Raw genomic sequence first — 115,343 nt, forward strand, 5'->3', positions numbered from 1 at the left:
GAATTCGGGTGGATAACTCCTCGGCACGTCTCTCCTCAACGAGCGAAACGCACGAAAGTCAACCAAACCGACTCCACCGAACCCGGGGAACATCAGATCCGACTTCGCGCCGCCACGACGGGCAGGTCGCTGAGGCCGGTCCAGTTCAACGACCATCTCACCGGCGGCAGCGAGATGCCGTGCCAGGCCGGCGCCGTAGCCGCCGGACCCTTCCAACGCCCAGGCCCGCAATCCTGAATGCTGGTCAGCCAGCACGGTCAAAGCGGCGTATCCGGCTGGATCAGCGTTGACGGTGGCTCTGTCCAGAACGGCACCGGTGCGGGAATCAATCAGCGCTGCAGTGTGGGTGTCTTTGTGAGTGTCGACGCCAATGACGACCTCGGCGATGTCTGCCAGCATGGACACGCGTTCTTCTCCTTGCCCGGAGGGACGCTTGCAGGTCCCGGTCCGGTGCGGAGAAGGCAGGACTGTGATGGGACACGCCAGCCGTAATCTGGCGGTCAGGCTCCTAATCAGGCCATCGTCTCCGGCCGGGCCGGTGCCGACAGCAGCGGGCGGACAAGTCTTACTAAAGGCACGAAGCCAGTCATACCGAGAGTCACCCCCGCCGCTGCCGGCCATCAGCCGATCATGAACCGGCCAACCCGATCAAGCCTCACAGTCATACCGGGCCGGGCGACCGATCAGTCCCCAACTGGGAACTTTTCGAAAAGGTAACGGGCGGTAGAGCCGCCCCGCCTCGTCGGCCGAGCCCAGCGTCGACGCCTCGCGTCGTACGTCGGGCCGGTCCCGGCGGGCGCCGTGGTCCGGAGCTGGGCCCACATAACTTGGTCTTGTGCGCGTCCAGTTCGGTCGGTACGGTCTACAAGCCTTGTCTCGCTCATACGGGGGTAGCTGTGACATGTGGTCGATCGATGCTGCGTTTATTTGCTTGCAGCATCTGACCTCAATTCCGAAGAGATGTACTCGCAGCGGCCCGGGCAGTGGTCGCGGCAATGAGGCCGCAGGTACGGAATGAAGAACCTTCCGTGGGATCCCGCGGGCGCACTGCCGTCGCTGGTTGGGTTTTGCATGTCCGACTCCTGAGCCCCTCCCAGGGCACCACCACGCCCACTGGGCGGTACGGCCACCGTGTCCCGACTCGGCATGGTCATGCCGCACAGAACGGCGGGCAGTGTCGAATTGCTACTGATCGGAAAGGTCGTTTCGGCCGACGACCATCGGCATCGGCGGAATCGTTCCGCCACTTGTCACGAGCCTCCCGGACGAGCACCTGACGTCACCCCGACCACGTCGACGACTGCCCCTTGTGCAGCCATGTAACCGCCCATAGACGTCATCCGTCTGCCCATTTTGCCGTCCACGGAGGATGCTGTGACAGTGAAGGTAAGACGCTCCGCCCGCTTTTCCTCACGAACGTCCGTGTCCGCCTGGATACGGCGGATCGCCGCCGTGATCATCGTGGTGCTGGTCGCTGGTCTCATCCAGCCCGCGATGCCGGCCCTCGCTGAGGACGACTATGAGATTCCGGCGTACGACCCGCTGCTGTCCCGACGTACGGCCGTCTACTACATGGTCGACGGCGGTCCCTCGGTACGACGGGCGGCGGAAGCCGCACTCCTCGGCACCGAGGAGGACGTCAAGACCTTCGTCGAGTCCGGCGTCGACGAGGCGCTGATCGCCGACGCACGGGCCGCCGCCCACGTACTGGCCGGAATGGACGGTCCGGCGACGCGAGCGGGAGCCCTCCAGGCCCTGAACGGCACACCGGACGAGGTTGCCGCCTTCGTTGAGGGCGGTTGGCAGTCGGCGTGGGCGTCGGACGAGCGGATACGGGCGTACCGGCTGGTGGAATCGGGCGGTCCGACCCTGCGGTCGGCGGCCGAGCGGGCCCTCGCCGGCACCCCGACGCAGTTGACGGAGTTCCTGGCCGAGGATCGGGACGCCGCCCAGATGGCCGACGACCGGTTGGCGGCGACCCGGATGCTGACCGACGCACCGAACAACAGCGGACCGGCCCTGAATGCGGCGGCGCAGGAGGCGTTGGCAGGCCCGGCGGAGCAGTTGCGGGAGTTCCTGGAGTCGGGTCAGTTCGTGGCGCGGGCGCGGGACCAGGAGCTGGCGTCGATCCGCAGTCTGACCGAGCAGGCCAAGCAGGCGAGCGAGGCAACGGCGCGCGAGTCGTTGGCGGCGACGGAGGCGTCGATCCGGGCGGCGAACGCCGCCGAGGAGGCAAAGAATGCGGCGGAGACGGCCGCAGCGGAGACGGCCGCAGCCGGCGGCGCGGCCCAGAAGGCGTCGGCTGCGGCAGCGCGAGCAGCCGACGCGGCGGATGGTGCGGCGGACGCGGCCCGGGATGCGATCGGTGCCTCGAACGCGGCGATGCGGGCCGCCCGGGTGGCCGCGGACGCGGCCCGGAAGGCAACGACGGCGGCGTCGCTGACGGCACAGGCAGCATCGCGCGCGCAACGGGCCGCAGCGGACGCACGCACGGATGCGGGCAAGGCCGCAGCGGCACGGGTCGCGGCGCAGGAGGCCCGAAACGCGGCGGCCCGTGCACGGGAGCTGGACCAGGTCAAGGCGCAGCGGGATCTGGCGTTGGCGCAGGCGAAGGCGGCCTCCACGGCAGCGAAGGGCGCGAGCGCGAACGCCGACGCGGCGGCACGGGCGGCAAGCGACGCCAGCGGTCAGGCCGGAGTGTCGGGCGCACAGGCCCAGCGGGCGCGGGATGCGGCGGCTCGGGCCGCGAGTCAGGCCGCAGCCGCATCGCGAGCGGCGGATCGCGCGTACGTGTTGGCGGAGCGGGCGGCCCGGGAGTCGGACAAGGCGTTCACGTACGCGGCACAGGCGGCACAGCACGCGGAGGCCGCGGCGACCGCGGCGGAGGCGGCGGCCGCGGCCGCGGGTGACGCGGCGAAGGCCGCAGAGGAGTCCGCGAAACACGCGGCGGCGGCGGTGACCGCGGCGAACGTCGCGATCGAGGCGGCCAAGCAGGCCGTGGCGTTGGAGCAACTGGCCCGCCAGGAGGACCAGGACCGGCTGACGGAGGCGACCGAGCAGGGTGTGCTGGCCGCGCAGGAGGCCGTGGCGGCGGATCAGAAGCTCAACGCGGACGCGGGTGCGGTGGCGGCGTGGAATCGCAAGCTGCTGTGGGACACCGCCGAGGAGGACCGGGTGGACCCGGCCACCCGCCAGTTGATCAGCGAGGCCACCGCGCCGGGAGCGTCGGCCCAGGTAGTGCTCGACCGGGGACGCAGGGCGGCCGCCGTGCTCGCCCAGAGCAGCAGTGACTGGACTCGGACCGCAGCCCAGGAGGCCCTCGCCGGTGACGAGGTCGAGCTGCGGTCGTGGCTGGCCGAGGGACGACGGATGGCCGTCGGGCAGGACGACCGCGCCCGGGTCTGGCACTTGATCGACAGCCTGCCCGTCGGGAACGAGAAGACCGCCGCGCAGGCCGCACTGGCCGGGGACGACACGGCGGTGCAGCAGTTCCTCCGTACCCGTGCCCATGCCGGCAAGTACGCGAAGGACCGGCAGGCGATTTACTCGCTCATCGAGACGGCCGGGCCGTCCCTGCGGTCGGCGGCCGAGCGAGCCCTGGCGGGTAGCTCCCTTGACGCGCACACGTTCCTGCGCAGCGGTCAGTACCCGGCCAGGACGGCGGACGACCGGCTCGAGGTCTACCGGGTGTTGGAGGCCGGCGGTCCCGAGGTCAAGGCCGCCGGGCAGGTTGCCCTCGCCGGTCCGGCCTCCTACGTCTCCTACTTCCTCACCGCCAGCCGCTACCAGGCCGCCAAGCGGGATGCCGAGCAGGCCGCGCACGTCAAAACGGTCCAGGCGCTCATCCAGCAGGCCCAGCAGTACGGGCAGGCCGCTCTCGCCGACGCCGCCGAGGCGAACCGGGTCGCGGCCCAGGCCGCCGGAGACGCCGCCAGGGCAGCGGCCTACGCCGACGAGGCGCAGACCTCGGCCGGCCGGGCGCAGACCTTCGCCAACGAGGCATACGCGTCCGCACTCGACGCCAAGGCATCGGCAGACCAGGCCGCCCAGTCGGCCACCACCGCCCGCAACGCGGCCAACTCGGCGCAGGCCAGCGCGAACGCGGCAGCGCGGTCGGCGGCTACCGCCACCGCCGCCTCACAGCGGGCACGCAAGGACGCGGCCGGCGCGGCCCGGGCCGCGCAGGACGCCCGGCAGGCAGCCAAGGAGGCCGGGGCGGATGCCGTCGCCGCCGACATGGCCGCCAAGGACGCGGAGCGGATCTACAACACCAAGCTGAAGGAGTGGGAGGAGGCCCAGCGCAGCACCACCCCGGGTAGCGGCAGTGACGGCACCAAGACCGCGTACGAGGAACACATGACCTGGGGCTGCTTTGTCCCGGAGCCGCAGTTGACCATGGAGTGCGGCAAGGTGTACGCGAACTTCGCGGACGCGATGATCCGCCCGGCCAAGTGCAACTCCCCGGCTTTCAAGAACAGTTCGGGCTGCACGATGCTGGGCGACATCCAGGAGTTCGTGAAGGACAACGCCGAACTCATGCTGGACGTCATCGAGCTTGTCCTGACGCTCTGCGGCCTCGCCCCGGCCGTCGGTGAGGCGTGCGACGGGGTCGCCGCAGGCGTGGCGTTCGCCAGGGGTGACTGGGTCGGCGGCCTGCTCTCCGCGGGCAGCGTGGTCCCCATCCTGGGCTGGGGCACCGCCAGCGTCAAGCTCGGGGACAAGTTCCGTGGTGTCAAACGGATATTCGAGGAACTGGCGAGCAAGTGCAAAACGGGCGACAACAGCTTCGCCCCGGGTACCCTGGTGCTGCTCGCCGACGGCACCCGCAAACCAATCGAGAAACTGACCACGGGCGACGCTGTCCTCTCCACCGACCCGAAGGCCCGGATCAGCGCCCCTCGGAAGATCACCGCGACCATCACCGGCTCGGGCATCCGGGCGCTCGTCGAGATCACCGTCGACCTCGACGGCAACGCCGGTGACGCCACTGGGACCATCACCGCGACCCACAACCATCCGTTCTGGACGCCGGATTCCGGCGCCTGGACCGACGCGGACGAACTGGCGCCGGGCCAGGCACTGCTGACCGCGGAGGGGAACGAGGTCGAGGTCGAGGCCATCTCGACCCGCACCGAGCAGGCCACCGTGCACAACATCTCGGTGTACGACCTGCGCACGTACTACGTGTTCGCCGGTGAGACCCCCGTACTGGTACACAACTGCGGCAAGGTCGACGTCGACAACGGTATCTACGGCGCCCACCCCAAGGACCACATCGGCAAGTCCGACGAGGACCTCCTCGAGCGGGCAAAGAACGACCCGAAGGCGAAGGGCCGGGCGTCGAGCCTTAAGGAAGATATTGCCCAGGCGACCATCGACGCCGTGCTGGAGCCCTACCTGAAGTCCATCACGACGTGGAGCGCCAACGACAAGATCCCCGTCGGTACGGACAGGGAGTTCACGAAGGTCTTCCCAGCTGCGGTAGGCAAGATCGCGTTCGCCAACGGCGACATCAGGGACGCCTTCGAGGTCACGGTCGTGGTGAGAAAGGCGCCGAAGACGGCCGGACACAAGGGTCGCTGGGTGGTCTATATGCTCAAAATGGAGTAGGCCTCCGGGCGACACATTTCAGATCCGGTCGGTGGGACACCAGAGGAGAGCATAGTGTCGGGTCAAGAAGCAGCGGTGGCGCTTCTCGCCACGCTGCACGCTTGCCATTTCGACCTCGGCGAGTACGGCATTCGAATATGGCTTGACTACGACTTCGGTGGCGAGGCCACGCATCGCCCCTACCTGGAAACGAGCAGGACCGACGACGCGTACTGCGCGGAGATCCGAAGCTCGTTGGAGGTCGACCTCGGACCGGGGGTGGGCAACGTCTTCTATGCTCGGCTGTTGCTCTGGTTGTCCCCGACGGACGCACGGGTCGAGTCATTCGTCGAGGCTCACCTCGACCAGTCGATTGGCGAATACGGCCCCGGGTCGTACGTGCTGTACGAACGTCGGTCCGACAACCTCGACATCGACGGAGCACTACGGGCGGCCCGGGAGCACGTTGACGCCCTGCACGGAATTGAGGACTACCCGAAGACGCTCGGACTGAGCCGACGATGAACAAGAACCGGGCCCCGCTAAGGCGTGTTTCGTAAGTCAGGCCGGCGGCGGCGAGGGCATGGCGTGGCGATGATTGACAACTGAAGAGGTCTCCGGTATCTGGTTCTGCGACCAAGCAAGAACTTCATACCGGAGACCTCGTGCCCAGCGTAGCGGTGACGAGGCGGCATGACCTGACCGACAGGCAGTGGGTGGTTCTGGCTCCGCTGCTGCCTGCCGCGTCGATGACGGGTCGTCCGCCGAAGTGGGAGAAACGACAGCTGATGTTCCCCGGGTTCGGTGGAGTCGCTTCGGTTGACTTTCGTGCGTTTCGCTCGTTGGAGACAAGCGTGCCGAGGAGTTACCCACCCGAGTTCCGTCGCAAGGTTCTGGATCTACTCAAGGCCGGCCGGTCGGTGGCTGATCTGGTTCGTGATCTTCAGATCAGCGACCAGACCATCTACACCTGGCGCCGTCAGGAACTGATTGACACCGGGCAGCTACCCGGGACGACGTCCAAAGACCACGCCGAACTGGTCGCCGCACGGCGTCGTATCGCCGAGTTGGAGACCGAACTGGCGGTCCACTGCCGCGCGGCCGAACTACTCAAGGAGGCGGTGCCCCCAAAAGACCGGTACGCGACCATCAAGGCGATGGCCTCTGAGGGTTTCCCGGTCGACGTCTGCTGCCGGGTGCTGAACGTCTCCGTGTCCGGCTACTACGCCTGGCGCAACCGACCACCCTCCGCGCGAGTATTGCGGCAGGCCTGGCTCACTGAACGGATCGGTCAGATACACGCCACTTCCCGCGGCGTCTACGGCGCCCCGCGGGTTCACGCCGAACTCCGGCTCGGCCACGGCATCCTCATCGGTCACAACACCGTCGAGATGTTGATGCGTCGAGCCGGGATCAAAGGCCTGCCCAACCGCCGACGGCCCCGTCCGAAGCACCAAACGCCGACGGCGGTGGGGTCTGCTGCACCGATAGGTGACATCTGAGTTGGCTTGCCGTGGAGGCGGGCTGGAAGGATGTTGCTGCGCCCAAGCCCTGCCCTCGTGAGTTCCGTGATGACGTCGTGCGGGTGGCCCGTGATCGGGATCCAGGCGTGACGGTCGAGCAGATCGCCAGGGACTTCGGGGTTCATCCGATGACGTTGTTCAAGTGGCTGCGTCACGCTGACATCGACGCGGAGACCAAGTCTCGTGTCAGCGGCGGCGAGTCGGTTGAGCTGCGCGAAGCGCGCAAGCGGATCAAGTTGCTGGAGCGGGAGAACGAAGTCCTGCGTCGGGCCGCGGCGTATCTGTCGCAGGCGAATCTGCCGGGAAAAGGCTTTACCCGCTCGTGAACGAGCTCGCCGCCGGCGGGATCCCCGTCGCGGTGACGTGCCGGGTCTTGAACATCGCTCGACAGCCCTACTACCGGTGGCTTGCCCACCCGGTCACCGACGCCGAACTGGCCGAGGCATACCGGACGGACGCGTTGTTCGACGCACATCGTGACGACCCGGAGTTCGGCTATCGGTTCCTGGCCGACGAGGCCCGCGCGGCTGGGCGACCGATGGCCGAGTGCACCGCCTGGAGGATCTGCTCCGGCATGGGCTGGTTCAGCGCGTTCAGCCGCAAGCGGCGGCGGGGCAAGGGCGGTAGGCCGGGGCCGCCAGTGCACGATGATCTCGTCAAACGCGACTTCACCGCCGACGGTCCGAACGGATCGCTGACCTGTTCGAGGGGCTTGAGTTGGTCGAGCCCGGTGTGGTCTCGGTCAACGAGTGGAAGCCGGACCCCTCTACGCCGCCGGGCATCATCGACCAGTACTGCGTCGTCGGACGCAAGCCGTAAGGGTCCGAGCGGGGACGCCAGAGTTGTCGGTGCGGCTTCCGGTAGACAGGCTAGTCTGCCTAGGTGGCCGACGTCCCTCTGGATCCAGAAGAAGAGCGCTTCTGGCGTGCACTGCAGCGGGTGATGGTCATGTTGCCGAAAGCGCTGGACGATGACCTGGTGAGGTCGACCGGGCTGACGCTGTCCGAGTACGTGGTACTGATGCATCTCTCCGAGGCTGCGGACCGCGAGCTGAGGGTGACCGACCTGGCCTCCCTTTCGGCGCTGTCGGTCAGCCGCATCTCCCGGGTGGTGGACGCATTGACAAAGCGTGGCTGGGTGCGGAAACGGCGGCCCGCTGAGGACGCGCGGGGGAGCGTGGCCTGCTTGACGGCCGAGGGGTTCGGACGCCTGGAGGCCGCGTACCCGTTCCTTCTGAGCAGTGCCCGCAGGCGCGTGATGGATCACGTGGGCGATGACTTGATCTCACCTCTCGCGGACCAGCTCGAAGGTGTTGTCAACCACCTCGGTGAGTAGCTGTTCCTAGCTCCGCCAGTGCGGTGTCGGCACACAGGTTGTCGTACCCGTTCATGCCTCTGAAGATCGATGAGGCCCACTCGGCCTGGTGACGCACCGCCTCACGGAGCCCGTGCCGGCAGCCGGCGAGTGTCGCTCCACGGGAGCGGTCAAGTCAAGTGATGTTGGGCACCCGGGCCGGACTTGTCACCGAAACGGGTCCGCGAGATATGTTGCTTGAGCAAGCAGTTTTCTGGAACCCCACCCCGAGTGCGTGCCGAACCCGTCGCCCCCTGTGGCGCCGAGGTGCTCGTTGCGCTCGGCGCCTCAATTCCCGACGCCCAGCGCCAGATTTGGGTATTTCGTACAGAAAAGGATTAGCCGTGGCTGACGACGTCAAGCTGGCCGTTATCTACTACTCCTCCACCGGCACGGTGCACCAACTCGCCGAGGCTGTCGCTGCCGGTGCCTCCGCTGCCGGGGCGGATGTGCGACTGCTGCGCGTGGCCGAGCTTGCGCCCAGGGAGGTGGTCGCGAGCAGTCAGCCCTGGGCAACCCACGCGGCTGCGACCGAACACATCGCGCTCGCCACGCCGGAGGACGTCTTCTGGGCCGATGCCGTCGTATTCGGTTCCCCCACCCGGTTCGGCAACGTCGCCAGCCAGCTCAAGCAGTTCCTGGACACGCTCGGGGGCCTGTGGATGCAGGGCCTCCTGGCCGACAAGGTGTACAGCGGCTTCACCGCCACATCCCAACTGCACGGTGGCCAGGAGTCCACCCTGCTGGCCCTCTACAACGCCGTCTACCACTTCGGCGGAATCGTGGTGCCTCCCGGTTTCACCGACCCCATCAAGTTCGTGGACGGAAACCCCTACGGAACCGCGCACGTGAGTGGCGGGCAGGGGGAGATCCCGGTCGACGACACCGCCCGCGCCGCCGGCACCTACCAGGGCAAGCGCGTCGCGAACGTCACGAGGGCGTTGAAGGCGGGCCGTCGCGCCTGAGAACTTCCGGGCGGCGTCGCCCGGGGAGGGGTCTCGCGCGCCGTGCCGTGAGCACGCCGACAGAGACCAGCATCGAATTTTTGATCCAGAGGAGTTGCAGACCATGTCATTCCCTCAGACACACGAAGGACGCGTGGCTGTTGTCACCGGCGCCGGCCGTGGCATCGGCCAGGCCATCGCCCGCCACCTCGGCGAGCGCGGCGCAACGGTCGTCGCGGTTGATCTCGACAGTCCTGACGAAACGCTTGCGTTGCTGGAGAAGAGCGGCGGTGTGGCCGTCGGCCTCACCGCCGACGTGTCCGACCCCGGACAGACGGCAGGGGTCGGAGCAGAGGTCGCGCGCCGTTTCGGCCGGGTCGACATCCTGGTCAACAACGCCGGCATCTTTCCGTTCCGCGACATCGACGAACTCGACTACGACATGTGGCGACGCGTCATCGCGGTCAACCTCGATTCGCAGTTCCTCATGGTCAAGGCCGTACTGCCGGTGATGAAGGAGGGAGGTTGGGGTCGCATCGTGAACCTGACCTCCAACTCGATCGTCACCACGAGCCCCGGCCTGTCGCACTACATGGCGAGCAAGATGGGCAACATCGGTTTCACCCGGGGTCTGGCCAACGACCTCGCCCCGTTCGGCATCACCGTCAACGCGGTCGGCCCCACCCTCACCATCACGCCAGGCGTCCTGCAGGTTCACCCGAAGGAGGTTCTCGCGGCGGTCGCCGAGGCTCAGGCAATCAAGCGCAACGGCCAGCCGGACGACCTGGTCGGCACCGTTGCGTTCCTCACCAGCGATGATGCCAGCTTCCTCACCGGCCAGACCATCATGGCCGACGGTGGGCTCGCCCGCTGAGCCCGTAACCCCCGAGAAACCTCGTCGCGAGCGCCATCCGCAACAGCGTGGACGGCGCTCGCGACGCCGGAGCCGAGGCCGGTTCGGCGGATCCCGCAGCAGGTCGAGGGTCAGGCCCCGCGCTGGTCACGGCTCGGCGCGTACGACGTCACCTGGGCGTACGTCGGCTGTGGCCAGACCGAGCAGGACGAGAGAGGTCGTCCCGGGGCGAGCGTGGAACTCGACGAATGCCCGGGCGGTCGCGACGACACCACCGTTCCGCAGCACCTCCACCCGCTGTCCATCGCGGAGCAGCCCTCGGCCGGCGGCTGGTCCGTTGACGATCACAGGGCGACCGGTGACCGCGAACACCTCCGCGATGTCCAGCTCATAGGGGGTGTCCGGCACGGTCACCGCCTCCAATCCGGCTTTCGCCGGCCCGGAGCGCGATGCTCCGGGCCGGCGTCCTGCCGCCAGGGCCGGTTGCCGCCGGCCTTGGCAGCGGTCACGCGACGACGATGCCAGACGGGTACGACAGACAGCCGGGCGTCGTCGAAGGGGGCGAACGGGTGGGAACCTGTTCGATACCTTGTACGCGTGCCCGCCGTTGACGAGGTTGGACCAGCCCGACTGGGCATCGATTTTGGTACGTCCACCACTGTGGCGATGGTCTCCGTGCCGGGGCGTACGCCGCGCTCGTTGCTCTTCGACGGATCGCCGTTGCTGCCGTCGGCGATCTGCCTGGACCCCACCGGACGGATCCTGGTCGGCCGGGATGCCCTGCACACGGCGATGGCCCGGCCGGCGGCCTTCGAACCGCATCCGAAACAGCGGGTCGACGAGGGTACGGTGCTGCTCGGCGATACGGAGTTGGCCGTGTCGCGGTTGTTCGGGGCTGTCCTGGACCGGGTGCTGCTGGAGGCGGCGAACGTCACCGGCGACCTGCCGGAGCGGGCTCTTGAGGTGGTGGTGACCTGCCCGGCCGGGTGGGGGAGCGCCCGCCGGGCCACGTTGCTTGCCGCCGCGCCGCCGGGGACCCGGTTGGTCGAGGAGCCGGTCGCCGCCGCGCACGCGTTCGTGGACAGCGCCGGTCATGCGATTCCGGACGGCGGAACCGCGGTGGTCTACGACTTCGGCGCCGGTACGTTCGACGCGGCGGTGGTGCGGCGTACCGGGGACGGGTTCGCGGTGGTCGCGTCCCGGGGGCTGCCCGACTGCGGTGGTTTGGATCTGGACGCCGCGATCGTGGCGCACCTCGCGGCGGCGGTGCCGGATGCGGTGGTGTGGGGGCGGCTGGACGCACCGGTGACCGCGACGGATCGGCGGGCCCGGCAGCAGTTGTGGGCGAATGTCCGGGCGGCGAAGGAGATGCTGTCCCGCGCCACCACCACCCAGGTCTATCTGCCTCTGCTCGACATCGTGGTGCCGCTGGGGCGCCAGGAACTCGACGGGCTCGCCGCACCGATCCTGGATCGGACCGTCGCGGCCGTACGTGAGGTGCTGGAACTGGCCGGTGTCGGTGCGACCGCGCTCGACGCGATCTTTTTGGCGGGTGGGTCGAGTCGGATGCCGGCGGTGGTCACCCATCTGCACCGGGCGTTCGGCTTCGCCCCGGTCACCGTCGAGCAGCCGGAGCTGGCGGTCGCCGAGGGTTGCCTGCGGGCCACCGCGACGTCCACCGCCGTGTTGGCGACGACCGATGCCACGGCGACCGGGTCCGTCGGCGCCGGGGCAGCGGTCGACAACACGCCGGTAACGCTCGGGGACACGGTGGAGGTGGGCGCCGTGGCCCAGCACCGGGAACGGTTCGCCGAGCTGACCCCCAGCAGTGCCGACGATGTCGGACTCACGACGCGGACCAGTAGGCGGCTGTCTCCGTCGCGCTGGGTCCGGGCCGGCGGGGAGGCCCGAGTACGGGCCGGGCGGATCGCACTGAGCGTGGCAGCGGGAGGAGCGGTCCTGGCCCTGGTCGCGATGGTGTTCGTCGTGGTGTCCCCCGGCGGCGACGAACCCCGGGCATCGGCGCCGGGACCGTCGCCGAGTCTGTCACCGACCCCGGCCCCGACCCCATCGCCCAGCTACCCACCCGGTATCGACCCGTGCCTGCTCGGCACCTGGCGGATCACCAGCAGCCGGGTGATCGGCTATGTCGACGACATTCAGGTGCAGTACGTCGGTGGTGCCGGGGTGGTGGAGACCTATCGGGCCGACGGCACCTCCTCCGTCGACTACAGCAAGATGGAACCGAGGGTCGGCACCCTGCGCGGTGTCACCTGGTCCGAGGTGGACCGGGGCAAGGCATCCGGCACGTACTACGCCGAGAACGGGAAGATCACCGGCAACATCACCAAGTCCGACGCGGTCGGCACATTGCGCCGCAACGGCAAGATCAACGCTACCGCGCCGTTGACGTTCTTCCTCGAACCGACGACCTATCGCTGTTCGGGGGATCGCCTGATCTCCTACAGCGAGCAGGGCAACTTCTCGGACGAGGCGGTACGGATCAGCGGACCGCCGACACCGGCGCCGAGTGTGGCGGCGTCGGGCGGAAACGGGTAACTGTCTGCTGGCGGATCTCTGTAAGGTGCCTCGAATGGGTGCGATCAAACCGTGGCACGTGCTGATCCTGTCGGTCGTCTGCCTTCTGCCGCTGTTCGTTGCGACGCTGGCCGGGGTGTGGTGGGCGATGTCCCGCCGCCGCCGCAACCGTTGAGCCGGTGAGGGCCACGCGCGCCTGACCGTACGAGACGGGGAGAAAGAGCCGTGGACGTGGCACCCGGATCAGCGACCGAGGTCGCCGAGCTGACGGTGGTCCGGCACGGGCAGAGCACGGCGAACGCGGCGTTCGCGATCGCCGACGCGGCGGGGAGCACCGACAGTGGTGTCACCGGTCGCGACGCCGACATCGCGCTCTCACCACTCGGCGAGGCGCAGGCGGTCGCCCTCGGGCAGCACTTCGGTGCGCTTCCCGAGGACCGGCGACCGCAGGTGGTGATCTGTTCGCCGTACCGGCGGGCCGTGCAGAGCTGGCGACTGGCGGTGCGGGCCGCGCGGGTGGAGGGGATCCCGGACCTGCCGGAACCCTCGATCGACGAGCGGTTGCGTGACCGCGTGACGGGCGAACTGGAACTGCTCACCCGGGCCGCGATCGCCGCCCGTTTTCCGGGCGAGGTGGCCCGCCGCAGCGCGACGGACGAGTTTCACTACCGGCCGCGCGGCGGTGAGTCGTTGCTGGATGTGGCGGCCCGCCTCGGCGCACTGCTCGACGACGTACGGCGCGATCACGCCGGGGCCCGGGTGCTGCTGGTCGCCCACGATTCGGTGGTGCTGATGCTGCGTCAGCTGGTCGAGGGCCTGTCCTTGGCGGAGTTGGAGACGGTCGTACGGGCGGGACCGGTGGCGAACGCCTCGGTCACCCGGTGGACGGGCGAAACGGGACGACTCGTGCTCGCGAAGTACAACAGGGTCGTGCACCTGCCGGGGGAGTGACTCAGCTTCTCGGGGCCTGTGGGCGTAGTCCGTCGAGTGCCAGGTTGAGCACCCGTTCCAGTTGCGCTGGTTCGGTCACCTTGACCAGGGTGATTCCGCTGACCAGTCGCATCACGTCGTCGATGTTGGTGTCGGGCCGGACGACGCCGGCGGTCTGGGCGCGTGCGAGCAGCGGTTGGCCGGCGGCGTACACCTCGTCCCGGCAGCGCCGGAAGATCTCGGAGTCGTGTATCAGCTCCTCCGCCAATGCCCGTTTCGTGCCGATGTACTCCACGAGGCGGCGCAGCCAGCCGACGAGCGCGTCCCAGGGCGGCTCGCCAGCCAGGTCGGCGGCCGAGCGGGAGAGTGCTTCGACCTCGTCGATGTAGACGGCCTCGAAGAGGTCTCGGCGGGTGGGGAAGTGCCGGTAGAGGGTGCCGATGCCGACCTCGGCCCGGCGGGCGATGTCCTCCAGTGAGGTCGATACGCCGTCTTCGCCGAAGGCGGTGCGGGCCGTCGCCACCAGCTTGTCGTAGTTCCGCCGCGCGTCGGCGCGCTTCGGTCGGGTGGAGAGGGTGCCGGATGCCGGTATGGCGTTCGTCACAGCGTGTTCTCCCCACTTCCGTTGCAACCGGAGGCAACCCTCCGCTAGCTTTCTGGAGGCACCCCTCCTCTTGTTGTTCGGAGGGATCCCTCCGCATATGCTACCTCCCGTCGGAACGGGACGGAGCAGGCAGTTAGCTCGCTGACCACTGGCCGGACGACCAGTTGCCGGGCGGGCCACTGGCAACCATTCCAGCTAGTCCCCCTAAGGAAGTCCTCGTGGCATCGACCACCAGACGTACGTCCCCACAGGTGACCTTCGCCGTGCTCGGCGCCGGCGCCGGCTTCTTCGCGATGATGCAGTCGTTGATCAGCCCCGTGCTCTCCACGATCCAGCACGACCTGCACACCTCCCAGAGCACCGTGACCTGGGTGCTGACCGCCTACCTGCTCTCTGCGGCGATCTTCACACCGATCCTCGGCCGGGTCGGCGACATGATCGGCAAGGAGCGCGTGCTGGTTCTCGTCCTGGTGGGACTCGCAGTCGGCTGCCTGCTGGCCGCGATCGCACCCAACATCGGTGTGCTGATCATCGCCCGGCTCATCCAGGGCATCGGCGGCGCCGTGTTCCCACTCTCGTTCGGCATCATCCGGGACGAGTTCCCGCCGGCCCGGATGTCCTCCGCGATCGGCACGATGTCGGCCATCATCGCGGTCGGCGGCGGCCTCGGCGTCGTACTCGCCGGACCGATCGTGGGCCTGCTCGGCTACCGATGGCTGTTCTGGATTCCGCTGCTGATCGTCGGACTGACGGCGCTCGCGGCACACCGGTTCGTCCCCGAGTCGCCGGTACGCAACCGGGGCCGGATCAGCTGGCTCGCCACCGTACTCATGTCAGGGTGGCTCGTCGCGCTCCTGCTCGCGGTCAGCGAGGCGCCGAAGTGGGGCTGGCAGTCGACCAAGGTGATCGGTCTGCTGGCGGCGGCCGTCGTGATCTTCGTTGGCTGGGTCGCCACCGAGATCCGCTCAGCGAACCCGCTCATCGACATGCGGATGATGAGACTGCCTGCGGTATGGGCCACCAACCTGGTCGCGCTGCTCTTCGGCGGGGCGATGTTCGCCCTCTACGGTTTCCTCCCGCAGTTCACCCAGACCCCCGCCACGGCCGGGTACGGGTTCGGCGCGAGCGTCACCGAAGCCGGCCTGCTGATGCTGCCGATGCTGGTCACCATGTTCGCCGCAGGACTGGTCAGCGGCCGGATCGAACCGATGTTCAGCGCGAAGGCGCAGCTTATCACCGGTTCGGCCTTCAGCGTGCTGGCCTGCGCGGGGCTTGTCGTGGCACACGACGCCCGCTGGCAGCTCGGTGCCGCAGCGGCCGTCTTCGGCCTGGGTATCGGGCTGGCCTACTCGGCCATGACGAACCTGATCGTGAAGAGTGTGCCGGCCCACCACACCGGTGCCGCCGTCGGGATGAACGCCAACATCCGCACCATCGGCGGCGCGATCGGGGCCGCCCTGATGAGCAGCATCGTCACCGCCAACCTCCAGTCCAGTGGCCTGCCCCGGGAGGCCGGTTACAGCCACGGCTTCGCGATGCTCGCCGGGCTCTCGGTGGCGGCCGTCGCTGCGGCGCTGCTCGTACCGACCGTGCGTCGGACGTCCGGGCCGGCGGCCGACGTCGTGACACCGACCCCGGTGGCCTCCTCGACCCCGGTAGGTGTCGCCACCAGGTGAGCGACCGAACCCCGCCGGGCGGCCCACCTGGTCGCCCGGCCGGGCGGACGCCCACCATCCGACGCGCGCCCCGGTGTCCGTCGTTCGTGGACCGTGGCGACCGGCCCGTCGAACGGCAATCATTGACGCACCGCCGTTCGACGGGCGGCACGATCGCCGAGGAGGCCGCGATGACGGTAGAGACCACGTACCGGTCCAGGCGCGCGGCGGCGGTGGTCGGCCTGGTCGTCGCGCTCGCGGTGACACTCGGCTGCATGGGTACGCCGGGCGCCCAGCCGGGCGAGCGATCCGGGCCTGGTTCGGCCGCCCCGTCCGGCACCTCCGGTGAGCCGGTCGACGGGACCATGAGCGTCGAGGAGTTCGAGCGTGACATCGCCGGTGCCGTCCGCCTCGCCGAGCAGTACTGGCAGGAGCGTTTCACCGAGTCGGGGCAGCGGTTCGAGGCGGTCGGCCGGGTCCTCACCTACTCCCGCGCCGGCGAGATCGCCTGCGGCCAACAGGAGATCCCCCGTAACAACGCGGTCTACTGCCCCGCCGGTGACTTCATCGCCTACGACGTGAACTGGGCGGTCGCCGCCTTCCGGCAGATCGGGGACGCGTTCATCTTCTTCCTGCTCGGCCACGAGTACGCGCACGCGATCCAGGCGCGGCTCGGCATCCGGCACCAGTTCACCATCCAGGCCGAGCTGCAAGCCGACTGCATGGCCGGCGCCTACCTCGGTGACTCGGTGCAGAGCAGGCAGCTCGACCTGCAGGACGGCGACCTCGACGAGTTCCGCGCCGGTCTGGTGGCCGTCGGAGACGACCCGGACCAGCCATGGTTCGCGGAAGGGTCGCACGGCACCGCCGAGCAACGGATCGACTCGTTCTTCCGCGGCTACGACCGCTCCTTCGCCGCCTGCGACCTCACCTAGAGACACGAGGCTGGCCCTGGACAAGGTCCCCTTCGCGGCAGCGATCAATCGTGGTAGTGGCGGAGCAGGCGCAGAATGTTGCCCAGTTTCGCGACAGTGTCCGTGGGTAGGGGATCCGGATTGAAGTGCATGACGTCATTGCGAATCTCTCGGATCTCCCGCAGGCGCTCGACGAAGGTTGCGCGATCCAGGGGCCAGCACAGCTTTGCCCAGCTTTCCGGATGCTCCAGTACGCGCTGGTAGTCGCCCATCGAAAGATCGTCGAAGGAGCTGATTCCGCGCCGTCCACTGGGGTCGCAGAGAGCGATGACGTCTGTCAGTTCGAATGTCCGGGCCAGCACTCGGCGGAGCATTCGGTCGAGCTCTCCGATCCGTAGGAACGGTGTGGAGAGCCGGCCGTATTCGTGAGCAACGTCAGCTGTGGTGACGATGCCGGAGACCGCGTTCTTGGCATCGCGAACAAAAACGAAGTCGGACTTTTCCAGGGTCGGCAGGATCTCGGTCAACTCTTGGTCGTAGCGGACTTCTGGTGCCGGTACGATCGCCTCGCTGAAACTGGCGGCAGCGTTGCGATGTTGAGCCTGCGCGATCGACTGCCATGTCACCGCACCACGCAGCGAGTGTGTTCCCACCATCACCGCGAGCTGGGAGAAGTCGTTGAGTAGCATCGCGGTGATCGCCATCTCGAAGCTCGCTGTCGGTGGCACCGACATCACGCCGTCCAGCGCTGACGGGAGATTACCGACGGTGAACCCCACGTCGACCTCGTCCGTTTCGTCGAGCGTAGGTGAGGTGGCCGGCGTTGTCGCTTCCTCTTCCTCCACGGCCTCGCTCACGACATCAACTGTCGCGTCGAGCGTCACCGTGCGGAAGCTGGGGAATGTAGCCAGCCCATGGTTCGCCAGATCCGCCTCGATCCGGGAGATGTGGTCGCCGCGGTCACGCGCCCCCCAGAGCGACAAGAGTTCCCGAACCCTGATCCGTTCAGGGTTCCGGGCATCGGCGCGGGTACGCCATTCCCGCAACTGGTCGTGGATCCTGGCGACAAGCGCCTCCTCGGCACTGACCTCCTCACGGCCTGCGGGTTCGGCTGCCGCCTGCTCAAGTAGTTCCTGGCGGTACGAGTCAAGCGAGCGTTGTGAGGAGTCGACCCGCCACGCGAACCATCCGTCGACTGCTCGTATTCCTGCGGCGACGGCTGCCGCTCGGGAAGGTGACCGAAACTCCTGCCCGTCGTCCAGGCGTACCCAGCCGTTCTCCGTGACGCGGGCTCGGTGTACTTCCCCGACCCGTGGGCGGTCGAATCGCAGTACGGTGTCGGGCTTGATCAGCCCTGCGGCGATGATGTCGGCGAGCCGTACTCGGCGACCCTCGAACAGGTAGGCCGTGCGCCGCGTTCGGGCAGGGGAAAGTTGGGCTGGCATCAGTGGCTCCGGCATGGATACGCGTTGGCTGACGGTCATTGAGAGGGGTTCCGATCACCAGTCGCGCAGGCCGGCAAACTTCCGTCGTGCGCCGATCGCCTGGTCCAGCACGCGACGTACGAGTTCCTCCTTGCGAAGTCGACCCAGCTTGAGTCCGAGAACGGATCCAATCTCCCGCAGCAGGTCGTTGCCGGGCCTGATGTTGTTGAGGTAATCGGCGCCCTCGGTTTCGGTTTCGACTTGCCGTAGGTGTATGGCTATTTTTTCGGCGTCGGCCGAAGTGGGCCGCGAGGCCGCCGCCGGCGTCGGCCGGTGACGAGGTGCGGCGGATCCTGCCGGTCGCCTCGGCGCAACTGCCTTAAGTGGCGATGACGTCTCCGTCGAGGGGGATACTCGGGGTGGTGCGGCGGTTGTCGCGTGGGGGTGACCGAAGTTCGACGCCGAGCCGAGGGACGGGCGAATGATCGACAGCGTGAGATCGCCCTCGGCGAGCGCTACGAGGTCGTGGTCGCTTAGTTGGACGACGAACTCTGCCCATCGCTGTGTCACCTGGGCAAGTAGGGTCGCGTTGCTCATCTCCCCAGCGCTCCGAGGAACTCGTCAACCAGGATGCGGAACTCGATGGCGATCTCGTCGTCCTTCGGAACCCGAAGTATCGCTGGGATGCCGGCTGCGCCAGCCTCGCCGAAGACCCGTGGGCTGTTTCGGATCATCCCGCCCAACACCGGCGCCTCGGCGTTCGCCCGTACCTGTTCGATCGCGTTGTGCTGGATGGCGATCGGGTGGCCGGCGTAGGTTTGGATCATCGTGAATACCACACCAAGGATGTTGGGATCAATGGTAGGGGGAGTGTTCTCAAGTCCGGAGTCATGACCGACATACGCGTTGTACTCGTCCCGGAGATGTTCACAACTGCCGACCATGTAGCCGATGCCGAGAGTGGACAGGTAGTCCGCCCGGGCCGGGATCAGGACATGGCCGCTTGCCACGATCGCGGTCTTGGTGACCAATCCGAAGTTGGGGGCGCAGTCGATGAGGATGAGGTCGTAGTCGGCGAATGCGGGGGCGTGCAGCGCCGCGGCGAGACAGCCGTGTACCTGTAGGAACTTTCGCTTCGAACCAGCGAGAGTGGTTCCTCCGAGTTGGGCCGCGAGTTCGAGGTCGATGTTGATCAGGCCAAGATGCGACGGGATGAGGTCTAGGCGGCCTCCGTTGCCCAGGGCCGCGTTGACCCGTGGCGGGGTAACGACAAGATCGGTTAGGGCCACCTCGCGGCCCGGCTGCTCGCCGTCGTACCAGCGTTTGATGGTTCGGGTCTCGCGCAGTTCGGACTGCCACTCTTCGACCGTGTAGAAGGAAAAGGTCAAGTTGGCCTGTGGGTCAAGATCCAGTAATAGGACGCGTCGGCCGGTATTGGCAATCTCCGCACCGAGGTTCGCGGTGAGGGTTGTCTTGCCTACGCCACCCTTGTAATTCATCACGGAAACGATGGGCACAAGGAACCTCCGAGAATCGCGGCTCAGAAGGACTGCCTGAGGACGCTACTGCAGTACGCGTGAATGGCGTGCCCCGAGTGTCGTCAACTATCCGACTGTCAGGGCATGGCAAGGGGGCATAAATTGTTGAATGGTATAGTCCGCCATGGTTGTCCGATTGATGACTATCTGCGGGCCCTCGCTGGCCACTGCGGCTTCAATGAAGATCAACAAGCAGTGCTGGTCCGCTGAGGGATCTGCCACATCTCACGCTGGCGTTGCCGTAACGGGGTAGCGCGCTTGCGATGATCAGGGGACTTGCCGCACCTACCCGGGAGGACGTCCTGACTGGCCCGCACCCCGCCGCCGTGCTTTTCGACATGGACGGCACGCTCGTCGACAGCGAGAAGATCTGGGAGATCGCCCTGCACGAGCTGGCCGCGCACTACGGCGGGTCCCTCTCGGCCCCGGCCCGGCGCGCGATGATCGGTTCCAGCATGGCGAACTCGATGGCGATCATGCACGCCGACCTCGGACAGGAGTGGCGGGACGCGGCCTACGGTGCGGCCTGGCTGGAGAAGCGGGTGGCCGAGCTGTTCGTCGGCGGGTTGCCCTGGCGGCCCGGTGCGCTCGGTCTGCTGCAACTGGTCCGGGCCGCCGGGATCCCGACCGCGCTGGTCACCTCCACCGGCCGGCAACTCGTCGAGATCGCCCTGGAGACCCTCGGTCGGGACAGCTTCGACGTCGTCGTCTGCGGCGACGAGGTGACGGCCGCCAAACCCGATCCGGAGCCGTACCTGACGGCGGCGCGAATGCTCGGCGTACCGGTCAGGCGGTGCGTGGCGATCGAGGACTCACCGGCCGGGGTGGCGAGCGCGGTGGCCGCCGGTGCCGCCGTACTCGCGGTGCCGAGCGAGATCGCGCTCGACCCGGTGGAGGGCGTACACCTGTTGGAGAGCCTGACCGGCGCGGATCTGGGGCTGCTGGCCCGCCTGGTGGCCCGACTGGATCTGCCGACGTCGCCTGCCTGAGCCGTGCCGGTGTCCGGGCGACGGTGACGGGTGGCTGTTCGGGTAGTCCCAGCAGAGAGCTCGACGTACCAGAGCGTTCGTGGACCGGGCGCTGACGACACACCGTAAGGGCGGCGTCGCACGCGACGCCGCCCTTACGCCCCCGTCCCCCCGGAGCGGCTATTCGTGTGCGATCGCGCCCAGGACGTTGATCCGGGCGGCCCGGATCGCCGGCAGCACCGCCGCCACCACACCGACCAGCGCGGCCAGGCCGATCAGGACACCCAACTGGGTCCAGGGCAGCACCAGGTCGGTGATGCCCTCGTCTCGCAGTGCCCGGACCACGGCGGCACCCAGACCAGCGCCGACCACCATGCCGAGCAACGCCCCGAAGACCGAGATCACCACGGCCTCGACGGTCACCATCCACATGGTCCGCGCCCGGTTGAGCCCGATCGCCCGGAGCAACCCCAGTTCGCGGGTCCGCTCCAGCACCGACAGCGCCAGCGTGTTCACGATCCCGAGTACGGCGATCAGGATCGCCAGCGCCAACAGGATCTGGATCATCGTGAGCAGCATGTCGAACTGCCCGGTCTGCTGCTCGATGAAGGTCGCCCGGTCGGCGACCGACACCTCCGGGCTGTCCGCGAGCAGCGCCTCGACCTGCGGGAGCACCTGCCCGACCGACGCGCCCGGGTCAAGTTGCAGGTAACCCTGCGATGGCCGGGGGATCGCGAAATCCCTCGTCGCCGCCTGCGGCAGCAGGAATCCGCTGTACAGCTCCGACGCGCGGTAGATGCCGCGCACCGTGTAGGTGTGCGGCTCGCCCCGCGACAGCTGCACCGGAACCGTCGAGCCCACACTCAGGCCCAGGTCACGGGCCGTGTCCGCATCGACCAGAACCTGGTCGGGGTCAAGTGCGTCGATGCTGCCGGCGGTCGGCTTCACCCCGTAGATGTCGACCATCGCCGGCACGTCGTTCGTCGCGTTGACCCATTCCCGCTCACCGTTGACTACGGCCAGGTCGCCCCAGAAGCCGGCCACGGCCTTGACACCGGGCAGTTCCGTCGCCCGTTCCAGCACCGTCGGGTCGAAGGTCGGCGGTCGGGGCCCGGACTGCGCCCCGGAGATCACCAGGTCGGCGCTGATGGTCTCCTCGGCCAGGCCCGCGATGCTCGACTTGGCTGAGTCGAGGATGATGGTCACTCCGGTGACCAGCGCGATGCCGATCATCAGCGCTGCTGCGGTGATCGCGGTCCGACGCGGATTGCGTCCGGAGTTGAGCCGACCGAGCTTGCCCGGGACGGACCAGGAGAAGATCCGGCCGAGCAGCGACACCACCGGACGGCTGATCACCGGGGTCAGCAGCGCCACGCCGATGAACGCGAGCAGCACCCCGCCGAGGATGGTGCCGAGCACGTTGTCGCCGGCCGCACCGGTGAGCCCCAGGGCCAGCAGACCGGCGCCGAGTACGGAGACGACCGCGCCGGCCACGGTGAGGCGGGTGAGCGGGCGGTCCGGGGTGGCCACGTCCTGCATTGCCGCGATCGGCGGGATCCGGGACGCGCGCAGCGCGGGGATCAACGCGGCGATCACCGTGATCAGGATGCCGACCGCAAAGGAGCTGATCACCGCCACCGTCGGTACGCCCACACCGGCCAGTTCCAGGCCGCCGCCGAACTGCCCGAAGACGTACGCCAGCAGCGCACCGACCCCGATCCCGGCACCCAGGCCGAGGGCCGAGGCGACCAGACCGATCGCCACCGCCTCGACCAGGACCGAACGGACCACCTGCCGACCGCTGGCGCCGATCGCCCGCATCAGCGCAAGCTCGCGGGTGCGCTGGGCCACGATGATCGAGAAGGTGTTGAGGATCAGGAACGTACCGACCAGGAGCGCCACCCCGGCGAAGCCGAGCAGGATCTGGTTGAAGAAGGCGAGTCCCTCCTTCAACCCGGCCGCCGAGTCGGCGGAGAGCTGTTCACCGGTCTTCACCTCGTACCCGTCGCCGACCGAGGCGGCGACCCGGTCACGCAGGGCGGCGGGGGAGACGCCGTCCTGGGCGCGGACGCTGATGTTGGTGTAGACGTCGCGGGCGCCGAGCATGAGTTGCTGGGCGACCGGGGTGGTGAACGCCACCTCGTTGACACCGCCGAGGCTGTCCCGGTCACCGCTGTAGCCGAAGACGCCGACCAGGGTGAACTCCTGCTTCGGGGCCAGATCGACGAGAACTCCGACCCGGTCGCCGACCTTGACCTTGGCTGCCTTGGCGAGTCCCGCGTTGATCACGATCTCGGTGTCGGCGGTCGGCGCACGCCCCTCACGCAGTTTCAACAGTTCGTTCTCGCCGGTCCAGTTCTCACCCAGTTGCGGCGGACCGAAGGAGGTGACCACCTTGCCGTTGCTGCCGATCAGGCGGGCCCCGTCGGTGGCGACCACGCCGGTGGCGTCGGCGACACCCGGCACCTTCCGTACGGTCTCCAGCGCGGCGGCGGGCAGCGGCGTGGCGATCTGCTCGCCCTCGAACTCGCTCAACGCCACCTTCGGCTTGGCAGCCACGTTCACGTCCGTGGTGGCGTACGCGTCGCTGAACACCGAGTCGAAGGAACGCCCGAGGGTGTCGGTGAGGACGAACGAGCCAGCGACGAACATGACGCCCAGCACCACCGCCAGTCCGGAGAGGACCAGCCGTACCTTGCGGGCCAGCAGACTCTTCAGGGTTGCGCGCAGCATCAGTTCTCCGCCTCGGCGAGCACGTCGATCCGCTTCATCGTGTCGAGCACGGTCTCCGGGGTCGGCTCGAACAGTTCCGAGACGATGGCGCCGTCGGCGAGGAAGATGACGCGGTCGGCGTAGCTGGCGGCGACGGGGTCGTGGGTGACCATGACGATGGTTTGGTGGTGGTTGCGGACGCTGTCGCGGAGGAAGGTGAGGACTTCGGCGCCGGCGCGGGAGTCGAGGTTGCCGGTGGGTTCGTCGGCGAAGATGACGTCGGGTCGGGCGACGAGGGCGCGGGCGCAGGCGACGCGTTGTTGTTGGCCGCCGGAGAGTTGGTTGGGTCGGTGGTGGAGGCGGTCGGCGAGGCCGACGGTTTTGATGACTGTTTGGTACCAGTCGGGGTCTGGTTTACGTCCGGCGATGGAGAGGGGGAGGAGGATGTTTTCTTCTGCGGTGAGGGTGGGGAGGAGGTTGAATTGTTGGAAGATGAAGCCGACTTTGTCGCGGCGGAGTTTGGTGAGTCCGTTGTCGTTGAGTCCGGTGACGGTGGTGTTGCCGATGTGGATGGTGCCGCGGGTGACGGAGTCGAGTCCGGCGAGGCAGTGCATGAGGGTTGATTTGCCGGATCCGCTGGGTCCCATGATGGCGGTGTAGCGGCTTTGTTCGAATTCGGCGGTGACGCCGCGGAGTGCGATGACCTGTGCTTCGCCGCTGCCGTATACCTTCCATACGTCACTGGCACGCGCCGCCGCCTGCGTATTCTGGTCTATCGTCGCGGTCACTCGAATTCTCCTTCAAAGGAAAGTGTCGTTCGGCCGGGCACCTGGTCCGGCTGGCAGTTCCATCTTCGGTGCCGTCGTCGCCCGACTCGTCCGTCCGCAGGTGGAGGCGAAGCGGATATTCCGCTGCGGGTCGGCCCGGATGTCCACTCAGGGTTGCCCCTGACTGCTAGCGGCGAGGGCAGTCGCCCATTCGGATTTTTCCGCATGAACGCGTTCCGTGTGGCGATTTGCCCGGATCATCGGCGCGATTTCGTTCCTGGCTGGAGTGGGTCGCCACAGAAGACGGTGCGGGGTGGGCACCCTGCGCCCACCCCGCACCGTCCCCGCCGGTTGTGCCGGTTACTCGTACGAGATCGCGTCCAGCACGTTGAGCCGGGACGCCCGCCACGCGGGCCACCACGCGGCCACCACCCCGGCCAGAGCCGCGGCGACCACGAAGGCGATGAGCTGCCCGTACGGCAACGCGACCATGGTGATCGCCTCCGCGTTGCGCAGCACCTCGGTGACCGTGACCCCGAGTGCCACCCCGAGCCCGACCCCGAGCAGGCAGCCGAAGACCGCCATCAGCAGTGACTCCACGCGGACCATTCGCCGGACCTGCCGGCGGTTCATACCCACCGCGCGGAGGAGACCCAGTTCTCGGGTCCGTTCGTAGATGCTCAGGACCAGGGTGTTCACGATGCCGAGGAACGCCACCAGGATGGCGAGCGCCAGCAGGACGTAGAAGATCGCCAGCAATCCGTCCACCGCCGCCGTCTGCTGACCGATGAAGGTCGCCTGGTCGACGACGCTGACCAGCGGATAGTCGGACATGAGCGTCTCGATCTGGCGGGTCACCGCCGAAATGTCGGCCCCGTCGGACACCTGGACGAAGCCCTGCAGGGCCAGCGGCCCGGCGAAATACCGCACCTGTGAGTCGGAGACGAGCACCCCGCTCGCCACCGGTGTGCGCTGGTAGATCCCGGCAACCGTGTACGTCCGGGCACCGCCGACCGGCATGTCGACCACGAAGGTGCTGCCGACCCGCCAGCCGTTTGTCTCCGCCGTGCCGTCGTCGACGATCGCGTCGTTCTCCCCGGTCGGGGTCAACGTGCCGGACCGGTCCTCTAGCGCGAACATCGCCTGGGCGGTGGGCAGGTCGGTGGCCTGGATGAACGAGTTGGCCTGACCCCCGACGGTCACCACCGCCGCATGCATCGAGACGGTCCTGGTCACCCCCGGGATCTGGCTCGCCTGCTCCAGCCGTGCCGGGTCGAAGCCCTCCCGTCCACTCGGTGGCGTGACCAGGGCGGTGGTGACGATCACGGCGGCGCTGAGGTTGTTCTCCACCAGGTCGGTCACGCTGGCCTTCAGCGAGGCGCCGATCACGCTCACCGCGCTGACCAGGGTCACGCCGACCATCAGCGCCGCGGCGGTCACCGCCGTACGGCGCGGATTGCGCAGGGTGTTGCGCCGACCGATCCCGGTCGCGGTACCCCAGGTCACCAGCCGGCCGAGCGTGCCGGCCACGGGGCGGGTCAGTGCCGGCGAGAGTAGCGCCACCCCGACCACCGCGAGCAGTACGCCGACACCGAGTGCGATCGCGGTCAGCCCGTCCACCCCGACCAGTCCGACCGTGAGCAGCAGCGCGCTGATCAGCGTGACCACACCGCCGGTGATGGTCAGTCCGCACAGGGACTTGTCCGGGCGGACCACGTCGCGCATCGCGGCGATCGGCGGCACCCCGGCGGCCCGGACCGCGGGGATCAGTGCGGCGATCACCGTCATCACCACGCCCACCAGGTACGACACGCCGATGGCGAGGCCGCTGACAGTAAGTCCACCCTCGGGCAGGGGGAAGCCGAAGGCGGCGATGAGCGCCTGGAGACCGACCGCCACCCCGATCCCGGCGGCCAGACCGAGGGTGGACGCGATCAGGCCGACCACCACCGCTTCCACCAGTACGCTGCCCGTCACCTGGCCCCAACTCGCGCCGAGGGCGCGCAGCAGTGCCAGCTCCCGGGACCGCTGGGCAATGATGATGTTGAACGTGTTGAAGATCAGGAACATCCCGACCAGGAGCGCGATCAGGGCAAAGCCCAGGAAGAACCAGTTCACGAAGGTGAGCAGCTGCTTCAGCGGAGCAGCCTGCTGCTCGGCCGCCTCCTCCCCGGTGACCGCCTCGAAGCCGGTCGGCACGGCCGTGCCGACACGCTCCTTCAGCGTCTCGTGGGACACCCCGGAGTCCGCCTGGAGCTGGGCGCCGCCGAAGACCCCGGTACGCCCGTAGAAGAGGCGCTGGGCCTCCGGCACGGTGAAACCGATCATGGTCTCGCCGCCGAGCGTCGCCCGCCCACCGGAGTATTCGAGCAGTCCGACCACGGTCCACTCGGAACTGGTGGCGCTCCGGGGCACGTAGATCTTGATCCGGTCACCGATCTGGTGACCGGTCTGCTCGGCGGTGTAACGGGTGAGCGTCACCTCGCTCCCGGTCTGGGCCGTCCGGCCCTCGACCACCCGGAGCAGACTGTCGGCGACGAAGTCGTCCTCGCCCAGTCCCACCGCGAGATGCGGCGCCCCGGGCGGCAGCGCCTTGCCGTTCTCCTTCCGGAACGGGGTCAGCCCCTCCGAACTGGCATCACCGATGACCGCACGGACCCCGTCCACGGCCGCCAGCCGCTCCAGATCCGCATCGGTCAACAACGGCCGGTCCGGGTCGTCCCCGGCGGCGTCGGCCACCTGCACCTGGACCGCGACATCCTTGTTGATGGTCTGGAACAGCTGCTCGAACCGGCCACCGAGGCTGTCGGTGAGGACAAACGCGCTGGCCACGAACATCACACCGAGGATGATCGCGAAACCGGAGAGAACCAGCCGGAGCTTGCGCGAGAGCAGGCTCTTCAGCGTGGCGCGCAGCATCACGCCACCTCGGGCTGGTGCGCCAGCACGTCCAGGTGCTTGAGCGTGTCCAGCACCGCATCGGCGGTGGGATCGGTCAACTCGTCCACGATGGCGCCGTCGGCGAGGAAGATGACGCGGTCGGCGTAGCTGGCGGCGACGGGGTCGTGGGTGACCATGACGATGGTTTGGTGGTGGTTGCGGACGCTGTCGCGGAGGAAGGTGAGGACTTCGGCGCCGGCGCGGGAGTCGAGGTTGCCGGTGGGTTCGTCGGCGAAGATGACGTCGGGTCGGGCGACGAGGGCGCGGGCGCAGGCGACGCGTTGTTGTTGGCCGCCGGAGAGTTGGTTGGGTCGGTGGTGGAGGCGGTCGGCGAGGCCGACGGTTTTGATGACTGTTTGGTACCAGTCGGGGTCTGGTTTGCGTCCGGCGATGGAGAGGGGGAGGAGGATGTTTTCTTCTGCGGTGAGGGTGGGGAGGAGGTTGAATTGTTGGAAGATGAAGCCGACTTTGTCGCGGCGGAGTTTGGTGAGTCCGTTGTCGTTGAGTCCGGTGACGGTGGTGTTGCCGATGTGGATGGTGCCGCGGGTGACGGAGTCGAGTCCGGCGAGGCAGTGCATGAGGGTTGATTTGCCGGATCCGCTGGGTCCCATGATGGCGGTGTAGCGGCTTTGTTCGAATTCGGCGGTGACGCCGCGGAGTGCGATGACCTGTGCTTCGCCGCTGCCGTATACCTTCCATACGTCACTGGCACGCGCCGCCGCTGTAGCGCTGGCTGCGGGTACTGTCCCCGTCACGATCTCTCCCTCGGTCGATGACGACGTTCGCCGTCCTACCGTCACGCTAGGTGGCCGGGGCAATCCGGTCATCCTGCGCTCGGAGGGTTTCCGCGTGCGACCTCGCGTACCGCCGGCTCCGACCGGAGGAGGGTCGACCCCGTCCCTGGGACGTACGACCCACGGGGGAGCGCTCGGGAAGCGTCACCCGCCCGGCCGGACCAGCCCCGATTCGTACGCGAACACCACAGCCTGCACCCGGTCACGTAGGCAGAGTTTGGTCAGTACGTGTCCGACATGCGTCTTGATCGTCGTCTCACTGATGGAGAGGGCCCGCGCTATCTCCGCGTTGGACAGTCCCCGGGCGATGTGCACCAGCACCTCCCTCTCCCGTTCGGTCAGCACGTCGAGCGCCTTCGGCTGAGTCGACGAGGGGTCGGGCAGCAGGTCGGCGAAGCGGTCGAGCAGTCGCTTGAGGATCCGTGGCGCGACCACGGCCTCGCCTGCGGCGACGGTACGGATGGCACTCACCAGATCCTCCGCGGGCACGTCCTTTGCCAGGAACCCGCTCGCGCCCGCCCGCAACGCGCCCACCACGTACTCGTCGAGATCGAAGGTGGTCAGGATGAGCACGCGTACCGGCAGCCGAGCATCGACGATGGCCCGGGTCGCGGCCACCCCGTCCATCCGGGGCATCCGGATGTCCATCAGCACCACATCGGGCAGCAACCGCCGGGCGAGTTCGACCGCCTCGGACCCGTCGCCGGCTTCGCCGACGATGTCGAGGTCCTGTTCCTCGCTGAGCACCATCCGGAACCCGGTACGCAACAGCGGCTGGTCGTCGGCGAGCAGGATCCGTACCGGACGGACACCCCGCACACGGTCCACCCGATCCCCACCAGCGACCTCACTGCGTTCGGTCACGCCGCCTCCTCGCTGCGCTCGTCACCGTCGTGACCTGTGTGACTGTGCTGGCTGGTGACCTCACTGCGTTCGGTCACGCCGCCTCCTCACTGCGTTCGGTCACGCCGCCCCCTCGCCGCTCGGCACAGCGGTGGCTTCCAGTGGCACTTTCGCGTACACCCGGAAACCGCCGCCCGGACGGGGGCCGGTCCGCAGGGTCCCACCGTAGAGGGTGACCCGCTCACGCATCCCGACCAGGCCGTGCCCGGCACGGTTCGGGTCGAGCGACGGGCCGCGCCCGGTGTCGAGCACCTCCACCACCAGCCAGTAGACCCCGAAGGTGAGCCGGACCTGGGCGGTGGCCGTACCGGCGTGTTTCAGCGCGTTGGTGAGCGCCTCCTGCACGATCCGGAACACGGTCAGGGCGAGGCTCGGTTCCAGCGGTGCGGGTGCCCCCTCCACCCGCAGCGTGACCGGTAGACCGGCCTCGCGTACCTGGTCGACCAGCGCCTCAAGTCCGGCCAGGCCGGGCTGCGGGGTCAGATCGGCGGCCGGCTCGGCGTCGGTACGCAACACGTCGAGCAGACGGCGCAGTTCGCGCAGGGTGGTTCGGCTGGTCTCGGCGATGCTGCCGAGTGCCTCGTCGGCCGCGACCGGGTCGCGGGCCAACACCCGTCGGGCACCGGTCGCGAGCACGCTCATCACGCTGACGTGGTGGGCGACCATGTCGTGCAGTTCGCGGGCGATGCGGCGGCGTTCGTCGGCGACCGCCTGGTCGGCCATCGACCGTTGGTTCTCCTCGGCCACCCTGGCACGTTCCTCCAGCGCCCTGATCGTGGCCCGTCGGGCGTGCACGGTACGTCCGACGAAGAAGCAGACCAGCGCGATCAGCGCGTTGGTGAAGATCATGTACGCCCGGGTGATTCCGATCGAGCCGACCGGCACGGGCAGCGTCAGTGCGGCGGCCAGGATCGGTGTCCAGAGCAGGGCGGTCATGACCACGGCCCGGCGCAGCGGGAAGCTGGCCGAGGTGGTGTAGGTGAGCAGGACGAACGCCACGATCGCGGTCAGTGGCTCGTGCTGGTCGAGCACCGCGCCGCCAGCGGTGGCCACGGCCAGCGCCACGGCGACCCGGGGCAGTAGTCGACTCAGCGCGATCGGTAGCGCGCAGACCAGGCTCCAGGTGATCGTCGTCGGCCACCCGCCGCTGGTCGGCTCGGCCGACCCGCTCGCCGCAAGCAGCGTCTCGGCGAGCACCACCAGGCCGGCCAGCAGCCCGTCCCGCGCCAGTATCCGGCCGTCGTAGCCGGTCGGACGGGGGAGCCGCCAGCGACTCCCCGACGTCGGCGTGACGACATCCGTGCCGGCCTCGTCCAGCGGCCGGTCGCGCGTCGCGGGGACGTCGATACGGGTCATGCTGGCGACGGTAGTCGGTGTGCGGGCGAAGTCGTCCGCACCGGGGGTGGACCGTGTCTCCTCCTCCGGGAGGAGGGGTTACTCGTCCCCCGCCGGACCGCCGGCCCGTCGGGGCTGTTCCGGGACGACCACTGTGGTGGTCACATCGGGGAAGGGCGGCGGCGTGCCGCCGAACGCGGGACAGAGGGCCTGGTGACTGCACCAGTCACAGAGCCGGCTCGGCTTCGGACGAAAGTCCTGGTTCGCGGTCGCCTGCTCGATCGCCCGCCAGAGCGCGACCAGGGTGCGCTCGAACCGGGCCAGTTCGTCCGCGTCCGGTGCGTAGTCGCAGATCTCCGCGTCCTTGAGGTAGAGCAGGCGGAGCACCTTGGGGACCACCCCACGCGTACGCCAGAGCACCAGCGCGTAGAACTTGAGCTGGAACAACGCCCTGGCCTCGAACGCCTCCCTGGGGGCGCCCCCGGTCTTGTAGTCGACCACCCGCAGCGCCCCGTCCGGAGCCACGTCGAGCCGGTCGATGTAACCGCGGATCAGCAACTCGTCGTCGACCACCGTGGAGATCAACGTCTCCCGCTCGGCCGGCTCGAGCCGCCGCGGATCCTCGACCGTGAAGTAGCCGTCGAGCAGCCGGCGGGCCGACCCGAGGAACTCGGTGACGTCCACCGCCGCCTCGTCCGCGAAGAGCCCGGTCAGCCCTGGCTCGTCCGCGACCAGCCGGTCCCACTCGGGGCCGACCAGGTCGCCCGCCGCCGTCGGCGTTCGGGCCGGGGCCGGCAGGTCGAAGAGTCGTTCCAGTACGGCGTGCACCAGGGTCCCACGGATCTGGTCGAGGCTGGGCCGCTCGGGCAGCCGGTCGATGCTTCGGAACCGGTACAGCAGCGGGCAGGTCTTGAAATCCGCCGCACGCGACGGCGAGAGCGAGGGCCCTGGGGGCCGTTCGGCCACCGGGGAGCGCCCGGTCGTCTGCTTCGTCACCATCTCCGCCGTCATGACCGGAAGGCTAAGGCACCGGTACGACGGTTACGCGGCCCGCCCGCCGTACCGGTGTGCGTGGCGAGCGGCTACGGGATTCGAGGCTGGCGTCGGGGGTTACGTAGCATCGACCCGGTGGAGGACAGTTCAAAACGGAAACGTCGGCCCGACCGCCGCCCCGGACTTGCCGTGGGTCGGGTCCTCGGCGTACCGGTCTACCTCAACGCCTCCATGGTCCTGCTGGCCGTTCTGGTGACCGTGGTCTATGGCGAGTTCGTCCGCCGTGAGCTTGAGCTGTCGCAGGTCACCGGCTATCTGGTGGGCTTCGGTTTCGTGGTCTGCCTGCTCGGGTCGGTCCTGCTGCACGAACTCGGACACGCGCTGACCGCCCGGCGGTACGGCATCGGCGTACGCGGCATCACGCTGGAACTGCTGGGCGGCTACACCGAGATGGAACGGGATGCGCCGACCCCCCGGGTGGATCTTCTCGTCTCGCTCGCCGGCCCGGCCGTGTCGCTGGTGCTGGGCGTGGCCGCCGTGCTGGCCACCATCGCCCTGCCCGACCGTACGCTGCCTGACCAGTTTGCCCTTCAACTGGCGGTGAGCAACGTCATCGTGGCGGTTTTCAACATCCTGCCCGGTCTGCCCCTCGACGGTGGCCGGGCGCTACGTGCCCTGGTCTGGGCGGCCAGTCGGGACCGGCACCTCGGTACCGAGGTCGCGGGTTGGGCCGGTCGCGCGGTGGCCGTCGGCACCGCCGTCCTGGTCGGGGTGCTGACCTGGCTCGGGCTGATCGCGCCGCTGGGCCTGGCCCTGATGGTGCTGGTCGCCTTCACCCTCTGGCAGGGGGCGGGCCAGTCGATCCGAATGGCCCGGATAAGCCGGCGGTTCCCCCTGATCGACCTGCACCGGCTGGCCCGCCCGGTGTTCCAGGTGCCCACCGGTACGCCACTGGCCGAGGCGCAGCGTCGCGGGCTGGCCGTCGGAGCCGAGCCGGTGGCGCTGGGTGTCTCCGACTCGTCGGGGCGGCTGGTGGCCCTGGTCGACCGGGCCGCGGCCGAGGCGGTGCCGGTGGAGCGGCGCCCCTGGGTCGCGGTCGACACGGTGGCCCGAGGCCTGGACGGCGTACCGAGGATCCCGGTCGGGCTCGACGGTGAACAGGTCATCCGGGCGGTACAGACCGACCCGGGCGCGCAGTATCTCGTGACGTCAGGCGAAGATGTCGTCGGCGTTCTGCACATCGCCGATCTGGCGCAGCTTCTGGAGCCGAAACGAAAGATGACTCAGTGACCGCACAGCCCACCACCGCCCACCCCACCGACTCCGCACCGGTACCGGCGCACCGTGGCCCGTTCCGGCCGGGTGACCGGGTGCAGTTGACCGACCCGAAGGGGCGGATGCACACGATCACGTTGGAGGGCGGCAAGTCGTTCCACACCCACCGGGGAGCGCTCGAACACGACGATCTGATCGGCCTGCCCGACGGCAGCGTGGTCACCTCCGCTGGCGGTACGGCGTACCTGGCGTTGCGCCCGTTGCTCTCGGACTATGTGCTCTCGATGCCCCGGGGCGCCCAGGTGATCTACCCCAAGGACGCCGCCCAGATCGTCGCGATGGGGGACATCTTCCCTGGCGCGAAGGTGCTTGAGGCCGGTGCCGGCTCCGGAGCGCTGGCCTGCTCCCTGCTGCGGGCGGTCGGCCCGACCGGCGAGTTGCACTCGTACGAGCTGCGGGACGACTTCGCCCAGATCGCGCGCCGCAACGTGGAGGCGTTCTTCGGCGGGCCGCACCCGTCCTGGAACCTGCACGTGGGCGACGTGGCGACCTGCCAGGAGCCGGAGTTCGACCGGATCATCCTGGACCTGCTCGCCCCGTGGGACGTGCTCGACCTGGTGGAGCGGACGCTGGTGCCGGGTGGGGTGTTCATCGGCTACGTGGCCACCACGACCCAGCTCTCCGATCTGGTCGAGGCGTTGCGCGAGCGCGGCGGCTTCACCGAGCCCCGGGCCTGGGAGTCGCTGGTGCGTGACTGGCACCTGGAGGGGCTGGCGGTGCGCCCGGACCACCGGATGATCGCGCACACCGCGTTCCTCGTCTCCGCCCGTAAGCTCGCGCCCGGCGTGACCGCGCCTCCCCGCCGGCGTAAGCCGAGCAAGGGCGCGGAGGCGTACGCGCTGCGTAAGCAGAGCCTGCGGGCGGCGGAGCAGGCCGCTCGCGAGGCCGAGGAGGCGTCGGCCACCCCGGCGGTGGACGCGGACGTGAACGAGGCGGGGGAAAGGACCGTGCGGTGATCATCAACGTCGGGAGGTCCGTATGAGCCGGCCCACCTTCGGCGGCGGGGACCTTCCCGCTGTCTTCCCGGACTGGTCGCCCTACCAGGATCTGGAGTCCGCCGCCCGCGCCTACCTGCGTGATCCTGAGGTCGCGCTGGAGGCGCTGGGTGGGGTGCTGCGCGGCGCGTCCGTACTCGGATTCACCCTGGAACGCTTCGTCAACGAGGTCAACGGTGTGTGGCAGGAGGTGGCGGTCTGCGACGGCAGCCGGCTGATCCTGTGGCACGGGGAGGACATCCCACCGGACGACGGGCCGGCCGGGTCGATGACGTCGTCGCTGCGGGTGGTGCCGGTCTCGACGGTGACCGAGGTGGGTTGCCGGCGCCGGCTCAACCGGACTCCGAGTGGCGGGGTACGCGTCGACAGCATAGACGTCTACCTGCTGCTCAGCTCGCTGGACGAGGGCGTATCCGCGGATGAGGTGGTGGGCGCGCCGCGACACGACGCGCTGCGGTTCGGCAAGACGTTCGACGACGGTGGGGCCGGGCAGATCGCCCGGCTCGAGGAGTTCGCTCGGCTGGTCGCCTCGGTGCTCGGCCGTCCCACCCTCTGAGCGGGCCGGCCGGGCGCTCAGGCATCCGGCCGACCGGCGGTCAGTCCTGCGCGTCCGGCCCGGCCACCTCGACGTCGTCTCGGCTGCGCAGCACGTGAATGCAGTCGCCCGGGCATTCCTTGGCCGCGTCGATCACGTCGAGTCGCAGGTGGGCCGGGACGTCGACCCGGCTGCCCGGTGCGAGCAGCAACTCGCCCGAGCCGTCCTTGACGTAGGCGAGGCCGTCGACGTCGAATTCGAAGACCTCCGGCGCGTACTGCACACAGAGTCCGTCACCCGTGCAGAGGTCCTGGTCCACCCAGACTCGCAGTTCATCGGTCTCGGTCTGGGTTACCACGATGACCCCTCCATCCACTCGCTCGGCACGCTCCGACCGTACCCGAACGCCTTCCCGGCGCCCGAGCGGCGTCCCTCTGACGATCAAGGTTCGGTGACGAGGGTGTTGCATGGGACCGAATCGGCGTCATAGCGGCTAGTGTTAGGGCAGAACGTTCAAGCCCCCCGGGGAGGTGGGACGTGGCACGCAGCGACGACGCGGACTCGCGCGCCGCACGGTGGGAGAAGGAGGCCCACGATCTCTCCACCCAGGTCGCGTTCCTTCAAGAGGAACTGGCCTTGGTGCGGCGCAAGCTGACCGAAAGCCCCCGACACGTCCGGCAGCTCGAGGAGCGGCTGGCGGCTACCCAGGCGCAGCTCGCTCGACTGACCGAGAACAACGACCGGCTCGTGAGCACCCTCAAAGAGGCACGGGCCCAGATCGTCACGCTCAAGGAAGAGATCGACCGGCTGGCACAACCGCCCAGCGGGTACGGCGTCTTCCTCGCGCGGCACGACGACGGCACGGTGGATGTCTTCACCGGCGGTCGCAAGCTGCGTGTGGCGGTGTCTCCGTCACTGGAGGTGGACGAGCTGCGGCGTGGTCAGGAGGTCCTGCTCAACGACGCGCTCAACATCGTGGACGCGTTCGGGTTCGAGCGGGTCGGAGAGGTCGTGATGCTCAAGGAGGTGTTGGAGAACCCCACCGGGGGTCCGGGTGACCGGGCGCTGGTGATCTCCCACGCCGACGAGGAGCGGATCGTCTTCCTCGCCGACACCCTGATCGGCTCGACGATCCGGGCCGGTGACTCGCTCATGATCGAGCCGCGCTCGGCGTACGCGTACGAGCGCATCCCAAAGAGCGAGGTGGAGGAACTCGTCCTTGAGGAGGTCCCCGACGTCGACTACAGCGACATCGGTGGCCTGCAGTCCCAGATCGAGCAGATCCGGGACGCGGTCGAGTTGCCCTTCCTGCACGCCGAGCTGTTCCGGGAGCACCAGTTGCGCCCGCCGAAGGGCATCCTGCTCTACGGTCCGCCTGGTTGCGGCAAGACCCTGATCGCCAAGGCGGTGGCGAACTCGCTGGCGAAGAAGATCGCCGAGCGGCGTGGCGAGCAGAAGCACACCAGCTTCTTCCTCAACATCAAGGGCCCGGAGCTGCTCAACAAGTACGTTGGCGAGACCGAGCGGCACATCCGGTTGATCTTCCAGCGGGCTCGGGAGAAGGCGGGCGAGGGCACTCCGGTCATCGTGTTCTTCGACGAGATGGACTCGGTGTTCCGTACCCGTGGCTCGGGTGTCTCCTCGGACGTGGAGAACACCATCGTCCCGCAGTTGCTCAGCGAGATCGACGGGGTCGAGGGGCTCGAGAACGTCATCGTGATCGGCGCCTCCAACCGGGAGGACATGATCGACCCGGCCATCCTGCGACCCGGCCGGCTCGACGTGAAGATCAAGATTGAGCGGCCGGACGCCGAGGCGGCCAGGGACATCTTCTCCAAGTACATCCTCACGGGGTTGCCGCTGCACGCGGACGACCTCAACGAGCACGGCCAGGACGCCCAGGCCACTGTGGCCGCCATGATCGAGGCCGTGGTGCTGCGGATGTACTCGGAGTCCGAGGAGAACCGGTTCCTCGAAGTCACCTACGCCAACGGTGACAAAGAGGTGCTCTACTTCAAGGACTTCAACTCTGGCGCGATGATCCAGAATATCGTCGACCGGGGCAAGAAGATGGCGATCAAGGAGTTCCTCTCCTCCGGGCGCAAGGGGCTGAGGCTGCAGCACCTACTCGACGCCTGCGTCGACGAGTTCCGGGAGAACGAGGATCTTCCCAACACCACCAACCCGGATGACTGGGCCCGGATCTCCGGTAAGAAGGGCGAGCGCATCGTCTACATCCGTACCCTCGTCTCCGGGGGTAAGGGCGCCGAGGCCGGCCGGTCGATCGAGACCGCGAGCAACACCGGTCAGTACCTCTGATCGATTCGTACGACAACGGGGGGCGACGCGCGACGCGTCGCCCCCCGTTTCTCGCACCCGGGCGTTCGCCGGCCGAGGTCGACCGGTCGATGTGGAACGGGTCGGTTTCGACGGTGGATGGCGAGCGGCGGGGTGCACACGCCGGTGACAACGGCCAATAGGTACATTCTGCGGTCGTGTCGTCACATCGGGAGAACGGATGAGCGCTGACGCGGACTACGCTCGCCTCATGGAGAAGGAAAGTAGGGCAGCGGCATGAGCGTACGGCGAATCATGGGCGCCGAGGTGGAGTATGGCATCTCGGTACCCGGACAGGCCGGGGCCAATCCGATGGTCACCTCGTCCCAGGTGGTCAACGCCTACGGCGCACGTCCCGAGTTGACCCGTGGCGGTCGTGCTCGGTGGGACTACGAGGAAGAGTCACCCCTGCGTGACGCGCGCGGCTTCACCTACTCCGGTGCGGCCTACGACCCTGCGGAGGCGCTCGCCGACGAGGACCTGGGCCTGGCGAACGTGATACTGACCAACGGCGCCCGGCTCTATGTCGACCATGCCCACCCCGAGTACTCCACCCCCGAGGTGACCAACCCGCTGGACCTGGTGCGCTGGGACAAGGCGGGGGAGCGGGTGATGGCCGAGGCGGCCCGGCGGGCCGAGACCATCCCCGGTACCCACCCGATCCACCTCTACAAGAACAACACCGACAACAAGGGCGCCAGCTACGGCGCGCACGAGAACTACCTGATGCGCCGGCAGACCCCGTTCGCCGACATCGTCACCTACCTCACCCCGTTCTTCGTGACCCGGCAGATCGTCTGCGGCGCCGGGCGGGTGGGGATTGGCCAGGACGGAACACAGCCGGGCTTCCAGATCTCTCAGCGGGCCGACTTCTTCGAGGTCGAGGTCGGTCTCGAGACGACGTTGAAGCGTCCCATCATCAACACCCGGGACGAGCCGCACGCGGACGCCGACAAGTACCGGCGGCTGCACGTGATCATCGGCGACGCGAACCTCTCCGAGATCTCGACGTACCTCAAGGTCGGCACCACCGCTCTGGTACTGACGATGATCGAGGAGAAGGCGCTCACCCCCGACCTCGGCATCGCCGACCCGGTCGCGGAGTTGCGCGCGGTCAGCCACGACCCGTCGCTGTCGCACCTGCTCCGGCTCCGCGACGGTCGTCGGCTCACCGCGCTCGATCTGCAGTGGGCGTACCTGGAGCGGGCCCGTGCCTTCGTCGACGACCGGTACGGCAACGACGCCGACGAGGCGACCCTCGACGTACTCGACCGGTGGGAGGGTGTGCTGGACCGGCTCGGCCGCGACCCGATGCTCTGCGCCGGTGAGTTGGACTGGGTGGCGAAGCTGCGGCTGCTCGAGGGGTACCGGGAGCGGGAGAAGCTCGGCTGGGCCTCGCACAAGCTGCAACTGGTCGACCTGCAGTACGCCGACGTACGTCCGGAGAAGGGGCTCTACCACCGTCTGGTGGCCCGTGGCTCGATGGCGACCCTGTTGCCGGACGAGCAGACCCGCCGGGCGATGGTCGAGCCCCCGGAGGACACTCGGGCCTACTTCCGTGGTCGTTGCCTCGCCCAGTACGCCTCCGAGGTCGTCGCCGCGAGCTGGGATTCGGTGATCTTCGACGTCGGTCGGGAGTCGCTGGTCCGGGTTCCGATGATGGAGCCGGAGCGGGGCACCCGTAAGCACGTGGGGGCGTTGTTCGACCGCTGTGCGAGCGCCAAGGACCTGTTGGAGACGATCACCGGCAACTGACCGCCGGGAAACGTTCCCGTGGCTCTCGTCCGCGCCGACCACGGTCGGCCGTACGTGAGGCGGTGAATCGGTCAGTCGGGCGGCAAAGGTCGCGGGCGGCGCCCCGTTGTGTCGCCCTTCCGAGGTAAGTTTCTTGCAGGCGATCGTGGAGGAGGAACCAGATGGCTACCCGTGACACCGGCGGTCAGTCCCAGTCCGGTAAGTCGCGTCGTGACGAAGAGGTCGACGACGTCACCACCGAAGCGAATCCCGAGGTCGCGGAGCGGCACGCCGAGATCACCGAGGACGTGGACGACCTGCTCGACGAGATCGACTCCGTGCTTGAGGAGAACGCGGAGGAGTTCGTCCGAGGCTATGTCCAAAAGGGCGGCGAGTAACCGCCGGCCCGGCTCGTCCGGGCCGGCCTCGGGGCCGTCGCACCACGCCGACGCCGAGATCATCGCGTCGACCGGAGCCAGACGATAGTCTGCTTCAACCGCAACGGCGGTCGTGGCCGTTCCGGCGACGGCGCGGTGTGTTGGGACAGGACGATCACGTACTGAGAGGAACCACGTGGCAGCGGGTTTTGATCCATCCGGGCGGCTACCAGATGTGTTCACCAACGCGGGGACGTCTTCCTTCACGCAGTTCCTGAGCAAGGTCGCGCCCGAGTTGCTTCCGGGTCGTCGGCCGCTGCCACCCGGGATCGCCGCCGACCTCGCGCCCCACGCGACCACCATCGTCGCGATCACCAGTGCCACCGGCGTGGTCATGGCCGGCGACCGGCGGGCCACGATGGGGAACATGATCTCCAGCCGGGACATCCAGAAGGTCCACCCGGCGGACCGGCACTCCCTGGTCGGCATCGCCGGCACCGCCGGTATCGGGATCGAGATGATGCGGCTGTTCCAGGTCGAGCTGGAGCACTACGAGAAGATCGAGGGCGCCGTCCTCTCCCTCGACGGCAAGGCCAACCGGCTTGCCTCGATGATCCGGGGCAACCTGGGTGCGGCGATGCAGGGGCTCGCCGTGATCCCGCTCTTCGCCGGTTTCGACCTCGCCGCGACCGACCCGGCCCGGGCCGGCCGGATCTTCAGCTTCGACGTTGCCGGTGGCCCCTACGAGGAGACCGGCTACGACGCGATCGGGTCCGGATCGATCTTTGCCCGGTCCGCCCTGAAGAAGCGGTTCCGACCCGGCCTGAGCACCGACGAGGTGGTTCGGCTCGCGGTCGAGGCGCTCTACGACGCGGCTGACGACGACACCGCCACCGGTGGCCCCGACCTCACCCGCCGGATCTACCCGGTGGTCATGACAGCCACGGCAGAGGGCACCAACCGGCTCACCGAGGCCGAGACGGCGGTGGTGGCCGAGGCTGTCGTCGCCGCCCGGATGGAGAACCCGGGCGGCTGAGGCCGCTCGCCGCAGAGCCACCCGTGAAGTCCTACGCCAGCCGCTCGTTACGCCGCCAGACCAGCTTGTAAGGAGAACCGCCACCGTGGCTATGCAGTTCTACGCCTCGCCAGAGCAGATCATGCGCGACCGCTCCGAACTGGCCCGCAAGGGCATCGCTCGGGGGCGGAGTGCGGTGGTCCTCAGCTACGAGGGCGGAATCCTCTTCGTGGCGGAGAACCTCTCCAGTGCCCTGCACAAGGTCAGCGAGATCTACGACCGGATCGGGTTCGCCGCCGTCGGGCGCTACAACGAGTTCGAGAACCTCCGTCGCGCGGGGGTTCGGATGGCGGACCTCAACGGGCTCAGCTACGACCGGCGAGACGTGACCGGCCGCGCCCTGGCGAACGCGTACGCGCAGACCCTGGGAGCGATCTTCACCGAACAGTCCAAGCCGTTCGAGGTGGAGATCTGCGTCGCCGAGGTCGGTGCCACCGCGGACGACGACGAGATCTACCGGCTCACCTACGACGGTTCGGTCAACGACGAGCCGGGTCGGATGGCGATGGGCGGTCAGAGCGAGGCGATCACGGGTTCGCTGCGGGCCAACCACCGCAACGACGTCTCGCTCAGCGAGGCGGTGCGCCTCGCCGTACAGGCCCTGGGCAGCGTCGGTGGCGAGGGCGGGGCGGCACGGACGATCGCCGCCAACCAACTGGAGGTCGCGGTCCTTGACCGGCACCGGGTGGGACGGACGTTCCGACGGATCACCGGTGCGGCCCTGACCGGTCTGCTGGACGGCGAGGCCGAACCGAAGGACGCGGGGGCCGACGAGCGCGGACCGGCCGGGCCCGGCCCCGGGCCGGAGAAGCCGGCCGTATCGGCCGCCTCGGCGGACCTGGAGACGAAGGAGACCGAGCAGCCCGAGGGCTGACCCGGTCTCTCCAGCGGGGCGGGTGGCGTCAGACCCAGCGACGAACCACCCGCCAGTACGCCGACATCGACGCGTTGAGTACGCCAACCCCGGGCGGGCTGATCAACGGCGTGTTGAACCGGTCGGTCAGCACGCCCATCCAGACCCGGTCCGGTACGGTCCGTTCGGCTTGCAACTGCTTCCGGCGCTCGCCCAGGTGTCGGCGGTGGCGCCAGAGCCAGCCGTAGCCGCGTACCTTGTCCTTGATCCAGCCCTCCTTGATCGCCAGCAGCAGCATCACCAGCTCCAGCGCGAGCAGCGGTGGGGCGAGCAGCAGCAGCGATCGGCGTCCCCAGAGCGTCATCACGAACATCAGCCGGTTCCGTTCGACCAGGTAGTACTTGAAGCTGTTGCGGCTGAACTCGTAGCGGTGCAGGGCCACCGCGTCCGGCACGTTCAAGACCCGGAGCCCGACTCGCCACGTGCGGATCGACAGGTCGGCGTCCTCGTGGTACGCGAAGTAGTGCGGGTCGAAGCCGCCCAGCCGGTCCCAGTGGCTGCGTGAGGTGACCAGGCAGGCGCCCATCGCCCCGGGAGTCTCCGTCGGTTCGCTGCGGGTTTCGCGTTCCCGGAACCCGCCGATCCAGCTCACCCCCAGCACATGTACCTCGTTGCCGCGGGAGTTGAGAAGTTCGGGCTCGTCAGCCAGTCGGATCGCGCCGGCCGCGATGCCGACGCCCGCCTGGTCGACCACCTCGACCAGTCGGGCCAGGGTGTTCGGTTCGACGATCGCGTCCCCGTTCACCAGGGCGACGTAGTCACCGCTGGCGGCGTTGACACCGAGGTTGCAGCCGGCGGAGAAGCCGATGTTCTCGCCCTCGCCGACCGTCACCACCCCGGGGAGCTTCGCCAGGATCTCGACGTCGTCGGTGGTGCAACCGTTGTCGACCAGGATCACCTCGACCTCTACCTTGGCCGAGGCGAGGATCGACTCGACCGATTGGCGCAGCAGAGGCTCGGCCTTCCAGGCGAGCACGACCGCGCTGACCCGAGGTAGACGGTTGAGTTCGGTGAAGGAACTGGAACGCACGTCGGACATATCGGCGGATTCTCTCGGGGATCGGGGGCGGATCAGGAGGTGGCGACGAGTCCGCGTTCGGCGAGTGCGTCGCTGAGCATCTCGTGCCAGTCTGGCATGGGCGACAGCCCGGCCGCCTGCCACCGCTCGTGGCCCAGCACGCTGTAGGCCGGGCGGGCTGCGGGTAGGCGGTAGTGCTCGCTGGTGGTGGGGCGGATCCGCGCCGGGTCGAGGCCGCGCAGGGCGAAGACCGCACGGGCCAGCCCGTACCAGGTGGTCTGGCCGGACGCGGTGCCGTGGTAGATCCCCGCCGGTGCCCGGCCGGCGAGTGCGGCGTCGCCGAGTGCGACCAGCCGCTGCGCCAGCGCGTACGACCAGGTGGGCTGGCCGAGCTGGTCGTCGACCACGTCCAGGTGCTCCCGTTCGGCAGCGAGCCGCAGCATCGTGTTGACGAAGTTGCGGCCGTGCGTGCCGTAGAGCCAGGCGGTACGCACGACGTACCCGGTCTCGGGGAGCAGTCGGGTCACGGCCTGCTCGCCGACGAGTTTGCCGCGACCGTACGCGTTGAGCGGGGCGGTCGGTGCGTCCTCCGGGTACGGGCTGGTGGCGTTGCCGGGGAAGACGTAGTCGGTGGAGACGTGCAGCAGTCGGGCACCGGCCTGCTCGCAGGCCCGGGCGAGGTGGGCGACACCTTCGCCGTTGATCGCGGTGGCCGCGTCCTCCTGGGTCTCGGCCCCGTCGACGTTGGTCCAGGCGGCGGCGTTCACGACCACGTCGTGGCCCTTGACCGCCGCGAGTACGGCGTCGGCATCGGTCAGGTCCAGCTCCGCCCGGGTGGCGGCGGTGACCTGGCGTCCGCCGGTGCCGGCCAATGCCGTCACCAGGTCCTGGCCCAGCATCCCGCCAGCGCCGGTGACGAGCCAGTGGCCACTCTGATTGGTCATTCCCGCCTCGTTTCGCCGGCCGAGCCGTCGGTCCCGGCGCGTGCCGGGTGATCCATACGGGTTCGTGAGTCTACGCGACGAGTGGGCGGAACCAGCCGGCACAGGGGTGTGCGGACGCGAGGGGAGGTCGGTACTCTCCCCGGGTGCGTGGAATCCTGCTCGCCGGTGGCACCGGCTCCCGACTTTGGCCGCTCACCAAGGCGGTATCGAAGCAGTTGATGCCGGTTTTCGACAAGCCGATGATCTATTATCCCCTGTCCACCCTGATCATGTCCGGCATCCGGGAGATCCTGGTGATCACCACGCCGGATGACCAGGAGCAGTTCCGGCGCCTGCTGGGGGACGGGAGCCAGTTCGGCCTGCGGCTGGAGTACTGCGCACAACCCCGCCCCGAGGGCATCGCCCAGGCGTTCGTGCTCGGCGCCGACTTCATCGGCGACGACTCGGTGGCCCTGGTCCTCGGTGACAACATCTTCCACGGGGTCGGGCTCGGACGGCAGTTGTCGGAGCAGAACGCGCTGGTCGGCGGTCGTGTCTTCGCGTACCAGGTGGCCAACCCGGAGGAGTACGGGGTGGTCGACTTCGACGAGTCCGGCCGGGTGCTCTCGATCGAGGAGAAGCCGGCGACGCCGAAGTCCCGGTACGCGGTTCCCGGGCTCTACTTCTACGACAACCGGGTGGTCGACATCGCCCGCGGGCTGCGCCCCAGTGACCGCGGCGAGTTGGAGATCACCGCGGTCAACGAGGCGTACCGGGAGCGCGGCGAACTGACGGTGACCGTGCTCGACCGGGGGACCGCCTGGCTCGACACCGGCACGTTCACCTCGATGATGCAGGCGGCCGAGTTCGTGCGGGTGATCGAGGAGCGGCAGGGCATGAAGATCGGTTGCGTGGAGGAGGTCGCCTGGCGGGCCGGTCTGATCGACGACGATCAGCTGCGGGCGCTGGCGCTGCCGTTGCGTAAGAGCGGGTACGGCGAATATCTGCTTGATCTGCTCCGCTGAGGGGCGGTAGCGGGCGGTCTGTACGGAGTTTCGACGCCGACGCGCGGAATGCACGACCCGAGGGCGACCAATCGGCGGCTTCGGGCGGCTAGTGTCTGTTCATGGAGCGGCGAATCTTCGGTCTCGAGACCGAGTATGGCGTCACCTGCACCTACCGCGGTCAGCGGCGACTCTCCCCGGACGAGGTCGCCCGATATCTCTTCCGCCGGGTGGTGTCCTGGGGACGCTCCAGCAATGTGTTCCTGCGCAACGGGGCCCGGCTCTACCTCGACGTCGGCTCCCACCCCGAGTACGCGACGCCGGAGTGTGACTCCGTCACCGACCTGGTCGCGCACGACCGGGCCGGCGAGCGGATCCTCGAGGGGCTGTTGGTCGACGCCGAGAAGCGGTTACACGACGAGGGCATCGCCGGCGAGATCTACCTGTTCAAGAACAACACCGACTCGGCCGGCAACTCGTACGGGTGTCACGAGAACTACCTGGTCTCGCGGCACGGCGAGTTCGGCCGCCTGGCTGACGTACTGATCCCGTTCCTGGTGACCCGCCAGTTGATCTGCGGTGCCGGCAAGGTCCTGCAGACGCCGCGGGGCGCGGTGTACTGCCTCTCGCAGCGGGCGGAGCACATCTGGGAGGGGGTGTCGTCGGCGACCACCCGGAGCCGGCCGATCATCAACACCCGGGACGAGCCGCACGCGGATGCCGAGCGTTACCGCCGGCTGCACGTGATCGTCGGTGATTCCAACATGAACGAGGTCACCACCCTGCTCAAGGTTGGCAGCGCCGACATCGTGCTGCGAATGATCGAGGCTGGGGTGGTGATGCGGGACCTGTCGCTGGAGAACCCGATCCGGGCGATCCGCGAGGTGTCGCACGACATCACCGGACGACGGAAGATCCGGCTCGCCTCCAACAAGGAGGTCAGCGCGCTGGAGATCCAGCAGGAGTACCTCGCCAAGGCCACCGAGTTCGTCGAGCGTCGGGGCGGCGACCAGACCGCCAAGCGGGTGGTGGAGCTCTGGGGACGGGTGCTCAACGCGGTCGAGAGTGGAGACCTGGAGCCGGTCTCCCGGGAGATCGACTGGGTCAGCAAGCTCCGCCTGATCGAGCGCTACCAGCAGAAGCACGACCTGCCACTGTCCCACCCCCGGGTGGCCCAGATGGACCTCGCGTACCACGACGTACGTCGGGGGCGCGGTCTCTACGGGTTGCTGGAACGGCGGGGGCAGGTGGACCGGATCGCCACCGACCCGGAGATCTTCGAGGCCAAGGAGACCCCGCCGCAGACCACTCGGGCCCGGCTGCGAGGCGAGTTCATCCGGCACGCGCAGGAGAAGCGGCGGGACTTCACCGTGGACTGGGTGCACCTGAAGCTGAACGACCAGGCGCAGCGCACGGTGCTCTGCAAGGACCCGTTCCGGGCGTACGACGAGCGGGTCGAGCGTTTGATCGCGAGCATGTAGGCGGTGGCAGGGCGGCCGATGGTGGAGCCGGTGATCCGGGTAGTGTCGGCGGCGTTATGACGTCTCCTGACAGTTCCCCCGAAGATCCACCCGAGCGCACCTCCGAGCAGGTGCGGCAGGGCTGGGTCAACCGTCGCCGCGAGAAGATCGTGGACGAGATCGCGCGTAACCGCCGTGGCGAGTACACCGTGCCGACCTGGGTGTTGGTGGCGGCGCTGGTGCTGCTCGTCGGCGGCTGGATCGCGGTGGTGGTGTTCTCCTGAGTCGGCCGGCGCCGTTCACCCCAGCAGGGTGACCGCGTGCCGGCCGGCGGCCGCCGCGGCGAGGAAGTAGGCGTGGTCGGCGTCGAGCCCCCGCCCCATTGTCGAGAGCGTGACCGGGGCCGCCCGGAGCGCGGCATCGAGCCCGTCGGTGCGTACCCGCACCAGCCGGTGTCGTCCCGCGAGCGGGGCCAACGCCGCCTCCACCGCGTCGGCCAGCGCCGGGTCCAGCCCGTCCGGCACCACCAGGTCCGCGCGGGCGAGGGCGACCCGACCGTACGCGGTGAGGCTGTGGTGGGAGACGCCATGGTGCCGGGGCCGGGCGTCAGCGGCGGAGATGCGCAGCGATCCGACCGGCTTACCGCCGAGCGTGGTCACCGCGTTGACCGCTTCGCCGACCGCCACCCCGGAAAATCCCCACCGGGTGCCTGTGCCCAGGTTGCCGGGCCCCTGCGCCACGATGGCTATCTCCGCCTCCAGCACGTGTCGGGCCGCGAGCAGTCCGGCGTGCAGGTTGGTGGCTTCGAGGTCGCCGCCGAACGCCTGCCCGACGGTGACCGTGCCGACCAGTTCGTCGCCGAGCGCGGAGAGGCTCCGGGAGAACCACGCCGGCAACGCGCCGCCGTCGGTCATCACGTACGCGATCCGCGCGGTCGGCGCGTCGGCCCGGATGCCGGCGACGATCGCGGGCAGCGCGGAGTGCAGGTCCGCCGTGACCACCGGCAACCCGGCCACGTCGTCGACGTCGACGAGCCGTTCCCGGTGTGGTGACGCCTCCTCGTCCGCGCCGAGCAGGATCGGCTGCAGCGGGGTGTACCGCGCCTTGACCAGGTGACCGCCGTCGCGGGTGTCCAGGCTCTCCGGCGGGTCCGGGGGCAGGCGGTCGGGGAGCGCGACCACGAGGGCGTACCCGCCGGTGCCGAGCCCCATCAGCAGGGCGCTTACGTTCAACAGCACCCGGTCGCCCGGTTCCGGGGTGCCGACCAGGGCGGGGTAGGCGAGCGCCCGGACGGTGCCGCCGTCGGGCAGCAGCGCCTCCAACTCGATCGCGCCGCGCCACTGTCGCCGTATCGCCGTCACCGTGCCGGACCGCCATCGCACCATGTCCGGCACGGTAGCCGGGACACCGGCGCAGGGCCCGGCGGGGGGCGGCGGGTCAGTCCGGTCCGGGATCGCGGCGGTCGGGGGAGCGGGTGCCGGTCGGGTCGAGGAAGACGAATCGTACGGCCGGGTTGCGGGCGATCAGACGTCGTTCGGCCTCGTCGGCGGCGGCCTCGATCGCGGCGGCGTTGGCGGTGTCGGCGAAATCGATCTTCGCTGCGACCAGGATCTCGTCCGGACCCAGTTGCAGGGTCAGCAGGGTGTCGATCCGTTCCACCGTCGGCACCCCGGCCAACTCCTGGTAGATCTCGTTGCGGGTCGTCGGCCCAGCCGAGCGACCGATCAGCAGGGAGAGGTTGCTGCGGGCGAGGGTGACCGCCACCACCAGGAGCAGGACCCCGATCATGATCGAGGCCAGTCCGTCCCAGAACGGGTCGCCGGTCAGTTCGGACAGGCCCACCCCGGCGGCGGCGAGCACCAGCCCGATCAGGGCGGCGCTGTCCTCGAAGAAGACCGCTTTCACGGTGGTGTCCGGGGTACGGCGCACCACCTGCTGCGGGCTGACCGAGAAACGCCGGGCCCGTTGGCGGATCTGCCGGGTCGCCCGGTTCAGTGAGACCGACTCGGCGACGAAGGAGATCAGCAGCACCACGTACGCGATCAGGTTGTCGTCCTGGCGCTGGTCCGTCTGGATCGCGTGGACGCCCTGGGTGACCGAGAAGACGCCACCGCCGACGAAGGTGAAGACCGCGGCCAGGAACGCCCAGACGTAGCTCTCGCGGCCGTGCCCGAACGGCCGTTCCTCGTCGGCGGGTCGGGAGCCCCGGCGCAGCGCGACGAAGAGGAGAATTTCGGTGGTGGTGTCGGCGAACGAGTGTGCGGCCTCCGAAAGCACCGCCGCGGAGCCGCTGAGCAGGCCCGCCACCACCTTCGCGGCGGCAATCGTCAGGTTGGCCACGCCGGCGATGATGACCGTGCCGACGCTCTGCGCACCCTCCGGCGATCTCGCCATGTCGTCAGCCTATGACCTGCCCAGGGCGCTGACGGATGGATTGCGGTGCCATGTGCCCGTGTGGGTTCGTACACCACGGGCCAACACTGCTAGCGTCTTGCAGGTGTCGCGGAGCCGCACCGAACGCCTGGTCAACCTGGTGATATGTCTGCTGTCCACGCGGCGGTTCCTGACCGCCGCCCAGATCGCCGCGACCGTGCCCGGTTACGAGCACGACGCTGACGACCCGCGCGACCACGAGGCGTTTCAGCGCAAGTTCGAGCGGGACAAGGCTGAGCTGCGGGAACTCGGGGTCCCACTGGAGACCGGCACGGCGAGCGTGTTCGACACCGAGCCCGGTTACCGGATCGCCCATCGGGAGTACGCCCTGCCCGAGATCCCACTGGAGCCGGACGAGGCCGCCGCGGTGGGGATCGCCGCCCGGCTCTGGCAGCACGCGGGCCTGGCCGCCGCCGCCTCCTCCGGCCTGGCGAAGCTGCGGGCCGCCGGTATCGACGTGGACCCGCAGGCGACCCTGGGCATGGAACCGGTGGTCACCGTCGATCCCGCCTTCGCGCCGTTCACCGCCGCCGCCCGGGACCGTCGGGCGGTCACCTTCGACTACCGGGTGCCGGACGAGGACCAGCCCTCCACCCGCCGACTGCAACCCTGGGGCGTGGTCTGCTGGCGGGCCCGCTGGTACGTGGTCGGACACGACCTCGACCGGGCGGCGACCCGCTGTTTCCGCCTTTCGAGGGTGGTCGGCACGGTGCGGATGACCGGACGCCCCGGTGGTTACCGCCCACCCGAGGGAGTCGACCTGATCAGCCACGTCGCACGCTGGTCCGGTCCGGTGGAGCGGACCGGTCGGGCCACCGTGCTGGTCCGCCCCGGACGGGGAGCGGGTCTGCGGCGGTGGGCCCGCGAGGTCGTCTCCGGTCCGGACGGTGACCGGCTGGTGTTGCCGTACGCGGACCCGGAAGGGCTCGCCGGCATCCTCGTCGGCTACGGTCCCGACGTGCGGGTTATCGATCCGCCAGAGGTACGGGAGGCGGTCATCCAGCGCCTCAAGGAGATCACCACTCGGCATGACGTGGTGGCCAGCGGGGTGACCGGATGAGCGCGTGTGACGAGGGGACGTCATGAGTGGATCGCGGGCCTCGGCCGACCGACTGGCCCGGCTGCTCAACCTGGTGCCGTACCTGCTGGCACGGCCCGGGATCGAGCTGGCCGAGGCCGCCACCGACCTGGGCGTCAGCGAACGCCAGCTGCGTGAGGACCTGGAGCTGCTCTGGGTGTGCGGCCTGCCCGGTTACGGCCCCGGTGACCTGATCGACATGGCTTTCGACGGCGACCGGGTGACCATCACCTACGACGCCGGCATCGACCGGCCGCTGCGGTTGACCCCGGACGAGGCGCTCGCGTTGGTGGTCGCGCTCCGGATGCTGGCCGAGACGCCGGGCATCGCCAACCGGGACGCGATCGAGCGGGCGCTTGCCAAGATCGAGGACGCGGCGGGCGACCTGGCCGACGCGCCGGTCGAGGTCCGATTGCCGGGCGACTCCGACCAGGTCGAGGCGTTGCAGGGGGCGGTCAGGCGCGGACGGGCGCTGCGGATCACGTACTACACCGCCGCTCGGGACGAGACCAGCGAACGCACCATCGACCCGATTCGGGTGCTGATGGTGGGTGGCCGTGCCTACCTGGAGGCATGGTGCCGGCGGGCCGAGGCGGTCCGGTTGTTCCGGGCCGACCGGATCGACGCGCAGACCGAGCTGGACGAACCGGCCATGGCACCGCCGCAGGCGCGACTGCACGATCTCAGCGCCGGAGTCTTCCAACCCTCACCGGACCTGCCACTGGTGACCCTTCGGGTCGGGCGGGGAGGTCGGTGGATCACCGAGTACTACCCCTGCGAGCGGGTCGAGCCCGACGGTGAGCAGTGGCTGGTCTCGCTGCGGGTGACCGACCTCGACTGGGCCCGCCGGTTCGTGCTCGGTCTCGGGCCGGAGGTCACCGTGGTCTCGCCAATCGACCTCGTCGAGCAGGTACGCGACCAGGCCGCCGCGGCGCTGGACGCGTACGCCGTTCCGGCGCCCGTCCCGGCCGGGCACTAGGCTGACCGACGTGGTGACCTGGATCGTGCTTGCGGTGGTACTTTTCGCCCTGGTGCTGTTGGCACTGGCGATTCGTCCGTTGTTGACCCGGCTGCCCGCCCTGGAGCGGGCGGCGCTGGCGTTGTTGCGGCGCCAGGAGCAGGTCGAGGCGCTCGGTTCGCGAGCGCAGGCGTTGCAGGAGCAGTTGCTCACCCTGCAACGGCAGGCCGAGGTCGCCCAACGACGACTTCTGTTGATCAAGGCCAAGCACGGGGAGTGACCGGCTCGCCGGTGCCGCCAGGGAATCGCCGGCCCGGTGGGGGGAGTGCCTCCGACGCGGGTTGACGGAGCGTCGTAGTTGGTCAAGACTTCACCGACTGGATGCAACTGGCAGCATCCAGTCGGGTGGCATGGGCCGGATACACACGTACGATAGGGCCCGACACTCGCAATCCACGAAGACCGACTGGAGCTTCCCATGGGTGCCCTCAAGCCGTGGCACATCGCCGTACTTGTGGTCGTGCTGATCCTGCTCTTCGGCGCGAAGCGGCTTCCCGACGCGGCCCGCTCGCTCGGCCGCTCGTTGCGCATCATCAAGGCCGAGACCAAGAGCCTCGCCGACGATGACAGGGACCTGGCCGAGAAGGCCGACGCGCAGCACAGCCGTCAGCCGTACACGCCGGACCCGGTGATCCAGCCGAGCAGCGTGCACCAGCAGGGTTACCAGCCGCCCGCGCCGCCGGTCAACGACCCGGTGCAGCGCGTCCGCGACAACTGACCCGGGGGCCCGAGCACCGTGGCCTTCGCACTCCGCAGACGCGGTCCGACGAAGTTCGAGCGGGCCTCGGACGGCTCGATGACCCTCATCGAGCACATCCGCGAGCTGCGCAACCGGCTCTTCCGCGCCTCGCTGGCGATCCTGGTCGGTTTCGGAGTCGGCTTCTGGCTCGCTACGCCGGTCCGTGAGCTGCTCCAGCAGCCCTACTGTGATCTGCCGGGCTCCAAACGCGCGGACGGTACGTGTGAGTTCGTACAGCTCGGCGTCGCCGATGTGTTCCTTCTCGACCTGAAGATCGCGCTCTGGGTCGGGTTGATCGTCGCCGGACCGGTGTGGCTCTACCAGCTCTGGGCGTTCATCGCGCCCGGACTGCACCGGCACGAGCGCAAGTACGCCTACTTCTTCACGGCGATTGCCGCCCCGCTCTTCGCCGCCGGTGCGTTTCTCGCGTTCTTCGTCGTCCGTAAGGGCCTGGAATTCCTGATCGGCTTTTCCGGCAGCGACATCGACACGACGCTGGAGATCACCCGCTACATCTCGTTCGTCACCAACCTGATCCTGCTCTTCGGGGTGGCGTTCGAGTTCCCCCTGGTGATCCTGATGCTCAACTTCGTTGGGATCGCCAGCGGCCGGCGGTTGCTGAGCTGGTGGCGGGTGGTCATCTTCCTGTTCTTCGCCTTTGCCGCGGTCGTCACGCCGACACCGGACCCGTTCGGCATGACCGCGTTGGCACTCTGCCTCTGCGTGCTCTACTTCGCCGCGGTCGGGGTCGCGTTCATCAACGACAAGCGGCGCGGGCGGGGCAAGGAGGTCTACGCCGGTCTGGACGACGACGAGGTCTCGCCGTTGACGCACGAGCCGGAGCCGGTCGAGGCCGGGGCGCGGGTTGACGCGGTCGCGCCGGTCGCCCCGCCGCAGCCGATCGACAGCCGTTACGACGACATGACCTGAGGGCAGTCACCACGACGATGACCTGACGGTCACCACCGCCCGGCGAACGAGGGATCCTGCTCCTCGGCGCCGGGCGGTACCGTGCTCGCCGTGACCGCCCCTGATCATCGTGACCCGACCGGCGCCGCGTCCACCCCACTCGGCGACGGTCCCGTCGCCGTACTGGCGAACCCGACCGCCGGCCGGGGTCGACACCGGGACCTGCTTCCCGCCGTACTGGCCCGGCTGGAGGCGGCCGGACGGCCGGTGCGGCTGTTGGAGGCGGATACCGCCGCACAGGCCCAGAAGAGCTGTCACGCGGCGGTCGCGGACGGCGCCGCCGCACTCGTGGCGGTCGGCGGCGATGGGACGGTGCACCTGGCGCTCCAGGCGGTCGCCGGCACCCCGGTCGGGTTCGGTCCGGTGCCGGTCGGCACCGGCAACGACTTCGCGGTGGAGACCGGATTTCCGGCCGACCCGCTCGTCGCCGCCGGGGTGGTCGCCGACGCGGTGCGAGTCGGTCGAACCCATCCCGTCGACCTGGCCCGGCTGACCGGTCCCGGCACCGGAACCCGCTGGTACGGCGCGGTGCTCGGCGCGGGGTTCGACGCGATCGTCAACGAGCGGGCGAACCTGATGCGCTGGCCGCGCGGCCGACGGCGGTACGACCTGGCGATCCTGGTCGAGTTGGCCCGACTCCGGCCGCGTTCCTACACCATGCGGCTGGACGGGGTCGCGCACCGGTTCGACGGGGTGTTGGTGGCGGTCGGGAACTGCGCCAGTTACGGCGGCGGCATGCGGATCTGTCCGGACGCCGATCCCACCGACGGGCTGCTCGACGTGGTGGTCGCCGGAGCGGTGGGGCGGGGCACACTGATGCGGATCAAGCCGCAGGTCTACCAGGGCACACACCTCGACCACCCGTTGGTGCGGGGTTACCGCGCCCGGACGGTCGAACTTCACGCCGCCGGAGAGATCGTCGGCTATGCCGACGGTGAGCGAATCGGTCCGCTGCCGGTGACGGTCACGGCCGTACCCGGCGCGGTGCGTCTCCTCCGCTGAGTGGTCCAGTGGCCGGCCACGGGGGTCCGGCCCCGAGGCCGTCACTCAGTCGTTCTTGCCGATCGCCAGGTCGATGACCGCGCCCAGTCCGTTCGCCCGGCCGGCCTCCGCCGCCGGCAGCACCAGCGCGGCACAGCCGGCGCGGACCGCACCCGCGTCCGCCGGGCTGTCGCCGACCATCAGCGCCCGCTCCGGATCGACCCGCAGCGCCGCGCAGGCCCGCCGGAAGATGTCCGGGTCGGGCTTGCAACGGCCGACCTCGTACGAGAGCACGTACGCGTCAACCAGTGCGTCGAGGCCCCAGGCGGCGAAGAACGGTCGGATGTCGAAGCCGATGTTGCTGACCACCGCAACCGGAATCCCGGCCGCCCGCAGCGTTTGCAGGGCGCTGGCCGTGTCGGTGTAGGGCACCCACCCCTCCGGGCGGAGCAGTCGCTCGTAGAGCGCCTCGGCGAGCCCTTCGACCCCGGTGTTCACCGTGGCGGCGAGCCCCGTGTACGCGGCCCGGTGGGCGTACTCGTAGAGATCACGGTTGGCCCACACCTCGGCGAGTTGCGGCGGGATCCGGTTCGGCAGCGGGCCGCCGGCCCGACCGGCGGTGATCAACCTGTCGGCGAGGATGGTGGCCCGGCCTCGGTCGAGGGCGGTCCCGCACTCGGCGGCACCGGCGACAACCCAGGAGATCGGATCCTCCACCTGGGCGAGGGTGCCGTGGAAATCGAAGAGCACCGCCTCGACCGGCCGGCGTGGTGGTGCCGTGAGCGCGCTGGCGGGTCCGCTCGGCGTACGGGGCTTGGGCGGTTCGGCATGGTCCGGCACGTCGTGCACCCTACCGACCGGGTCCGACCCGTCTGTTCGACGGCCTCACCAACCGTGCGTCGTAGCCACGCACTAATCTTGACCCTATGTCGAGCCCCGCCGAGCGGTACGCAGCGGCGCGCCGCCGGGCCGCGCAGGTCAACAACTTTCCCGCGTTGCACGAGTTCGCCCTTGACCTAGGGTTTGATCTGGATGATTTCCAGCGCTCGGCGTGCGAGGCGCTGGAGCGGGGCAGCGGTGTGTTGGTCTGCGCCCCGACCGGTGCCGGCAAGACCGTGGTCGGCGAGTTCGCGGTCCACCTGGCGCTGCGCGACCGCCCGACGGTGGTGAGCGTGGACGGCCCCGACCTCGATGGTGACCCGGTCACCGACGACGGTTTCCCGCTGATCACAGAAGCCGGGCCGGTACGGAAGTGCTTCTACACCACGCCGATCAAGGCGCTGTCGAACCAGAAGTACCACGACCTGGTCGACCGGTACGGCGCCGACAAGGTCGGCCTGCTCACCGGCGACAACGCGATCAACGGCGACGCCCCGGTGGTGGTGATGACCACCGAGGTACTACGCAACATGCTCTACGCCGGCTCCGCGACCCTGGCCGGCCTGGCCTACGTGGTGATGGACGAGGTGCACTACCTCGCCGACCGGTTCCGGGGCGGGGTCTGGGAAGAGGTGATCATCCACCTGCCGGAGTCGGTGACCCTGGTGTCGCTCTCGGCCACCGTCTCCAACGCCGAGGAGTTCGCCGACTGGCTGGTCACCGTACGGGGCGAGACCGAGGTGGTGGTCAGCGAGCACCGTCCGGTCCCGCTCTGGCAGCACATGCTCGTCGGCCGGCGCAACTTCGACCTCTTCCACGACGCGGACGCGGCGCGTAAGCACGACGTCCACCCCGAACTGCTCCGCTACACCCGGGAGATGCTGCGTCGGCTCGAACTCGGCGACGGCCGTACCCACGGGCCGGGCTGGGGGCGCGGCGGCGGCCGGGGACCACGGTGGCGCGGCCCGTTGCGGCACGAGATCGTCGAGCGGCTGGAACGGGAGGAACTGCTGCCGGCGATCCTGTTCATCTTCAGCCGGGCGGGCTGTGACGCGGCGGTCCAGCAGTGCCTCGCCGCCGGACTGCGGCTGACTACGCCGGAGGAGCGGGTCGAGATCCGTCGGGTGGTCGAGGGGCGGATCACCAGCATCCCCGGCGAGGACCTTGCGGTGCTCGGCTACTGGGAGTGGCTCGACGGGCTGGAGCGCGGGCTTGCCGCCCACCACGCCGGCATGCTGCCCGCCTTCAAGGAGGTGGTCGAGGAACTTTTCGTCCGAGGGCTGGTCAAGGCGGTCTTCGCTACCGAGACCCTGGCGCTGGGTATCAACATGCCGGCTCGGTGCGTGGTGCTGGAGCGGCTGGTGAAGTTCAACGGCGAGGCCCACGTGGAGCTGACGCCGGGGGAGTACACGCAGCTCACCGGACGGGCCGGGCGCCGTGGCATCGACGTCGAAGGGCACGCGGTGGTGGTCTGGTCGCCGGAGGTGGATCCCCGGCAGGTGGCCGGGTTGGCGTCCACCCGGACCTATCCGCTCCGTTCGAGCTTCCGGCCGTCGTACAACATGGCGGTCAACCTGGTCGGCTCGGTCGGCGCCGAGCCGGCACGGGTGCTGCTGGAGTCGTCGTTCGCGCAGTTCCAGGCGGACCGGTCGGTGGTCGGCCTCGCCCGGCAGGTGCAGCGCAACGTGGAGACGATGGAGGCGTACGCGGCCGAGGCGCACTGCCACCACGGCGACTTCGACGAGTACTTCTCGCTCCGATCGATGATCGGCGAGCGGGAACGGGCGCTCAACCGCCAGGGGCAGACCCAGCGCCGCAACGCCGCGATAACCGCGCTGGAGCGGTTGCGGGTGGGTGACGTCATCCGGGTGCCGACCGGCCGTCGGGCCGGGCTCGCGGTGGTGCTCGAACCGGGCGCCCCCGGATTCGGCGAGCCCCGTCCGTTGGTGCTCACCCAGGACCGGTGGGCCGGCCGGGTCACCCCGGCCGACTTCACGACGCCGGCCGAGGTGCTGGCCCGGATCAGGGTGCCGAAGAACTTCAACCACCGCTCGCCGGCGGCGCGTCGGGACCTCGGTGCGGAACTGAACAGCCTTGGTCTGGACCGCCGTTCCCGGCGGGGCGCCCGGGGACGTGGCGGCGCGGGCGAGGACGACCGGTTGGCGCAACTGCGGGCCGAACTACGTCGGCACCCCTGCCATGCCTGCAACGATCGGGAGGAGCACGCCCGTTGGGCCGAGCGTCGTCGCCGGCTGGAGCGGGACACCGACGAGCTTCGTGAGCGGGTGGCCGGCCGGACCGGCTCGCTCGCCCGTACCTTCGACCGGATCTGTGGCCTGCTCGCCGCTCGTGGCTACCTGACCGCGGACGGCGAGGTGACCGACGCCGGCCGGATGCTCGGTCGGATCTGGACCGAGGCGGACCTCCTGGTCGCCGAGTGCCTACGCCGTGGAATCTGGGACGGTCTCGCCCCGGCCGAACTGGCGGCAGCGGTCTCGGTGGTGGTGTTCGAGGCACGGCGGGACAGTGAGGAGCGGGCCTCGCTGCCGCGCGGCGGTGTTTCCGACGCCGTCGACGCCACCCTGCAGCTCTGGAGTGAGCTGGAAGCCGACGAGGCGTCCCGAGGACTGGAATCGACCCGTGAGCCGGATCTGGGGTTCGCCTGGCCGATCTACCGGTGGGCCAGGGGCGAGGCTCTGACCAAGGTGCTGGGCAGCGGGCACAACCTCGACGGCGACATGCCTGCCGGCGACTTCGTCCGTTGGACCCGGCAGGTTGTCGACCTGCTTGGCCAGCTCTCCAACGCGGCCGGCGCCAGCGCCGAGCTGCGGGCGACCGCCCGTCAGGCGATGGTGGCGATAAACCGAGGAGTTCTCGCGTATCACGCGGCAGCGTGACCGGGCGGTCAGCTCTCCGGTCACTCCCGGCCGGCTGGTAGACCACCGCTGACGGGGCCCGTACCGGCGATCGCCGGCACGGGCCCGATCCTCGCGACGGGCGCCGCATCGCCGTTCCCGTGGCGGTAACGGGGAGGCGGCGGGGGTCAGGTGGTGGCGGCTAGGGCGTCGACCAGACGGCGGCAGGAACCGGCGAGGTTCCACTTCTCGGCAAGCGTGAACAGGTGGTCCGGGTCGACCGGAACGCTCGGCAGCCGGGTGTCGAGGGCAGGCAGCGCCACGTCCTGCGCGACCCGTACCACCTGGGGCGCGACCGCCAGGTAGTCCAGGGCGGCGACGAGCTTCGTCCGCAGGCCCGGGGCGAAACCGGACGTCGGGTCGTCCAACGCGGCCAGGATTCCGGCGAGGCTGCCGTACCGCTCGATGAGTCGGGCGGCGGTCTTCTCGCCGACCCCCGCAACCCCGGGCAGGCCGTCGCTCGGATCGCCGCGCAGCGCGGCGAAGTCGGCGTAGCCGGCGGCTGGCACGCCGTACTTGGCACGTACGGCGGCGTCGTCGCAGTCCTCCAGCTTGGCCACCCCCCGGCCGCAGTAGAGCAGCCGCACCGGGGTGGCGTCGTCGATGAGTTGGAACAGATCCCGGTCACCGGAGGCCACCTCGACCGGTCCCGGTTGGGTGGCGGCGAGGGTTCCGAGTACGTCGTCCGCCTCGTACCCGTCGGCGCCGATCGCCGGAATGCCGATCGCGGCCAGCACGTCGAGCAGCAGCGGCACCTGGGGGACCAGCGTGTCCGGCACCACCTCGCCGCCGGCCGGTGCGACCCGGTGCGCCTTGTACGAGGGAAGCAGCGCCACCCGCCAGGCCGGCCGCCAGTCGGAGTCCAGGGCGCAGACGAGCCGATCCGGCCGGCGGCTGCGGACGAGCGTGGCGAGCATGTCCAGGAAACCCCGGACGGCGTTGACCGGGCTGCCGTCCGGAGCACGGGCCGCCGACTCCGGAATGCCGAAGTAGGCCCGGAAATAGAGGCTTGGCGCGTCGACGAGGAGCAGGGGGCGTCGGTCGGTCACGTACGACAGCCTGGCACAGTCGCGACTCGTGCCGGAGCCGACGCCCCGGCACGAGTCGCGTAGGCGGTACGTCAGGAGTGACCGCGTACCGGATGCGGCCGGTACGGAGCCTCCAGCGCGGCGCGTTCGTCGTCGTCGAGGGCGATCCCCACGGCGGCGACCGCGTCCTCGATGTGGCCCGGCTTGGTGGCACCGACGATCGGGGCGGTCACCGCCGGCTGGTGCAGCAGCCAGGCGAGGGCCACCTGCGCGGACGGCAGGCCACGTTGTTCGGCGATCCGGTTGACGACGTCGACCACGGCGAAGTCGGACTCGTCGTAGAGCGTGTCGCCGAAGCTGTCCGAGTGCGCCCGGGTGGTCCGCCGGTCGTCGCCCCGGCCACGGGTGCCGGCCAGGAGGCCACGCGCCAACGGGCTCCACGGGATGATGCCGACGCCCTGGTCGAGGCAGAGCGGCAGCATCTCCCGCTCCTCCTCCCGGTAGACGAGGTTGTAGTGCGGCTGCATGGAACTGAACTTGGTCCAGCCGTTGCGTTCGGCGACGTGCTGCGCCTTGGCGAACTGCCAGGCGTACATGCTCGACGCGCCGAGGTAGCGGGCCTTGCCGGCGCGGACCACGTCGTGCAGCGCCGACATGGTTTCCTCGATCGGGGTGTCGTAGTCCCAGCGGTGGGTCTGGTAGAGGTCGACGTGGTCGGTGCCGAGACGACGCAGCGAGTGGTCGATCGAGGCCATGATGTGCTTGCGGGACAGCCCCCGGTCGTTCGGGCCGTCACTCATCTGGTTGTAGACCTTGGTGGCCAGCACGTAGTCGTCGCGCCGGTCGAAGAGCTTGCCCAGGAGCCTGCCGGTGACCTCCTCGCTGGCGCCGAGGGAGTAGACGTCGGCGGTGTCGAAGAAGGTGACACCCAGCTCGACCGCACGCCGGACCAGCGGTTCGCCGCCGGTCTCGTCGAGCACCCAGTCCCGCCAGGTGGGGGATCCGTAGCTCATCATGCCGAGACAGATCCGCGAGACCCGCAAGCCGGTGGCGCCGAGCCGAACGTATTCCATAGTCATGCCGGCCAGCCTAGGCGGCACGCGGTGTCAATGGACTTCGTACCCGGAATGCCCCGCGTGCGGCGGTCACCGACCCGGAGCTGCGGGCACGGCCGCTGGTGGGTGCGGTGGACCAGTTTGTCGACCACACCGACGTACTGGGCGACGCCGGCCGTTCGAGGGAGGTCACCCGGGGTATCCACCCGATGTGACCTCCTCGGGTGACGGCGCTCACCCGAACGACCGTTAAGCTGTGGGTGTGCGCACAGACGACCTCTACCCACCACAGCGGCTCGCCGCCGCGCAGCGGGCCACCGCCCGCGCCGGGCTGGACGCCCTCCTGATCACCCCCGGCTCCGACCTGCGCTACCTGACCGGGTACCACGCCCACGCACAGGAGCGGCTCACCTGCCTGGTGCTGCCCGCCCGAGGCGAACCGACGCTGGTCGTACCGGCCCTGGAGCGGCCGGCGGCCGAGGCGTCACCGGCATCCGGCACCGGCGTACGGATCGTCGAGCACAGCGACGGCACCGACCCCTACCCGTTGGTCGTCCGCGCACTCGGCGGCCCGGTCGGCTCCGTCGGCCTGGGGAACCGGATGTGGGCCGAACAGGTCCTGGCACTGCGGGCCGCGCTGCCCGACACCACCCAGCGGCTGGCCGGGGAGGTGCTGCGGGAGCTGCGGCTGCGCAAGTCGCCGGTCGAGGTGGCCGCACTGCGCGAGGCCGGCGCGGCGATCGACTCGGTGCACGCCGGGATGTCGCGGTGGCTGCGACCGGGGCGTACCGAGGCGGAGGTCGGCGCCGACATCGCCGACGCGATCCGGGCCGCCGGACACGCGAGCGTCGACTTCGTCATCGTCGCCTCCGGCCCCAACGGCGCCAGCCCGCACCACACCACCTCCGACCGGCGGATCGAGGCCGGCGATCCGGTGGTGGTCGACATCGGCGGCACCATGCCGACCGGCTACTGCTCCGACGCCACCCGTACCTACATCCTCGGCAGCACCGCGCCGGCCGACTTCGTCGCCTACTACCAGGTGCTGCACGCCGCCCAGCACGCCGCGGTCGCGGCCGTCCGGCCCGGCGTACCGGCGCAGGCGGTCGACGCCGCCGCCCGGGACCTGATCACCGACGCCGGCTACGGGCCGGAGTTCCTGCACCGTACCGGGCACGGCATCGGGCTGGACGGGCACGAGGACCCGTACCTGGTCGTCGGGAACGACCGGGCACTCGAGGTGGGGATGGCGTTCTCCATCGAGCCGGGCATCTACCGATCCGGGCGGCACGGTGCCCGGATCGAGGACATCGTCGTCTGCACCGCCGACGGCGTCGAACGACTCAACACCGTACCGACGGAGCTGGTGGAGCTATGACGGTCGACCGGATCCTGCCCAGCGACGAGGCCCACGAACTGCTCGACCTGGTGACCGAGCTGGCCGACCGGGAACTCGCCCCCCGAGCGGCGGACTTCGAGTCCCGGGCCGAGTTTCCCCGGGAGGTCCTGCGCACCCTGGGCCGCAGCGGGCTGCTCGGCCTGCCCTACCCGCAGGAGTACGGCGGCGCCGAGCAGCCGTACGAGGTCTACCTGCAGGCCCTGGAGATCCTCGCCAGCCGCTGGCTCGCCGTCGCCGAGGCAGTCAGCGTGCACACCCTCTCCTGCTACCCGACCGCCGCGTACGGCACCGAACAGCAGCGCAAGCTCCTACCGGAGATGATCGGTGGCGAACTGCTGGGTGCGTACTGCCTCTCCGAGCCGCAGGGCGGTTCGGACGCCGCGTCGCTGACCACCCGCGCCGTCCGCGACGGTGAGCACTATCGGGTCACCGGCACCAAGGCGTGGATCACGCACGCCACCAGCGCCGACTTCTACAACGTCTTCTGCCGCACCGGCGGCCCGGGTGCCGGCGGCATCTCCTGTCTGCTCGCCCCCGCCGGCACCACCGGCATCGAACCGCAGCTGCCGGAGCGGACCATGGGGCTGCGCTCCTCGCCCGTCGCCCAGATCGTCTTCGACTCCGCCCGGGTGCCGGCCGAGCGTCTGATCGGGGAGGAGGGGGCCGGGTTCCGGATCGCCATGGCCGCGCTGGACTCGGGTCGGCTCGGCATCGCCGCCTGCGCGGTCGGGCTCGCCCAGGGCGCCCTGGACTACGCGCTGGCGTACGCGCGGGAGCGGGAACAGTTCGGCCAGCCCATCATCGACTTCCAGGGGATCGGGTTCCTGCTCGCCGACATGGCGACCCAGGTGGCGGCGGCGCGGGCGCTGACCCTCGCCGCGGCCCGGCTGCGGGACGCGGGTCGGCCGTACCGGATCGAGGCGGCCAAGGCGAAGCTCTTCGCCACCGACATGGCGATGCGGGTGACCACGGACGCGGTGCAGGTGCTCGGCGGTGCCGGCTACGTCGCGGACCACCCGGTGGAACGATTCTTCCGTGAGGCCAAGGTGTTGCAGATCGTGGAGGGGACCAACCAGATCCAGCGGATGGTCATCGCCCGCTCCTTCACCCACTAACAAACCCGCCCCCCCTGGGAAAGGAAGGGCCCCTTGTTATCGCTTTTGGTAGCGGAAGGGGCCCTTCCTAACGCGCCCGGGTCAGTGCCGGAGCGTACGGATGAGGTCGAGCACCTCACGGGTCACCGGTCGGAGCACCCGTAGCCGGGAGAGGGCGACCAACCGGTCGATCAGCGGCACCGCGCCGTTGATCAGGGCCCGGGTCTTCGTCTGCCCGGGTGACCGGTCGTGCACCCAGTAGAGGATCACCCCCAGGTACGCCAGCCAGAGCAGTTCCGGCAGTTCGGGTCGGAGTTCCGGGTCGACCTTCACGGTGGATCCGGCCAGCACCTCCCGGAACAGTCCGATCGCGGCGGCACGGGGCTCGGACGACTCCGCCGAGAACGGGCTCAGCGGTGAGGTCGGTTCCGCCGCGGTCTTGAAGAAGGTCGCGGCGAACGCGTGCGACGGGCCGAGTACGTCGACCCCGGCGTGCAGTACGCCGCGCAGCCGGGCGGCGAAGTCGACCTCGCGACGGAGCACTCCGGCTGCCGCGGCGGCGTGTTCGACCTGGGTGCCACGGTAGAACTCCTGGATCAGGTGTTCCTTCGAGCCGAAGTAGTAGTAGGCGTTGCCGACCGCGACGTTGGCCTCCTTGGCGATGGCCCGCATGGTCGTCTGGGCGTACCCGCGCTCCCGGAACAGCCGCATCGCGGTGTCGAGGATCAGTTGTCGGGTCTGCTCACCCCGTACCGTCGTCGGTTCAGCCGCAGCGGTCGTCGGTGCAGTCTGCTCGGTCATCGTCGTCACCGTATCTCGGGTCCCGGTGCCGTTCGCGCACGGCAGCCGCGCTGGCGACGACCCGTCGGGCCAGCGGTAGCAGGTGTGGCCGGGCCAGCCGGTCGGCGGTCGCCCGGTAGTCGACCAGCGCCCAGAGGCAGGCGAGCCAGGCGCCGTCGCCCACGTACACGTCGCCGGTGTCGGCGACGACGGTGATGTCGCGCAGCGTCGCGTCGTGGTCGAGGCCCGGAAAGCGCCGCTGGGCGTCGGTCGAGCCGGCCGGCAGGAACTCCAGCGGTACGTACTGGGCGCGCGACTCCAGCCAGCGTCGGGCCGACCGGCAGAGTCGGCAGTGCGCGTCGTAGAGGACGGTGAACATGCCGATCCCACCGGCCCCGTGACCGGTGGGATCGGCGGCTGCTGGCGTTGTCACGCCGGTGCTGGCGGCAACGGGCCGGTCGGGGGTGCCAGCGGCAGTCGTCCGGCCGGCGGCAGTGGCGGGTGTGGTGCGTTCTGGCGCAGCCGGCCCCGCCGGTAGCGGTTCAGTGCGAAGACGTTGAAGAAGTGCAGAGCGCCCAGTACGAGCAGCACCAGGCCGATCTTCTTCGACAGTGTCTCCATCGCCTGACTGGTCGAGCCGATGTGGCCGCTGTACTTCATCGCGACCGTGACGTAACCGAGGTTGAGCAGGTAGAAGCCGACCACGAGCAGACTGTTGACGGCCTTGGCGAGGCCGCTGTCGTGGAAGACCTCGGCCAGGAACACCAGCCCGTTGCGGGACAACGTGCTGGCCACCCAGACGGTGAGGCCGATGCTGATCGCGAGGTAGACGAGGTACATCCACACTTTGATGTCCACGTTTGACGCCCTTCTTGAACGCGTTCAGATTGTGGCCCGCTGAGCGTACGACACGTGTTGAACGTGTTCAAGGTGGACCGGGTCACATCGCGAATGCGGGGCGATGCGAACAGAACGTCGACGACAGACCATCCGGCGTCCGTTCAGGAGGGACCGCCGCCTCCGCAGTCCCGGCCTGGGAGCTACGCCTTCGCGACGTAGACGGTGTTGGTCGACTCGCCACCGTGCAGTGGGTTGGGGAACGCCACGACCTCGGCCCGCACGGTCGGGAAGACCTGCGTCAACGCGTCCATGAACTCCGCCTCCGGCGGATCGTCGGACCAGAGTGCGAAGACTCCGGCCGGTTGCAGGTGGTGCGCCAGCCGGCGCAGCCCGGCCGGCTGGTAGAACGCGCCGTGGCTGGGATGCAGCAGGTGCCGGGGCGTGTGGTCGATGTCCACCAGGATCGCGTCGAATCGGCGCCCCGGCGCGGTGTCGTCGAAGCCGGCGCCGCCCGCGGCAAGGGCGAAGAAGTCGCCCTGACGCAGCCGGCAGCGTGGGTCGGCGGCGAGCCCGGCGGTGTACGGCAACAGATCGTCCCGATGCCACCCGATCACGTCATCGAGGGCCTCGACCACCGTCAACGACCGTACGCGCGGATCCTGCAACGCCGCCTGCGCGGTGTAACCGAGCCCGAGCCCTCCGACGACGACGTCCAGTTCCTTGCCGGACAGCTCCGCCAGCCCGAGGCGGGCGAGTGCGATCTCGGCGACGTTGAAGAGGCTCGACATGAGGTATTCGTCGTCGAGTTTGACCTCGTAGACGTCGACCTGGAGGCCCGGGTCCCGCCGTCGGCGCAGGCTGATCGCACCCATCGGTGTCTCGCGCCAGGCAAGTTCCTCGAACCGACTACTCAAGGTGTCCCTGTTCCGCCGTGAGGAAGGTGCCCGATGGCATGGCCGTCCCGGCAGACTAGCCCGAACGGCGACCCGCGCGGAAGCGACCGCTCGGCGCGTCGGCCCTGATCGGAGCGGCCACGCGGGGGTGTTCGGGGCGTGATTATCGATTGCCGATGGTCCGGCACGGGCTGGAGCATCGACGGATGTTGTCTGACGAGATCGCGGAGTACTACCGGCGCGGTGGCGAACGTGACCGCCTCGCCGAGGGGCAGGGTCGACTGGAGTTCCTGCGCACCTGGGACGTGCTGACCCGGGTGTTGCCGGACCCGCCGGCCGAGATCCTGGATGTCGGCGGCGCCACCGGCGTGTACGCGGCGCCGCTCGCCGACGCCGGCTACCGGGTGCACGTGGTCGATCCGGTGCCCGAGCACGTGGCCGCGGCGGCTGCCCGGTCCGGTGTGACCGCCGCGCTCGGGGACGCCCGTTCGTTGTCCGAGGCTGACGCGAGTGTCGACGCGGTGCTGCTGCTCGGTCCGCTCTACCACCTCCTGGAGCGGGAGCAGCGGGTGTTGGCGTGGCGGGAGGCGCGGCGTGTGGTCCGCCCCGGGGGTGTGGTGGCGGCGGCGTTGATCAGCAGGTACGCGTCGCTCTTCGACGGTTTCGTGCACGGCTTCTTCGACGATCCGGGGTTCCGGCCGCTGGTTGAGCACGTGCTCGCCGGCGGGGTTCACCTCGGTGGCGTACGTCGCGGCGCCGACCCGGAGCGGACCTGGTTCACCAGCGCCTACTTCCACCACCCGGCGGAGGTCGCCGCCGAGGTGACGGAGGCGGGCCTGGTCGTCGAGCGGATCGTCGCGGTGGAGGGCCCGGTCTGGCAGGTCGGCCCAGGGTTGGGCGGGATCCTGGCCGATCCGGAACGGACCGCCCTGTTGCTGGAGATGCTCCGTCGGGTGGAGAGCGAGCCGAGCCTGCTCGGCGCGAGCAGCCACCTGATCGCGGTCGCCCGTGCCTGACGTACGCCGTCGCCCCACCGGGTGTCGGCGCCGGTCGGCGGGCCCGGTGGGGCGGATGTGGAGCAGGGCGGCGACGGGCGTTCTCTTCCCACCAGGCGGCACGGTCCGACACCATCGTCGATCGGTCACTCAGTTAGCATGGCCGGGTTCTCAGGCGGCTGCTGAAACGAGGCGACATGCGGTGGTTCCGGTCTCTGCTCGGTAGAAGACAGGTCGAGCACGATCCGAGCCGGCAGGAGTCACTGCTTCAGGACGTCCGGCACCGGTTCGGCCCAGGCGTGCAGGTCCGGTTCGCCGAGCAGGCCGACACGGTGACGCGGCTGCTGGAGGGCGACGACGGTGTGGCCGTAGCGGCCAGGATCGTCAGTGAGTTCGCCGACCAGGCGCACGAGGAACTCCACGCCCAGGTTGCCGACCTGTACCGGCGCAGCGGTCATCGATTCGAGGTCGACCGCCGGAACTATCGGCCGTTGTGGGAGGTGGCCGGGCCGCAGCTGCGGTATCCACTGTTCGCATTGCCGTGTGGCTTCCACCCGTACGTGCAGGTGGCCGCAGCCGTCACGGTTGTCGGCGCGCGGGCGCCCCGGCTGGTACGGATGGCTGACCCGTATCCGCTGCTGGCGCACGTGTTCGAGGTGCTCGACCTTACCGCCGCTGGTTGGGAGTACGGCCGTGTCCGGGTGGACGTCGACGGTGCCTCGCTGGCCCACCGGCTGATCTCCACCGCCCAACAGCTCCGCGCGGCCATGGAGGAACCGCCTCCGCTGCCGCCCCCGGCCCGGCATCTGATGCGACGCAACAACACCATCGACGTCTACGACCCCGCCAGCGGACAGGTGGTCGGCGGGATCAATCTGGGTGCGGAGATGAGACCCGCGCTGCTGGTCTGAGAGTCGCTCGCACCCGTTGCGGCGGGTGAGCCCGGGAAGGGCTGGACCGGTGTGGAGGCTCGTTGCCCCTACACCGGTCTCTCGCGCCGACCAGGGACGACTACCTGGCGGAGCAGGTAGGGGTTATTCCGGTGCCCGTACCGGTGCCCTGGAAGCCGAACTCGGTCGACTGCCCGGCGGCAATGGAGCCGTTGTAACTGACATTGGTGAACTGAACCGTGCCGGTGTTTCCGCTGCGGTTGGCGTTCCAGGCGTTGGTGACGCTGACGCCCGACGGCAGGGGCACGGAGACCGTCCAGCCGTTGACCGGCGCGGAGCCGGCGGTGACCCGTACCGTGGCGACGAAACCACCCGTCCACTGGTTGATCGACACCGAGGCCGAGCAGCCACTACCGGCGGGTGGGGTGGTCGGCGGCGGAGTCGTGGGTGGCGGTGTGGTCGGCGGCGGAGTCGTGGGTGGCGGTGTGGTCGGCGGCGGAGTTGTGGGTGGCGGTGTGGTTGTGGGTGGCGGCGTGGTCGGGCCGTCGGAGAGGGTGGGCGTCTGCCAGTCCCGCCATTCAGCCAGGTTGCCCGCCTTCCTGCTTGAGATCCTGATCGTCCCAGGAGCGTTGCCCGTCTTCAGCAGGAATTTTTGGATGTTCTGCTGCAACGGGGTCCGCCATTCGGTCCGGGAGGCGCAGTGGGTGCCGTCCTGGACATCGGACCAGTAGGTGATGTTGTCCCCCGCGCCGAGTGCCCTGTAGACCTCCGCTCCGCCCAGGGCCGCCACACTCCCGGATCGCGCGGCCAACCAGTCGATGTGCGGGTTCTCCATGATGAACAGTCCTCGTGGCGCGACCATGGCCACCATTTCGTGCGTGTCCACGGGCAACGTGTTCGGGTTGCCGGTGAAGGAACTGAACGCGTCGCCCAGCCAGGGCTGCTCCCCGTAGGCACTGCTCAGAGGCTGGGCACCGGACTCCCCGGCGATCCCACGGAAGATCGGAGCGCCGGCGCTTCCGGACTCGATCGGCATGGTCAAGGCGATGCGCTGATCGAACACACCGACCGCGAAGGCGCCCTTTCCGTAGCGCGAGCATCCCGTGACGCCAGTCGCATCCGCTCTGAGAATGTTGCCGCCCGACTGTTCGAGGACGTCGATGATTCGGCTCACGCCCCATGCCCAGGCGGCGAGCAGACCGGTGCTGCTCGATGCGCCGTAGATGCTGTAGAACGCGCCTTGTTTGTTGTTGCGCGGCGTGCCCTCTCGGCCGACCGCGAGGGGGTCGTAGCTGATGATGGCGGCACCAGCGGCCCTGATGGTGGCTGTGTCCGCGCCGAGTCCACCCAGGACGACGACGGCCGGGAAGGGGCCGGACCCACTCGGCAGTTGAACACCTGCGGAGAAACTGGAACTCCTGCCATTGTCCGTCACACTCACGGTGATGCTGGTATTCGAGACCGTACCCGTGACGGTTGCCGGCTTTCTGGGCTTGTCGCCGTAGACGTACCTCTCCGCCAGTTCCTTGATTTCTGCGCGCCGGCAGCGCCATTCGGACTTGGCGGAGATGCGTGTCCCATTCACCTTCCTGAACGGATCGGGAAGCCTGGAGTTGGCGGTCAGGGGAACCGAGCCGGGCACCGGGCAGTCGGCGCCCTCGTCTTCCACGGCCGCGGCGGCCACGAGGCTGTCGGTGGCGGCCTGGGCGGTGGTGGTTCTCGCTACTACGGTTACCGCTCCGGTGACCGCGAGTGCCGCGACAGCCAGCAGGACGACTGACGATCGGATCTTCGAGCGGCCCGAGCTGATGACCACTAGGGCTCTCCTTCCGGTGGGGTGGTGGAGCGACCAAATTGATGATCACGGATGTCTCGGTATGTCCAAGAGTCGAGCAAGACCCTGGTGTGCGTCAACATGTTTCCGGAAGTTTTCGGCATTTCTTGCCGATCGCCGCCCGGCGATCATTGAACTTGGGGGCCATCGATAGCGGCAACGGTTCGATGCCTGGGATGCCCTTGAGTGTCCACATCGCTGCCACGTGGTCCGAGGCGCAGTCCGGTGTCATCTGTCGTTGTCGACACGTGAGGTCAGCACGCTGCCGGCGGTCGAGCCGTTCCCGGAAACTTTCCGACAACCGGTGACTGCGGAGAGCTGCCATGGGCGACCGGGAGTCGCGCGCGGGGTGGATCCCCGCGAATCCCCGCGACGGTGCGTCGCGAATCGGATGCGGTCTGCCGGCGTACCGGCGCCGCCTCGACGCGGTCCTCCACGGGCCGACGGCGCCGTACCGTCGTGCTCTGGTCGGCGCTCTCCGCCGTCGGCGGCGCCCTCGTCACCGTGCCGGTGGTCTTCGCTGGCCTGCTGTTCTCCATGTTCGGCTCGTCGATGCTCTTCACCCTCGCGGGTACGAACTCTCCGGCCGACGGCATCTCGGTTGTCCCCGGCGCGACCGTCGTGGCCCTGACAGCCGGCATCCTGATCGCCGCGGCACTACCCGGGCCGGTCGATCCACCGCGCCCGACACCGATCGCGTCCGGGGGACCGCACCCGGCGGGACCGCCGGCCCCCGCCTGAGCCTCCGCCGCCGGGTACCGCCACGAGCTTCCAAGACCAGAGCCCTCCGTTGCGCGGCCAGTGCCTGTGAGGTCGGGTTGGACTTCATGGCGATCACCGAGCACAACACGTCCGACATGCACGGCGACCGGGGCCCGCTCGGAGCGGCCTGGAACGCCAACAACGAGGGGGCCCTGGCCGAGTGGGGACGTGGCCTCGCCACCGGCATCCACCATGGACAGCGCCTGGCGACGGGCAACAGCGACGTCCACCTGAAGGACCGGTTGGGCGTACCGCACACTGTCGTGCTGGCCGACGAGCTCAGCACGGACACGATCCTCGCCGGCATCCGGGGCTGGCCGGAGCTGGATCACCGAGTCGGTCGCCATCGAGCTGTCCTTCACCGTCTCCGCCGGTGTTCGCGACGCCGGGATCAGCGGGCGGCTGAAGACCTGCGACGAGCCGGCGGTGATGCGGGTGGACGTACGCGGCGTGCCGTCAGGCACGGCCAGCTTCCACACCGATCGAGGCAAGGCGTACCGCGAAGCCCTGCCCAGCGATGGATCAGGCGTCGTCGGATGGCGCACCACCGCGCGGGAATCGGCGTTCGTCCGTATCGAGGTACGCCAACCGATTGGCACATGGCGGCGCTCAGCAACCCGATCTTCCTGTGCTGAACCCCGGTGATGCCAGCACACTGGTCGCCGACACGCCGCCTGCCTCCGTGTCGGGTACGGATCCGCGCTGGCGGCGGTTCGCCCGGCCACAGGCCCTGATGGGCAGTTCGGCCGTGTGATAACGGGCACCGGATTGCCGCTGGCGGCGCGAAGAAGACCCGCTTCGCGTTAAGCTTTTCGGCCGGTGGTCGCGCCGTCCCCGCGACCTGAGAATCGATGCGCCGAGTTCCTGACACGCCGCAGGCGTTGCCATCGTGCGGATCGCCACGTTGACCTTGAGCCGGGTAGCCGATGGGCTGGGAACGCCTTCGCCACGCGGGTGCAGTTCAGGTTCGTCGGAGGGTGGAGCATGCGCGTGTACCTGGCAGGCGTCGATGATCGGACCGAGAACCCAGGCGCCCTGATCGGTCCGGTCGAGGCGCCTGCCGCCGGCCCGGTCGAGGCGCCTGCCGCCGGCCCGGTCGAGGCGCTCTCCGCCGGTACGGGCGAAGCGCTCCGCCCAGGAATCGTCGCACCGACGGTCGCGCCCGACGTGCCGCTGGCGGTGTATCCCGGACAGGCCGCGCCGACCGCTCGTACGTTGCTCGACATCCTCAGCCAGACCGCGCGTCGGCATCCGCACGCGCCGGCTGTCGACGACGGGGCCACGCTGTTGAGCTACCGCGATCTCGAAGCCCGCGTCGACGAGTTGCGCGAACGGATGGTCCTGACGGGGATCGGTGTGGGGGACCGGGTCGGCGTACGGGCACCCTCGGGCACTGTCGGCCTGTACGTCTCGATCCTCGCCGTGTTGGCCGCCGGCGCGGCGTACGTGCCGGTGGACGCGGACGACCCGGACGAACGGGCCGAGCTGGTGTTCACCGAAGCGGACGTGTGCGCCGTCATCGGCCCCGACGAGACGCTGGTAGCACGCCACGCGCCTGGCGGGCAGGCACGCCGCCCGGGTCCCGACGACGACGCCTGGATCATCTTCACCTCCGGATCGACGGGGCGACCGAAGGGCGTCGCGGTGACCCACCGCGCCGCTGCCGCGTTCGTCGACGCCGAGGCGGGGCTCTTCCTGCTCGACGAGCCGATCGGGCCCGGTGACCGCGTACTCGCCGGGCTCTCGGTCGCGTTCGACGCATCCTGTGAGGAGATGTGGCTGGCGTGGCGGCACGGCGCGTGCCTGGTCGCCGCGCCGCGTTCGCTGGTGCGTACGGGCACGGATCTCGGACCCTGGCTGGTCGAGCAGCGGATCACCATTGTGTCCACCGTTCCGACACTCGCCACCCTGTGGCCGGTCGAGGCACTCGACAACGTACGGCTGCTCATCTTCGGCGGCGAGGCATGCCCGCCGGAACTTGTCGAGCGACTGGCGGTCGAGGACCGCGAGGTGTGGAACACGTACGGGCCCACGGAGGCCACGGTGGTCGCCTGCGCCGCGCGGCTGACCGGCGACGGTCCGGTCCGCATCGGGTTGCCACTCGACGGCTGGGAGTTGGTGGTCGTGGACGCCCGGGGCGAGGTAGTCCCCATGGGCGAGGTCGGCGAGCTGGTCATCGGGGGCGTCGGGCTCGCCCGCTACCTCGACGCGGCCAAGGACGCGGAGAAGTTCACCGCGCTACCGGCACTGGGCTGGCCGCGCGCCTACCGCAGCGGTGACCTGGTCCGCGCCGAACCCGAGGGCCTCCTGTTCGTCGGCCGGGCCGACGAACAGGTCAAGCTGGGCGGGCGCCGGATCGAACTGGGGGAGGTCGACGCGGCGTTGCAGGCGCTGCCGGGTGTCGCCGGGGCGGCGGCTGCGGTACGCGTGGCCCGGCACGGCAACCAGCTCCTGGTGGGATACGTCGTGCCGGCACCGGGGGAGGGCTTCGACAAGGCGACGGCGGTGGAGCGGCTGCGTGACGTGTTACCGGCCGCGTTGGTTCCGCTGATCGCCACGGTCGAGGCCCTGCCCACCCGGACGTCGGGCAAGGTCGACCGCGCCGCGTTGCCGTGGCCGTTGCCGGAACTGGAGGCGACTGCGGCCGTCCTCCGTCTGGAGGGCACCGAGGCCTGGTTGGCCGAGTGCTGGGGCGAGATCCTCGGTGTCGCGCCGAGCGGGCCGGACGACGACTTCTTCGCTGGCGGCGGCTCCAGCCTCAGCGCCGCGCAACTGCTCACGTTGCTCCGGGACCGTTACCCCGGTGCGTCGGTGAGTGACGTGTACCAGCATCCGACGCTGCGTGCGCTGGCGCGTCGGCTCGACGACTTCCAGGTCGCGCAGGCTCCCACCCGCACGGTCCGCCCGACGCCGAGACGTACCGGTCTCGTGCAGACCCTCCTGATGCTGCCGCTCTTCGGCGTGGTCGGGCTGCGTTGGGTCGTGGCGCTGGCGGCGATCAACGGGGTACTCGCCCTCTCCGGGTCGTACCCGTGGGCACCCACGGTGTCGTGGTGGTGGGTCCTGGTCGGCTGGCTGCTGGTCGTCAGTCCGCCGGGCCGGATCGCGATCGCGGCCGGCGGCGCCCGACTGCTGCTGTCCCGTCTGCGACCGGGCAGTTACCCACGAGGCGGCGGCGTCCACCTGCGACTCTGGGCTGCCGAGCGGCTTGTGACGGCGAGCGGCGCGACCAACCTCGCCGGCGTGTGGAACACCTACTACGCCCGGGCGCTTGGTGTGAAGATCGCCTCCGGTGTCGATCTGCACTCCCTGCCACCGGTGACCGGCATGCTCCGGCTGGGGCAGGGGGCCGCGATCGAGCCGGAGGTCGACCTGTCCGGCTACTGGGTCGACGGCGACGTCGTCCATATCGGGCGGATTCGGATCGATGCCGATGCGTCGGTCGGCGCCCGCAGCACGCTGATGCCCGGCGCGCGGATCGGCAAGCGGGCAGAGGTCGCGCCCGGGTCGTGCGTGCTGGGCTCGGTGCCCGCCGGGCAGCGCTGGGCGGGCGTCCCGGCGACCCGATCCGGCAAGGCGGCACGCCGTTGGCCGCAGCGCCGCCCCGACCGGGCCGGCCGCTGGGCCCTGGCGTACGGGCTGACCTCGCTCGCCCTCGGCTTCCTGCCGATGATCGCGGCGGTACCGGGCCTGCTCACGCTCGGCTGGTTCCTGCGTGGCGCCACCACCGTCCAGACCGCCCTTGTCCGGGGACTGGCCGGCGTACCGCTCGCCACCGTGCTGGGGATGGCCGCGTACGCACTGCTCGTCCTCCTGTTCGTACGCGCGCTCAGCATCGGTCTGCGCGCCGGTTACCACCCCGTACACAGCCGGGTCGCATGGCAGGCGTGGGCGACCGAGCGCCTGATGAACCTGGCGCGAGTTGGCCTGTTCCCGCTGTACGCGAGCCTGTTCACCCCGGTCTGGCTGCGTGCGCTGGGTATGCGGGTCGGGCGTCGGGTCGAGGCGTCGACCGTGCTCGCGCTGCCCGCGATGACCACCATCGGTGATGGCGCGTTCCTCGCCGACGACACCATGGTCGCCTCGTACGAGCTGGGTGGGGGTTGGCTGCGTCTCGGCGCCGCCCGGGTAGGCAAGCGGGCGTTTCTCGGCAACTCGGGCATGACCGCACCCGGCCGTGCCGTACCCAAGCGGGGGCTGGTCGGCGTGCTGTCAGCCACGCCGAAGGGGGCCAAGGCGGGCAGCTCGTACCTTGGTATGCCGCCGATGAAGCTGCCGCGCACGGTGAAGCAGGGTGACCAGAGCCGGACGTTCGAGCCGCCGGCGCGGTTGATGGTGGCCCGTGCCCTCGTCGAACTGTGCCGCGTCATCCCGGTGATGTGTACGGTCGCGCTCGCCGTCGTGACCCTCGCCGCGTTCGAGGTGCTCACCGCCGGCTACGGGTACGTCGCCGCACTCGTCGCGGGCGGTGCGTTGTTGCTTGCCGCCGGTCTCGCCGCCGGTGTCGTCGCCGCCTTGGCGAAGTGGGTGCTGGTGGGTGCTTTCCGGGTCCGGGAGCGCCCGCTGTGGAGCGGGTTCGTGTGGCGTAACGAGCTCGCCGACACCTTCGTCGAGGTCCTCGCCGTGCCGTGGCTCGCCGGCGCGGTCGGAGGCACGCCGCTGATGAACCTCTGGTTGCGCTCCCTCGGCGCGCGGATCGGTCGCGGGGTGTGGTGCGAGACCTACTGGTTGCCGGAGACCGACCTGATCAGGATCGGTGACGGCGCTGCCGTCAACCGTGGCTGCGTCGTGCAGACGCACCTGTTCCATGATCGGATCATGCGTATGGACCGGGTGACCCTCGGGGAGGGGGCGACGCTCGGCCCGCACGGGATCGTGCTGCCCGGGGCGACGGTGGGGGAGCACGCCACGATCGGGCCGGCGTCACTCGTCATGGCTGGTGAGACGGTGCCGGGCGGAAGCCGTTGGCTGGGCAACCCGATTGCCGCCTGGGCGGTGGGCGGGACGCGTCGGGGATGAGCGCGAGGCACCTTTCACGGGGGTCGGTCAGCGGTACCCCACTGGACCCGTACCTGCCCGACCACGGCAACGCTGGCTACCGGACAGACCACTACGACCTTGAGCTGGACTACCGGACCGGACCCGGACGGCTCTCCGGGCAGGCGACGATCTCCGCGACGACGGACCGTAACCTGACGGAGTTCAGCCTGGACCTCGGCAGGTTCCGGGTCGACCGGGTCCTGGTCGACGGCGCGGAGGTCCGCTACCGTCACCATGCCGGCAAGCTGCGGATCAAGCCGGCGGCGCCGCTACCCGCTGGCACGCCGTTCACGGTCACGGTGCGGTACGCCGGCGAACCCCGACCGATCCCCTCCCGCTGGGGTGACCTCGGGTGGGAGCGGATCGACGACGGGGCACTCGTGGCGAGCCAGCCGACGGGAGCACCGTCCTGGTTTCCGTGCAACGACCACCCGGGCGACAAGGCCACCTACCGGATCGCGGTGACCGCCGGCTCGCGCTACTCCGTCATCGCCAACGGTGCCCTCGTCTCACACGTGACCGGACCCCACTCGACCACGTGGGTGTACGAGCAGAACGCGCCGATGTCCAGCTATCTCGCGACCGTCCAAATCGGACGTTATCACCTGATCGGCTTCGATGCCGGTCCGGTCACTCAGCGTGCCGCCGTACCGTCGCGTCTGCTCACCGCCGCCAGGCACGACTTCGGGCGACAGTCGGAGATGATGACGACGTTCGAGCGCCTGTTCGGCCCGTACCCGTTCGGGGAGTACACGGTCGTGGTGGTCGACGAGGCCCTGGAGGTGCCGGTCGAGGCCCACGGTCTGTCGGTCTTCGGTGCCAACCACGTCGACGGACGGCGCGGGTTCGAGCGACTCGTCGCCCACGAACTGGCGCACCAGTGGTTCGGTAACAGCCTGACCGTCGCCGACTGGCGCCACATCTGGCTCAACGAGGGGTTCGCGAAGTACGCGGAGTGGCTGTGGTCGGAACTGTCCGGCGGGGCACCGGCCGGCGCGCACGCGGCACAGTCGTGGGCCATGGTGGCGGCGTTGCCCCAGGACCTGCGGGTAGCCGATCCTGGGGTGCGGCGGATGTTCGACGACCGGGTGTACCAGCGTGGCGCGCTCGCCCTGCACGCCCTGCGCCTGGCCATCGGTGACGAGCCGTTCGTCGCCCTGCTCCGAGAGTGGACGCGGGCACACCAGCACGCGACGGTGACCACCGGAGAGTTTGTCGCCTTGGCGCAGCGGCACTCGTCGCGGCCACTTGATGGGCTGTTCGCCGCGTGGCTGTACGAGCGGCCGCTGCCGCCGCTGCCGTCCTGACCGGCTGCGGTTGTCGTCACGTCCGAATCAGTGGTCGAATCCGGGGTTTCCGGGCCGCCACGACATCAGTGAGGTTGCCGGTCCGTGCAGGTCATCGAGTACGCGGAAAGTGCCCACACCGCCGGAGTGGGCGCTGTGTTGGGTTCGCTCGGCTGGGAGCAGCGCTACGTCGACGGGCAGCTCGGCGCGGTGGCGCGGTTGGCGCTTTCGTCTGACGGATGCGTCTACGTCGCCACAGCGGACGGGCACGTGATCGGTTACGTGTCGGCAGTGCTGGCACGGTGGAACATGTTGGGTCAGATTCACGGGCTGGCCGTGGATCCCGGCGCCCGTCGGGGCGGCGTCGCCCGGGCGTTGGTCACCGCGGCCGAGGGGTATCTCCGTTCGCACGGCGCCCGCGGCGTACACGTGGACACCCCGGTCGACAACCTGCTTGGTCGGGGCTTCTACGAGGCAATGGGGTTCACGCAGGACTACGTCATGAGCCGCTACTACGCCGATGATCTCGATGGGGTGACGTACGTCCGCTTCTACTGAGGGCACTGTCTCGGCCACCGACCCGTCCTCAATCATCGAGGGCTCCGCGTAGCCCGGCGGGTGGCCGGAAGGGGCCACCTCCCGGCCACCCCGGACGCCGACCGTCAGGATGCCAGCCCACCGCCGGCCCACTACCCCGTTTCTCGGGTGTTCCGGACGGGTGGCCAGCGCTCGCGCGATTCCGGCGGATGGATCATCGTCCACCCGTCAGCCGGCTGCGGGAGCCAGGTAGTAGAAGGCGCTCGGGTCCGCGGCGAGTGACGCCTTCACGTGGGCGCTCCACTCGTCGGCTACGACCTCCAGTTTGCCGGCCTCGATGCCGTCGAGGGCGAGCCGGACGATCTCCGCAGGGTCCATCTTGTCGCCGTCGTACCCGGCCGACATGTCGGTGTCGGCGGCGCCGAGATGCAGACCGGTCACCAGTGTTCCCTGTCCGGCCAGTTCGATCCGGATTCCGTTGGTGAGGCTCCAGCCGGCTGCCTTTCCCACGCCGTACGCGTTGGCGCCGTCGTAGGAGAACCAGGACATCGCGGAGAGTACGTTGAGGATCGCTCCACCGCCGTTGCCGGCGAGCACCGGCGCGAAGGCTCGTGCCATGCCGAGTGGACCGTAGAAGTGGGTGGCGAGCTCCAACCGGATCTTGGCCAGATCGCCGTCGACCAGGTTCGTCCAGGTGTTGACCCCCGCGTTGTTGATCAGCAGGGTGGTGTCGGGCGCCGCTGCGGCAACCGTTTCGATCGCCTCCTGGTCGGTGATGTCCAGGCGCAGTCTCTCGACGCCGGGGGTGTCGATCAGCTCCGGATCGCGGGCGGTGGCGTACACCTTTGCCGCGCCTCGCTTGAGCAGTTCCTCGGTGAAATGCCGGCCGATGCCACGGTTGGCGCCGGTGACGAGCGCGATCGAACCAGAGATCCGCATGAGTTCCTCCGATGGGGTGGGGCTCCGTACGCGAGTTACGCTAGAACCTCACGTGGACGTGAGATACAAGTCGAATGTGGTCGGCGTCACCCCTCAAGGGAGGAACCATGCGGATCGGTGAACTCGCCACGAAGTCAGGGGTGTCCGTACGGGCCCTGCGTTACTACGAGGAACAGGCCCTCCTGATCCCGGAGCGCAGCAGTGGTGGTCAGCGCCACTACCCCGACAGCGCCGTCGACCGCGTGCACCTGATCCAGACGCTGTACGCCGCCGGCCTGCCCAGCAGGACCATCCTCGACCTGCTGCCCTGCGTGGACGCGAAAGTGAACACCCCGCAGTCCCGCGCCCTGTTACGCGTCGAACGTGACCGCATCGACCACCAGATCGGCCAGCTCACCCGGGCCAGGGATCGCCTCGACGACGTCATCGCCTTCAGTGAGAGCCCGGCCAGCGGCTGCACCCTGGTGGACGGTGGCGCCTCCATGGAATACGGAGGCGCACACACATTGGCGGTTTCGCGGACTGGGTAACGGGGAGCAGGACCACGGTGTGTGGGTGCTCAGATGGCTCAACTCTGCATCATCTCGGGTCGCACTCGACAACTCGCCGGCATGCTCGGCGGCCTCACTTGAGGCGGCCCCGCCGCCCGCCAACAACGCCGCACCCTCAACACACCTGACTGACACATGCGAAACGCGCTCTCGGTCGGCTGTATCGGACGGACGCCGACCAGGCTGCCGCCTGAGCGCGCGACGAGGGCCGGGGGACGAGAGTGCCTCTCGGGGCACCCCCCCGTCACCCGGCCCTGTCGGGCGCGGAGATGCAAGATCGTCAACGCGAAAGCGTCAAGAGTAGGCGGCGCTATGCCGACTGAAGAACCGGCGTTGCGGCTAGTTGGTCACGTCCAGAAGGAATTTCTCGTGGCCGCCGCCGTTGGCATTGAACTGACAGTTGACGATCCCGCTGCCAGAATCGGTGGGGGCCGTCACCCCGGAGCCGACCAGGCGCAGGTACGCGTTCGGAAAGGCCGTAGCCGACTCGAAGGAGAACGAACCGTCCGCCTGCGCGTGAAGCTTGAACTTCTCGTAGGGCTCCGCGCCGAACTGGCAGTTGACCGTCCCACCGCCGGGCCCCGAGGTGACGGCCGGCAACCCGGCACCGTCCATGCGGAGATACACGTTCGCGAAGGCCACCGACTCGAAGGAGTACGAGCCGTCCCCATTCGCGCGAAGCCTGAACTTCTCCAGGGGGCCCGCACCGAATTGACAGTTGACCTTCCCGCCGCCGGAGCCGGTGAAGGTCGTCACCCCGGCGCCGTCCATGCGCAGATACACATTCGGAAAGAACGTCGACTGGATCGTGATCGGCTTGTTTCCGAGCGCCGCGAAGTCCGGTACTGACAACGGCATGTGGTCATCTCCTCCTGTAGGGGATACTCACGATAACCAGACCGTCGCAGAGAGATAAGGGTCGATGCTTGGCGCGAGCCGAACGTAACGACGATCGTGGATGGATGCGGCGAAACCCGAAATTGACCTAAATGCTCACATCATCGCGATCCAGAGGGGACGGTGGCATCTGATCGCAAATGTCCGAGTCGCGGCACAATCACCGGAATCGCGGAAGCGTACGGCCCATGGGCGCGGCGGCGTTCTCGCGACTGTTCAAGACTTTCCTGTCACATCTATCCAGTGTGGTCGTTGATGCGGTCGAACTGTCTGTGGTGACCTTCGCTGAACTGCTTGTTGCGCTGCCGTGGTGGAACCGCGCTTGGCGCGTCACCCAGGTAGGGCCCGCCTACCTGTGCGAGACTCCGAAGAAGGAAGGCGGGCAGGGAGTCGTCGAGGTGCCCTTGCTTGGAATGGCACGCGGCGGTGCTGCGGATACCTTGCCGTTTCGGGCCGGGTGCGGTTTGAAGATGATCGGCTGATCCGATTTCAAGCGAAGCTTGGTGACGTGGTCATCGGGCCGAGTTCCGTAGCTGCCGGGGAGCCGGAGCCGCATCCCTTCGGAATTGTCTTCAGCAGGCTGATGGACCTGTCCGGAATCGCTGTCAGGGTGATGGCCAGGGGCAGCTACCGGTCATACTCGACGATCAGAGGGCTCCGTGGTGGGTACCTCAATCCGCATCGCTCGGAAAGCGAAGGTAGCGAGAGTTGGCTCGTGGCATGGCCGGTCACGGCGGTCCTCCGCAGAGTTACATCTCATCCGTCATGACCAGCCGTCGCTGATCTTGTGACGGCTGGTCATGATCTCGCAGAGGTCAGGCCGGACACCAGCAGCAGAACTCCGCCTCGACCGTCTGGTACCACCGATGGTCGGTACCGCCATGGTCGGGGCTGCCGGATAGCCGTCGAGGAGGGCCTCGGGGCCTGTCCCGATGAGTGGCGTCCTGGCCGACGGCTCCTATCGCCTGTTCCCGGCCTTACGGCCGAGCCTCACTTCAGGTGCCGGGCGAAGAACCGGTTCCCGTCGTCCCCCTCGAACTGTGGGACGCCGGTGTGCCCACCCATGTTGGCGTGCAGCGTCTTCTCCTTGGAGCCGAAGGCGTCGAACAGGTCCAGGGCCAGTTGCCGGTCGTTGCCTTCGTCGTCCCACTGCAACAGGACCTGCAGTGGAATGGTGACCTGCCGGGCCTCCTCGAAAATGGTGCGGGGCACGAAACTCCCGGCGAACAGAAGGGCGGCCGAGATACGCGGTTCGATCACCGCCAGCCGCGTGCCGATGGCGATCACTCCTCCCGCGTACCCGACCCGGCCGGCGATCTCGGGCAACGAGAGGAGGGCGTCCAGAGCGGCCTGCCATTCCGGGACAGCCTTTTCGACCAGTGGGAGGACGAGGCGGTTGACGATCTCGTCGTTGACCGGCTCGCCGGCTTCCAGCGCCCGGTGCAGGTCGGCGCGGGCCGCCTCAGCGGCGGCGGACCGGGGCCGGTCACCGCTTCCGGGGAGCTCGATGGTGGCCGAGGCGAAGCCCTCCGCCGCGGAGTGCCGGGCCCGGGCCACCAGTCGGGGGTACATCTTCTGGAGTCCGCCGGGGTGGCCGAGCAGGATCAGCGGCGCCGGTGCGGATTCGGGCGTCCACAGGACGCCGGGGATTTTGCCGAGGATGAATTCGCGTTCGAGGACGCCGTCGTCGAGACGCTGTTCAGAAGTGAACTGCATGGTCGTGCCTTTCGGGAGTGCTCCTGAGCGGCGCTCCCGGACGACCTATCGCCCGACCGTGACCCCAGAGGGGAGCACCCATGTCGAAACGTTCACGGGTACCACCTCCTCGGTCTCTTGCACGGCCTTCGGCAAACTAGCAGCGGTCGCCGTGATCCGCCAAACGTGTTTCTCTACAGGCTGCGTGGCCGGACGCCGGGGAGGCCGTACGCGGTTACGGTGCGATGTGAGCTCACCGATCACATCCGACGGCGTGGCCCGCGTTCCCTTCCTGGGTCCCGCCCTGGTCGAGTAGGTCGTGGACCTGTTGCCACCGCTGCCGGGCGGTCACGGCCCGCTGGCCCCCGCCACGTTGTCGCGCTGGCATCGCAACCTGATCTCGCGGCGGTGGACGTCCCCGAGGCGGCGGCGGGGAGCGTCGGGACGGATCTGCCGCCGCGAGGCGGTGATGCGGACCGTTCGGGATGAGGCCATAGATATTCGGGTCAGGCGGGCACGATCATGGGTGTGCCCGCGATCGGGTCCGCGACGATGAGGCAGCTGAGACCGAAGACCCGTTCGACCAGCTCGGCCGTGACCACGTCGGTGGGGGTTCCCTCGGCGACGATCGTGCCGTTCGACATCGCGATCAGGTGGTCGCTGAACCGGCAGGCGAGGTTCAGGTCGTGCAGGACGATGACGATCGTCTTGCCGGATTCGGAGTTCAGCTTGCGTAGCAGCCGCAGCAACTCGACCTGGTGGTTGATGTCCAGGTAGGTGGTGGGCTCGTCGAGGAGCAGCAGGTCGGTGTCCTGGGCCAGGGCCATGGCGACCCAGACGCGTTGGCGTTGGCCGCCGGAGAGCTGCCGGATCGGGCGGTCGATCAGGTCCGCGGTGCCGGTGGCGTCGAGCGCTTGGGCGACCGCGTCATGGTCACGGTCGGTCCATCGCCGGAACCAGCCCTGATGGGGATAGCGGCCCCGTGAGACGAGGTCGGCGACGGTTATCCCGTCGGGTGCGACAGGGGTCTGGGGGAGGAGCCCGAGCACCTTGGCGACGTCGGAGGTCCGCATGTCCGCGAGGTTCTTGCCGTCGAGCGTGACGGCGCCGCCGCGCGCGGGGAGCAGCCGGGCCAGGCCGCGCAGCAAGGTGGACTTACCGCAGGCGTTGGCACCGACGATCGCGGTGACCTTGCCGTCGAGCACCGTGACGTCGAGGTTGGTGACGACGGTCCGTTCGTCGTACCCGAGGGTCAGCCCCTCGGCGCGCAGTCGGGTCATCCGCCCGCTCCTTGCCGGTTCGTGGTGGCCAGCAGCCACAGCAGGTAGGGGGCACCGACCGCGCCGGTGACCACGCCGGTGGGTAGCGGTGTGGGCATCAGGTGCACGGCGACGAGGTCGGCGCTGAGTAGCAGCGCGGCGCCGACCAGGGCGGCGGCGAGGACGCCACCGGTGGCCGGGCCGAGGAGCCGGTTGGCGATCGGCCCGGCCACCAGGGCGACGAAGACAATGGGCCCGGCAACGGAAACCGCCAGGGCGACCAGCACGACTGCGGTAGCGATCAGGCCGGCGCGGCTGAGTTCGGTCCGGGTGCCCAGGGTGCGGGCGGTGTCGTCGCCGAGTTCGAGGGCCCGCAGGGGCCGCTGGAGCAGTATCGCCAGGGGCAGGAGGACGAGCAGTGCGCCCATCAGCAGACGCAGTTCGGTGGTGCTGGCCTGCCCGACCGAGCCGGTCAGCCAGTGCATGGCCTGGCGGGCCTCGAAGAGTTGGGCCCGACTGAGCACGTAACCGATGAGTCCTTCGAGGAAGGCTGCCACGCCGATGCCGATGAGGATGAAGCGGTAGCCGGAGACGCCGTCGCGCCAGGCCAGCACGTACATCAGCAGGGCGGCGACGATCGCCCCGCCGAGGGCGAGCCCGCTGACGACGAGCCCGCCGGCGCCGAGGAGCACGATTCCGGTGACGGCGGCCAGCCCAGCTCCGGAGGTGATGCCGACGAAGTCCGGGGAGGCGAGTGGGTTGCGCAGCACCTGTTGGAAGATCGTCCCGGAGGCGCCCAGCGCGAGGCCGACCGCCAGGGCGGAGGCGGCGGTTGGCAGCCGCAGGCCGCGGACGACGAAGTCGACGCTGGGGTTGTCGGAGAGATGCAGCACCGAGGCGATGACCTCTCCGGCACCGATGCGGAAGCTGCCCACCATCATGGTGAACACGAAGAGGGCTGCCACGGCCCCAGCCAGTGCGCTCGTCACCACGACGGAACGGCCGGCCCGGTGCCGTCGGTTGGCACGCAGCGCCGTGGCTACCCGGGGTGGCTCGATGCCCAGGTCCGTCGTGTCGGTCGTCATGGTCACCCGCTCACACCTCCGACAGTCGGACGTAGCGCACGATCGCGACGAACGCGGGTGCGCCGAGCACCCCGAGGACCACACCGACCTGCAGTTCGTCGGGGGCGGCGGCCACCCGGCCGAGCACGTCGGCAAGGAGGAGAACGATGGGTGCCAGCAGCATCGTGTACGGCAGGATCCACCGGTAGTCGGGACCGCAGATGAACCGTGCCACGTGTGGCACGACGAGCCCGACGAAGACGATCGGCCCACAGGCGGCGGTGGCCGCACCGGCGAGTACGGCCACCACGGCGAAGGCCGCCGCACGGGTACGGGTGACGTGCTGGCCGAGGCCACGGGCCACGTCCTCGCCGAGCGCGAGGCCGTTGAGGGCACGCCCGAAGCCCAGCGACGCTGCCAGACCGAGCAGCAGGAACGGCGCGACCCCGGTCAGGATCGGGGTGTACCGGCCGGCGAGCGAACCCACCTGCCAGAACCGCAGCTCGTTGAGCGCGTCCACGTTCGTCATCACGATTCCGCTGGTCACCGAGACCAGGCCAGCGGTGACGGCCGCTCCCGCGAGGGCCAGTTTGACCGGTGTGGCACCCTCCCGGCCCAGCGACGCGATCGCGTACACCAGGGCGAGTGCCGTGATCGCTCCGGCGAAGGCGAACCAGACGTAGACGCCGACGCCGCGTACGCCGAGCACGGTGATGGCGAAGACGACGAACGCGGCGGCGCCGGAGTTGATGCCGAGGATCCCGGCGTCGGCGAGGGGGTTGCGGGTGACGCCCTGCAGAATCGCCCCGGCGACGCCGAGCGCGGCGCCGGCGAGGATGCCGAGCAAGGTGCGGGGCACCCGCATCTTCAGGGTGATGGTGCTGCTGATCGACCCATCGCTGTCCAGGTTGCCGAACGCGTGCAGCACCTCCGACAGGCCGATGGAACGCGAGCCCATCGTCACGCTCAGGAACGCGACGACGGCGAGTAGCACGAGGAGGACGGCGAGCCCCGGCCCGAGGGTCGAGGCCCGCCGTACGCCCCGCGTCGCGGCGGGCCTGTGGTATGTGCTAGTCGCCGACATTCGGATCCGCGGCCCTGACCGCCTCGGTCAGCTTGTCCAGCTCGGTGGCGAAGTCGCTGTACGTGTGCAGCCAGAACGCGGGCCAGGACGCGGCGGCCCCGGCCTTGGCTGCCTTGATCTTGAACCAGGTCGGCTGCTTCTTGCCCCACTCCGCGTTGGCCGTGGCGGTGAAGGAGCGGCCGTCCCACAGGATCAGGTCCGGTTGGTACTTGTCCGCGTTCTCCCAGCTGAGGTTCTCCCAGTACGGGAACCCCGGGTCCGGGCTCGCCGGGTTGATCACCTTCAGGCCCCAGCCCTGCAGGTCGAGCAGCTCGGGCGCGTACTCGGGGTTGGCGACGTACACCTTGTCGTCGGCCGGCGACATGGCGGCGACGGTCAGGGTCGGCTTGCCGGCGACCGCCTCCTTGAAGGTGGCGACAGCCGCCTCGAAGCGCTTCTTGTTCGCGGCGAGCTGCGGGCTGTTCACGTCGGCGCCGAGGCTCTCGGCGAGATCCTCGTAACCCTCGGCCAGCGCGACGATGGACTTGCCCTGTGACACTCCGACGACGGGAGCCAGCTCGGCCAGCTTCTTGCTCTTCTCGTCGACGCCTTCCTCCATGCCGCTGTGCGCCTTCTCGGCTGGCCACCAGTCGCCGACGATCAGGTCTGGCCGCAGGGCGGCGGCCTTCTCTACGTCGATCTTGCCCCACTCCTCGCCGAGGATCTCGATCCCGGTGAGGTCGAGGTTCTTCAGGTTGGGGTCGGTTTTGACCGACTCGTCGGCATAGATGCCGGCGGGTTTGATGCCGAAGGACATGAGTGCCGCTGCCTCGCCGGCGTGCGCGATGATCCGGGTAGGGGTCTTGTCGGCCTTGACGACCTGGCCGGACCCGTCAGTGAACGACCAGGGGCCGGAGGCGGCGGCAGTGTCGCCGCTGTCGGAGTCGTTGCCACAGCCGGCGAGCCCGGCGAGTACGGCGCTCAGCGCCGTCACGGCCAGGACCGGACGCCATGCTCGCATGGTGAGATCTTCCGTTCTCTCTGAAAACTGACTGAGCCCCAGGGGCAGAGTTAGGTTAGGCTAACTAAACCTTCCTGTTTTGGCCAGCCAGCATGATCAGATTCACCTGGTCCATGCCTGAGCTGCCGTAACTCGGCCGACGCGGGCGTACGCCCACGACTTGACCTCATGCCGCCACCGCCACCGCCACGCCGCGTGGCGGCAGGGCGGTGGGAGACCGTGGGGCTGCGGACAGCGCCCGCGCTGTCCGCAGTGGAGGCGGCGGTCGGCGGGACGCTATCCGGCTGTCGCGGTCAGGCCATCGCCGCCGCGACCCTCCTCGACGAGCGTTTCGATCCTCGCTGCCACCTGGGGTAGTCCACCATCGCCGAGGTGGCGACCGGTCCGAAGGTCGATGAGGTGGCGGAGGACCGTCAGGTGCTCGGTGAGGTTCGCCGGCCCCGGCGGATAGGTGTTCTGCCGTAGCTCCGCGACGGTGGCGGGGACTGTGGCGACCACGTGGCCGAGTTGGGCCGCCGCCGTCCGGGCGAACTCCACCACGTCGATGCCGGCCGCGCGTGCGGCCTCAAGGGCTCGTAGGAGGCCGAGTTGGGCGTCGTACCACACCCCGAAGAGGGCGAGGTCCCAGACGGCGGCCGCCTCCGGGGCTTCGCCGACAAAGCGCGGGCTGCTCAGCAGCGCGAGGGTCGGCCTGTGCCGCTCGAATGCGTGTCGGGAGCCGCTGTAGAGGATCGTCGCGGCGTTGGTGCCGATCGTCTCGGGTGCGGCTTGAATTCCTGCGTCCAGGTACTGCGCCCCCAGAGCGGTGGCCTGCTGGGCGGCCAGCCGCGCTTCGCTGGCGGTGCCCGTGTACATCCCGACGATCGTCCGCCCGGACAGGTCCGTGTCTTGCTCGGCGAGGCACTGCTGTACCGCCGGATAGTCCTTGAGGGTCAGGAGCGCGAGAGCGGCGGTCGACAGTGCCTCCCGGACGGACCGTGCTCGTCGTGCCCCCGCGGCCACCAGTTCGGTCGTACGACTTTCCGTGCGGTTCCACACCGTGACCTCGTGTCCACCATCGAGCAGTCGACGTACCACCGCGCCACCGATGGCGCCCGTGCCAATGACCGCGACCCGGGGCGCTGACCTCTTCTCGTCGACCATGGCTCGATTCTCAAACATCAACATTACTTGAGGTCAAGTCAAACGTCCGTGGTGACGTGTGCGTGCCGCCAGCCGTGATCAATCACCTTCCTCCCCACAACCGAGCCGGCTTGTTGCAAGATACTTGCAACAGCAATACTGATGCAGATTGCGAGGGGGAGTATCCATGGCCGTCTACCACCTGCCCGACATGCCCTACGACTACGGCGCACTCGAACCGGCGATGTCCGGCGAGATCCTGGAACTGCACCACAGCAAGCACCACGCCGCGTACGTCAAGGGCGCCAACGACGGGCTCGACCGGCTTGCCGAGGCCCGTGACAAGGGGGACTACGCGACTCTGGTCGGCTTGGAGAAGACGTACGCGTTCAACCTGTCCGGGCACGTGTTGCACTCGATCTTCTGGAACAACCTGTCTCCGGACGGTGGTGACCGCCCCGAGGGTGAGTTGGCGGCGGCGATCGACGAGCACTTCGGTTCGTTCGACGGTTTCGCTGGGCAGCTCTCGGCGGCGACGAAGGGTGTGCAGGGTTCGGGTTGGGGTGTCCTCGCCTGGGAACCGCTGAGTCAGCGGTTGATCGTGGAGCAGGTGTACGACCACCACGGCAACGTTGGTCAGGGTTCGACCCCGGTCCTGGTCTTCGACGCCTGGGAGCACGCCTACTACCTGCAGTACCGCAACGTCCGCCCGGACTACGTCGACCGGCTCTGGAACCTGGTCAACTGGACCGACGTGACCAGCAGGTTCGACGCCGCCCGCGCTGCCAAGCCCAAGATCTGACCACGGTGGAACACGCCAGCCCCGCTGCTGACACGGTCCAACGGGCCGCCGGAGTCATTGCCGCCAGGCACCGAGGCGACCTCGACGGAGCGGAGGCGCTGCTCGCCGCATTCCCGACCGAGCAGGCCCGGACCCTCGGCTTCTACCTGCTCGCCGAACTCGCCCTCGGCCTGCTCCGGGCAGAGAGCGGACAGAGCATGGACGACCTGGTGCAGGAGCTGTCCCTGCAACTGGCGACCGAGGCGGATCGCCCGCCGCCAGCCACGCACTGACGTGTGACCCCGTCCCGTCGGTCCGCGCCGGCGGGACGGGCCGTCCGTAGCGGCGGCGCGCCCGGTCCACCTTCCGTTGATGGTCGCCGATCCCCGACCGTCAGTACGCCCTTGTCCGGGCTCGCCCTACCGACGGTAGAGGCGGAAGATGGACGGGGCGACGGACCGTTGGAGGGGAGCGAGTGTGGCTCAGCGGAGGGCGTTGGTGGTTCGTGGCGGGTGGGAGGGCCACCAACCGGTCAAGGCGACAGACCTGTTCATCCCGTTCCTCCACAGTGGCGGTTACGCCGTACGGGTCGAGGAGTCGACGGAGATCTACGCCGATGCCGCCGAGATGGCCGCCACCGATCTCGTCGTGCAGTGCGTGACAATGTCACAGATCAGCTCGGAGCAGGTGGCGGGGCTGAGCGCGGCGGTCGCCGCCGGGACGGGTTTCACCGGCTGGCACGGCGGTGTCGTCGACTCGTTTCGCGCCTCGTCCGACTACCTGCAACTGGTGGGCGGGCAGTTCGCCCACCATCCGGGCAAGGAGCCGTGCGAGCGACGTGGTGGCCCGGAGGACAACTTCCTGCCGTACCGGGTGAACGTCACCGACCTTGGCCGGGAACATCCGATCACTGCGGGGATCGAGGACTTCGACCTGGTCACCGAGCAGTACTGGGTGCTGCACGATGACCTGATCGACGTACTGGCGACCACGACCCACCCGACGCGGGCGTGGCATCCATGGCACCGCCCGATCACCTCGCCGGCGATCTGGACCCGCCTCTGGGGCGCCGGGCGAGTCGTCGTCACGACCCCGGGGCACAGCGTCGACGTCCTGGAGCACCCCAGCGTCCGTACCGTCATCGAGAGGGGGATGGTGTGGGCGAGCCGCACCGCGTCGGCGTAGTAGGTCTCGGGGTCATCTCCCGCGCGTACCTGGACACGCTAGCGAACCACCCGGCGGTGACCATTGCCGCGCTGGCCGACCTCGACGCCGCTCGGGCGGCTGCAGCCGCCGCCACGATTCCGGGTGCGGAGGCGTTGAGTGTCGAGCGCCTGCTCGATCGCCCCGACGTGCAGACGGTGCTCAACCTCACGATCCCGGCGGCACACGCCGACATCTCGCTCGCCACGATCGACGCGGGCAAGAACGTGTACGTCGAGAAGCCGCTCGCCGTCACGTTCCCGGACGGCCGTTCGATCATCGACCGGGCCACGGCTGCCGGAGTCCATGTGGGTTGCGCGCCGGATACTGTCCTGGGCGCGGGTACGCAGACGGCACGTGCGGCTGTCGACGACGGGCTCATCGGGCGTCCGTTGTCCGCTTCGGCGGTCATGCTCACCCCGGGGCACGAGCGCTGGCATCCTCACCCCGACTTCTACTACGTCGAGGGCGGCGGCCCATTGCTGGACATGGGGCCGTACTACATCGCGGCGCTCATCCACCTGCTCGGCCCGGTTCGCGCGGTGGTCGGAGCCGCCAGCCGTCTGCGCACCGAACGCGTCATCGGCTCTGGCCCGCGCGTCGGACAACGGATTCCGGTCGAGGTGGACACCCATGTGACCGGCGTGCTCGAACATGCCGACGGTGCCCTCTCCACCATCACGACGAGTTTCGACGGCGTCGCGACGACGGCCGCGCCGATCGAGGTACGTGGGGAGACCGGGACGCTTGCCGTACCCGATCCGAACCACTTCGACGGCGAGGTCCGTCTCTTCGCCCTCGGCGGCACCGAATGGCGCGTTCTCGAACCGGGAGCGGGCTACGCTGGCGCTTCCCGAGGGATCGGTCTGATCGACCTTGTCGGCGCGACCCCTCGGCGTCCGCCGCGTGCCAGCGGTGGGTTCGCGCTGCACGTCCTCGAAACGATGACCGCTCTCCTCCGTTCGGCCGCCGAAGGCCGACGGATCGAGCTGACGACGGTGGTGGAGCGGCCCGCGCCGGTCCCGCTCACCCCGGCCGAAGAGTGGAAGGCTCACCACACGCACGGACACTGATCCGGCCCGCGCGGGGTCGGAAGACTGACGGGGGGCGGCTCGATGGCCGCCCCCCGGGCATTGCGTCAGCTGTCGGCGAGGGTCGGGATGTAGCCACCGGCGGGGCCGCGGACCGCAGCGGAAACCAGTTCCTTGACCCGGTCGGCGGATACGGGGTTGCCCGGGGCCTCGAAGAACAGGCGCTGGGCGTCCGGCAGGGTCAGGTCCTCCGGAATGGGCGGGGCGTAGGGCAGGACGTAGATCGGAGTCTTGGGCTCGCTGCGCCAGCTGCCGGCGAGGGTGCCGATGTCGACAGCGTCGTAGCCGAGGAGGTCGAGCAGCTGCGCCACCTCTGCCTTGGCAGCCTCGTCGTTGCCGGCGACGGGCAGGGCGCTGCGGTCGGGAGCGCCTGCGGGGCGGGCCCTGCTGGCCAGGCGGGCGTGGTCGACGTTGTTGAACGCCTTCACCAGGCGGGCGCCGGCCAGGTGTCGCTGTACCAGCTCGCTGGAGGTCAGCTCGTCGGTGTCGAGTTCGGCGAGTTGGCCGTCGCGTTGCGGGTAGTAGTTCATCGTGTCGATAACGATCTTGCCCGCGAGGGCGGCTGCGGGTAGCTGCGTGTAGGCGCCGAGCGGGATTGTCGCCACGACCAGATCGCCGCTCCGAGCGGCTTCGGCGGGCGTGGCCGCCCGGGCGTGTTCGCCGAGTTCGGCGACCAGGTCGGCGAGGGTGGCGGGGCCGCGGGAGTTGCTCAGGACGACGTCCAGGCCGGCGGCGACGGCGAGACGGCCGAGTGCGCTGCCGATCAGGCCGGTGCCGATGAATCCGATGGTCTTGGTCATGGTGGTCTCCAGTTCAGGCGGGCCACGAATGCCGTGAGTCCGGTGATCGCCCCGCGCGGCGTGGGCCGGTGCGAGACGGTGAACCTCAAGGTCGTGGTTGACACTGAGTGTCAGGCTAGCCGGTGAGAATCACATCTGCCACCGCACCCGCGGTGTGCGGGTAGGATCACGTCGTGAACGAAGTCGCGGGTACCAGGACCAGGGACATCGCGCGGGCAGCGGTGCGTACTGAGCTGGCGCAGGTTGCGTTCGGCCTGTTCCGCAGCGAGGGTTTCGAGAAGGTCACCCTCGACGATCTCGCTGCGGCGGCCGGCGTGTCGCGCAGCACCTTCCTGCGCTACTTCGGCACCAAGGAGGACGTCGTCGTCGGCGCCTTCGACGTCCTCGGCGAGCGGGTCGCCGAGGCGCTGCGCGCCCGGCCCGCCGGCGAAGACGACTGGACGGCGCTGCGGCACGCGCTCGAGCCCGTAATCGATCATTACCGTCAGGACCCGGCCGGCACTCTCGCCCTGGTCCGGTTGGTGATGGCGACCCCCGCGTTGTGCGCACGCCAGCGAGAGAAGCAGCACGGCTGGCGCCCAGGCGTGGCTCAGGCCCTGGCCGAGCGCAGCCGCCCGCCTGCGATGACAGTCGCCCATGAGGTGCGGGCGGCCGCCGCGCTGGACTGCCTGGACATCTCGGTCGAGCGCTGGGCCGCCTCCGGCGGCGAACTCGGCCTCGCGGACCTGTTGGACGAAGCCTTCGCCGCCGTCGTCCCGCGCTGACGACGGTATCTGTCGGTGCCTGGGCACGGTCGTCCTGCGGCCTTGTTCTCGGGCGGCACCGGGCGGGCGACCGGCGCAGTCTCGCCACCCGTGACAACACCCACGGCGAGATAGCCGCCCGAGAAACTGGAAGACAAGGGGGCATGACGTCCTCGACCTTGTCGTTCGCACACCAGTCGTGGTCGGCGTACCGGCTAGCCTGTCGGCATGCACACGTCTGGGTCCGGGACCGACCGCGATGGCTGACGCCGACGACGTCCGTCACGTGGCACTTGCCCTGCCGCACGTGGCCGAGATCGACAGCGAGGGCTTCGACTTCCGGGTCGCCGACAAGGGGTTCGTCTGGTCCTATCCCGAGCGCCGTCCTGGCCAACCACGCGTCATCCGTACCGACATCGCGGTGTTGCACGTCGGCGACGAGGCGGAGAAGCAGGCGCTGTTGCTCGGCGAGCCCGACATTTTCTTCACCACATCCGCCTACGACGGGCTTCCTCTGGTGATGCTGCGGTTGGCGGAGGTGGATGTCGACCGGCTGAGGGAACTCGTCACCGACGCGTGGCGCATGCGCGCTCCAGAAGCGCTCGCCCGCGACCTCGACGCCGATTCACCGATCCCGAACCTGGGCTGAGCAGGGTCGACGTCAGCGCGACACCTCGGCGGCGGGTAGGTCGAGGATCACCTCCCCACGGCAGAGCCAGTCTCCGGAGTCGTCGGACCCCCGAAACCTCCTGGCGACAGAGGCGGACCTCGTCCCCGGGCAGCTCGCGGGGAGTGGAGCGAGGGCCAGTCGCCGTCCGGTAATCGAAACCCTTTCGCAAACTTTCGGACGGGACCGCCACAGACCGAGTCATCGTGTCTCCCGCAGGCGAAGTGTGTGGGCCGGGTTCGGCGACAGCGAGGAGATCGTCGAGAGTAGATCACGTTTTACCCGTCTGACATCTTGCCGAAACCGTTTTCGTGCGCCAGGCTAGCGACCGAAAGTGAGATCCACCACTTTGGCCCCCAGCGTGAGTGACGGGAGACGAGAACGCAATGAGGACGTACCCGGTCTCTCGCACGGAGGCGGGGCGAACAGTGACGTTGTGTCGGACGTGGACTTCATGAGCCTCGACCGGGCCCCGCTGTGTCGTTGGTCGGGTCACCGCGCACTGCTGGTGCGTACACCGGTGGCGCCGCCAACGGCTCTGTCGAGCCGACATGGTCGAGTGCCTCGCCGCGTCCGCTGACCAGGCGTCCCGGACGTCGAGGGCCGTCGGATGTTAGCGCTAACAATGCTGACGTGTCCGGAACCCCCCCACCCCTCATCCTTTGTCAACGACGACCACATGCCGCTCGAATCCGCCCCGAGGTGCAGCGATGGCGGCGCCTCACCCGTCCGGCCGCATCGACGACAAGGAGGAAAGAACATGATCCATAGACGCGTGCGGAGAGCACCCGTATGGGCCGCCCTGGCCGCCTTGGTGGTGGGAGGGGCGGTCGCCGTGCCATCCCCGGCCCACGCCGCCAGCCCGATCCTGCCCGGCAACGAGGGCGACGTCGGGGTCTACACCAACGGGCAGAGCCACGCCATGGAGATCGGGGACCCGGTCTACGCCAATGTCGGCGACGTTGCCGCGCAGCTCGATCCCGGGGTGCCGTTCACCGCCGGCAGCATGCACCAGTCGATCTTCGAAAAGGATCTCGCCGCCGGCGGCACGGACTACTACCTCGACCGGGTGCTCGGCGTACGCGGAGCTATCGGGTCGGCGGTGCTGATGACCAGGGGCCGTTCCCTCTACATGCGCGGCGCGAGCAACAACAACTTCACCGTCATGGGATTCGCCGGCAGCACGTACGTCGGCGGCCCGAACAACCTCGGCAACCTCTACACCGTCACCGTGCCCGGGCAGACCGTCGCCGAGGTCAACGCCAACCGGTTCAACGCGCCGAGCCACGCCAGGAGCCGGTACACGATCGGCACCACCGGAGTCACCGCCGACCTGACGAAGTTCATCACCTACGACAACGTCGCCGTCACCTCCATCGACTTCGCCAACCCCGGTGGCGCACCGGCGACGTTCACCGTCCGCGCTGCCTCGCCGCTGGCCACCCAACCCGGACACGGACCGGCCGAACTCACCGGCACCCGTACGATCACCAGCGGATCCAACAACGGTCTTGTCGACACCGCGTGGAACACCGTCACGATCGACCTCACCGGCGCCGGCTTCACCCGTACCGGCAGCAACCTCGACCGTGAGATCACCGTGCCGGCCGGCGGCTCGGTGTCGCTCTCGGTCGTCGGCGCCGTCTCCTCGGCGACACTGCCCCAAACGGTCGAGAGCTACCAGGGGTACGCCGCCATGTCGCCGGTCGCGGCCGTGCGCGCCGGCCTCACCGAGTTCAACCGCCGCTGGGCCCAGGACATCCCCTACATCGACATCCCGGACCCCGCCCTGGAGAAGGCCATCGTCTACCGCTGGTGGGGCGAGCGTTACAACAGTCTCGACGCCAACGCACCCGGCCACGTCTACCAGTACCCGACGACGATCGAGGGGGTGAACCTCTACCAGAACGCCGTCGCGCTGACCCAGCCGATGCACCTGCAGGACACCAAGTGGATCCGCACGCCCTACCTGCCGTACGGCCAGATCCTCAACATCGGCGAGCTTTCCGGCTCCTCGGCCTTTCTGGACAGCCCTGGCCACACCAGCTGGAACAACCACTACTCGCAGTACCTCGGCACCGCCGGGCTTGAGGCGTACAACGTGCACGGCGGGGGTACGGAGATCGCCCGCAAGTTCGCCGGCTACTTCGAGGGCGATGGTGTCGGTCAGCTCGAACACTACGACGGCAACGACGACAACCTGATCGCCTACGACACCAACTACATGCCGGGCAACGACGCCGACGCCATCTCCTTCGGATATCCGAAGGTCAACGGCGGCGGACCTGGCGCGCGCACCATCGAGCGGCCCGAGTCGGCGTACGTGTGGGGGGCGTTCGACGCCGCCCGGCAGCTCTACCAGATTTCCGGGGCCGACCAGGCCAAGATCGACCAGACGGCCGCTTCAGCCGACCGCATCCGCGACGCGATCCTCGACCGGCTGTGGAGCCCCGACATGCGGATGTTCCTGGCCGGCACCTCCCACGGGGCCAGCTCCGCGAGCAGCTCCAACGGCAGGGCGAACCCGCTGCCGTCGGCGGCTCGTGACCTGATTCCGGCCAAGGAGTCGAACCTGTACGACGTCTACGCCGAGAACCTCATTCCGTTCGACCAGTGGCAGACGTACGTCGACGGGTACCGCTTCCTCACCTACGGCGACAACTTCCCGATCTTCCCGTTCTACACCGCCAACCAGTACGACCGGACCGCCTACGGCGTCGGCGGCTCCAACAACTTCTCCAACATCAACTTCACCGTCCAGTACCGGGGCGTCCGCTCGGCACTGCGCCACTACGACCCCGAGCAGAAGTACGTCACCCCGGCGTACGCCAAGCGCCTGCTGGACTGGATGGCCTGGAGCATCTACCCGAACGCCGACCTACGCGCCCCGAACCAGGCCGAGTACTACTCCAACTGGAACGCGACCGCGAAGACCTACAACCGCAACAACCCGAACCACGTGATGCTCGGCAACATGAACTACATCTTCGTCGAGGACATGGCGGGCCTCCAGCCACGCTCCGACGACAAGATCGAACTGTGGCCGATCAAGTTCGGTTACGACCACTTCATGGCCAACAACCTGCGCTACCACGGTCACGACGTCACGGTCGTCTGGGACCCGGACGGCAGCAAATACGGCCTGGGTGCCGGCTACAGCCTGTTCCTCGACGGCGAGAAGAAGGTCAGCACCGACAAGCTCGGCAAGCTCACCTACGACCCGAACACGAACGAGGTCGACGTCGAGGACGGCCTCGCCGTCACCTTCGCCGCGACGACCGGGACCGAGTTCCCGAACGCGGTGGGCACCGCTATCACCGACGAGCGCGTCGTCGGGTACCTCAAGACGGCCGGCATCGACCTCACCGAGGACGCACCGAACCTCGCGTCCGGCGCCCAGCTCAGCTCGTCGTACACCCAACAGGGCGTGCGACCGACGCCGTGGCGGCAGTTCCACACGCCCGGCTGGAGTACCACCTCGATGAACTACACCCCCGGCGCGATCAAGGAGACGGAGCGGCCGGTGTCGCTGGCGTCGGTGACCGACGGCGTCACGGCCAACGAGCCGTACTGGGGCAACTACGGCACGACCGACCGGAACGGCTACGTCGAGCTCGACCTCGGATCGGCCACGTCCTTCGACAACGTCAAGGTGTACGTCGTCAGCGACCGGCAGGCCGGTGGCTACCGCGAGCCCGCGCGTTGGTGGGTCCAGATCCCCGACGGCAACGGAGGTTGGAAGGAGGTACCGGGTCAGTTCAAGAACCCGACCGTTCCGTCGGCGAAGTTCAACGAGGCGCTCTTCGAGTCGGTGACGTCGAACAAGCTGCGCATCGCGTTCACGAACAACCCGACCTTCTTCACGGCGATCTCCGAGATCCAGGTGTTCGATTCGGGGCGGGACGTGCCGGACGTCTCCAACCAGGCACCTGAGGTGACGGCCACGCGTGACGGTTCGGCGGACGGCAACCTCTCCACCCGCCTGGTCGGCACGGCGTCCGACGACGGCATTCCCTACGACAACGAACTCACCTTCGGCTGGGAAACCGTCTCCGCCCCGCAGGGGGCGGGCGTGATCTTCTCCGATGCGAGGGCGCTGACGACCCGGGTCACCGGGACGCTCCCCGGCGACTACGTGTTCCGCCTCTTCGCCGACGACGGTGAGAAACGCTCGGAGGCAACGGTCACGGTCACCATCACCGAGCGGGAGGTCGTCGCGGAGTTCGGCTCGTCGGCGACAATCAGCACCAGTGGCACCGCGTCGTGGGAGAACCACCAGCGGGTCAGTGAGGCCAGCACCCCGAGCAATTCGAACCCGGGTGCCGGGACCGGCTGGGGTAACTGGGGTCAGCCGCAGAACGGCACCAGCGTCGAGCGGCAGGCGTGGATCCAGTACCGGTGGACCTCGCCGGTGCGACTGTCGTCGACCGACATCTACTGGTACGACGACAACGGCGGCACCCGCCGGCCCACGGCCACGACCTACGCGATCGAGAGTTCGACCGACGGCACCACCTGGACGCCGGTCACCCTCACCGAGGGCTCGGCATACGCCGACGGTCTGGCCACCAACGCCTACAACCACCTCGACTTCGAGCCGGTCACCACCAGCCAGTTGCGGATCCGCATCTGGGGTGTCCAGGGTGCCGGCGCGGGTACGGGCGTGCTGCGCTGGCGTGCCAACGGCGAAACGGTCGGCTCGGTGCGCTCGCCGGTGCTCATGCGGACTGCCGTGGGACAGGTTCCCACCCTGCCCAGCACGCTTGACGCGGTCTACGCCAGCGGCGCCCGTGGTGCCGTCGGGTTCAACTGGCAGACGATCACGCCCGAGATGGTCGCGGAGACGAACGTCGAACCGTTCGTGGTCTACGGCACGAACGACGCGTACGGCCTGATCGCCGAGGCCCGCGTCTACGTACGGCCCGAGACGTCCCCGGGCGGGATCTCGATCCAGGGCGCCGAGGCGTTCGAACAGACCGTCGAGGTGGGCGAACTGCCCTACCTGCCGAACAAGGTGGAGGTCTCCTACAACGACGGCTCCCGGGACAACCAGGCCATCGGTGTCGACTGGGACTTCGACGAGAGCATCGTCGACACAGCCGGTCGTTACACCATCGTCGGCGACCTGATCCTGCCCGAGTACGTCGGCCAGGCCGGCGCGACCCGGACCACGCTGACCCTCACCGTGGGCGACGTCCCGGAACCCCCGACCTGGGACGTGGAGGTGCAGGCACGTACCCAGTGCATCGGCACCAACGCCTACGTCTCGGTCAGTGCCCGCAACGTCGACTCCGTGCCGCTCACCATCGAGCTGGTCACGCCGTACGGGTCGCGCACGGTGTCCGACGTCGCTCCGGGGAAGTCCGCCTACCAGGCATTCCACACCCGCTCCGGTTCGGTGCAGGCGGCAACCGCGACGGTGCGGGCCACCGGAACCGTCAACGGACAGCCGGTATCAGCGGAGATCGCGGCGCCGTTCGGCGCGGTCAGCTGCGGCTAGCTCTTCCCGGTGGTGGGGGGGGCGCGGGGGGGGGGCCCCCCCCCCCCCCCCCCCCGGGGGGGGGGCCCCCCCCCCCCCCCCCCGGGGGGGGGGGGGGGGGGGGGGCCCCCCCGGGGGGGGGGGGGGGGGGGGGGGGGGGGGGGGGGGGGGGGGGGGCGCCTGGGGGGGGGGGGGGGGGGGGGGCGGGGGGGCCCCCCCCCACCACCCCGTCCACCAGTGAGGAGATCGACACCGTGAACACCACTGTGGGGCGCGGCGCCCTCCCACCCACCCTCGGGCCGTCACGCCGGTTCCGCAGGGCGGTCGCCGCGGCGGCGGTCGCCGTGCTCGCCGCCGGTGGCCTGGTCACGATCGCCGCGCCGGCCCATGCCGCGGACTCGTACACCTTCACCGACACCGTCAATCCCATCCTCGGCGATGGCAGCTACTACTCGGCCGACCCGGCGCCGATCGTGGTGCCGGCCGGCGCTCCCGGCAACGACAGTGGCCGCGACGAGCTCTACATCTACACCGGTCACGACGAGGCCGGGCCGTCCACCAACGACTTCGTGATGAACGGGTGGGGTGCGTTCCGTACCACCGACGTCGACGCCGGCGAGTGGACCCACTTTCCGTCGTTGATGCGCCCGGAACAGGTCTTCTCCTGGGCGACGCCCGCACGGGCCTACGCGGGCCAGGTGATTCAGGGCGTCGACGGGCGCTACTACTGGTACGTGCCGATCAACGAGCGGGACAGCCCGGCGTCGGACAAGTTCGCGATCGGCGTGGCCGTCTCGGAGAGCCCGACTGGCCCGTGGACCGACCACGCGGGCGGGCCGATCATCTCCCAGCGGGTACCCACAGCGAACAACATCCACAACATCGACCCGACGATCCTCGTCGACGGCACGGCCCCGAACCAGCGGGTGTACCTCTGGTGGGGCTCGTTCAGCCAGTTGCGGATGCTGGAGCTCCGGCAGGACATGAAGACCCCGGTCGGCACCCCGCGCTCCGTCACCGGCCTTACCGGCTTCTTCGAGGCGGCCTGGGCGTTCAAGCGCGGTGGCACCTACTACCTGGCGTACGCCGGAAACAACGCCGGCCCGACCTCCCCGTGCACCCCGGCGAACTACCACGCCTGCATCGCGTACGCGACGGCTTCGTCCCCCGAAGGGCCGTGGACCTACCGGGGGACCGTACTGCGCCCGGTTTCCTCGACAACGAGCCACCCGGGAATCCTGGAGTTCAACGGCGAGTGGTACTTCGCGTACCACACCGCCGACGCCACAGGTGGCGGTCACTTCCGACGATCGGTGGCGATCGACCGGCTCGACTGGGACGACACGCAGACCCCGCCACGGATGAAGCTCGTCACGCCGACGCCGGCCAAGGGACGCGACCTCACACCCCGACCGAACATCGCGCAGGACGCGAAGGTCACCGTCTCCAACGAGCCGGTCCCGACGCAGTACTGGGTGAAGGCGCTCAACGACGAGATTGTCCGGGCCAATCCGCTTCCGCCGGACATGTGGGGAACCTGGACGGGCAGCAACCCGCCGCAGCAGTGGGTGCAGTACGCGTGGGACCAGCCGATGCGGATCTCCGGTTCGCAGATCGACTTCTGGAACGACCAGCCGCAGGGCAGCGGTGTGGGCGTCGCCGCCCCCGCCCGCTGGCGGATCCAGTACTGGGACATCGGCACCGGACAGTGGTCGGACGTGCCGAACCCGAGCGGCTTCCCGACCAGCACCCAGGGTCTCCAGAACACGACGTTCGACGCGGTGACGACCACACAGGTTCGCGCGGTGTTCGACGCGTCGACCAACGGCAGCACGTACTCGGCGGTGGCGGTCGAGGAGTGGAAGATCCTTGCCGCGCAGCCGGAGGCCGTCAGCGCACCGGCGGTGACGGTCGAGGTGGGGGAGAGGGAGTTGCCCGACACCGTCGACGCGTCGTTCGGCGCAGCCTCGTTGCGGGTGCCGGTCTTCTGGGATCCGGTGACGCCGGAGCAGGTCGCGCAGCCCGGCACGTTCACGGTCCGGGGCACCGTGCTCGGCTACGCCGCCGGCCGGGTAACCGCGCAGGTCAGGGTGATCTCACCCGGCGACACCGATGGGGACGAGAGTCCGCCGACGCTGACGCTCACACCCAGCGGTAGCGCCGGCAGTGCGGGCTGGTTCCGGTCGGCGGTGCGGGCGCGGATCGTCGGTGTCGACGACCGGGGAGGCAGGCTGACCATCGAGGCGCGGATCGACGACGGTCAGCCGGTGGTGGCGAGCGACGTACGCTCCGCCGACGTCAACGTGTCCGGGGACGGCCAGCACACCGTCACGGCGACCGCTACCGACCGCGCCGGCAACGTCTCGGAGCCCACGACCCTTGCCGTACGCATCGACACCACGGCGCCGGTCAGCGTGGCCACCGTGAACAGCGCCGCCCGGTCTGTCACGGTGACCGCGAGCGATGCGACGTCCGGGGTGGCGAGGATCGAGTACGCCATCGGTCTCGGTGGGTGGACCGCCTACGGCGGTGCGATCGTGGCACCCGACTCGAACCGGCACATCGTGTCGTTCCGTGCGCTCGATGCGGCCGGGAACCTGGAGACGGCCAGGACGGTGGCCATTCCGGCGGACCTGTCCGGCCCACTCAGCGGCAATATCGGTCCGATCGCGACCCCGACCGCCTCCTACACGGCGGGCTGGAACAGCGTCACCGCCCTCAACGACGGCGCCGACCCGTCGAGCCCGAGCCAGGCGCAGATCTGGGGCACCTGGTCCGGCACCCGTCCGGCGACCCAGTGGGTCCAGTACGACTGGGCCCGCCCGGTACGCGTCACCGGCACGGAGCTGAAGTTCTGGCGGGACGCCAACCGTGGCACCGGCGACGGCGTCGCCGAACCCGACGGCTGGGTGCTGCAGTACTGGGACGAGGCCAACTCGGCCTGGCGGGACGTGACCGGGGCGACCAACTACGGCACGAGCACCACCGCGTTCAACACCGTCACGTTCGATCCCGTCACCACGCCACGGGTTCGGGCCACGATCCGGGCCAACGGCAACGGCACCACCTACTCGGCGGTCGCGATCACCGACTGGCGGGTCTTCGCCGACGACCCGGGCGTCCCACCACGTCTGCCCGTCACGGTCACCACGAGGGCCCGGTGCCTCGACGGCAGGGCGTACGTCGCCGTGCAGGCGCGCAACGACCATGACGCGCCGGTGGGCATCGTCCTGGCGACGGCGTACGGCGAACGTACTTTCGCGAATGTCGCAGCAGGTGCCAACGCCTACCAGTCGTTCGGCACACGGACGGTCTCGATCGCGGCGGGTTCGGTGACCGTCCGCGCCAGCGGGACCGTCGCCGGCAGGCAAGTGACCACTGTCCTCACCTCGGAACACCCCGGCCTCAACTGCGCCGGCTGACCCCCCCACCAGGTCCAGCGACCACAAGTGACGATGGAGATCGCATGAGTACATGGAACGGTAAGCGGCTGGTCGCGGCGGGCGCGGCGGGCGCCCTGCTGGCTGGGACGATGGCACTGTCGTCGCCGGCCGTGGCCGAGCCCGGTGACAGCACCGACGTCGAGGTGACGGTCGACATCGCCGAGATCGAAGAACCGGGCGTGCTCGCCATGTCGATCGCCGGCAACGCCGTCGCGCTATCCGAGGACGGTTCGACCCTCCTGGTCCGCCAGTTCGTCGGAACCCTGCCGACGGTATCGGTCACCGACACCCGTACGCAGGAGGAGGTGCCCGCCGGTGCGGCGTGGGCCGTACTCGGCAGCGCGACCGATTTTGTCGGCGGCCCCGGCCAGGCGCCGATCAGCGCCGGACACCTCGGTTGGGCGCCGCGCCTGCTCGACGGCGGCGACAGCGGTCTGGTCGCCGAGGGCGAGGAGGTGGTGACCGTTCTCGACGAGCCGACCCAGCCCGGCAACAACGTCGGTCTGGTCGACCAGGAGTTGTTGGTGTCGACCTTCGACTCCGCGGCGGTCACCGGTGACGCGTACTCCGTCAACGCCGACCTGTACCTGCGTACCCCGGCGGATGTCGCCGCCGGCTCGTACACCTCGACGTTGACGCTCTCCCTGTTCGAATGATGCCCGCGTGGGGGGCCGCGGTGACGCGGCCCCCCACACCGCCTCCCTCCGTCGAAGGATCCCGCGATGATCCAGACCTTGCCGCAGGCGCCGCTGCGGCTGCTCGCCGTGCTGGGCGCGGTGCTCGTCACCGTGCCGATCGCACCCGCCGCCGCTGCGGCGCAACCGACCAGCCCGACGCTGACCTGGGCGGTGCAGCCGGCCAACCAGCAGGGTCCCGACGGTCGCCGGTGGATCGAGCGCACGCTCGACCCGGGTCAGGCGGTGACCGAGCACCTGGTCGTGCGGAACTTCAGCGACGGTCCGGTCGTCTTCGCCCTGAAAGCGGCAGACGGCTACCTCACGGACAAGGGGCGGTTCAACATGCTCCCGTCCAACCGTGAGTCGGTGGACGGCGGCACCTGGATCGAGGTACAGGGGACGGTCTCCGTCGGGCCCAAGGAGACGAAGGTGCTGCCGTTCACCATCACCGTGCCCCGGGACGCCACGCCGGGTGACCACCCGGCCGGCATCGCGGCGACGGTCACGAGCGCCGGGGGCACGGTCGCCGTCGAGAGCCGGGTCGGGTTCCGGGTCATGATGCGGGCCAGCGGCACGGTCACGGCGGCCCTGGCGCTCGACGGCCTCACCGCCACGTACGAGCGCTCGTGGAATCCCTTCTCGTCCGGCACCGTCCACCTCAGGTACGCCGCGACGAACGACGGCAACGTCGCGGTGACCGGCACCGGTAGCGCGACCGTCACCGGGCCGCTCGGCCTGACTGCCGAACATGCCGTCACGGAGGTCGGCGAGATGCTTCCCGGCGGTAGCCGCGAGGTCGACCTGCGCGTCGACGGGGTCTGGGCGTGGGGGCGGCTCAGGGCGAGCGTCGACCTCACCCCGTCCATCCTCGTCGGTGACCCCAACGGAGCCGAGAGCCAGCCGGCCACGGCCACCGACACGATCTGGGTGCTGCCCTGGCCACAACTGGCTCTGGCAGTGCTCGTCGTAGCCTTCGCTCTCACCGTCCGGAACACCACCCGGCGACGTCGGCGGCGACTCGCCCGGTTGCTCGCCGCAGCCCGAGACGAGGGCCGGGCGGAAGCCCGGAGATCCGCTCTTGTCGACGACTCGCCAGACAGCGGCGGGATGTAGCCGGTCACGACCTGGGTGCGGTCGACGACCTCGACGTTCTCCGGAGTGGACCTGAGGTGGCGGTCCCAGGTGGCGGGCTGGGCGCGGCCGTGGCGCGCTGATGGCCGGGCCGGGCCTGGGCGGTGGCGGTGACACCGGCCGTGAGCGATGCGGCCAGGCTGGCGGCCGGCAGGCTCCTGCGACGTGCCGAGATCCAGTGGTTGGTGGAGAGGCCGCGCGGTCGCGGTGACACTGTGGGAGGGGATTACCCGAGCAGGGGGCGAACGTTCTCGGCGAACTGGTACGCCTCCTAAGGTGCGGGTACCCGGAGAGGATGAACTCCTCGACGCCGGCCGCACGGTGTTCGGCGATTCGTTCGGCGACTTCGTCGTGGCTGCCGACCAGTGCCGTCCCGGCCCCACCTCGGACGAGACCGATGCCCGTTCAGAGATTGGTGCGACGACAAGCCGGTCGCGGGAACCGCCGTGCAGGTCGAGCATGCGTTGCTGGCCGACCGGTTCGAGCTGGCATTCGGCGACGGCGCGCCACCCGTTGCCGCCCTCGACGCGGACGACTTCCGGACGCTGCTGCGCCAGCAGGCAGCCACGGTCACGGTGGTGACCGCCTCGGGCACCCCTCCGGTCGGCTTTACCGCGACCTCGTTCACGTCGGTCTCGCTGCGGCCGCCGTTGGTGTCGTTCTGCCTTGACCGGGGCTCGTCGAGCTGGCCAGCCCTGGAGCGCGCCCCTCATGTCGGGGTGCACCTGGTGGGCGAGGGACAGCACGACGTCGCCCGTACGTTCGCGACCAGTGGCATCGACCGGTTCGCCGCCCATACCGGTTGGCGGCTGGGCCCGTACGGGGTGTGCCGCTGCTCGACTCGCCGGTCGCGTGGCTGTTGTGTCGGGCGACCGAACGGGTCTCCGCCGGTGATCACACGATTGTGCTCGCCGAGCCGCTGCAGTGCCGGCACGTTCGCGGTGGCGCCCCGCTGATCTACCACCAGGGCCGGTACGCCTCGGTCGCTTCGGCAACGTGAGGCTGAGGGAGCCGGCGGCCAGCCGGGTCGTACGGGGCAGTGCGCGCGGTGGCGGCCCTTTGCTCCGGGGCAGACGGCGGGGAGCGGCTCCGGTGGATCGAATGGATGCCATCGGAGCCACCAGCTATCGATCGTTGTCGAGCTGATGGGTGCGAGCCGAATCAGAGCGCCGCTCATTAGTCAGATATGTACGGGTTCGCCATAACTTGCCACCTTTTCCCTCGTTCAGTCGTTGACGGGTACCGACACACCGATCACGCCCGTCAGTTGAGCCGAACGGGGGAAAATTCGGTGAGTTCTGTCCTGCGAAGATTCACGACCGCATCCGTGGCGATGCTGGTTGCCGGCTTGGCCACCCTGGGTCTGGGGACGCCAGCCCGGGCGGCGCCCGGCGACGCGAACGCGCGCGGTGTCGTCGTCGACCTGGACGCGGAGGTGCTTGGCATAGCTGTCATCAGCGCCGACGCCACGATTGGTACGGCCACCGCACCGGCTGGCGGCGGCACCGACACCGAGACGCTGCTGGCCGTCTCGATACCTGGGGCGGTCGGCGTGACCACCAGCGGCACCGTTGAGGAGGTCACCGCCACCCGGGCCGCCGGCTCGTCGTCGGCGTTCTCCAGCGTCAACGGACTCAACCTGACGGTGCTCGGAATCGACGTGCTGGACGCGGGCGAGGTGACCGCGACCGCGACCTGCCCGCAGGTCGGCGCCACCAGCGCGGACACCACGCTTGTCGGGCTGGAACTGTTCGGCTCGGCGGTCACCCTTGTGGCCAACGGCCCCAGTGTCGATGGCAGTGCGGCGGTAGTGGTGCCCGGGCTGCTGGGCGCGAGCCTGAACGCCTCGTTGACACGGACCGAGACGACCACCGCCGCCGGCGCCACGGCGGTCACCATTCTGGCCACACTCACCTTGACCGGCACCGTCCTCGGCGTACCGGTGACCATTCCGGTCGGAACCGTGATCGTCGCCGAGGCCAGTTGCGAACGCCCGCCCGCAGCGCCGACCACCGCGTCGATCACGCCGGACGAGGGGCCGCAGTCGGGTGGTCAGACGGTGACGATCACCGGAACCGGGTTCGTTCCGGGTGGTACCACGGTCACGTTCGATGGTGTGCCGGCGACGGGTGTCGCGGTGGCTCCCGGGGGTACCTCGTTGACGGCGGTGACCCCGCCTGGCGCGATCGGCCCGGCGTCGGTCGTGGTCAGTACGGTGAACGGCTCGGCGCCGCCGCTCGGTTACACCTATCTGGCTGACGGCAGTGCGGCAGTGGTCACCGGTCTCACGCCCACCTCCGGCCCGACCGTCGGCGGTACGACGGTGACGATCACCGGGACCGGCTTCACCGGGGCGCTCGGCGTAGATTTCAACGGACTGCCCAGCACCGGGTTCACCATCGATCCGGCGGGCACCACGATCACCGTGGTGACGCCGCCGAACCCGGCCGGACCGGCCGTGGTCGAGCTGGTCTTCCCGGCGGGCACCGCTACCGCGCCACCGTTCACCTACGTCGCGCCGACAATTACGTCGATTGTGCCGGACACGGGTCCGAACACGGGTGGTACGACGGTGACGATCACCGGGACCGGGTTCACCGGGGCGACCGGGGTGACCTTTGGCGACACGCCGGGGACGGATCTGGTGGTCGACCCGAGCGGCACGTCTCTGACCGTGGTGACGCCACCCGGGCCGGTTGGTCCGGTGGACGTCACCGTGCTGATTCCGGGCGCTGACGCGACGGCGCCAAACGGATTCACGTATGTCGACGCGGCGCCGGTCGCCGCGTCGATCGCACCGAATTCGGGGCCGCAGTCGGGTGGTCAGACGGTGACGATCACGGGTGCCGGGTTTGTTCCGGGTGGTACCACGGTCACGTTCGATGGTGTGCCGGCGACGGGTGTCGCGGTGGCTCCCGGGGGTACCTCGTTGACGGCGGTGACCCCGCCTGGCGCGATCGGTCCGGCAGTGGTGGTGGTGACCACGACAGGCGGTTCTTCCGGCCCGCTGGACTACACGTATTTGGCTGATGGCAGTGCGGCGGTGGTCACCGGTCTCACGCCCACCTCCGGCCCGACCGCCGGTGGTACGACGGTGACGATCACCGGAACTGGCTTCACCGGGGCGACCGGGGTGACCTTTGACGGCGTGCCCGGGACCGGGTTCACCATCGATCCGGCGGGCACCACGATCACCGTGGTGACGCCGCCGAACGCGGCCGGAGCGGCCGTGGTCGAGCTGGTCTTCCCGGCGGGCACCGCTACCGCGCCACCGTTCACCTACGTCGCGCCGACAATTACGTCGATTGTGCCGGACACGGGTCCGAACACGGGTGGTACGACGGTGACGATCACCGGGACCGGGTTCACCGGGGCGACCGGGGTGACCTTTGGCGACACGCCGGGGACGGATCTGGTGGTTGATCCGAGTGGCACGTCTCTGACTGTGGTCACTCCGCCCGGCCTGCCCGGTCCGGTGGACGTGACCGTGCAGTTGCCCGGCGACGATGCCACGGCACCCGACGGATTCACGTATGTGGCCGCGGCGCCGGTCGCCGCGTCGATCGCACCGAATTCGGGGCCGCAGTCGGGTGGTCAGACGGTGACGATCACGGGTGCCGGGTTTGTTCCGGGTGGTACCACGGTCACGTTCGATGGTGTGCCGGCGACGGGTGTCGCGGTGGCTCCCGGGGGTACCTCGTTGACGGCGGTGACCCCGCCTGGCGCGATCGGTCCGGCAGTGGTGGTGGTGACCACGACAGGCGGTTCTTCCGGCCCGCTGGACTACACCTACCTTGCCGACGGCAGTGACGCCGACGTGACCGGACTGACGCCGACGACCGGGCCGACCTACGGCGGCACCACGGTGACGATCACCGGGACCGGCTTCACCGGGGCGACCGGGGTGACCTTTGACGGCGTGCCCGGGACCGGGTTCACCATCGATCCGGCGGGCACCACGATTACCGTGGTGACGCCGCCGAACGCGGCCGGAGCGGCCGTGGTCGAGCTGGTCTTCCCGGCGGGCACCGCTACCGCGCCAGCGTTCACCTACGTCGCGCCGACGATCGCCTCGATTGTGCCGGGCACGGGTCCGAACACGGGTGGTACGACGGTGACGATCACCGGGACCGGGTTCACCGGGGCGACCGGGGTGACCTTTGGCGACACGCCGGGGACCAATGTGGTGGTTGATCCGAGTGGCACGTCTCTGACTGTGGTCACTCCGCCCGGCCTGCCCGGTCCGGTGGACGTGACCGTGCAGTTGCCCGGCGACGATGCCACGGCGCCCGACGGATTCATCTACCAACTCGCCCCGCCGGTCATCGACACGCTGACTCCGGGCGGGGGACCGACCGGTGGCGGTACCACGGTGACGGTGGATGGTTCCGGGTTTGTCCCGGGCCAGACCGTGGTCACGATCTGCGGCCAGACCATCCCGGCGAGCGAGGTCACCGTGGCGGCGGACGGGCGTTCGTTGAGTTTCCGTACGCCGGCCTGCCCAGCCGGAAACACCACGGTCCTCGTGACCACCGACGGCGGAAGCTCCAACGGGGTCACCTTCCGCTACACCGCGCGGATCCTGCCAGTGACCGGTGACACCGTCACCGCGCCGCTGACCGCCGGCGCAATGCTGGTCCTCATCGGCGCCTCCATGGTGCTGCTGACCCGACGCCGGCGGCCTGCCGGCCGGATCGGCTGACCAACTGCCCCGGCCAGGGCCTGATCGGGCCCTGGCCGGGGCACACCATGAACGAAACCGACCAGCAATACGGGGTCGCCGACGACCATTCACCGACGGCCGACAACAAACGGAGGAGTTGAACGGCCCAGGTCCGTGAGGTCGTTGCCGTGGAGGGCGGCCGGCGATTCCGTACGGACAACGGAGAGTACTCGTACCGGATGATTCAGACGATCCCGGTCTCCGTGAGTAACCAGCCCGCGGTTACCTCGACCTCCGTTCGGTACAGAAAGCTCGACTGCCGGTTACCGGTCCGGACGTACGGCGGCCAGCGGCATCGGCAGCCGGGTGCCCGTACGAGGTCAGTCGCGGGTTTCCGAGTCGGCTTCCGCGATGTCCAGCAGCGTGAGCGGCGTCTGCCGAAACGATCGGTCGGTGTCCGGGAGGAGCCGCCACTCTGACGGGGTGCATCCGTACTGCTGTTTGAATGCGCGAGAAAACGACGAGTGGTCGGGATATCCGGACCTCCGGGCGATGGCCGAGACCGACACCAACGCGTTGGCGGGGTTGGCCAGCGCGCGGGCTGCCCGGCTGAGCCGTTCTGTCCGGATCCACTCGCCGAGTGTCACGTTCATCCCCGCGAGCACCGCGTACAGGTAGCGTTTCGAGATGCCAAAATGAGCGGCGAGCTTGTCGGCGCTCAGCTCCGGGTCTCCCGCATGGGAGCGCAGGTACAGCATGATCCGCATGCCCAACGTCCGGCTGAGCGGTTGTCGGCTGAGAGACTCGTCGCCACCCGCGCTTGCCAGCAGCGCGCGGAGCAGGTCGATCGTGGGATGTGCGAGTGACGCCGCGTGCGCCCGGGACAGTTCGGGGAGCCCGGCCAGTTCGGTCAGGTACTTGTTGACCAGCGGCCCGAGTGGGCTGTGACCGATATTGCGGACCATGACGTCGCGGAGAAACAGGTAGGGCAGGCCCAGTTCCTCGATGGTTACGGTGACGGACCAGGCCCGGGTCGGCTCGTCTGCCTGGAGTCGGAGAGCGTCCCGACTCCAGTACGGCACCATGGACCCTGACCGTTGGCGGTCCAACCGCCCATTCTGCTCGATCATGTACGGTCCGGACGAGACGGTCAGAATCAGTCGTGGCACCGGATCTCTTCGCGCGAGGTTCGCGGACCGGAGTCCGTGGAAGTTGTCGAGGGCAGTCTGGGTGACGTTGATGCCCGCGAAGTAGCGGTCCAGGTGCTGGAATCTGACCGCGCGGCCACGGTCGGCCGGTCGCGCGCGGAACGGCACCGAGCAGTTGCGGGCCGCCTCGTCGAGGACTTCCACCCGGGACGACGGATCGCCGTCGGTCAGGTTGAAATAGCGCATCTTGAGGTCCTCCGATCGCCGGTCAGGGCGAGAGAGCGGCCTGTGAGACCGCGTACGCACCGCTGAGATTGATCCACGCCTGCACCGAATACACCATGAGGATCACGCCTCGCGGCGCATCGGCCAGCACCGGCGCGAATGCACTGGCCAACCGGATCACGCCGACCACATTGGTGTCGAGGTGCGCCGCGACGGCACTGAGGTCACCCCCACCGAGGGTTACCGGAGGCCATTCCGGCATGCCGTCGTTGTGCAGCAGAATCGTGGCATCGGAGGCTTCGGCCGTGGCCCGCGCGATGGTACCGGTGTCGCGTACGTCGAGTTCGACCGCGACCACCCGATCGCTCGGCCACTCGCGGGGCGCGTCCGCCGGTGTAGACCCGATCCGCACCTTCGGCGAGGAACCGGCCAACGAAGAGCTCACCGAGGTCCGACGACGCGTCGGTGACGAAGACAACCTCTGATTCGAAGCCAGACACGGCCGCGCCCTCCTCTCCGTCGTACGCGAAGGGTAGCCGTACCCGGTCGGAGCGGGTAGGCACGATCCGCGTCCTGCTGGGTCGCGCGTACTCCAGGTCAACCGTGCAATCCGCCCGACAACAGTGCACTATGTGCACAGCAAAATGCACGATCGGTGAAGGCGCCACACCGGGCGCCGCGCCTACGGTTCAGGTCATGACTCCCGACACCATCGTGCTGGTGCACGGTTTCTGGGTGACGCCCCGCAGCTGGGAACACTGGATCACGCACTACGAGCAGAAGGGGTTCAGGGTCATCGCGCCTGGATACCCCGGGTTCGAGGTCGAGGTCGAGGCCCTCAACGCCAATCCGGACGTCATCACCGCCGTCACCGTTCCAGCTATCATCGACAAGATCGAAAAAGTCATCCAGGGTCTGGACCAGCAACCGATCATCATGGGCCACTCGGCCGGCGGCGCGTTCACGCAGATCCTGCTCGACCACGGCTACGGCGCCGCTGGTGTCGCGCTCAACTCCGCACCCACCGAGGGTGTACGGGTGGTGCCGCTGTCGCAGGTGAAGTCGACGTTCCCGGTGCTGAAGTCGCCGGCGAACCGGCACAAGGCCGTCGGCCTCACGTTGGAGGAGTGGACGTACGCCTTCACCAACACCTTCACTGCGGAACAGTCCAAGGCGTTGTACGAGCGCTACCACATCCCCGCGAACGGCGGCATCCTGTGGGGCAGCGTGCTGGCCAACTTCCAACCCGGCCACCAGGACACCTGGGTCGATTACCACAACGACGACCGGGCCCCGTTGCTGTTCGTCTCCGGCAGCGAGGACCACATCATGCCGCCGGCCATCCAGCAGTCCAACCACAAGCACTACAAGTCCAACACCGTCACCGAAATCCGCGAATACCCCGGGTACGCCCATCTGCTACCGGCGCAGAGCGGTTGGGAAGCTATCGCGGACGAGGTCCTCGACTGGGCACTGCGCCACGCCCGGACCGGCCCCGTGCCGACCATCGGATGACCGAGGTCCGGATCACACACATCGGCGGGCCGACCACCCTGCTCGAACTGGGCGGGGTGCGACTGCTGGTCGACCCGACCTTCGACAGCCCCGGTCGGCGGTACTCGTTCGGCTGGGGCACGTCGTCCCGAAAGACCGCCGGCCCGGCGGTCCCGCCGACCGAACTCGGACCGCTGAACGCTGTGCTGCTCACCCACGACCAGCACGCCGACAACCTCGACGACGCCGGCCGGGCGCTGCTGCCCACGGTCCCCAAGGTGCTCACCACCGTGGCCGGCGCGCGGCGGCTGGGCGGCACCGCCGTCGGACTCGCTCCGTTCGAAACCGCGAACGTCGGCAACCTCGCGGTCACCGCCACGCCGTCGCGGCACGGTCCGGCATGGGCCGTTCCGCTGGTCGGACCGACAACCGGTTTCGCGTTGCGATTGGCAGGCGAAACGGAGGTGGTGTGGATCTCCGGAGACACCGTCCTCTATCCAGGGGTGCTGGAGGTCGCCGAGCGGTTTTCCATCGGCACCGCGATCCTGCACCTGGGCAAGGTGCAGTTCGGCCTTACCGGACTGACCCGGTTCACCATGACGGGCCGGGATGCGGCGCGGCTGTGCGAGCGGATCAGGCCACGCCGGATCGTTCCCGTGCACTACGAGGGCTGGTCACATTTCCACGAGGGCCGGGAGGAGATCAGCGCGGCGTTTCCTCGGGACAGGCTGACCTGGCTCACCCCCGGAGTCCCGGCCGTGTTGTCCTGACGGCTTCACGGCCGCGTCGGCGATCGGGGGGTCGGCGGTCAACGCGGGGATGCTGCTGACTTTCGGGGCGAGTACCCGAATCGGCGCTCTGCGGTGTTCGCCGGCTCCCGATCGTGGTCATCGGGCCGCGTCGTCGGTCACACGAACACCATCGGACGCTGCTCGTCTCTTCGTATCACCGGTTCGGCGGCGATCATTCCGAGCTCGGGCGTCCCGACGATCGCCTTCTTCACGGACTCGATCGACGGGGTGACGCGGCGCCAGTTCGAGCTGGCTTTGCCGAAGAGGCGGAGAACGCCTTGGCATGTGCGCTGCGTCCCCGTGCCGATGGCGGTCCTCCTGCGTCGACGGCGTACGCGGAGTCGCGCCGCGTCACGAGGAGTCTGCCCATTCAAGGCGAACAATTAAAAGGAGGGAAGGGAAAATAACCACCCCTTTCCACCTCCAACATATAGCACACTGGGGGGCTTGTGGCAAGACCCGGGTGGTGGCGCAGAATCGCTGGCTGAAGTCAGAACCTGCGGAATGGGGGAGTCGCGAAATGCGAGTGTTGTTGTCGGCGTATGACTCGCGTGAGGGCGTCGAATCGCTGTGGGGACTAGCCTCAGATCGGAACTGGTGAATTGAGCCCCATGACTACCAGTGTGTTCGACCTTCCGGACCGCCTCTGTGCCAAAGCCGACCCGACCCTGATCGCCGGCGACGAGCGGCATTTCGCTGCCATCGCGGCGAGCCTCGAACAGTCGATCGCCGACCTGTCCGACCGCCTCGATGCCGAGCGCAAGGCACCCGGCGGCGTCGGCCAGGCGGCGATGGACCGGGACCAGGAGATCTACCGGCTGACCGCCCGCCTGCGCACGCTGCGCCGATACGGCTCAGACCTGTGCCTCGGGCACATGATCGGTGTGGACGATTCCGAGCCGGTCTACATCGGACGACTAGCGCTCACGGACAGCGGGGGTCGACGGCTGCTTCTCGACTGGCGATCCCCGGCCGCCGCGCCGTTCTTCGGCGCGACCCATGCCAACCCGATGGGTGTGACGAGCCGCCGCCGGTATCGCTGGACTCGCGGCCGGATCACCGACTACTGGGACGAGGTGTTCACCCCGGACGGGCTCGAAGGGCACGCCGCGCTCGACGACCAGTCCGCCTTCATCGCCAGTCTGGGTGGCAACAGGTCCTCCCAGATGCGGGACGTGCTCGGCACCATCCAGGCCGACCAGGACGCCATCATCCGCGCGGGATCCCACGGTGCTCTCGTCGTCGACGGTGGTCCCGGTACGGGGAAGACCGTCGTCGCGCTGCACCGCACCGCCTACCTCCTCTACTCCGATCCCCGCCTCGGTCCTCGCCGAGGTGGTGTGCTGTTCGTCGGTCCGCACCAGCCCTACCTGGCCTACGTCGCCGACGTCCTGCCGAGTCTCGGAGAGGAGGACGTGCAGACCTGCACTCTGCGGGACCTCGTCGCCGAGGGGGCCACAGCAAAAATCGAAACCGACCCGGAGGTCGCCGGCCTGAAGTCGTCCGCGAACCTGGTGCACGCGATCGAGGCGGCCGTCAGGTTCTACGAGGAGCCGCCGAGCAAGCCGATAACGGTCACCACCGAGTGGTCCGAGACCCGGCTGAGCGCCGACGACTGGGCCGAGGCGTTCGAAACCCCGGATCCCGGCACCCCGCACAACGAAGCGCGTGAACAGATCTGGGAGAAGCTGCTGGAGATCCTGATCGACAGGTACGACGGCGACGAGCCGGAAGACCTGCTCCTCCGGTCGCTGCGGCGAAATCGGGAACTACTCGCCACGTTCAACCGCGCGTGGCCGCTGCTGGAAGCGGCTGACCTCGTCGGGGACCTGTGGTCGGTACCCGCGTACCTCCGCAAGTGTGCCCCCTGGCTCAGTCTCGACGACATCCGGAAGCTGCGGCGCGCGGATGCCCAGGCGTGGACGGTCTCCGACCTGCCGCTGCTGGACGCGGCACGCCGGCGGCTCGGCGACCCGGAGGCGTCACGACGTCAGCGTCGGCACAACGCCTTTGTCGCTGCCAAACGCGAGCAGATGGACAGGGTCGTCGAGGATCTGCTGGAGGCCGAGTACGACAACGAAGGCGCCATGATCATGCTGCACGGACAGGACCTGCGGGATGCCCTGGTCGACGAGCCCGCATTGCTCAGCACCGACCCGGATCTGCTTGCCGGCCCGTTCGCGCACATCGTCGTGGACGAGGCTCAGGAACTGACCGACGCGGAGTGGCAGATGTTGCTGCTCCGTTGCCCGTCCCGGAGCTTCACCATCGTCGGGGACCGCGCCCAGGCCAGGCACGGGTTCGCGGAGTCGTGGCAGGAACGGCTCGAACGGGTCGGGCTCGACCGGATCGACCTGGCCTCCCTGAGCATCAACTACCGGACGCCGAAAGAGGTCATGGCGGAAGCCGAGCCGGTCATCCGGGCGGTGCTCCCGGACGCCAACGTGCCGACCTCCATCCGTAGCAGCGACGTCCCCGTCGTACACGGGTCTGTTTCGGATTTGAGTGGGATCCTCGACACCTGGCTCGCCACGCACGCCGACGGCATCGCGTGCGTCATCGGCGATCCCACATTCCAGGCGACGTCCCGCGTCCGGTCGTTGACCCCGGAACTCTCGAAGGGGCTCGAGTTCGACCTGGTCGTCGTCATCGACCCGGAGGCATTCGGCAAGGGCATCAGGGGAGCGGTGGACCGCTATGTCGCGATGACCCGAGCGACGCGGCAACTCGTCATCCTCACGAGACCTGACAACATGGTTGCCGCCTGACAGCGGGGATCAACGGGGTACGGGCGAGCGCATGACGTGCCCTGTGCCGGCGGCCCGTCTCCATTCGGGGCCGCCGGAGAGGTCGACCATAGGGGGTACGGGTTTGGCTCTGACACCGTGCAGTCGTACCGGCCCGACCAGGTGCGCCGATCGGTGTGTCCCGCTTCAGACGGCCAGGGCGGCGTATCGGCCGTTGTCCTGGAGCAGGCTGGCGTGGGTGCCGGATTCGATGACCCGGCCGTGATCGATGACGGCGATCTGGTCGGCGTCCCGCACGGTGGAGAGCCGATGGGCGATGGTGATCGTGGTACGGCCCTGGGCGAGCCTGTCGAACGCCTGCTGGACCGCGCGTTCGGTCTCGGTGTCCAGTGCGCTGGTGGCCTCGTCCAGGACCAGGACGCGGGGATTGCGGAGCAGGGTACGGGCGATCGCGATGCGTTGCTGCTCGCCACCGGAGAAGCGGTGTCCACGGGAGCCGACCATGGTGTCGTAGCCCTCGGGAAGGCCGCTGATGAGGTCGTGGACCTGGGCTGCCCGGGCGGCGTCCTCGATCTCCGCGTCGGTGGCGTCCGGTTTGGCGTACCGCAGATTCTCCCGCACCGTCGTGTGTAGCAGGTAGGTCTCCTGGCTGACCACTCCCACGATCGAGGCGAGGTCGGTGAGCCTGAGGTCCCGGATGTCGATCCCGTCGATGGTGACCCGGCCGGCGGCGGGGTCGTAGAGCCGGGTGATCAGCGCGGCCGTCGTGCTCTTGCCAGAGCCGGTCTCGCCGACCAGCGCCAGCGTGGTGCCTGCGGGTACGTCGAGGTTGACGCCGGCGATCGCGGCGGTGTCGCTGCCCGGGTAGCTGAAGCTGACGTCCTCGAAGCGCAGTTCTCCCCGGATCCGGGAAGGGTCGACTTCCACTGGCCGGTCCGGGTCGGCGACCTCGATCGGCAGGTCCAGGTATTCGAAGATCCGTGCGAACAGTGCCAGGGAGCTGGTCAGCGTCACTCCGACACCGAGAAGGCCCATCAACGGCCGAAACAGTCCGGACTGTAGGGCGGTGAACGCGACCAGCGTTCCTATGCTCAGCGAGTCGGCGGTCATCGGCAGTCCGGCGCTCAGATAGATGATCGCGGGGATCGCGGCGAAGATGATGTTCATGGAGGTCATTCGCCACCGGCCGGCGAGATCGGCGCGGAGTTCCAGGTCGATGAGGCGGGCGGAGGAGGCGGTGAAGCGGTCGATCAGCGAGGCGCCGGTACCCATCGTCTTGCTGAGCTGGACACCGCTGATCGACAGGCCCTCCTCGATGGTGACGTTGAGGTCCGCGAGCTCGCGCTGGCGTTGTGCGGTGATGGCCCGGCGCATCCGGGCGACCTTGCGGGTCAGGTAGATCGACGGGGGGAACACCACGAGGGAGACCAGGGACAGTTGCCAGGACAGGGCGGCCATGGCGACCGCGGTGGCGATGGTGGTGGTCAGGTTGGACGCGATGGAGGTCGCGGTCGAGGTCACCACCGACTCCATGCCGCCGATGTCATTGGTGATGCGGGACTGCACCTCGCCGCTGCGGGTCCGGGTGAAGAACGCAATCGACTGGCGGTGCAGGTGGGTGAAGACGTCGGTACGCAGGCGGTGCATGACCTGTTGTCCGACGGTGGTGGAGATCCAGGTCTGGATCACACCGAGAGCGGAGGTGACCGCGGCGACGGCCACCATGCCGAGAACCAGCCAGACCAGCAGGGTCAGGTTGCGTTCGGGTAGTGCCTTGTCGATGACGGTGCGCAGGAGGAAAGGTGTGGCCATCGCGATCATCGAGGCGGCCACGATGATCGCGGTGACGGTGGCCAGTTGCCACCGGTGTGGGACGAAGAGCCGGCCGATCCTGCCCAGCGATATCTCGCGGGCCTGGGCCTTCTCCGTGCCTCTGGTTGTGGGGTCGACTGATGGAGGGCCGCCGGAACGGCCTCTTCGTTGCTTGATGTCCGTTTCCAAGGAGATGTCCACCTTTACTGTGTGATCATGAGTTGATGCTGAGGTTACCTCAACTTGAGGTAACAACCAGAGTTGGTGGTAACCTATTCCCGTGACGGCACAGCAGGGTGGGGAAGAGGACGAGAGTCTGCCCGAGGCGTTCTGGGGGGTTGCCCGCCAGCTCCGCCACCTGTCCCGGGAGACGCTGCAGCCGTGGGAGGTCACTCCCGGTCAGGCTCGGGCCGTCCACGTGCTGACCCGGCACGGCGTGATGCGGCTCAGTGAACTCGCCGAGCGCTTGCGGATCGTGCCGCGCTCCACCACGGAAGTGGTCGACAGCCTGCAGGAACGTGGCCTGGTCGAACGTCGTCCCGACCCCCACGACCGCCGGGCCACCCTGGTGGCGCTCACCGAAGAGGGCGCGAAGGTTGCCGTGGCCATCCGGTGGGCGCGGGACGCCGAGGCTGAGCGCTTCTTCGGTGGCCTCAGCGAGCCAGACCGCGACCACCTCGCCCGAATCCTGAATCAGCTCCGTGGCCAGGCGCGCGCAGACTGAGGCCACCTGGTGCTCGTCGACGATCACCGCGCGACGCTCGAACGACGTGCTACCTATTGTCCTAGGAAGCTTTAGGGGTAGTGGCGCCCGCACCCGGCACGTTGTTGATCAACTTACTGTTCACGTCACCGTTCACCACTGATCGCCCAGCCGGACCTGTACGTTTCCTCGCGGCCGGCACAGTGGAGGGGATCCACGCTGCTATAAGATCCGGAGCACCTCCTTGTTCTCACCCGAACGTCGTCGCCGTCACGGCGCGGCGCGAATCCTCGCGCTGGCGGCGTTCGCTGTCACCGCGTCCGTCACGGCTGTGCCCACCCCTGCGGCGGCGCATCCGTTCGGCGACCCGCAGACCGTGACCATCGCCCTCGACGAGCACCGACCCGAGATCGTTCACGTGCGGTGGCGCGTCGGGGGCCCGGACGACCTGACCCTGCTCGGGGTCTCGCTCGGCCTGCTGCCGCCCGATCGCGTCATGCTCGACGGCGCGGTGGACTACCAGAGCACGGACCCGACGGTGGTCGGGTCCTCCGAACAGCTCGTGGCCTACCTGCTCAAGCAGATAACGGTCGCCGACCAGGGACGGCCGTGCGTCGGCGTCGTCGAGCCGCCGAGAGCCCTGGCCAGGACCGGCGCGACCGTCGACTACACGTGCCCGGAGCCGGTCGGCACGGTCACGGTTGCCGTACGCATGCTGACCGACCTCAACCCCGCGTACCGGGCGTTGGCCACCGGCCCCGGCGGCCAACGCGCGGTGTACGACACGGGCACGGACTCCCACGACTGGGTCCTCAGCGGCGCGGCGCCTGCGGGCAGCACCCGCCTTGGCCACAGCGCCGCCGTCCAGATCGTCGCCGTCGCGGGCGGTGCGCTGATTGTGGTCGGCGCGGCGGTCGCGACGTTGGTGGTGTCCCGACGGATGCGCCGACGGAGGGCCGCCGCATGACCGGGATCATCGGGTACGCCGGATCCATCGCGGACCGGTTGCAGGACATCATTCACGCACCGGGTGTGCCGCCGCTGGCGTTCGCGCTCGCGTTCCTTGCCGGCGCAGGACACGCGGTGGCACCGGGGCACGGCAAGAGCCTGGCCGCCGCCTACCTTGTCGGCTCGCGTGGCCGGCTCCGCGACGCTGCCTGGTTGGGTGGCTCGGTAGCCGTCATGCACACCCTCTCCGTGTTGGTGATCGGCGTGGCGTGGACGTTCCTGTCCCTGTCCGACGTGATCCGGATGCAGGAGCTCACGAGCTGGCTGCAGCTCATTGCCGGGTTGATCGTGCTGGTCACCGGTGGGTGGATGGTGCGTCGGCACCTGCGAGGCGCCGGCCACGGGCACAGCCATGGCCACGACCACGACCACGGTCATGACCACGGACACGGCCACGCCCATGGACATGACCATCACCACGAGCACGGCAAGCGCCCCGGCCTGCTCCTGCTCGGCATCTCCGGCGGCCTCACTCCGTCGCCAGCCGCCTTCCTCGTGCTGGCGACCGGGCTGTTCCTCGGCCGGGCCGGGTTCGCCCTGCTGCTCGTCCTGACCTTCGGCATCGGAATGGCTGTCGTCCTGTTCGGCGTCGGTGCCCTCGCGGTTGCGGGCAGTTCCCTGGTCGTACGCGGAGCGCAGTCCCGCGCCGTCCTCCGGCTGGCCACCCGCGTGGCTCCCGCCCTCGCGGCCAGCGGCAT

95 protein-coding genes and 4 pseudogenes (1 of these 99 running past the window's edge) are annotated in these 115,343 nt (G+C 69.1%); 60 read left to right on the top strand and 39 right to left on the bottom strand.

What is annotated here, in order from left to right; translation table 11 throughout:
• A partial coding sequence (locus tag ACIBF5_RS18850; RefSeq protein WP_396813589.1) for a transposase occupies positions 1–399 on the bottom strand: 399 nt, incomplete at its 3' end.
• A 1,023-nt stretch (positions 400–1,422) separates the two neighbouring features.
• Between ACIBF5_RS18850 and ACIBF5_RS18855 the strand changes: the two genes are divergently transcribed.
• The 9 genes and pseudogenes from ACIBF5_RS18855 (at position 1,423) to ACIBF5_RS18895 (ending at position 10,283) form a co-directional block, all read left to right on the top strand.
• Positions 1,423–5,610 (top strand): polymorphic toxin-type HINT domain-containing protein, encoded by a 4,188-nt coding sequence (locus ACIBF5_RS18855; RefSeq protein ID WP_396813232.1) that lies wholly within the window; start codon positions 1,423–1,425, stop codon positions 5,608–5,610.
• A gap of 54 nt (positions 5,611–5,664) precedes the next feature.
• On the top strand, positions 5,665–6,114 hold the full coding sequence (locus tag ACIBF5_RS18860) for a hypothetical protein (RefSeq protein ID WP_396813234.1): 450 nt from the start codon (positions 5,665–5,667) through the stop codon (positions 6,112–6,114).
• Between the two features lie 140 nt (positions 6,115–6,254).
• Positions 6,255–6,380 (top strand): annotated as a pseudogene (locus ACIBF5_RS18865) (IS5/IS1182 family transposase); the annotation flags it as partial.
• A gap of 63 nt (positions 6,381–6,443) precedes the next feature.
• Positions 6,444–7,091: an IS3 family transposase gene (locus ACIBF5_RS18870; protein ID WP_396813591.1), complete on the top strand. Its 648-nt coding sequence runs from the start codon at positions 6,444–6,446 to the stop codon at positions 7,089–7,091.
• Between the two features lie 11 nt (positions 7,092–7,102).
• The gene (locus ACIBF5_RS18875; protein WP_396813236.1) at positions 7,103–7,438 is read left to right on the top strand and encodes a transposase; all 336 of its coding nucleotides are present in this window, start codon (positions 7,103–7,105) and stop codon (positions 7,436–7,438) included.
• 343 nt (positions 7,439–7,781) lie between these two features.
• Positions 7,782–7,931 (top strand): annotated as a pseudogene (locus ACIBF5_RS18880) (SAM-dependent methyltransferase); the annotation flags it as partial.
• A 63-nt stretch (positions 7,932–7,994) separates the two neighbouring features.
• Positions 7,995–8,447 carry a MarR family winged helix-turn-helix transcriptional regulator gene (locus ACIBF5_RS18885; RefSeq protein ID WP_396813239.1) on the top strand — a complete coding sequence of 151 codons (453 nt, stop codon included), beginning with the start codon at positions 7,995–7,997 and terminating at the stop codon, positions 8,445–8,447.
• Between the two features lie 362 nt (positions 8,448–8,809).
• Positions 8,810–9,430 (top strand): NAD(P)H:quinone oxidoreductase, encoded by a 621-nt coding sequence (gene wrbA, locus ACIBF5_RS18890; protein WP_396813241.1) that lies wholly within the window; start codon positions 8,810–8,812, stop codon positions 9,428–9,430.
• Positions 9,431–9,563: 133 nt separating this feature from the next.
• Positions 9,564–10,283, top strand: coding sequence for an SDR family NAD(P)-dependent oxidoreductase (locus ACIBF5_RS18895; protein ID WP_396813243.1), 720 nt, complete (start codon positions 9,564–9,566; stop codon positions 10,281–10,283).
• A gap of 126 nt (positions 10,284–10,409) precedes the next feature.
• Here the strand turns inward: ACIBF5_RS18895 and ACIBF5_RS18900 are convergent, their stop codons facing one another.
• Entirely contained in the window at positions 10,410–10,670 is a 261-nt protein-coding gene (locus ACIBF5_RS18900; RefSeq protein ID WP_396813245.1) for a hypothetical protein, read from the bottom strand.
• Between the two features lie 189 nt (positions 10,671–10,859).
• On the opposite strand from ACIBF5_RS18900, the gene ACIBF5_RS18905 reads away from it, so the two are divergent.
• Complete coding sequence (locus tag ACIBF5_RS18905) at positions 10,860–12,821, top strand: Hsp70 family protein (protein ID WP_396813247.1); 1,962 nt, start codon at positions 10,860–10,862, stop codon at positions 12,819–12,821.
• A gap of 210 nt (positions 12,822–13,031) precedes the next feature.
• Positions 13,032–13,751, top strand: a complete 720-nt coding sequence (locus tag ACIBF5_RS18910; protein WP_396813249.1) for a histidine phosphatase family protein — start codon at positions 13,032–13,034, stop codon at positions 13,749–13,751.
• Between the two features lies 1 nt (position 13,752).
• Here the strand turns inward: ACIBF5_RS18910 and ACIBF5_RS18915 are convergent, their stop codons facing one another.
• The gene (locus ACIBF5_RS18915; protein WP_396813251.1) at positions 13,753–14,334 is read right to left on the bottom strand and encodes a TetR/AcrR family transcriptional regulator; all 582 of its coding nucleotides are present in this window, start codon (positions 14,332–14,334) and stop codon (positions 13,753–13,755) included.
• 218 nt (positions 14,335–14,552) lie between these two features.
• Here ACIBF5_RS18915 and ACIBF5_RS18920 point away from each other — a divergent pair, with 218 nt between their 5' ends.
• Together ACIBF5_RS18920 and ACIBF5_RS18925 are read left to right on the top strand one after the other, a co-directional pair.
• Positions 14,553–16,010 (top strand): MFS transporter, encoded by a 1,458-nt coding sequence (locus ACIBF5_RS18920; RefSeq protein WP_396813253.1) that lies wholly within the window; start codon positions 14,553–14,555, stop codon positions 16,008–16,010.
• Between the two features lie 170 nt (positions 16,011–16,180).
• Positions 16,181–16,924: a neutral zinc metallopeptidase gene (locus ACIBF5_RS18925; RefSeq protein ID WP_396813255.1), complete on the top strand. Its 744-nt coding sequence runs from the start codon at positions 16,181–16,183 to the stop codon at positions 16,922–16,924.
• Positions 16,925–16,968: 44 nt separating this feature from the next.
• Here ACIBF5_RS18925 and ACIBF5_RS18930 read toward each other — a convergent pair whose 3' ends face one another.
• The 3 genes from ACIBF5_RS18930 to ACIBF5_RS18940 are packed head-to-tail and all read right to left on the bottom strand — an operon-like array spanning position 16,969 to position 19,826.
• Complete coding sequence (locus ACIBF5_RS18930; protein ID WP_396813257.1) at positions 16,969–18,363, bottom strand: hypothetical protein; 1,395 nt, start codon at positions 18,361–18,363, stop codon at positions 16,969–16,971.
• Positions 18,364–18,402: 39 nt separating this feature from the next.
• Complete coding sequence (locus tag ACIBF5_RS18935; protein ID WP_396813259.1) at positions 18,403–18,924, bottom strand: hypothetical protein; 522 nt, start codon at positions 18,922–18,924, stop codon at positions 18,403–18,405.
• On the bottom strand, positions 18,921–19,826 hold the full coding sequence (locus ACIBF5_RS18940; RefSeq protein WP_396813261.1) for a ParA family protein: 906 nt from the start codon (positions 19,824–19,826) through the stop codon (positions 18,921–18,923). The genes ACIBF5_RS18935 and ACIBF5_RS18940 overlap by 4 nt, the downstream gene beginning before the upstream one ends.
• A 365-nt stretch (positions 19,827–20,191) precedes the next feature.
• Here ACIBF5_RS18940 and ACIBF5_RS18945 point away from each other — a divergent pair, with 365 nt between their 5' ends.
• A complete protein-coding gene (locus ACIBF5_RS18945; RefSeq protein ID WP_396813593.1) occupies positions 20,192–20,854 on the top strand; it encodes an HAD family hydrolase in 663 nt (220 codons plus the stop codon).
• 159 nt (positions 20,855–21,013) lie between these two features.
• On the opposite strand, the gene ACIBF5_RS18950 is transcribed toward ACIBF5_RS18945, so the two are convergent.
• From ACIBF5_RS18950 to ACIBF5_RS18980, 7 genes are all read right to left on the bottom strand, one after another.
• Positions 21,014–23,566 (bottom strand): ABC transporter permease, encoded by a 2,553-nt coding sequence (locus ACIBF5_RS18950; protein ID WP_396813263.1) that lies wholly within the window; start codon positions 23,564–23,566, stop codon positions 21,014–21,016.
• Entirely contained in the window at positions 23,566–24,333 is a 768-nt protein-coding gene (locus ACIBF5_RS18955) for an ABC transporter ATP-binding protein (protein WP_121160550.1), read from the bottom strand. The genes ACIBF5_RS18950 and ACIBF5_RS18955 overlap by 1 nt, the downstream gene beginning before the upstream one ends.
• Before the next feature lie 339 nt (positions 24,334–24,672).
• Entirely contained in the window at positions 24,673–27,231 is a 2,559-nt protein-coding gene (locus ACIBF5_RS18960) for an ABC transporter permease (RefSeq protein ID WP_396813265.1), read from the bottom strand.
• A complete protein-coding gene (locus tag ACIBF5_RS18965; RefSeq protein WP_396813267.1) occupies positions 27,231–28,079 on the bottom strand; it encodes an ABC transporter ATP-binding protein in 849 nt (282 codons plus the stop codon). The genes ACIBF5_RS18960 and ACIBF5_RS18965 overlap by 1 nt, the downstream gene beginning before the upstream one ends.
• A 111-nt stretch (positions 28,080–28,190) precedes the next feature.
• Positions 28,191–28,874 (bottom strand): response regulator, encoded by a 684-nt coding sequence (locus ACIBF5_RS18970; RefSeq protein ID WP_396813595.1) that lies wholly within the window; start codon positions 28,872–28,874, stop codon positions 28,191–28,193.
• Between the two features lie 135 nt (positions 28,875–29,009).
• A complete protein-coding gene (locus tag ACIBF5_RS18975) occupies positions 29,010–30,305 on the bottom strand; it encodes a sensor histidine kinase (protein ID WP_396813269.1) in 1,296 nt (431 codons plus the stop codon).
• A 78-nt stretch (positions 30,306–30,383) separates the two neighbouring features.
• The gene (locus ACIBF5_RS18980; protein WP_396813271.1) at positions 30,384–31,295 is read right to left on the bottom strand and encodes a RecB family exonuclease; all 912 of its coding nucleotides are present in this window, start codon (positions 31,293–31,295) and stop codon (positions 30,384–30,386) included.
• 117 nt (positions 31,296–31,412) lie between these two features.
• On the opposite strand from ACIBF5_RS18980, the gene ACIBF5_RS18985 reads away from it, so the two are divergent.
• Genes ACIBF5_RS18985 through ACIBF5_RS18995 form a run of 3 tightly spaced genes read left to right on the top strand, consistent with a single transcriptional unit; the run spans position 31,413 to position 34,163 of the window.
• Positions 31,413–32,567, top strand: a complete 1,155-nt coding sequence (locus ACIBF5_RS18985; protein WP_396813273.1) for a site-2 protease family protein — start codon at positions 31,413–31,415, stop codon at positions 32,565–32,567.
• Positions 32,564–33,568, top strand: coding sequence for a tRNA (adenine-N1)-methyltransferase (locus ACIBF5_RS18990; RefSeq protein ID WP_396813275.1), 1,005 nt, complete (start codon positions 32,564–32,566; stop codon positions 33,566–33,568). Before ACIBF5_RS18985 ends, ACIBF5_RS18990 begins: the two co-directional genes overlap by 4 nt.
• Positions 33,569–33,590: 22 nt before the next feature.
• A complete protein-coding gene (locus ACIBF5_RS18995; RefSeq protein ID WP_396813277.1) occupies positions 33,591–34,163 on the top strand; it encodes a hypothetical protein in 573 nt (190 codons plus the stop codon).
• Positions 34,164–34,203: 40 nt separating this feature from the next.
• Here ACIBF5_RS18995 and ACIBF5_RS19000 read toward each other — a convergent pair whose 3' ends face one another.
• Positions 34,204–34,500 (bottom strand): ferredoxin, encoded by a 297-nt coding sequence (locus tag ACIBF5_RS19000; protein ID WP_246017419.1) that lies wholly within the window; start codon positions 34,498–34,500, stop codon positions 34,204–34,206.
• 179 nt (positions 34,501–34,679) lie between these two features.
• Here ACIBF5_RS19000 and arc point away from each other — a divergent pair, with 179 nt between their 5' ends.
• The 5 genes from arc to prcA all read left to right on the top strand — a co-directional run bounded on the left by arc (position 34,680) and on the right by prcA (position 40,539).
• Positions 34,680–36,461 (top strand): proteasome ATPase, encoded by a 1,782-nt coding sequence (gene arc, locus ACIBF5_RS19005; protein ID WP_396813279.1) that lies wholly within the window; start codon positions 34,680–34,682, stop codon positions 36,459–36,461.
• Positions 36,462–36,716: 255 nt separating this feature from the next.
• The gene (gene dop, locus ACIBF5_RS19010; protein ID WP_396813282.1) at positions 36,717–38,234 is read left to right on the top strand and encodes a depupylase/deamidase Dop; all 1,518 of its coding nucleotides are present in this window, start codon (positions 36,717–36,719) and stop codon (positions 38,232–38,234) included.
• Positions 38,235–38,395: 161 nt separating this feature from the next.
• Positions 38,396–38,611 (top strand): ubiquitin-like protein Pup, encoded by a 216-nt coding sequence (locus ACIBF5_RS19015; RefSeq protein ID WP_121160560.1) that lies wholly within the window; start codon positions 38,396–38,398, stop codon positions 38,609–38,611.
• 175 nt (positions 38,612–38,786) lie between these two features.
• Positions 38,787–39,626: a proteasome subunit beta gene (prcB, locus tag ACIBF5_RS19020; protein WP_396813284.1), complete on the top strand. Its 840-nt coding sequence runs from the start codon at positions 38,787–38,789 to the stop codon at positions 39,624–39,626.
• Positions 39,627–39,711: 85 nt separating this feature from the next.
• Positions 39,712–40,539, top strand: coding sequence for a proteasome subunit alpha (gene prcA / locus ACIBF5_RS19025; RefSeq protein WP_396813286.1), 828 nt, complete (start codon positions 39,712–39,714; stop codon positions 40,537–40,539).
• A 28-nt stretch (positions 40,540–40,567) separates the two neighbouring features.
• On the opposite strand, the gene ACIBF5_RS19030 is transcribed toward prcA, so the two are convergent.
• Positions 40,568–41,617 carry a glycosyltransferase family 2 protein gene (locus ACIBF5_RS19030; RefSeq protein ID WP_396813288.1) on the bottom strand — a complete coding sequence of 350 codons (1,050 nt, stop codon included), beginning with the start codon at positions 41,615–41,617 and terminating at the stop codon, positions 40,568–40,570.
• A gap of 32 nt (positions 41,618–41,649) precedes the next feature.
• Positions 41,650–42,540 carry a dTDP-4-dehydrorhamnose reductase gene (rfbD, locus tag ACIBF5_RS19035; protein ID WP_396813290.1) on the bottom strand — a complete coding sequence of 297 codons (891 nt, stop codon included), beginning with the start codon at positions 42,538–42,540 and terminating at the stop codon, positions 41,650–41,652.
• A 143-nt stretch (positions 42,541–42,683) separates the two neighbouring features.
• Here rfbD and rfbA point away from each other — a divergent pair, with 143 nt between their 5' ends.
• From rfbA to ACIBF5_RS19050, 3 genes are all read left to right on the top strand, one after another.
• Entirely contained in the window at positions 42,684–43,544 is an 861-nt protein-coding gene (gene rfbA / locus ACIBF5_RS19040) for a glucose-1-phosphate thymidylyltransferase RfbA (RefSeq protein ID WP_396813292.1), read from the top strand.
• 101 nt (positions 43,545–43,645) lie between these two features.
• The gene (gene pafA / locus ACIBF5_RS19045) at positions 43,646–45,004 is read left to right on the top strand and encodes a Pup--protein ligase (RefSeq protein WP_121160566.1); all 1,359 of its coding nucleotides are present in this window, start codon (positions 43,646–43,648) and stop codon (positions 45,002–45,004) included.
• A gap of 56 nt (positions 45,005–45,060) precedes the next feature.
• Positions 45,061–45,267, top strand: coding sequence for a hypothetical protein (locus ACIBF5_RS19050; RefSeq protein ID WP_396813294.1), 207 nt, complete (start codon positions 45,061–45,063; stop codon positions 45,265–45,267).
• Between the two features lie 15 nt (positions 45,268–45,282).
• Here the strand turns inward: ACIBF5_RS19050 and ACIBF5_RS19055 are convergent, their stop codons facing one another.
• Both ACIBF5_RS19055 and ACIBF5_RS19060 read right to left on the bottom strand, forming a co-directional pair.
• Complete coding sequence (locus tag ACIBF5_RS19055; RefSeq protein ID WP_396813296.1) at positions 45,283–46,368, bottom strand: DUF3866 family protein; 1,086 nt, start codon at positions 46,366–46,368, stop codon at positions 45,283–45,285.
• A gap of 52 nt (positions 46,369–46,420) precedes the next feature.
• Entirely contained in the window at positions 46,421–47,377 is a 957-nt protein-coding gene (locus ACIBF5_RS19060) for a cation diffusion facilitator family transporter (protein WP_396813298.1), read from the bottom strand.
• A 103-nt stretch (positions 47,378–47,480) separates the two neighbouring features.
• Between ACIBF5_RS19060 and ACIBF5_RS19065 the strand changes: the two genes are divergently transcribed.
• The 6 genes from ACIBF5_RS19065 (at position 47,481) to ACIBF5_RS19090 (ending at position 52,222) form a co-directional block, all read left to right on the top strand.
• Positions 47,481–48,476 (top strand): helix-turn-helix transcriptional regulator, encoded by a 996-nt coding sequence (locus tag ACIBF5_RS19065; protein WP_396813300.1) that lies wholly within the window; start codon positions 47,481–47,483, stop codon positions 48,474–48,476.
• Between the two features lie 22 nt (positions 48,477–48,498).
• On the top strand, positions 48,499–49,473 hold the full coding sequence (locus tag ACIBF5_RS19070; protein ID WP_396813302.1) for a helix-turn-helix transcriptional regulator: 975 nt from the start codon (positions 48,499–48,501) through the stop codon (positions 49,471–49,473).
• A gap of 10 nt (positions 49,474–49,483) precedes the next feature.
• Positions 49,484–49,732, top strand: a complete 249-nt coding sequence (locus tag ACIBF5_RS19075; RefSeq protein WP_396813304.1) for a hypothetical protein — start codon at positions 49,484–49,486, stop codon at positions 49,730–49,732.
• A 198-nt stretch (positions 49,733–49,930) separates the two neighbouring features.
• On the top strand, positions 49,931–50,230 hold the full coding sequence (gene tatA / locus ACIBF5_RS19080) for a Sec-independent protein translocase subunit TatA (protein WP_396813306.1): 300 nt from the start codon (positions 49,931–49,933) through the stop codon (positions 50,228–50,230).
• 18 nt (positions 50,231–50,248) lie between these two features.
• Entirely contained in the window at positions 50,249–51,181 is a 933-nt protein-coding gene (gene tatC / locus ACIBF5_RS19085) for a twin-arginine translocase subunit TatC (protein ID WP_396813308.1), read from the top strand.
• Between the two features lie 90 nt (positions 51,182–51,271).
• Positions 51,272–52,222, top strand: coding sequence for a diacylglycerol kinase family protein (locus ACIBF5_RS19090; protein WP_396813310.1), 951 nt, complete (start codon positions 51,272–51,274; stop codon positions 52,220–52,222).
• 45 nt (positions 52,223–52,267) lie between these two features.
• Here ACIBF5_RS19090 and ACIBF5_RS19095 read toward each other — a convergent pair whose 3' ends face one another.
• Complete coding sequence (locus ACIBF5_RS19095) at positions 52,268–53,041, bottom strand: HAD family hydrolase (protein WP_396813312.1); 774 nt, start codon at positions 53,039–53,041, stop codon at positions 52,268–52,270.
• An 86-nt stretch (positions 53,042–53,127) separates the two neighbouring features.
• On the opposite strand from ACIBF5_RS19095, the gene ACIBF5_RS19100 reads away from it, so the two are divergent.
• Positions 53,128–55,977 carry a DEAD/DEAH box helicase gene (locus ACIBF5_RS19100; protein WP_396813314.1) on the top strand — a complete coding sequence of 950 codons (2,850 nt, stop codon included), beginning with the start codon at positions 53,128–53,130 and terminating at the stop codon, positions 55,975–55,977.
• A gap of 146 nt (positions 55,978–56,123) precedes the next feature.
• Here the strand turns inward: ACIBF5_RS19100 and ACIBF5_RS19105 are convergent, their stop codons facing one another.
• Entirely contained in the window at positions 56,124–57,044 is a 921-nt protein-coding gene (locus ACIBF5_RS19105; RefSeq protein ID WP_396813316.1) for a 5'-3' exonuclease H3TH domain-containing protein, read from the bottom strand.
• A 71-nt stretch (positions 57,045–57,115) separates the two neighbouring features.
• Positions 57,116–58,096, bottom strand: a complete 981-nt coding sequence (locus ACIBF5_RS19110) for an aldo/keto reductase (RefSeq protein WP_396813597.1) — start codon at positions 58,094–58,096, stop codon at positions 57,116–57,118.
• A 244-nt stretch (positions 58,097–58,340) separates the two neighbouring features.
• Between ACIBF5_RS19110 and ACIBF5_RS19115 the strand changes: the two genes are divergently transcribed.
• Together ACIBF5_RS19115 and ACIBF5_RS19120 are read left to right on the top strand one after the other, a co-directional pair.
• On the top strand, positions 58,341–59,456 hold the full coding sequence (locus ACIBF5_RS19115; protein WP_396813318.1) for a M24 family metallopeptidase: 1,116 nt from the start codon (positions 58,341–58,343) through the stop codon (positions 59,454–59,456).
• A complete protein-coding gene (locus ACIBF5_RS19120; protein WP_396813320.1) occupies positions 59,453–60,592 on the top strand; it encodes an acyl-CoA dehydrogenase family protein in 1,140 nt (379 codons plus the stop codon). The genes ACIBF5_RS19115 and ACIBF5_RS19120 overlap by 4 nt, the downstream gene beginning before the upstream one ends.
• Positions 60,593–60,673: 81 nt before the next feature.
• On the opposite strand, the gene ACIBF5_RS19125 is transcribed toward ACIBF5_RS19120, so the two are convergent.
• The 4 genes from ACIBF5_RS19125 to ACIBF5_RS19140 all read right to left on the bottom strand — a co-directional run bounded on the left by ACIBF5_RS19125 (position 60,674) and on the right by ACIBF5_RS19140 (position 63,105).
• A complete protein-coding gene (locus ACIBF5_RS19125) occupies positions 60,674–61,372 on the bottom strand; it encodes a TetR family transcriptional regulator (protein WP_396813323.1) in 699 nt (232 codons plus the stop codon).
• Positions 61,335–61,784 (bottom strand): thiol-disulfide oxidoreductase DCC family protein, encoded by a 450-nt coding sequence (locus ACIBF5_RS19130; protein WP_396813325.1) that lies wholly within the window; start codon positions 61,782–61,784, stop codon positions 61,335–61,337. Before ACIBF5_RS19130 ends, ACIBF5_RS19125 begins: the two co-directional genes overlap by 38 nt.
• On the bottom strand, positions 61,781–62,209 hold the full coding sequence (locus ACIBF5_RS19135; RefSeq protein WP_396813327.1) for a hypothetical protein: 429 nt from the start codon (positions 62,207–62,209) through the stop codon (positions 61,781–61,783). The genes ACIBF5_RS19130 and ACIBF5_RS19135 overlap by 4 nt, the downstream gene beginning before the upstream one ends.
• A 182-nt stretch (positions 62,210–62,391) precedes the next feature.
• A complete protein-coding gene (locus ACIBF5_RS19140) occupies positions 62,392–63,105 on the bottom strand; it encodes a spermidine synthase (RefSeq protein WP_396813329.1) in 714 nt (237 codons plus the stop codon).
• A 185-nt stretch (positions 63,106–63,290) separates the two neighbouring features.
• On the opposite strand from ACIBF5_RS19140, the gene ACIBF5_RS19145 reads away from it, so the two are divergent.
• Together ACIBF5_RS19145 and ACIBF5_RS19150 are read left to right on the top strand one after the other, a co-directional pair.
• On the top strand, positions 63,291–64,100 hold the full coding sequence (locus tag ACIBF5_RS19145; RefSeq protein ID WP_396813332.1) for a class I SAM-dependent methyltransferase: 810 nt from the start codon (positions 63,291–63,293) through the stop codon (positions 64,098–64,100).
• Positions 64,101–64,276: 176 nt separating this feature from the next.
• Positions 64,277–64,990 carry a hypothetical protein gene (locus tag ACIBF5_RS19150; protein ID WP_396813334.1) on the top strand — a complete coding sequence of 238 codons (714 nt, stop codon included), beginning with the start codon at positions 64,277–64,279 and terminating at the stop codon, positions 64,988–64,990.
• Between the two features lie 100 nt (positions 64,991–65,090).
• On the opposite strand, the gene ACIBF5_RS19155 is transcribed toward ACIBF5_RS19150, so the two are convergent.
• Entirely contained in the window at positions 65,091–66,785 is a 1,695-nt protein-coding gene (locus ACIBF5_RS19155) for a cellulose binding domain-containing protein (protein ID WP_396813336.1), read from the bottom strand.
• A gap of 393 nt (positions 66,786–67,178) precedes the next feature.
• Between ACIBF5_RS19155 and ACIBF5_RS19160 the strand changes: the two genes are divergently transcribed.
• The 4 genes from ACIBF5_RS19160 (at position 67,179) to ACIBF5_RS19175 (ending at position 74,449) form a co-directional block, all read left to right on the top strand.
• Complete coding sequence (locus ACIBF5_RS19160) at positions 67,179–67,544, top strand: hypothetical protein (RefSeq protein WP_396813338.1); 366 nt, start codon at positions 67,179–67,181, stop codon at positions 67,542–67,544.
• Between the two features lie 1,005 nt (positions 67,545–68,549).
• Positions 68,550–72,584 (top strand): Pls/PosA family non-ribosomal peptide synthetase, encoded by a 4,035-nt coding sequence (locus ACIBF5_RS19165; protein WP_396813340.1) that lies wholly within the window; start codon positions 68,550–68,552, stop codon positions 72,582–72,584.
• On the top strand, positions 72,581–73,912 hold the full coding sequence (locus ACIBF5_RS19170) for a M1 family metallopeptidase (RefSeq protein ID WP_396813342.1): 1,332 nt from the start codon (positions 72,581–72,583) through the stop codon (positions 73,910–73,912). The genes ACIBF5_RS19165 and ACIBF5_RS19170 overlap by 4 nt, the downstream gene beginning before the upstream one ends.
• Positions 73,913–73,996: 84 nt before the next feature.
• A complete protein-coding gene (locus ACIBF5_RS19175; RefSeq protein WP_396813344.1) occupies positions 73,997–74,449 on the top strand; it encodes a GNAT family N-acetyltransferase in 453 nt (150 codons plus the stop codon).
• A gap of 207 nt (positions 74,450–74,656) precedes the next feature.
• Here ACIBF5_RS19175 and ACIBF5_RS19180 read toward each other — a convergent pair whose 3' ends face one another.
• Entirely contained in the window at positions 74,657–75,367 is a 711-nt protein-coding gene (locus ACIBF5_RS19180) for an SDR family oxidoreductase (protein WP_396813346.1), read from the bottom strand.
• Positions 75,368–75,474: 107 nt separating this feature from the next.
• Here ACIBF5_RS19180 and ACIBF5_RS19185 point away from each other — a divergent pair, with 107 nt between their 5' ends.
• Positions 75,475–75,897 (top strand): MerR family transcriptional regulator, encoded by a 423-nt coding sequence (locus tag ACIBF5_RS19185; protein WP_396813349.1) that lies wholly within the window; start codon positions 75,475–75,477, stop codon positions 75,895–75,897.
• 360 nt (positions 75,898–76,257) lie between these two features.
• Here the strand turns inward: ACIBF5_RS19185 and ACIBF5_RS19190 are convergent, their stop codons facing one another.
• Positions 76,258–76,776 carry a fascin domain-containing protein gene (locus tag ACIBF5_RS19190; protein WP_396813351.1) on the bottom strand — a complete coding sequence of 173 codons (519 nt, stop codon included), beginning with the start codon at positions 76,774–76,776 and terminating at the stop codon, positions 76,258–76,260.
• A 227-nt stretch (positions 76,777–77,003) separates the two neighbouring features.
• On the opposite strand from ACIBF5_RS19190, the gene ACIBF5_RS19195 reads away from it, so the two are divergent.
• The gene (locus ACIBF5_RS19195; protein ID WP_396813353.1) at positions 77,004–77,297 is read left to right on the top strand and encodes a hypothetical protein; all 294 of its coding nucleotides are present in this window, start codon (positions 77,004–77,006) and stop codon (positions 77,295–77,297) included.
• A gap of 508 nt (positions 77,298–77,805) precedes the next feature.
• Here the strand turns inward: ACIBF5_RS19195 and ACIBF5_RS19200 are convergent.
• The 6 genes from ACIBF5_RS19200 to ACIBF5_RS19225 all read right to left on the bottom strand — a co-directional run bounded on the left by ACIBF5_RS19200 (position 77,806) and on the right by ACIBF5_RS19225 (position 84,060).
• A complete protein-coding gene (locus tag ACIBF5_RS19200) occupies positions 77,806–78,531 on the bottom strand; it encodes an alpha/beta hydrolase (protein ID WP_396813355.1) in 726 nt (241 codons plus the stop codon).
• Between the two features lie 485 nt (positions 78,532–79,016).
• Complete coding sequence (locus tag ACIBF5_RS19205) at positions 79,017–79,790, bottom strand: ABC transporter ATP-binding protein (RefSeq protein ID WP_396813357.1); 774 nt, start codon at positions 79,788–79,790, stop codon at positions 79,017–79,019.
• On the bottom strand, positions 79,787–80,854 hold the full coding sequence (locus ACIBF5_RS19210) for a FecCD family ABC transporter permease (RefSeq protein WP_396813599.1): 1,068 nt from the start codon (positions 80,852–80,854) through the stop codon (positions 79,787–79,789). Before ACIBF5_RS19210 ends, ACIBF5_RS19205 begins: the two co-directional genes overlap by 4 nt.
• A 10-nt stretch (positions 80,855–80,864) precedes the next feature.
• Complete coding sequence (locus ACIBF5_RS19215; protein ID WP_396813359.1) at positions 80,865–81,917, bottom strand: FecCD family ABC transporter permease; 1,053 nt, start codon at positions 81,915–81,917, stop codon at positions 80,865–80,867.
• Positions 81,904–82,917 (bottom strand): ABC transporter substrate-binding protein, encoded by a 1,014-nt coding sequence (locus ACIBF5_RS19220; protein WP_396813361.1) that lies wholly within the window; start codon positions 82,915–82,917, stop codon positions 81,904–81,906. Before ACIBF5_RS19220 ends, ACIBF5_RS19215 begins: the two co-directional genes overlap by 14 nt.
• 276 nt (positions 82,918–83,193) lie before the next feature.
• Positions 83,194–84,060, bottom strand: a complete 867-nt coding sequence (locus ACIBF5_RS19225; RefSeq protein ID WP_396813363.1) for an NAD(P)-binding domain-containing protein — start codon at positions 84,058–84,060, stop codon at positions 83,194–83,196.
• A gap of 166 nt (positions 84,061–84,226) precedes the next feature.
• Between ACIBF5_RS19225 and ACIBF5_RS19230 the strand changes: the two genes are divergently transcribed.
• From ACIBF5_RS19230 to ACIBF5_RS19245, 4 genes are all read left to right on the top strand, one after another.
• The gene (locus ACIBF5_RS19230; RefSeq protein WP_396813365.1) at positions 84,227–84,841 is read left to right on the top strand and encodes a superoxide dismutase; all 615 of its coding nucleotides are present in this window, start codon (positions 84,227–84,229) and stop codon (positions 84,839–84,841) included.
• 5 nt (positions 84,842–84,846) lie between these two features.
• Entirely contained in the window at positions 84,847–85,113 is a 267-nt protein-coding gene (locus tag ACIBF5_RS19235; protein ID WP_396813367.1) for a superoxide dismutase, read from the top strand.
• A 184-nt stretch (positions 85,114–85,297) separates the two neighbouring features.
• Entirely contained in the window at positions 85,298–86,005 is a 708-nt protein-coding gene (locus tag ACIBF5_RS19240) for a ThuA domain-containing protein (RefSeq protein ID WP_396813369.1), read from the top strand.
• Positions 85,978–87,096, top strand: a complete 1,119-nt coding sequence (locus ACIBF5_RS19245) for a Gfo/Idh/MocA family protein (protein WP_396813371.1) — start codon at positions 85,978–85,980, stop codon at positions 87,094–87,096. Before ACIBF5_RS19240 ends, ACIBF5_RS19245 begins: the two co-directional genes overlap by 28 nt.
• Positions 87,097–87,161: 65 nt before the next feature.
• On the opposite strand, the gene ACIBF5_RS19250 is transcribed toward ACIBF5_RS19245, so the two are convergent.
• Positions 87,162–87,914, bottom strand: coding sequence for an NADPH-dependent F420 reductase (locus tag ACIBF5_RS19250; RefSeq protein WP_396813373.1), 753 nt, complete (start codon positions 87,912–87,914; stop codon positions 87,162–87,164).
• A gap of 173 nt (positions 87,915–88,087) precedes the next feature.
• Here ACIBF5_RS19250 and ACIBF5_RS19255 point away from each other — a divergent pair, with 173 nt between their 5' ends.
• From ACIBF5_RS19255 to ACIBF5_RS19280, 6 genes are all read left to right on the top strand, one after another.
• Positions 88,088–88,678 carry a TetR/AcrR family transcriptional regulator gene (locus tag ACIBF5_RS19255; RefSeq protein ID WP_396813375.1) on the top strand — a complete coding sequence of 197 codons (591 nt, stop codon included), beginning with the start codon at positions 88,088–88,090 and terminating at the stop codon, positions 88,676–88,678.
• A gap of 238 nt (positions 88,679–88,916) precedes the next feature.
• Positions 88,917–89,306, top strand: coding sequence for an MmcQ/YjbR family DNA-binding protein (locus ACIBF5_RS19260; RefSeq protein WP_396813377.1), 390 nt, complete (start codon positions 88,917–88,919; stop codon positions 89,304–89,306).
• Between the two features lie 778 nt (positions 89,307–90,084).
• Positions 90,085–94,824: an Ig-like domain-containing protein gene (locus ACIBF5_RS19265; RefSeq protein ID WP_396813379.1), complete on the top strand. Its 4,740-nt coding sequence runs from the start codon at positions 90,085–90,087 to the stop codon at positions 94,822–94,824.
• Between the two features lie 233 nt (positions 94,825–95,057).
• The gene (locus ACIBF5_RS19270; protein ID WP_396813381.1) at positions 95,058–98,225 is read left to right on the top strand and encodes a family 43 glycosylhydrolase; all 3,168 of its coding nucleotides are present in this window, start codon (positions 95,058–95,060) and stop codon (positions 98,223–98,225) included.
• 44 nt (positions 98,226–98,269) lie between these two features.
• On the top strand, positions 98,270–98,902 hold the full coding sequence (locus ACIBF5_RS19275) for a hypothetical protein (protein WP_396813383.1): 633 nt from the start codon (positions 98,270–98,272) through the stop codon (positions 98,900–98,902).
• A gap of 66 nt (positions 98,903–98,968) precedes the next feature.
• On the top strand, positions 98,969–100,036 hold the full coding sequence (locus ACIBF5_RS19280; RefSeq protein WP_396813385.1) for a hypothetical protein: 1,068 nt from the start codon (positions 98,969–98,971) through the stop codon (positions 100,034–100,036).
• 244 nt (positions 100,037–100,280) lie between these two features.
• On the opposite strand, the pseudogene ACIBF5_RS19285 reads toward ACIBF5_RS19280, so the two are convergent.
• Positions 100,281–100,536 (bottom strand): annotated as a pseudogene (locus ACIBF5_RS19285) (alkanesulfonate monooxygenase); the annotation flags it as partial.
• Between the two features lie 3 nt (positions 100,537–100,539).
• On the opposite strand from ACIBF5_RS19285, the pseudogene ACIBF5_RS19290 reads away from it, so the two are divergent.
• A pseudogene (locus ACIBF5_RS19290) lies at positions 100,540–101,054 on the top strand (flavin reductase family protein).
• A gap of 186 nt (positions 101,055–101,240) precedes the next feature.
• Positions 101,241–104,756, top strand: coding sequence for a beta strand repeat-containing protein (locus tag ACIBF5_RS19295; RefSeq protein WP_396813388.1), 3,516 nt, complete (start codon positions 101,241–101,243; stop codon positions 104,754–104,756).
• 341 nt (positions 104,757–105,097) lie between these two features.
• Here ACIBF5_RS19295 and ACIBF5_RS19300 read toward each other — a convergent pair whose 3' ends face one another.
• Positions 105,098–106,111: a helix-turn-helix transcriptional regulator gene (locus ACIBF5_RS19300; RefSeq protein WP_396813390.1), complete on the bottom strand. Its 1,014-nt coding sequence runs from the start codon at positions 106,109–106,111 to the stop codon at positions 105,098–105,100.
• Between the two features lie 22 nt (positions 106,112–106,133).
• The gene (locus ACIBF5_RS19305; RefSeq protein ID WP_396813392.1) at positions 106,134–106,535 is read right to left on the bottom strand and encodes an SDR family NAD(P)-dependent oxidoreductase; all 402 of its coding nucleotides are present in this window, start codon (positions 106,533–106,535) and stop codon (positions 106,134–106,136) included.
• Positions 106,536–106,786: 251 nt separating this feature from the next.
• Here ACIBF5_RS19305 and ACIBF5_RS19310 point away from each other — a divergent pair, with 251 nt between their 5' ends.
• The 3 genes from ACIBF5_RS19310 (at position 106,787) to helR (ending at position 111,143) form a co-directional block, all read left to right on the top strand.
• Positions 106,787–107,605, top strand: coding sequence for an alpha/beta hydrolase (locus tag ACIBF5_RS19310; protein ID WP_396813394.1), 819 nt, complete (start codon positions 106,787–106,789; stop codon positions 107,603–107,605).
• Positions 107,602–108,354: an MBL fold metallo-hydrolase gene (locus ACIBF5_RS19315; protein WP_396813396.1), complete on the top strand. Its 753-nt coding sequence runs from the start codon at positions 107,602–107,604 to the stop codon at positions 108,352–108,354. The genes ACIBF5_RS19310 and ACIBF5_RS19315 overlap by 4 nt, the downstream gene beginning before the upstream one ends.
• A 632-nt stretch (positions 108,355–108,986) precedes the next feature.
• Positions 108,987–111,143, top strand: coding sequence for an RNA polymerase recycling motor ATPase HelR (helR, locus tag ACIBF5_RS19320; protein WP_396813398.1), 2,157 nt, complete (start codon positions 108,987–108,989; stop codon positions 111,141–111,143).
• Between the two features lie 165 nt (positions 111,144–111,308).
• Here helR and ACIBF5_RS19325 read toward each other — a convergent pair whose 3' ends face one another.
• On the bottom strand, positions 111,309–113,027 hold the full coding sequence (locus ACIBF5_RS19325) for an ABC transporter ATP-binding protein (protein WP_396813601.1): 1,719 nt from the start codon (positions 113,025–113,027) through the stop codon (positions 111,309–111,311).
• Between the two features lie 187 nt (positions 113,028–113,214).
• Between ACIBF5_RS19325 and ACIBF5_RS19330 the strand changes: the two genes are divergently transcribed.
• The 3 genes from ACIBF5_RS19330 to ACIBF5_RS19340 all read left to right on the top strand — a co-directional run.
• Positions 113,215–113,658, top strand: a complete 444-nt coding sequence (locus ACIBF5_RS19330; RefSeq protein WP_396813400.1) for a MarR family winged helix-turn-helix transcriptional regulator — start codon at positions 113,215–113,217, stop codon at positions 113,656–113,658.
• A 223-nt stretch (positions 113,659–113,881) separates the two neighbouring features.
• Complete coding sequence (locus tag ACIBF5_RS19335) at positions 113,882–114,604, top strand: hypothetical protein (protein ID WP_396813402.1); 723 nt, start codon at positions 113,882–113,884, stop codon at positions 114,602–114,604.
• Positions 114,601–115,343, top strand: the 5' portion of a protein-coding gene (locus ACIBF5_RS19340; RefSeq protein ID WP_396813404.1) for a cobalt transporter. 61 nt of this gene lie beyond the right edge of the window; 743 of the gene's 804 nt are visible here — the first part of the coding sequence; it begins with the start codon at positions 114,601–114,603; the stop codon falls past the right edge of the window. The genes ACIBF5_RS19335 and ACIBF5_RS19340 overlap by 4 nt, the downstream gene beginning before the upstream one ends.

The organism is Micromonospora sp. NPDC050417 (genome assembly GCF_044458865.1).
Classification (GTDB): domain Bacteria; phylum Actinomycetota; class Actinomycetes; order Mycobacteriales; family Micromonosporaceae; genus Micromonospora_G.

Coding starts and splice junctions, on each gene's coding strand:
- ACIBF5_RS19300 (WP_396813390.1), bottom strand. CDS start 106,111: ATGCGCTATTTCAACCTGACCGACGGCGATCCGTCGTCCCGGGTGGAA.
- ACIBF5_RS19150 (WP_396813334.1), top strand. CDS start 64,277: ATGCGGTGGTTCCGGTCTCTGCTCGGTAGAAGACAGGTCGAGCACGAT.
- ACIBF5_RS19210 (WP_396813599.1), bottom strand. CDS start 80,854: ATGACGACCGACACGACGGACCTGGGCATCGAGCCACCCCGGGTAGCC.
- ACIBF5_RS18940 (WP_396813261.1), bottom strand. CDS start 19,826: ATGAATTACAAGGGTGGCGTAGGCAAGACAACCCTCACCGCGAACCTC.
- dop (WP_396813282.1), top strand. CDS start 36,717: ATGAGCGTACGGCGAATCATGGGCGCCGAGGTGGAGTATGGCATCTCG.
- ACIBF5_RS19230 (WP_396813365.1), top strand. CDS start 84,227: ATGGCCGTCTACCACCTGCCCGACATGCCCTACGACTACGGCGCACTC.
- ACIBF5_RS19180 (WP_396813346.1), bottom strand. CDS start 75,367: ATGCGGATCTCTGGTTCGATCGCGCTCGTCACCGGCGCCAACCGTGGC.
- ACIBF5_RS18925 (WP_396813255.1), top strand. CDS start 16,181: ATGACGGTAGAGACCACGTACCGGTCCAGGCGCGCGGCGGCGGTGGTC.
- helR (WP_396813398.1), top strand. CDS start 108,987: ATGACTACCAGTGTGTTCGACCTTCCGGACCGCCTCTGTGCCAAAGCC.
- ACIBF5_RS19060 (WP_396813298.1), bottom strand. CDS start 47,377: ATGGCGAGATCGCCGGAGGGTGCGCAGAGCGTCGGCACGGTCATCATC.
- ACIBF5_RS19100 (WP_396813314.1), top strand. CDS start 53,128: ATGTCGAGCCCCGCCGAGCGGTACGCAGCGGCGCGCCGCCGGGCCGCG.
- ACIBF5_RS19190 (WP_396813351.1), bottom strand. CDS start 76,776: ATGCCGTTGTCAGTACCGGACTTCGCGGCGCTCGGAAACAAGCCGATC.
- ACIBF5_RS19200 (WP_396813355.1), bottom strand. CDS start 78,531: ATGCAGTTCACTTCTGAACAGCGTCTCGACGACGGCGTCCTCGAACGC.
- ACIBF5_RS19170 (WP_396813342.1), top strand. CDS start 72,581: ATGAGCGCGAGGCACCTTTCACGGGGGTCGGTCAGCGGTACCCCACTG.
- ACIBF5_RS19015 (WP_121160560.1), top strand. CDS start 38,396: ATGGCTACCCGTGACACCGGCGGTCAGTCCCAGTCCGGTAAGTCGCGT.
- ACIBF5_RS19220 (WP_396813361.1), bottom strand. CDS start 82,917: ATGCGAGCATGGCGTCCGGTCCTGGCCGTGACGGCGCTGAGCGCCGTA.
- ACIBF5_RS19205 (WP_396813357.1), bottom strand. CDS start 79,790: ATGACCCGACTGCGCGCCGAGGGGCTGACCCTCGGGTACGACGAACGG.
- ACIBF5_RS19110 (WP_396813597.1), bottom strand. CDS start 58,096: ATGGAATACGTTCGGCTCGGCGCCACCGGCTTGCGGGTCTCGCGGATC.
- ACIBF5_RS19120 (WP_396813320.1), top strand. CDS start 59,453: ATGACGGTCGACCGGATCCTGCCCAGCGACGAGGCCCACGAACTGCTC.
- ACIBF5_RS19165 (WP_396813340.1), top strand. CDS start 68,550: ATGCGCGTGTACCTGGCAGGCGTCGATGATCGGACCGAGAACCCAGGC.
- ACIBF5_RS19050 (WP_396813294.1), top strand. CDS start 45,061: ATGACGTCTCCTGACAGTTCCCCCGAAGATCCACCCGAGCGCACCTCC.
- ACIBF5_RS19315 (WP_396813396.1), top strand. CDS start 107,602: ATGACCGAGGTCCGGATCACACACATCGGCGGGCCGACCACCCTGCTC.
- ACIBF5_RS19070 (WP_396813302.1), top strand. CDS start 48,499: ATGAGTGGATCGCGGGCCTCGGCCGACCGACTGGCCCGGCTGCTCAAC.
- rfbD (WP_396813290.1), bottom strand. CDS start 42,540: ATGACCAATCAGAGTGGCCACTGGCTCGTCACCGGCGCTGGCGGGATG.
- ACIBF5_RS19215 (WP_396813359.1), bottom strand. CDS start 81,917: ATGTCGGCGACTAGCACATACCACAGGCCCGCCGCGACGCGGGGCGTA.
- ACIBF5_RS18960 (WP_396813265.1), bottom strand. CDS start 27,231: ATGCTGCGCGCCACGCTGAAGAGCCTGCTCTCGCGCAAGCTCCGGCTG.
- ACIBF5_RS18975 (WP_396813269.1), bottom strand. CDS start 30,305: ATGACCCGTATCGACGTCCCCGCGACGCGCGACCGGCCGCTGGACGAG.
- ACIBF5_RS18995 (WP_396813277.1), top strand. CDS start 33,591: ATGAGCCGGCCCACCTTCGGCGGCGGGGACCTTCCCGCTGTCTTCCCG.
- ACIBF5_RS19195 (WP_396813353.1), top strand. CDS start 77,004: ATGGGCGCGGCGGCGTTCTCGCGACTGTTCAAGACTTTCCTGTCACAT.
- pafA (WP_121160566.1), top strand. CDS start 43,646: ATGGAGCGGCGAATCTTCGGTCTCGAGACCGAGTATGGCGTCACCTGC.
- ACIBF5_RS19055 (WP_396813296.1), bottom strand. CDS start 46,368: ATGGTGCGATGGCGGTCCGGCACGGTGACGGCGATACGGCGACAGTGG.
- ACIBF5_RS18965 (WP_396813267.1), bottom strand. CDS start 28,079: ATGACCGGATTGCCCCGGCCACCTAGCGTGACGGTAGGACGGCGAACG.
- ACIBF5_RS18935 (WP_396813259.1), bottom strand. CDS start 18,924: ATGAGCAACGCGACCCTACTTGCCCAGGTGACACAGCGATGGGCAGAG.
- ACIBF5_RS19030 (WP_396813288.1), bottom strand. CDS start 41,617: ATGTCCGACGTGCGTTCCAGTTCCTTCACCGAACTCAACCGTCTACCT.
- ACIBF5_RS19260 (WP_396813377.1), top strand. CDS start 88,917: ATGGCTGACGCCGACGACGTCCGTCACGTGGCACTTGCCCTGCCGCAC.
- ACIBF5_RS19145 (WP_396813332.1), top strand. CDS start 63,291: ATGTTGTCTGACGAGATCGCGGAGTACTACCGGCGCGGTGGCGAACGT.
- ACIBF5_RS18930 (WP_396813257.1), bottom strand. CDS start 18,363: ATGCCGGAGCCACTGATGCCAGCCCAACTTTCCCCTGCCCGAACGCGG.
- ACIBF5_RS19225 (WP_396813363.1), bottom strand. CDS start 84,060: ATGGTCGACGAGAAGAGGTCAGCGCCCCGGGTCGCGGTCATTGGCACG.
- tatA (WP_396813306.1), top strand. CDS start 49,931: ATGGGTGCCCTCAAGCCGTGGCACATCGCCGTACTTGTGGTCGTGCTG.
- ACIBF5_RS19185 (WP_396813349.1), top strand. CDS start 75,475: ATGCGGATCGGTGAACTCGCCACGAAGTCAGGGGTGTCCGTACGGGCC.
- ACIBF5_RS19295 (WP_396813388.1), top strand. CDS start 101,241: ATGTACGGGTTCGCCATAACTTGCCACCTTTTCCCTCGTTCAGTCGTT.
- ACIBF5_RS19265 (WP_396813379.1), top strand. CDS start 90,085: ATGATCCATAGACGCGTGCGGAGAGCACCCGTATGGGCCGCCCTGGCC.
- ACIBF5_RS19275 (WP_396813383.1), top strand. CDS start 98,270: ATGAGTACATGGAACGGTAAGCGGCTGGTCGCGGCGGGCGCGGCGGGC.
- ACIBF5_RS18980 (WP_396813271.1), bottom strand. CDS start 31,295: ATGACGGCGGAGATGGTGACGAAGCAGACGACCGGGCGCTCCCCGGTG.
- ACIBF5_RS19250 (WP_396813373.1), bottom strand. CDS start 87,914: ATGACCAAGACCATCGGATTCATCGGCACCGGCCTGATCGGCAGCGCA.
- ACIBF5_RS18950 (WP_396813263.1), bottom strand. CDS start 23,566: ATGCTGCGCGCAACCCTGAAGAGTCTGCTGGCCCGCAAGGTACGGCTG.
- ACIBF5_RS19125 (WP_396813323.1), bottom strand. CDS start 61,372: ATGACCGAGCAGACTGCACCGACGACCGCTGCGGCTGAACCGACGACG.
- ACIBF5_RS19280 (WP_396813385.1), top strand. CDS start 98,969: ATGATCCAGACCTTGCCGCAGGCGCCGCTGCGGCTGCTCGCCGTGCTG.
- ACIBF5_RS19310 (WP_396813394.1), top strand. CDS start 106,787: ATGACTCCCGACACCATCGTGCTGGTGCACGGTTTCTGGGTGACGCCC.